The 115343-nt window shown below is 71.6% G+C and carries 88 protein-coding genes (1 of these 88 running past the window's edge); 37 read left to right on the top strand and 51 right to left on the bottom strand.

Annotated features, from left to right (window positions below; genetic code table 11):
• From IPJ59_RS24110 to IPJ59_RS24150, 9 genes are all read right to left on the bottom strand, one after another.
• On the bottom strand, window positions 1-657 hold a 657-nt coding region (locus IPJ59_RS24110), incomplete at its 3' end, for a D-sedoheptulose-7-phosphate isomerase (RefSeq protein ID WP_293273464.1).
• Window positions 650-949, bottom strand: coding sequence for a HypC/HybG/HupF family hydrogenase formation chaperone (locus IPJ59_RS24115; protein ID WP_293273465.1), 300 nt, complete (start codon window positions 947-949; stop codon window positions 650-652). The genes IPJ59_RS24115 and IPJ59_RS24110, both read right to left, overlap by 8 nt.
• Window positions 950-960: 11 nt before the next feature.
• Window positions 961-2646: a carbamoyltransferase HypF gene (gene hypF, locus IPJ59_RS24120; RefSeq protein ID WP_293273466.1), complete on the bottom strand. Its 1686-nt coding sequence runs from the start codon at window positions 2644-2646 to the stop codon at window positions 961-963.
• Complete coding sequence (locus IPJ59_RS24125; protein WP_293273467.1) at window positions 2568-3323, bottom strand: acylphosphatase; 756 nt, start codon at window positions 3321-3323, stop codon at window positions 2568-2570. Before IPJ59_RS24125 ends, hypF begins: the two co-directional genes overlap by 79 nt.
• A 65-nt stretch (window positions 3324-3388) precedes the next feature.
• Window positions 3389-3871, bottom strand: a complete 483-nt coding sequence (locus IPJ59_RS24130) for a nickel-dependent hydrogenase large subunit (protein ID WP_293273573.1) — start codon at window positions 3869-3871, stop codon at window positions 3389-3391.
• Window positions 3754-4830, bottom strand: a complete 1077-nt coding sequence (locus IPJ59_RS24135) for a nickel-dependent hydrogenase large subunit (RefSeq protein WP_293273468.1) — start codon at window positions 4828-4830, stop codon at window positions 3754-3756. The genes IPJ59_RS24130 and IPJ59_RS24135 overlap by 118 nt, the downstream gene beginning before the upstream one ends.
• A complete protein-coding gene (locus IPJ59_RS24140; RefSeq protein WP_293273469.1) occupies window positions 4802-5173 on the bottom strand; it encodes a nickel-dependent hydrogenase large subunit in 372 nt (123 codons plus the stop codon). The genes IPJ59_RS24135 and IPJ59_RS24140 overlap by 29 nt, the downstream gene beginning before the upstream one ends.
• Before the next feature lie 63 nt (window positions 5174-5236).
• Entirely contained in the window at window positions 5237-7279 is a 2043-nt protein-coding gene (locus IPJ59_RS24145; RefSeq protein WP_293273470.1) for a multicopper oxidase family protein, read from the bottom strand.
• Between the two features lie 306 nt (window positions 7280-7585).
• Window positions 7586-8326 carry a DUF4336 domain-containing protein gene (locus tag IPJ59_RS24150; RefSeq protein WP_293273471.1) on the bottom strand — a complete coding sequence of 247 codons (741 nt, stop codon included), beginning with the start codon at window positions 8324-8326 and terminating at the stop codon, window positions 7586-7588.
• A gap of 212 nt (window positions 8327-8538) precedes the next feature.
• Between IPJ59_RS24150 and IPJ59_RS24155 the strand changes: the two genes are divergently transcribed.
• The gene (locus IPJ59_RS24155; protein ID WP_293273472.1) at window positions 8539-10401 is read left to right on the top strand and encodes a protein kinase domain-containing protein; all 1863 of its coding nucleotides are present in this window, start codon (window positions 8539-8541) and stop codon (window positions 10399-10401) included.
• Window positions 10398-10676 carry a hypothetical protein gene (locus IPJ59_RS24160; protein ID WP_293273473.1) on the top strand — a complete coding sequence of 93 codons (279 nt, stop codon included), beginning with the start codon at window positions 10398-10400 and terminating at the stop codon, window positions 10674-10676. The genes IPJ59_RS24155 and IPJ59_RS24160 overlap by 4 nt, the downstream gene beginning before the upstream one ends.
• A 3-nt stretch (window positions 10677-10679) precedes the next feature.
• Here IPJ59_RS24160 and IPJ59_RS24165 read toward each other — a convergent pair whose 3' ends face one another.
• Window positions 10680-11780: a hypothetical protein gene (locus IPJ59_RS24165; protein ID WP_293273474.1), complete on the bottom strand. Its 1101-nt coding sequence runs from the start codon at window positions 11778-11780 to the stop codon at window positions 10680-10682.
• 129 nt (window positions 11781-11909) lie between these two features.
• Here IPJ59_RS24165 and IPJ59_RS24170 point away from each other — a divergent pair, with 129 nt between their 5' ends.
• The 4 genes from IPJ59_RS24170 to IPJ59_RS24185 all read left to right on the top strand — a co-directional run bounded on the left by IPJ59_RS24170 (window position 11910) and on the right by IPJ59_RS24185 (window position 17791).
• On the top strand, window positions 11910-13568 hold the full coding sequence (locus tag IPJ59_RS24170; RefSeq protein ID WP_293273475.1) for an RCC1 domain-containing protein: 1659 nt from the start codon (window positions 11910-11912) through the stop codon (window positions 13566-13568).
• A 67-nt stretch (window positions 13569-13635) separates the two neighbouring features.
• The gene (locus IPJ59_RS24175) at window positions 13636-14721 is read left to right on the top strand and encodes an FG-GAP repeat domain-containing protein (protein WP_293273476.1); all 1086 of its coding nucleotides are present in this window, start codon (window positions 13636-13638) and stop codon (window positions 14719-14721) included.
• Entirely contained in the window at window positions 14691-15641 is a 951-nt protein-coding gene (locus IPJ59_RS24180; protein ID WP_293273477.1) for an FG-GAP repeat domain-containing protein, read from the top strand. Before IPJ59_RS24175 ends, IPJ59_RS24180 begins: the two co-directional genes overlap by 31 nt.
• A 1115-nt stretch (window positions 15642-16756) precedes the next feature.
• The gene (locus tag IPJ59_RS24185; protein ID WP_293273478.1) at window positions 16757-17791 is read left to right on the top strand and encodes an NHL domain-containing protein; all 1035 of its coding nucleotides are present in this window, start codon (window positions 16757-16759) and stop codon (window positions 17789-17791) included.
• Window positions 17792-17852: 61 nt separating this feature from the next.
• Here the strand turns inward: IPJ59_RS24185 and IPJ59_RS24190 are convergent, their stop codons facing one another.
• The 7 genes from IPJ59_RS24190 to IPJ59_RS24220 form a co-directional block, all read right to left on the bottom strand.
• Window positions 17853-18329, bottom strand: coding sequence for a cytochrome P460 family protein (locus tag IPJ59_RS24190; protein ID WP_293273479.1), 477 nt, complete (start codon window positions 18327-18329; stop codon window positions 17853-17855).
• The gene (locus IPJ59_RS24195) at window positions 18326-19636 is read right to left on the bottom strand and encodes an NHL repeat-containing protein (RefSeq protein WP_293273480.1); all 1311 of its coding nucleotides are present in this window, start codon (window positions 19634-19636) and stop codon (window positions 18326-18328) included. The genes IPJ59_RS24190 and IPJ59_RS24195 overlap by 4 nt, the downstream gene beginning before the upstream one ends.
• On the bottom strand, window positions 19633-20811 hold the full coding sequence (locus IPJ59_RS24200; protein ID WP_293273481.1) for an NHL domain-containing protein: 1179 nt from the start codon (window positions 20809-20811) through the stop codon (window positions 19633-19635). Before IPJ59_RS24200 ends, IPJ59_RS24195 begins: the two co-directional genes overlap by 4 nt.
• Window positions 20808-21818 carry a beta propeller repeat protein gene (locus IPJ59_RS24205; protein WP_293273482.1) on the bottom strand — a complete coding sequence of 337 codons (1011 nt, stop codon included), beginning with the start codon at window positions 21816-21818 and terminating at the stop codon, window positions 20808-20810. The genes IPJ59_RS24200 and IPJ59_RS24205 overlap by 4 nt, the downstream gene beginning before the upstream one ends.
• 149 nt (window positions 21819-21967) lie before the next feature.
• Window positions 21968-22396 carry an arsenate reductase ArsC gene (locus IPJ59_RS24210; RefSeq protein WP_293273483.1) on the bottom strand — a complete coding sequence of 143 codons (429 nt, stop codon included), beginning with the start codon at window positions 22394-22396 and terminating at the stop codon, window positions 21968-21970.
• A 3-nt stretch (window positions 22397-22399) separates the two neighbouring features.
• Window positions 22400-23476 (bottom strand): ACR3 family arsenite efflux transporter, encoded by a 1077-nt coding sequence (arsB, locus tag IPJ59_RS24215; RefSeq protein ID WP_293273484.1) that lies wholly within the window; start codon window positions 23474-23476, stop codon window positions 22400-22402.
• Between the two features lie 31 nt (window positions 23477-23507).
• Entirely contained in the window at window positions 23508-23846 is a 339-nt protein-coding gene (locus IPJ59_RS24220; protein WP_293273485.1) for an ArsR/SmtB family transcription factor, read from the bottom strand.
• Window positions 23847-23913: 67 nt separating this feature from the next.
• Here IPJ59_RS24220 and arsA point away from each other — a divergent pair, with 67 nt between their 5' ends.
• The 3 genes from arsA (at window position 23914) to IPJ59_RS24235 (ending at window position 29449) form a co-directional block, all read left to right on the top strand.
• Window positions 23914-25734 (top strand): arsenical pump-driving ATPase, encoded by a 1821-nt coding sequence (gene arsA, locus IPJ59_RS24225; RefSeq protein WP_293273486.1) that lies wholly within the window; start codon window positions 23914-23916, stop codon window positions 25732-25734.
• A 112-nt stretch (window positions 25735-25846) separates the two neighbouring features.
• The gene (locus tag IPJ59_RS24230; RefSeq protein WP_293260841.1) at window positions 25847-26635 is read left to right on the top strand and encodes a lysophospholipid acyltransferase family protein; all 789 of its coding nucleotides are present in this window, start codon (window positions 25847-25849) and stop codon (window positions 26633-26635) included.
• Between the two features lie 684 nt (window positions 26636-27319).
• A complete protein-coding gene (locus tag IPJ59_RS24235) occupies window positions 27320-29449 on the top strand; it encodes a DUF4215 domain-containing protein (protein ID WP_293273487.1) in 2130 nt (709 codons plus the stop codon).
• 23 nt (window positions 29450-29472) lie between these two features.
• On the opposite strand, the gene IPJ59_RS24240 is transcribed toward IPJ59_RS24235, so the two are convergent.
• The 4 genes from IPJ59_RS24240 to ftsW form a co-directional block, all read right to left on the bottom strand.
• A complete protein-coding gene (locus IPJ59_RS24240; protein WP_293273488.1) occupies window positions 29473-29691 on the bottom strand; it encodes a hypothetical protein in 219 nt (72 codons plus the stop codon).
• Window positions 29688-30692 (bottom strand): FAD binding domain-containing protein, encoded by a 1005-nt coding sequence (locus tag IPJ59_RS24245; RefSeq protein WP_293273489.1) that lies wholly within the window; start codon window positions 30690-30692, stop codon window positions 29688-29690. The genes IPJ59_RS24240 and IPJ59_RS24245 overlap by 4 nt, the downstream gene beginning before the upstream one ends.
• Window positions 30689-33499 carry a molybdopterin-dependent oxidoreductase gene (locus IPJ59_RS24250; protein WP_293273490.1) on the bottom strand — a complete coding sequence of 937 codons (2811 nt, stop codon included), beginning with the start codon at window positions 33497-33499 and terminating at the stop codon, window positions 30689-30691. The genes IPJ59_RS24245 and IPJ59_RS24250 overlap by 4 nt, the downstream gene beginning before the upstream one ends.
• Before the next feature lie 115 nt (window positions 33500-33614).
• A complete protein-coding gene (gene ftsW, locus IPJ59_RS24255; protein ID WP_293273491.1) occupies window positions 33615-34934 on the bottom strand; it encodes a putative lipid II flippase FtsW in 1320 nt (439 codons plus the stop codon).
• A gap of 224 nt (window positions 34935-35158) precedes the next feature.
• On the opposite strand from ftsW, the gene IPJ59_RS24260 reads away from it, so the two are divergent.
• Together IPJ59_RS24260 and IPJ59_RS24265 are read left to right on the top strand one after the other, a co-directional pair.
• A complete protein-coding gene (locus IPJ59_RS24260; protein ID WP_293273492.1) occupies window positions 35159-36280 on the top strand; it encodes a hypothetical protein in 1122 nt (373 codons plus the stop codon).
• 188 nt (window positions 36281-36468) lie between these two features.
• Complete coding sequence (locus tag IPJ59_RS24265) at window positions 36469-37650, top strand: fibrinogen-like YCDxxxxGGGW domain-containing protein (protein WP_293260860.1); 1182 nt, start codon at window positions 36469-36471, stop codon at window positions 37648-37650.
• A gap of 101 nt (window positions 37651-37751) precedes the next feature.
• Here IPJ59_RS24265 and IPJ59_RS24270 read toward each other — a convergent pair whose 3' ends face one another.
• Entirely contained in the window at window positions 37752-38156 is a 405-nt protein-coding gene (locus tag IPJ59_RS24270; protein WP_293273493.1) for a hypothetical protein, read from the bottom strand.
• 72 nt (window positions 38157-38228) lie between these two features.
• On the opposite strand from IPJ59_RS24270, the gene IPJ59_RS24275 reads away from it, so the two are divergent.
• A complete protein-coding gene (locus IPJ59_RS24275) occupies window positions 38229-39809 on the top strand; it encodes an IgGFc-binding protein (RefSeq protein WP_293273494.1) in 1581 nt (526 codons plus the stop codon).
• Between the two features lie 6 nt (window positions 39810-39815).
• Here the strand turns inward: IPJ59_RS24275 and IPJ59_RS24280 are convergent, their stop codons facing one another.
• From IPJ59_RS24280 to nth, 3 genes are read right to left on the bottom strand one after another with little or no spacing between them, the layout of a single operon-like run.
• A complete protein-coding gene (locus IPJ59_RS24280) occupies window positions 39816-40475 on the bottom strand; it encodes an HNH endonuclease (RefSeq protein ID WP_293260866.1) in 660 nt (219 codons plus the stop codon).
• Window positions 40472-41548: an AAA family ATPase gene (locus tag IPJ59_RS24285; RefSeq protein WP_293260869.1), complete on the bottom strand. Its 1077-nt coding sequence runs from the start codon at window positions 41546-41548 to the stop codon at window positions 40472-40474. Before IPJ59_RS24285 ends, IPJ59_RS24280 begins: the two co-directional genes overlap by 4 nt.
• Before the next feature lie 51 nt (window positions 41549-41599).
• A complete protein-coding gene (nth, locus tag IPJ59_RS24290; RefSeq protein ID WP_293260872.1) occupies window positions 41600-42256 on the bottom strand; it encodes an endonuclease III in 657 nt (218 codons plus the stop codon).
• A 156-nt stretch (window positions 42257-42412) separates the two neighbouring features.
• Here nth and IPJ59_RS24295 point away from each other — a divergent pair, with 156 nt between their 5' ends.
• The 4 genes from IPJ59_RS24295 to IPJ59_RS24310 all read left to right on the top strand — a co-directional run bounded on the left by IPJ59_RS24295 (window position 42413) and on the right by IPJ59_RS24310 (window position 48357).
• Window positions 42413-43243, top strand: a complete 831-nt coding sequence (locus tag IPJ59_RS24295; RefSeq protein ID WP_293260875.1) for a hypothetical protein — start codon at window positions 42413-42415, stop codon at window positions 43241-43243.
• 10 nt (window positions 43244-43253) lie between these two features.
• Window positions 43254-43637: a lactoylglutathione lyase gene (gene gloA, locus IPJ59_RS24300; protein WP_293260878.1), complete on the top strand. Its 384-nt coding sequence runs from the start codon at window positions 43254-43256 to the stop codon at window positions 43635-43637.
• Between the two features lie 116 nt (window positions 43638-43753).
• Window positions 43754-45292: a glucose-6-phosphate isomerase gene (locus tag IPJ59_RS24305; RefSeq protein ID WP_293273495.1), complete on the top strand. Its 1539-nt coding sequence runs from the start codon at window positions 43754-43756 to the stop codon at window positions 45290-45292.
• A gap of 26 nt (window positions 45293-45318) precedes the next feature.
• On the top strand, window positions 45319-48357 hold the full coding sequence (locus tag IPJ59_RS24310) for a VIT domain-containing protein (protein WP_293273496.1): 3039 nt from the start codon (window positions 45319-45321) through the stop codon (window positions 48355-48357).
• Here the strand turns inward: IPJ59_RS24310 and IPJ59_RS24315 are convergent.
• Both IPJ59_RS24315 and IPJ59_RS24320 read right to left on the bottom strand, forming a co-directional pair.
• A complete protein-coding gene (locus tag IPJ59_RS24315) occupies window positions 48282-51089 on the bottom strand; it encodes a serine/threonine-protein kinase (protein WP_293273497.1) in 2808 nt (935 codons plus the stop codon). The two genes, IPJ59_RS24310 and IPJ59_RS24315, sit on opposite strands and share 76 nt — an antisense overlap.
• Before the next feature lie 20 nt (window positions 51090-51109).
• Window positions 51110-52060 carry an ADYC domain-containing protein gene (locus IPJ59_RS24320; RefSeq protein WP_293273498.1) on the bottom strand — a complete coding sequence of 317 codons (951 nt, stop codon included), beginning with the start codon at window positions 52058-52060 and terminating at the stop codon, window positions 51110-51112.
• A gap of 405 nt (window positions 52061-52465) precedes the next feature.
• Here IPJ59_RS24320 and IPJ59_RS24325 point away from each other — a divergent pair, with 405 nt between their 5' ends.
• From IPJ59_RS24325 to IPJ59_RS24345, 5 genes are all read left to right on the top strand, one after another.
• On the top strand, window positions 52466-53686 hold the full coding sequence (locus tag IPJ59_RS24325; RefSeq protein WP_293273499.1) for a sigma-54-dependent Fis family transcriptional regulator: 1221 nt from the start codon (window positions 52466-52468) through the stop codon (window positions 53684-53686).
• A 67-nt stretch (window positions 53687-53753) separates the two neighbouring features.
• The gene (locus tag IPJ59_RS24330; protein WP_293273500.1) at window positions 53754-53921 is read left to right on the top strand and encodes a hypothetical protein; all 168 of its coding nucleotides are present in this window, start codon (window positions 53754-53756) and stop codon (window positions 53919-53921) included.
• Window positions 53922-54029: 108 nt separating this feature from the next.
• On the top strand, window positions 54030-56276 hold the full coding sequence (locus tag IPJ59_RS24335) for a hypothetical protein (RefSeq protein WP_293273501.1): 2247 nt from the start codon (window positions 54030-54032) through the stop codon (window positions 56274-56276).
• A 171-nt stretch (window positions 56277-56447) separates the two neighbouring features.
• Window positions 56448-57755, top strand: coding sequence for a DUF4215 domain-containing protein (locus IPJ59_RS24340; RefSeq protein WP_293273502.1), 1308 nt, complete (start codon window positions 56448-56450; stop codon window positions 57753-57755).
• Between the two features lie 121 nt (window positions 57756-57876).
• On the top strand, window positions 57877-59244 hold the full coding sequence (locus IPJ59_RS24345) for an MATE family efflux transporter (RefSeq protein ID WP_293273503.1): 1368 nt from the start codon (window positions 57877-57879) through the stop codon (window positions 59242-59244).
• 1819 nt (window positions 59245-61063) lie between these two features.
• Here the strand turns inward: IPJ59_RS24345 and meaB are convergent.
• Complete coding sequence (gene meaB / locus IPJ59_RS24350) at window positions 61064-62041, bottom strand: methylmalonyl Co-A mutase-associated GTPase MeaB (protein ID WP_293260905.1); 978 nt, start codon at window positions 62039-62041, stop codon at window positions 61064-61066.
• Between the two features lie 97 nt (window positions 62042-62138).
• Here meaB and IPJ59_RS24355 point away from each other — a divergent pair, with 97 nt between their 5' ends.
• Together IPJ59_RS24355 and IPJ59_RS24360 are read left to right on the top strand one after the other, a co-directional pair.
• On the top strand, window positions 62139-63164 hold the full coding sequence (locus tag IPJ59_RS24355; RefSeq protein ID WP_293273504.1) for a hypothetical protein: 1026 nt from the start codon (window positions 62139-62141) through the stop codon (window positions 63162-63164).
• A 110-nt stretch (window positions 63165-63274) separates the two neighbouring features.
• Window positions 63275-64921 (top strand): serine/threonine protein kinase, encoded by a 1647-nt coding sequence (locus IPJ59_RS24360; protein WP_293260911.1) that lies wholly within the window; start codon window positions 63275-63277, stop codon window positions 64919-64921.
• A gap of 3 nt (window positions 64922-64924) precedes the next feature.
• Here IPJ59_RS24360 and IPJ59_RS24365 read toward each other — a convergent pair whose 3' ends face one another.
• From IPJ59_RS24365 to IPJ59_RS24390, 6 genes are all read right to left on the bottom strand, one after another.
• Complete coding sequence (locus tag IPJ59_RS24365; protein ID WP_293273505.1) at window positions 64925-65908, bottom strand: hypothetical protein; 984 nt, start codon at window positions 65906-65908, stop codon at window positions 64925-64927.
• A gap of 41 nt (window positions 65909-65949) precedes the next feature.
• The gene (locus tag IPJ59_RS24370) at window positions 65950-67671 is read right to left on the bottom strand and encodes a D-alanyl-D-alanine carboxypeptidase/D-alanyl-D-alanine-endopeptidase (protein ID WP_293273506.1); all 1722 of its coding nucleotides are present in this window, start codon (window positions 67669-67671) and stop codon (window positions 65950-65952) included.
• 130 nt (window positions 67672-67801) lie between these two features.
• Entirely contained in the window at window positions 67802-69250 is a 1449-nt protein-coding gene (locus tag IPJ59_RS24375) for an RtcB family protein (protein WP_293273507.1), read from the bottom strand.
• 272 nt (window positions 69251-69522) lie between these two features.
• Window positions 69523-69825: a TFIIB-type zinc ribbon-containing protein gene (locus IPJ59_RS24380; RefSeq protein ID WP_293260920.1), complete on the bottom strand. Its 303-nt coding sequence runs from the start codon at window positions 69823-69825 to the stop codon at window positions 69523-69525.
• Window positions 69826-69846: 21 nt separating this feature from the next.
• A complete protein-coding gene (locus tag IPJ59_RS24385; protein ID WP_293273508.1) occupies window positions 69847-72465 on the bottom strand; it encodes a zinc-ribbon domain-containing protein in 2619 nt (872 codons plus the stop codon).
• A 300-nt stretch (window positions 72466-72765) separates the two neighbouring features.
• Window positions 72766-72969 carry a hypothetical protein gene (locus IPJ59_RS24390; protein WP_293260926.1) on the bottom strand — a complete coding sequence of 68 codons (204 nt, stop codon included), beginning with the start codon at window positions 72967-72969 and terminating at the stop codon, window positions 72766-72768.
• Between the two features lie 81 nt (window positions 72970-73050).
• On the opposite strand from IPJ59_RS24390, the gene IPJ59_RS24395 reads away from it, so the two are divergent.
• The 5 genes from IPJ59_RS24395 to IPJ59_RS24415 all read left to right on the top strand — a co-directional run bounded on the left by IPJ59_RS24395 (window position 73051) and on the right by IPJ59_RS24415 (window position 76984).
• Entirely contained in the window at window positions 73051-73785 is a 735-nt protein-coding gene (locus IPJ59_RS24395; RefSeq protein WP_293260929.1) for a response regulator transcription factor, read from the top strand.
• 37 nt (window positions 73786-73822) lie between these two features.
• A complete protein-coding gene (locus IPJ59_RS24400) occupies window positions 73823-75247 on the top strand; it encodes a HAMP domain-containing sensor histidine kinase (protein WP_293273509.1) in 1425 nt (474 codons plus the stop codon).
• A 66-nt stretch (window positions 75248-75313) separates the two neighbouring features.
• Entirely contained in the window at window positions 75314-75586 is a 273-nt protein-coding gene (locus tag IPJ59_RS24405) for a hypothetical protein (protein ID WP_293273510.1), read from the top strand.
• A gap of 116 nt (window positions 75587-75702) precedes the next feature.
• Window positions 75703-76374, top strand: a complete 672-nt coding sequence (gene pyrE / locus IPJ59_RS24410) for an orotate phosphoribosyltransferase (RefSeq protein ID WP_293260937.1) — start codon at window positions 75703-75705, stop codon at window positions 76372-76374.
• A 97-nt stretch (window positions 76375-76471) separates the two neighbouring features.
• Entirely contained in the window at window positions 76472-76984 is a 513-nt protein-coding gene (locus IPJ59_RS24415; protein WP_293273511.1) for a hypothetical protein, read from the top strand.
• A 39-nt stretch (window positions 76985-77023) separates the two neighbouring features.
• Here IPJ59_RS24415 and IPJ59_RS24420 read toward each other — a convergent pair whose 3' ends face one another.
• The gene (locus IPJ59_RS24420; protein WP_293273512.1) at window positions 77024-77893 is read right to left on the bottom strand and encodes an HAD family acid phosphatase; all 870 of its coding nucleotides are present in this window, start codon (window positions 77891-77893) and stop codon (window positions 77024-77026) included.
• Between the two features lie 299 nt (window positions 77894-78192).
• Here IPJ59_RS24420 and IPJ59_RS24425 point away from each other — a divergent pair, with 299 nt between their 5' ends.
• The 4 genes from IPJ59_RS24425 (at window position 78193) to IPJ59_RS24440 (ending at window position 84554) form a co-directional block, all read left to right on the top strand.
• Window positions 78193-82221, top strand: coding sequence for a phage tail family protein (locus tag IPJ59_RS24425; RefSeq protein WP_293273513.1), 4029 nt, complete (start codon window positions 78193-78195; stop codon window positions 82219-82221).
• Window positions 82222-82374: 153 nt separating this feature from the next.
• Window positions 82375-83334, top strand: a complete 960-nt coding sequence (locus IPJ59_RS24430) for a DUF4215 domain-containing protein (protein WP_293273514.1) — start codon at window positions 82375-82377, stop codon at window positions 83332-83334.
• The gene (locus IPJ59_RS24435) at window positions 83250-83828 is read left to right on the top strand and encodes a hypothetical protein (protein WP_366524674.1); all 579 of its coding nucleotides are present in this window, start codon (window positions 83250-83252) and stop codon (window positions 83826-83828) included. Before IPJ59_RS24430 ends, IPJ59_RS24435 begins: the two co-directional genes overlap by 85 nt.
• 207 nt (window positions 83829-84035) lie before the next feature.
• Window positions 84036-84554 (top strand): hypothetical protein, encoded by a 519-nt coding sequence (locus IPJ59_RS24440; protein ID WP_293260952.1) that lies wholly within the window; start codon window positions 84036-84038, stop codon window positions 84552-84554.
• Between the two features lie 62 nt (window positions 84555-84616).
• On the opposite strand, the gene IPJ59_RS24445 is transcribed toward IPJ59_RS24440, so the two are convergent.
• On the bottom strand, window positions 84617-86557 hold the full coding sequence (locus tag IPJ59_RS24445) for a L,D-transpeptidase (protein WP_293273516.1): 1941 nt from the start codon (window positions 86555-86557) through the stop codon (window positions 84617-84619).
• Window positions 86558-86629: 72 nt separating this feature from the next.
• Between IPJ59_RS24445 and IPJ59_RS24450 the strand changes: the two genes are divergently transcribed.
• Window positions 86630-88174 (top strand): alkaline phosphatase family protein, encoded by a 1545-nt coding sequence (locus IPJ59_RS24450; RefSeq protein WP_293273517.1) that lies wholly within the window; start codon window positions 86630-86632, stop codon window positions 88172-88174.
• Between the two features lie 126 nt (window positions 88175-88300).
• Here the strand turns inward: IPJ59_RS24450 and IPJ59_RS24455 are convergent, their stop codons facing one another.
• Window positions 88301-88714 (bottom strand): hypothetical protein, encoded by a 414-nt coding sequence (locus IPJ59_RS24455; protein WP_293260958.1) that lies wholly within the window; start codon window positions 88712-88714, stop codon window positions 88301-88303.
• Between the two features lie 148 nt (window positions 88715-88862).
• Window positions 88863-89300: a hypothetical protein gene (locus IPJ59_RS24460; RefSeq protein ID WP_293260961.1), complete on the bottom strand. Its 438-nt coding sequence runs from the start codon at window positions 89298-89300 to the stop codon at window positions 88863-88865.
• 166 nt (window positions 89301-89466) lie between these two features.
• Between IPJ59_RS24460 and IPJ59_RS24465 the strand changes: the two genes are divergently transcribed.
• Window positions 89467-90246: a VOC family protein gene (locus tag IPJ59_RS24465; RefSeq protein ID WP_293260964.1), complete on the top strand. Its 780-nt coding sequence runs from the start codon at window positions 89467-89469 to the stop codon at window positions 90244-90246.
• A gap of 457 nt (window positions 90247-90703) precedes the next feature.
• Window positions 90704-92341 carry a hypothetical protein gene (locus tag IPJ59_RS24470; RefSeq protein WP_293273518.1) on the top strand — a complete coding sequence of 546 codons (1638 nt, stop codon included), beginning with the start codon at window positions 90704-90706 and terminating at the stop codon, window positions 92339-92341.
• 117 nt (window positions 92342-92458) lie between these two features.
• Here the strand turns inward: IPJ59_RS24470 and IPJ59_RS24475 are convergent, their stop codons facing one another.
• The 7 genes from IPJ59_RS24475 to IPJ59_RS24505 form a co-directional block, all read right to left on the bottom strand.
• A complete protein-coding gene (locus IPJ59_RS24475) occupies window positions 92459-94585 on the bottom strand; it encodes a prolyl oligopeptidase family serine peptidase (protein ID WP_293273519.1) in 2127 nt (708 codons plus the stop codon).
• A gap of 117 nt (window positions 94586-94702) precedes the next feature.
• Entirely contained in the window at window positions 94703-95146 is a 444-nt protein-coding gene (locus tag IPJ59_RS24480) for a DUF2147 domain-containing protein (protein ID WP_293260973.1), read from the bottom strand.
• A 75-nt stretch (window positions 95147-95221) separates the two neighbouring features.
• A complete protein-coding gene (locus IPJ59_RS24485; RefSeq protein ID WP_293273520.1) occupies window positions 95222-96091 on the bottom strand; it encodes a tRNA pseudouridine synthase A in 870 nt (289 codons plus the stop codon).
• A 107-nt stretch (window positions 96092-96198) separates the two neighbouring features.
• A complete protein-coding gene (locus IPJ59_RS24490) occupies window positions 96199-97632 on the bottom strand; it encodes a TolC family protein (RefSeq protein WP_293260978.1) in 1434 nt (477 codons plus the stop codon).
• Entirely contained in the window at window positions 97629-99002 is a 1374-nt protein-coding gene (locus tag IPJ59_RS24495; RefSeq protein WP_293273521.1) for an HlyD family secretion protein, read from the bottom strand. The genes IPJ59_RS24490 and IPJ59_RS24495 overlap by 4 nt, the downstream gene beginning before the upstream one ends.
• On the bottom strand, window positions 98999-101110 hold the full coding sequence (locus tag IPJ59_RS24500) for an ATP-binding cassette domain-containing protein (RefSeq protein WP_293273522.1): 2112 nt from the start codon (window positions 101108-101110) through the stop codon (window positions 98999-99001). Before IPJ59_RS24500 ends, IPJ59_RS24495 begins: the two co-directional genes overlap by 4 nt.
• On the bottom strand, window positions 101103-101396 hold the full coding sequence (locus tag IPJ59_RS24505) for a hypothetical protein (RefSeq protein ID WP_293260987.1): 294 nt from the start codon (window positions 101394-101396) through the stop codon (window positions 101103-101105). Before IPJ59_RS24505 ends, IPJ59_RS24500 begins: the two co-directional genes overlap by 8 nt.
• A gap of 78 nt (window positions 101397-101474) precedes the next feature.
• Between IPJ59_RS24505 and nhaR the strand changes: the two genes are divergently transcribed.
• Both nhaR and IPJ59_RS24515 read left to right on the top strand, forming a co-directional pair.
• Window positions 101475-102377, top strand: coding sequence for a transcriptional activator NhaR (gene nhaR, locus IPJ59_RS24510; protein ID WP_293260990.1), 903 nt, complete (start codon window positions 101475-101477; stop codon window positions 102375-102377).
• A 25-nt stretch (window positions 102378-102402) separates the two neighbouring features.
• Complete coding sequence (locus tag IPJ59_RS24515) at window positions 102403-103032, top strand: hypothetical protein (RefSeq protein WP_293260993.1); 630 nt, start codon at window positions 102403-102405, stop codon at window positions 103030-103032.
• A 103-nt stretch (window positions 103033-103135) separates the two neighbouring features.
• Here the strand turns inward: IPJ59_RS24515 and IPJ59_RS24520 are convergent, their stop codons facing one another.
• From IPJ59_RS24520 to IPJ59_RS24545, 6 genes are all read right to left on the bottom strand, one after another.
• Window positions 103136-104674 carry a M23 family metallopeptidase gene (locus IPJ59_RS24520; RefSeq protein ID WP_293260996.1) on the bottom strand — a complete coding sequence of 513 codons (1539 nt, stop codon included), beginning with the start codon at window positions 104672-104674 and terminating at the stop codon, window positions 103136-103138.
• A 98-nt stretch (window positions 104675-104772) separates the two neighbouring features.
• Window positions 104773-106794 (bottom strand): eCIS core domain-containing protein, encoded by a 2022-nt coding sequence (locus IPJ59_RS24525; RefSeq protein ID WP_293273523.1) that lies wholly within the window; start codon window positions 106792-106794, stop codon window positions 104773-104775.
• A gap of 90 nt (window positions 106795-106884) precedes the next feature.
• Window positions 106885-108450, bottom strand: a complete 1566-nt coding sequence (locus IPJ59_RS24530) for a hypothetical protein (RefSeq protein WP_293273524.1) — start codon at window positions 108448-108450, stop codon at window positions 106885-106887.
• A 77-nt stretch (window positions 108451-108527) separates the two neighbouring features.
• Window positions 108528-110981, bottom strand: a complete 2454-nt coding sequence (locus tag IPJ59_RS24535; RefSeq protein ID WP_293273525.1) for a GcvT family protein — start codon at window positions 110979-110981, stop codon at window positions 108528-108530.
• Between the two features lie 45 nt (window positions 110982-111026).
• A complete protein-coding gene (locus IPJ59_RS24540) occupies window positions 111027-113468 on the bottom strand; it encodes a proprotein convertase P-domain-containing protein (RefSeq protein WP_293273526.1) in 2442 nt (813 codons plus the stop codon).
• Window positions 113469-113517: 49 nt separating this feature from the next.
• Window positions 113518-115343 carry the 3' portion of a hypothetical protein gene (locus tag IPJ59_RS24545; RefSeq protein WP_293261012.1) on the bottom strand. Its footprint extends 1465 nt past the window's final position, so 1826 of the gene's 3291 nt are visible here — the last part of the coding sequence; its start codon lies off the right edge, out of view — the gene reads right to left on this strand; it ends in the stop codon at window positions 113518-113520.

Consider the following 115343-nt stretch of genomic DNA (forward strand, 5'->3'; position numbering starts at 1 on the left):
TCGATCGTCGGCGAGCAGAGTATGCACGAGGTCCCACAACATGTGGTAGATGAGGACGTGGCACTCTTGGACGCGGTGGATGCTGCTGGTGCGCACGACGAGGCAGTGATCGAGGCCCATCCTCGCCATCTCTCCTCCGCTCATGCCCGACATGCCGATGGTGACGAGCCCCATCTCTTTGGCCTTGTGAAAGGCCTTGACGAGGTTCATCGAGCCGCCGCTGGTGGACAGGCCGATGAGCGCGTCGCCGGCGCGCCCCTGGGCGATGACCTGGCGTACGAACACATTCTCGTAGCCGATATCGTTGGCCACGGCGGTGAGCATGGTTCGATCGGCGCTCAGGTCGACCGCGGTGAGGGCCGGGCGGCCCGCCGTGACCGGGTGGAGGAACTCCACCGCCACATGGGCCGCGTCGCAGCTCGACCCGCCGTTGCCCATCGTGTAGAGTCGTCCGCCGTTCTTGTACACACGCGCCAGCGCTCCGGCAGCGTCCACGATGGCCTGACCGTTCTCGGCGAAGAAGGCGTCGATCACCTCATGGTGATTGGCGGCCTTCTGGCGGACGGACTCCAGCAACGCCCCGTTCATCGCCTGGGGATCCTGCTTCTTCCCGTGGAGGAAGGGGTACAGCTTCTGCAGGACGCGTTCGTCAGGCATTGCCCTCGTCTCCCCGTTTGCCCGAATTGGCCATGGCGGTGAGCTCCTCCTTGACCTCGCCGAGTTCGGTGAGCGTTCGCAGGGTGGCGGCGGCCTCGGCCTCGTCGATGCGGCTCATCGCAAAGCCGACGTGGACCAACACCCAATCCCCGACGCAGGCGGAGAGCGAGTGAGTGTCGCTCACGATGCACGCCAGACTGACCTCACGGAGCACACCTCCTACGCTGATATTGGCCAATTGACGCTCATCGTCGGTGATCTCGACGACCTGACCTGGAATTCCCAAACACATGTCGCTTCTCCTTAGATCCGGATGGACGCCGGTGCGCGGGGCGGCGGTGAAGACTCAAGATGACGGGCCGCGGCGATTGCGACCTGGCCGAGGGCCAGCCCCCCGTCATTGGTAGGGACCTTCTCATGGGCAAGACACGTGAATCCCTCCCGCTCCAGGCGGGGCACGACTTGCTCGAGGAGCAGGGCGTTCTGGAAGCAGCCGCCCGAGAGCACCACTGTGTCGAAGCGCTCGCCCGCGGCGCGCAGCGTCCTTGCCAGCTCGGCGATGCCTGCCGCGACGCCAGTGTGAAAGCGTGCGGCGACCACGTACGGGGCCGTACCCCCAGGAGATCGCGGAAGAGGGCCCGCCAGACCGGGGCAGGGTCGAGCTGGTGGAGCCCATCCCGCTCGACCACCCGAAGCAGTATCCTCCCCGCGCTCGGCGGCGTCGCAACGCGCGGCCACTGCCTCGAGCTCCATCGCGCCCTGCGCCTCATACTCGGCGCGATTGGCGGTAAACCCGAGGGCCGCAGCGACGGCATCGAAGAGCCGCCCGCAAGACGACGCGAGCGGGGCGTTGATGCCGTGGGCGATCATTTGCTCGAGCACAGCCACCGGGCGGGCCGCCAACGAACGCGCCGGGGCAGACTCCCCGAACTCCGCGAGGAAGCCCGTCCACCCGAACGCAGCGACGACGTGGGCGTAAAGGCTGCGCCACGGCTCATGAATCGCCATGGCACCACCGGGCATCGCCACCGGGGCCAGCCGCCCCACGCGTCGAGACCTACGATAATCGGCGAGGAGGAACTCCCCGCCCCAGATCCCCCCGTCGTCACCAAATCCGAGCCCGTCCATCACCACCCCGAGCACCGCCGGGGCGTCGATCGGAACGAGCTTCTCGGCGAGGCACGCGGCGACGTGAGCGTGATGGTGCTGGACGAGCATCAGCTCGATGCCGGTATCCGCGGCGCGCTCGTGGGCGAGCTTGGTCGACAGGTACTCGGGGTGGAGATCGGCCACGAGCAGGGTCGGCGTATGGTCGTACATCGCCGCGTAGAGACCCAGGTTCTTCTGATAGTCGTCGTATGTGGCGAGGTCTTCGAGGTCACCCTGGTGCTGAGAGAGGACCGCGGCCCCATCCTTCACGAGGCAGAAGGTCGACTTCAGCTCACCACCGAAGGCGAGCAGGTCGGGCGCGCCTTCGAAGCCCGGCGGCAGGCGCATCGCGCTGGGTGCGTAGCCCCGCGCGCGTCGCAGCAGGCGCGGACGACCGCTCACCACCCGCACCACGGAATCGTCGATACGGTTGGCGATCTCCCGGTCGTGGAGGAGAAAGAGATCGGCGATGACATCAAGCTTGCCCAGGGCGTCGGCGTTCTCGATGATCTGGGGCTCGTGCGACACGTTGCCGCTGGTGACCACGGCGGGATGGTCGAGCCGGGCCACGAGGAGCAGGTGCAGCGGAGTGTAGGGCAGCAGAAAACCGAGGACCCCGAGACCCGGGGCGACGTCGTCAGGGAGCCGCTCCGGCCCGTCGGCGGGCAGGAGCACGATCGGCGCCTCGGGGCTCGTGGAGAGCGCGGCCGAGACCGCGTCGACGGTGCAATACCGGGCGATCATATCGAGGTCTCGCGCCATCAACGCGAACGGCTTCCCATAGCGGTGCTTGCGACGCCGGAGCTCGCCCACCGCCGCGGCGCTGGTGGCATCACACACGAGATGGAAGCCCCGAGGCCGCGCAGGGCCACGATGCGGCCGGCACGCAGGCTGGCGAGCGCCGCGTCGATCGCCTCGGGGCCCTCGACGCGGTCGTGCTCATCTGCGGCCCCCGGGCGCTCGATCCACACCTGCGGCCCGCAGGCGGCGCAGGCAGTGGGCTGAGCATGAAAGCGGCGATCGGGCGGGTGGTGGTACTCGTGGGCGCACGCCTCGCAGAGGGCGAACACCGACATCGTCGTGCGCGACCGATCGTAGGGGACACCCCGGACGATGGAGAAGCGCGGCCCACAATGTGTACAGTTTGCGAAGGGGTAGCCGAAGCGACGGTCTCCTCGGGTCAGGATCTCGTGGCGGCACTGCCCGCACATCGCGGCGTCGGGCGTCACGCGCGTGCGGTTCTCCCCGCCCACGCTCTCCCGAATACGGAAGCCCTGGAACACGGGCACATCCGGGAGCGGAGTACTGTGAATGGACTCGATACGAGAGAGCGGCGGCGCCTCGGCGCGCAGCCGGTACAAGAGCCGGTCGAGGGCGCCGGGCTCACCGGCGGCGCGGATGAGCACGCCGGCGCTGTCGTTGAGCACCTCGCCTGCGAGCCCCTCCTCATTGGCCAGGCGCCACACCGTGGGCCGGAAACCCACGCCCTGCACCGTCCCGGTGACGCGGATCTCCATGGCCGCCACGCCGCTGGCCGTTGAAACGTCCGCGGTCGCTCCTGGATGTCCGTGCCCCGCCCGCATCACGGCCCCGTGGTGGTGACGATCCGCTCGAGCACCTGTCCGCTGCGGTCCACGACCATCCGGGCCGTGCAGGGCATGCAAGGGTCGAAGCTCTGGATCGCGCGCAGGATGTCGATGCCGGCGAAATCGTCGGGTCCGGTAAACGCGGACTCGAGGATGGGAGTGTTGGCCAGAGCCCGCTCGCAGGCGCCGAGCTCACCCGATGGGGCGCGCGGGCCGGCGTTGATACGGGAGGGTACGGCGATCTGGTAGTTGGCCAGGACACCGTTGCGCACGACGGCCCAATGCGCGAGAAACCCCCTTCCTGCCCCGCAGAAGCCGGCGCCGAAGCGTTCACCGTCCTCGGGGATGTCGAACGGCGCGCTCAGAGCGGTCTCCCCGCGGCCAACAATCGGCGAGCCCGTTCGTAGTTCTCCGTCATCACCAGGTAGTTGAAGGCCACGGCGTATGCACGAGCGCGATTGCGTTCGAACGCATTCCAGATCGGCGGGGGGCGCCACTCCAGGGAGCACGCGGGGAGCACGTCGGCGGGCAGGTGGAACACCAGCGACTGCCCAGTCGAGGACAGGTGCCGGCTCGGCGGGAGCTTCTTGCCGAGCGCGGACAGATAGATGCGGGCATATGCACCTACTTCAAAGGTGCGGCCCCGCCAGGTCATCGTCGTGGCCCAGCTGTAGGGCGTCGGCGCGCCGCTCTTGGCCGGGTTGGCCGCGAACCTCCGGTTCCAGGGGTGGTTGGGGGAGATGGGATTTCCCAGCGGGTCGGTCCGATAGGCCACCCCACCCTCGGTCCGATCGTAGAAAGAGCGATCGACCTGCTCTTCGAGCCCGGCGTTCAGCTCGGTCAACCGCGTGGTGACCAGATTGCCGTCGACGATCGCGCCAGGGGTCGACCAGCGGCTCTCTCCCCAGGTGTCACAATTTGCGTAGCTCGCGTCGTAGACGTCTTCGTTGTCCCACTGACCGAAGTCGATCATCGTGGCCGGGCCCTCGCCGAGGTGCCGATACGCCGGGTTCGCGACGGCCAGGAAGTCGAAGATCTCGTTCCAGATCGCAATACAACGCTTGGAGTAGTCGACGAACGGTCGCAGCTTGTGGAAGAAGTCGTCGAGCTTCTGCTCGCTCAGGGCGAGCGCCACCCCACCTGGGACGATCGACTCCGAGTGGGGGTACTTCCCGCCGATCACCGCGTAGGCCTCGCGCGCTACACGGACCATCGTCAAGGCCTCGCGAAACAGGCTGCCCGTGTGGCGATCAAGGGCAGCAAGGAGCGCGGCGACGGTGACGAACCCGTGGATGGCAGCGTGCGCGGCAGGGGTGACCTCGGCGAGGGCCCAGATCTCGGGGTTGGTGCGCCGGATGGTCTCCCGCGAGTAGTCCGGCCCCGAAAAAACGAACAGCTGCAGCGGGTTCTCATCGAGGTACTGGCAGCTCAGCAGCAATACGCGCCACGACGCCGAGCGGCGGCGGGCGGATGTCCAGCGCCATCTCGAGGCATTGGCTCGACGCGGTGGCATGCACTCCGCCGCAGATCCCGGAGGCGGTCGAGCTGACGAGCCCCGCTTCCCGCAGCCCCCGCTTGACGAGCAGCGCCTCGTAACCGCGGAAAAACGTGGCCCTCGCCGCTGCGCCGGTGACACGACGACCGTCGAGATCGATCGAGCAATGCATCTCCAGGCGACCGCCGACGCGGGCGAAGGGCGCGGCGCCCTCCATGCCCTCGTCCTGGCGCCCCGCGAGCTCATTCAGCAGCACCTGGCTCACGTCATCGCGCGTCATCACCATGGACATTGGCCTTGCTCGAAGACGGAGAAGAGATGCGTGGACCGTGGGCGAGGCGCATCGAGCTCACTTCGGGGGATCGAAGATCTCGATGACCTCCATCATGCCCTGATCTTCATGCGTGAGGATGTGGCAGTGTTGAACAAATTTGCCGGCGAAGTTCTCATAGCGCGTGAATACTTCGTAGGTGCAGCCCTTCTGCACGAGCAATGTGTCGCGCCAGATATTTTTTTCGATATCCAGATTGACGAGCGGATCAATGGGCTTGTCGCCCGGTTTGACCGCATCGCAGCTTACGCTGGCCAGCTGGAAGGGATTGACGTGAATGTGGAAGGGGTGGGGCCCCCAGGCCCCCGACCTCAGGGCCCACTTCGATGTCGCGCCGAGTGGTAACCGGCGGACATGACTGGCGGCGAAGGGCCGCGCATCGACGTTGAACGAGCTGCGCCGGCAGGCGTCAGCGTCGGCTTGATTTGCCTTGCAATCGTTGCTCGCCTTCAAAGTGAGGCACGCCGCCTCATCCTTCGCCGCGCACATCGTGGTTAGATCCGCGATTGTCGGCGCGTAGGTCATCTTCTGGGTGTCGGTGACCAAGTTCGGGTCGACGTTGCGATAGGGCGCGTAACGGCCGAGATCCTTGTCGGTGGGGAGTTTTTGTGCGCCCCTGGCGGTCGTCGTCATGACCTCGACGACCGCGAGGATCTGGCCTTGCTCGGTGATTCCCTGCAAAGATCCGGCGTCCGGCGTGGTCACGCTGTCGATGAGGTGATAGACGCACTTCTTGTCGGGATTGGTGGGATCCTTGGCGCACACCGGTGCCTGGACCAGCACGTCGCTGCGATAGCCGGGGCCCATCAGCAGCTCGCTCAGGGCCTGTATCTTTCCGGTAGCGATCCCATCGACGGCGATCCGGTTCAGCGGAATGCGTCGGGGCCCCTCCCCTTCGCGACATTCCTTGTCACCCTCCGGACACAGCACCATATTCAGGTTCTGTCGGACGCCGCCGTGGATCAAGCGCCAGCGCTCGACCTCGCCCGAATTCATGCTGAAGACCGGCTTGATCTGGCCGTTGACCAGGGTAGGACGCGAGAAGGGCAGCCCCGAGGCTTGCAGCCAGTCGACGGCGCCGAACGCGGCGAGTGTGCCGTTGCACGTCCACACCTTGTCTTTCATCTCGTAACGAGGCTTGCTGGGATCCTTCGGCTGGCATCTGTCCCACTGGACCTGCTGGAACACAAACAGCCGATCTTTTCGGCCCTTGATGCCGGGAGCGTCATCGAGGCCACCAGCGACGATCAGCGCACCGGCCATGCCGTTGCTGAGCTGTGTGGCCGTCGAGCCATGGTTGTGGGCGTGGTACCAGTGCGTGCCTGGTGGATGGTCCTTGGGGACCTGGATCTCGTAGTCGAAGAACTGACCCGGCTTGACCAGGATGAATACATTGTCGCTCTTGCCCGAGGGCGAGACATGCAAACCGTGCGTGTGCAGGTTGGTGTCGTTGCTCTGGTAGTGAGCCGGGTTGTTGGGATCCCCCCCATGCGAGGAGTGATCGCCCTCCTCGGCCGGATCTTTGCAACTCGTCGCGCCCAGCTTGTTGCACAGGTGCACCGCCAGCGTGACGTGCTTCTGCGTCTTGCTGAGCTGGCGAGGATCGATGATCAGCGTCGGACCCGGGATCCCCGCGCCGTTGACCTCGTCCCCGTAGGTCCGCAGACGGACCTTGTGCTTTTCTTGGGTGACGCCATCGACGAGTTCGAGATCGGCGAAACCAATATTGAGGTCCAGCGCCAAGCGATCGCCCTTGCTGATCCGCGTCGGCGGCTGCTTGAAGTCGCTCGTCGGCGCGTCGCTCAGTGCGAGCACTTCGGGGTCGAAGCCAAGGTTGGCGTTGAGCAAGGCACGCTGCTTGAGCGGGTCGGCGAGCGACAGCTCGAGCCCGATCTCCGGTGCCCGAGCCGGGATTACCCCCGGGGAGTCAGGCTGCTTGTCGCTGCCCGCAGGCTCCGCGGTGGTCGCTGGCGCCTGAACGCGACAGGCGGCCAGACCGAGGGCCCCGAAGGCAAGCGCCCAAAGCACCAGATCTCGCGCCCCTCGTCGACGCTCAAACATTCGCTCGGAGGGCAAGAAAACAATAGACATATCAACCCCTTTTTCGGAGTACGATATCAGCCGCTAACCGCCTTCAGGGACCATGCTTGCTTCACCCGTTCGCGCGGGATTCCAGGACAATACGCCCCATTCCCGGGTTGACCGGGTCCACGAGCGAGACAGATATCACTGTCACCGACGTGAGTGTCACGGCTAGTGCAGATCCGTCAAGCACAATCTTCACGGCCAACCTATTTTCCGTCGTCGAACGTCGAAGGCGGCCCCAGGTCTGCTTGCCGACGTCGCGCGAGCCCGGGCCCTGCGGGCTCACGCGGCGGTCCAGCGGAAGGCGCGGCGCAGCTCCTGCTCGCCGTCCTGCGGGTACCAGCGGCCGTGCGCCATGATGATGCGCTCGGGGGCCCAGGCGAGCATGTGCTCGTAGCAGCGGCGGGCGACGTCGCGGTGCTTGCGGAAGGTCCAGCGCAGATCGCCGGGGGTCTTGCCGTCGGGGTCGAGCACGCCGCCCATGGCGACGAGCCAGCGCCACGGGCCGCGGACCTTGTCGCGCTCGAAATTCTCGATCAGGTCCGCGAGGATCAGGGTGCGGCTGGTGCGGTGGAAGAAGACGACCTCCTCGAGCATGGCGCTGCCGCGGAACACAAGCTGGTCGAGCTCGTCGCGCCAGGCGGCGGGGGCGTCGTCACCGAGGTCATGGTCGAAGGCGACGGTGATGCGCTGGGAGGCGGCACGCTCACGCACGCCGGGCGAGGCCCAGGCGATGGCGTCGGGGTACGCGGCCTGCCAGGCGGGGATGTGCTCGTAGTGGATCCGGTTGGGCGAGACGAGGTGGCGGACGGGGCCGAGGCGGTCGAGCTCGGCGCGCAGGCGCGGCACGAGGGCGACGGGCGACCAGACCCAGAGCGCGCCTTCGCGGAGGCGGACGACGACCATGCGGGTGGGGAACGGGAACTTGAGCCAGCCAAAGGCCATGCGGACGATCGGCCCGTCGACGATCCACAGATCGTCGGCGACGGGCTTGAGCGTCGAGATCGGTTCGTAGAGCTGCATCGTCCTTCTGCGCAGGCAGCATCGGCGCCAGCGCGCGCAGCTGTCAACCTGGCGAGCCCGGCTCCAGGCTGCGGGGCTTCCCGGCCTCGAGGTCCACCGACTCGCGCGAACGCTCGCGCAGCTCGGTCGCGTCGTGTAGCGCGTACTTACGCGCCCATGACCCTCCACGCCGCAGCAGCCGGGCCAGCGGCCGCCTGAGATATCATCGGCCGTTGCCGGCCCGCGACACCAACGCGTTTCGCCGATCGCTCTTGATCACGATCAAGCCGCGGGTCGACGACGCCTACCCGGTCGAGGCGGTGCTCCAGGATCGGCCGCGCACCATCCCCGCCGTGATCGCCGGCAGCATGCGCATCGACGAGGCCGAGCTGCGCTCGCTGGTCGACCCGCTGGCTTACGGCGCCTACCTCGGCGACGCCCTGCTGCGCGGGGCGATCCGCGACGCCTTCGTCCGCGCCGTCGCCGGCGCCACGCCGCTCCACCTGCTGCTCTCGATCGACGCCCGCGAGCTGCGACCACTGCTGTGGGAGCGCCTGTGCGGCCCGCCCGGCGCGGGCTTCGGCTTCCTCGCCCTCGACCAGCGCCTCGGCTACGCCCGCTACATCCCCAGCCCCGTCGATCGCGAGTACCGCGAGCTGCGACGCCGCGACCTGCGAGCCCTCGTGCTCGTCGCCTGCCCCGAGGGCCTCGCGGCCTACGGCCTCGCCCCCTTCGCCGCCGACGCAGCCGCGGCCGCAGCCCGCGACGGCCTGGCCGGCGTCCCCTGCGACGTGCTCGGCCCGGTCCCGGGCGCGATCGGCCCGGCCACCCTCGACGGCCTGTGCGAAGCGCTGACCCGCAACAGCTACGCGATCCTCCACGTCGTCGCCCACGGCCGCGCCCGCGCCGAGCCGCGTGAGACCCTGCTCTTCCTCGAGAAGCCCGACCGCAGCGTCGACGTGGTCGAGAAGCACGAGCTCGTCAGTCGCCTCGGCCTGCTCGCCCGCGGCCTGCCCCACTTCATCTTCTTCGCCGCCTGCGAGAGCGGCGTCGAGTCCGGCGAGGACAGCCTCGGCGGCCTCGGTCGATCGATCGTCGGCGAGCTCGGCGTCCCCGCGGTCCTGGCGATGAGCAGCCTCGTCGCCGTCGACCACGCCGCCGCCCTCACCCGCGGCTTCTACACCCGCCTGCAGATCCACGGCCACGTCGACCAGGCCCTCGTCGAGGCCAGCGCCGGCCTGGCCGGTGCCAGCGACGCGCTCGTCCCCTCGCTCTACACCCGCCTCGGCAACCTCCCGCTGTTCGCGGTCGACGACGACGAAGCCACCCGCCCCGGCGCGCCCGAACCCGAGTGGAGCGACGTGGGCCTGCGCGACTACAGCGAGGCGCTGCAGCGGGCCTACGCGCGCCGCGAACGCCTGCTCGCCGCGCACCAACCGACCGAGCTCGTCGACGGCGAGATCTCTGGCCTGCGCTTGCGCCTCCGCGGCGACGGCCAGCTCCACGCCGGCGACCTGCTCGCCGAGGGCCGCTACCTCCTGCTCGCGCTGGCCGGTGAGGGCCTCTCGTCGACCGTGTGGCGAACCCACGACCACAAGCTCGGCCGCGAGGTCGCGCTCAAGGTCCTGCACCCGCAGCTTTGTCGCCGCGCCGACGTGGTCAAGAAGTTTCGCCGCGCCGCCGAGCGCATGCGGACCCTCGAGCACCCGCACATCGTCCCCGTGCTCGGCCCGCCCGAGGAGGACCACGGCCGCCACTTCTTCGCCATGGCGCTGATGCCCGGCGGCACCCTCGAGGAGGCGCTGCGCCGCCGCAAGCTCGCGGTCGACAACATCCTCCCGATCGTCCGCGCCCTCGGCTCGGCCCTCGCCCACGCGCACGAGCACAAGCTCCTGCACCGCGACGTCGAGCCGAGCAACGTCCTGTTCGACGACGTCGGTCAGCCGCGCCTCGCCGACTTCGACATGGCCCTCGAGCTCGGCAAGATCCTCGACACCGGCATGTCGCACCTCGGCCCCGCGATCTACGTCGCCCCGAGTGCGTCGCGGCCCACCCCGAGGCGAGACCCGAGACCGACGTCTACGGCCTCGCGATGACCGCCCTGTTCATGTACAACGGCGCCGCACCGATCGAGGCCCTGCGCGCCCCCAAGCGCTTCGTCGGCCGCCTGCCCTGCCCGCCCGCCGTCCGCCGCGCCCTGCTCCGCGCCGGCGCCTTCGAACCCCGCGACCGCTTCCCCTCGATCGCCGCCTTCCTCGCCGCCCTCGACGAACCCGAGACCCGGTGGTCGCGCACCCGCCTCTTCGTGCTCATCGCGATCGGCGCCTGCCTCGGCGTCGGCCTCACGACCTGCGCGCTGCTGCGAGCCTGAGGCTCACGGCACGACCTTCTCGATGCAGTAGAAGCGCTGCGTCTCGCTCCCGCATTTCCCGCAGGTGCCCTCATTGGTCCACCCCCCGTCCGTCGCGGTGAAGTTGCCAACGGTGCCCATCACCCGTTGCTCGGCCCAGCCCCCGCAGGTCGCCCCCGCAGTGCTCGTGCCGTCCGACTTGGTGCCAGTCCACACCCCCGCCATGCTGCAGTTGGAGGTGTCCGGCTTCGCCTGCGTGCCCTGCTCGGTCTCGTCGATCGGCTTCAGCAAGCTGCCGTCGAGCAGATCCGCCGTGTTCAGCGCCACGACGTTCTCCGAGGGCAGGAGGTACGCGTTCTCGGTGCTGCCGATGCGCATCGCCGCGGTCTCCAACGGCGCGTCCCCGCTGAGCCAGGCGACGAACTCCCGCTTGCGCGTGTACTTCGTGCGCCCGAGCGTGCGACACAGCAGGTCAGCACCCGCGAGCCCGCCTTGCACCCCCGCGTACTTGTCGAAGGTCACGAACAGACGCTGCAGCGCAAACGTGCAGCGCGAGCTGCAGACTCCCAGGGCCGGCGGCTCGCACTCCTCGTTGGTCCCTATTTTCCCGTCGCCACACTTCGCCAGCGTGCACTCGTTCTCACAGCCGTCGCCCCCCATGTCGTTCTTGTCGTCGCACTCCTCCACCGGCGAGCACGCGTCGCACACGTAGCCGTCGCCGCACTTCGCACGCTGGCACTCCGGAGTGCACTGCGCGGCCGGCCCGTTGCCCTCGCCGTCGTCGCACTCCTCGCCGGGGTCCACCATCCCGTTGCCGCAATCGCCGGCGCCAGTGTCCGTCGAGCTCGTGGCCGACACGCCCGTCGTCGTCGACACACCCGTCGTCGTCGCCTCGCCCGTCGTCCCCGGCGCCTCGGTCGTGGTCAGCCCGCTCGCGGTGGTCGGCGCGTCCGTCCCGCCGGCCGTGTCGCCGCTGCTGCCCGGGCCGGTGCTGGCGTCGCTGGCGTTGTTGCCCACCGGCTTGAAACAGCCGACCAGCACGAGACTCAAGGCCGCGACGAGGCCGTGCACGCAACCGGGACGCTCGAACATCTCCACCTCGGGGACGCCGATTGTACCGGACATACCACCCGCACGATCGCCCCCTCCCTGAAACGCGCACTCGCGAGCCCACGCGCGTGAGTCGTCCACGCGTCCCCGCGTTGACAGCCCGCGGGCCCTCGCCGATGCTGCCGCGTCCGGAGGGTGGTGGATATGCGGCGGATCTCGGCGGCGGCGATGAGCCTGTGGATCGTGACAGCGTGCGGCGACAGCGGGGTCAGCTCCGCCAGCGAGGCGGCCAGCTCATCGAGCGCCAGCTCGTCCGGCGACCCCAGCACCAGCGGCACCCCGCCGACGAGCAGCAGCGGCGACCTGCCCACCAGCACCGGCAGCGACAGCGCCACCAGCAGCACCAGCGGCGACAGCAGCACCGGGGCCGTCAGCATCACCACTGGCGAACCCGCCACCGACGCGAGCACCAGCCTGGACCCCTCGACCTCCACCTCCGGCGACACGACGACCAACGACACCACGACCAGCGACACCACCAGCGACGCCTCGAGCAGCTCGACCGGCGAGCCCCCGCCGGAGCTCGGCCCCTTCGACGTCGACGACCTCGAGGCCGGCCACGGCCACGCCTGCGCCCTGCTGCACAGCGGCCGCGTCAAGTGCTGGGGCGGCTACACCGACTCGGGCGACCTCGGCGTCGGCGACACCAAGCCCTACGGGACCATGCCGGGCACCATGGGTAACAACCTGCCCTTCGTCGACCTCGGCAAGGACCTGCTCGCCACCGCGGTGAGCTCCTACTACCACGGCTGCGCCATCATCACGGACGGCCGGCTCAAGTGCTGGGGTCAGGGCACCTTCGGCGCGCTCGGCACGGGCGCCAGCGACAGCCTCGGCGACGGGCCCGGCGAGATGGGCGACCTGCTCAAGGCGATCGACCTCGGCAAACTCCACACCGTCAAGCAGGTCGCGACCGCGGTGTGGACCACCTGCGCCATCCTCGACGACGACAGCGCCAAGTGCTGGGGCTGGAACAGCAACGGCTGGCTCGGCCAGGGCGACAAGAACGACCGCGGCGACGGCCCGGGCGAGATGGGCGACACCCTCAAGCCGATCGACCTCGGCAAGGACCGCAAGGTCCAGAGCATCGGCATCGACAACAGCCACGCCTGCGCCCTGCTCGACGACGCCACCGTCAAGTGCTGGGGTCAGCAGGCCGAGGGCAACCTCGGCAACGGCCTCGCGGGCTTCGGCGCCGTCGGCGACGGCCCCGGCGAGATGGGCGACGTCCTGAAGCCGCTCGACTTCGGCAAGGGTCGCACCGTCAAGCAGCTCGGCGTCGGCGCCCGCCACGGCTGCGTCCTCCTCGACAACGACAAGGTCAAGTGCTGGGGCTCCAACAACTACGGCCAGCTCGGCCTCGGCGACATGAACAACCGCGGCGACGACCCCGGCGAGATGGGCGACGCCCTGCCCTACGTCGACCTCGGCAAGGACCGCACCGCGATCAGCCTGCGCGCCTCCTACTTCCACTCCTGCGCGATCCTCGACGACCTCTCGCTCAAGTGCTGGGGCTCAGGCAGCGGCGGCGCCAACGGCCAGGGCGAGGCCCAGAACCGCGGCGACGGCCCCGGCGAGATGGGCGACATGCTCCCGCCGATCGACCTCGGCATGGGTCGCCACGCGATCAAGGTCGCCCCCGGCGCCAGCTACAACTGCGCCATCCTCGACAACCACCGGGTCAAGTGCTGGGGCATCGGCGGCACCCAGAGCGCCCTCGGCTACGAGGACATGAACGCCCGCGGCGACGGCCCCGGCGAGATGGGCGACGCCCTCCCCTTCGTCGACCTCGGCAGCCCGTAGTCACAGCGCTCAGGCCCGCCGGCCGCGCCCTTGACCCGCACGCACGCCTCCACCGATCATCACGCCGATGACAACGCGACGGTGGGGATGGGTGTGTGGTTGGCTCGCGTGCACGAGCGCGTGCGGCGACAGCGGGAGCAGCAGCGCCGAGGCCGGCATGGAGGCCAGCGCTGGCAGCACCAGCGCCAGCACCGGCGCGGTCACCCCGACGACCAGCACCAGCGGCGCCTCCGACAGCGAGGCGACACCGACCACCGGCGGCTCCCAGAGCGCCACCGCCAGCGACGACACCGGCGCCCCGGTCACCAGCTCCACCGACGCCAGCAGCAGCACCGGCGCCGACATGGCCTGCCTCGATATGCCCCCGCCCGGCTTCGACGGGGCCCAGAACCCGGACTGCGCCGCCGAGCCGCAGATCGGCGTGTTCAAGCCCGTCGTCGAGTGGAGCCGCGACGCCTGGGCCGTCGAGCCGACCTCGAACCAGGTGCTCATGACCCCCGTCGTCGCCTCCCTCGACGACGACAACAACGACGGCAAGGCCGACGAGAACGACCTCCCCGACGTCATCTTCGTCACCTACAACCCCGGCAACCACTACGGCCCCGGCGTGCTGCGGGCCATGTCCGGCGACGGCGCCAAGGAGGTGCTCAACGTCGCCGGCAAGGAGGTCTGCGGCCACTCCGGCCTCGCCGTCGGCGACATCGACAACGACGGCCGCCTCGAGATCATCAGCGTCAGCGTCAAGAACGAGCTCAAGCGCTTCGAGCACGACGGCACCCTCACCTGGACCAGCAAGATCTACGGCCCCCAGGCCCTGCACTGCGGCAGCTACCCGTCGATCGCCGACCTCGACGGCGACGGCACGCCGGAGATCGTCGCTGGCGCGATCATCCTCAACGCCGACGGCAGCAGGCGTGGCGTCGGCCAGCACGGCAACGCCTTCTTCATCTCCACCGTCGCCGACCTCGACCAGGACGGCAAGCAGGAGGTCATCGTCGGCAACGCCGTCTACGACGACAAGGGCGCGACCTGTGGTTCAACGGCAAGGGCGACGGCTACCCCGGCGTCGCCGACTTCGACGCCGACGGCAAGCCCGAGATCGTCGTCAGCTCGAGCGGCACCGTGCGCCTGCAAGACGCCCTCGGCGCGGTGATCTGGTCGACCCCCGTCCCCGGCGGCGCCGGCGGTGCGCCGACGATCGCCGACTACGACGGCGACGGCGAGCCCGAGGTCGGCGTCGCCGGCAGCGAGTTCTACGTCGTCTTCGACACCGACGGCGCCGTCATGTGGCAGATGCCGATCGACGAGACCGACTCTGCCACCGGCTCGGTCGTCTACGACTTCGAGGGCGACGGCGTCGCCGACGTCATCCACGCCGACGAGCAGCGCCTGTGGGTCTTCGACGGCACAAACGGCGCCGTCAAGCTCTCCCTCGCCGCCCACGGCAGCGCCACCCAGTACGAGTCCCCGTCGGTCGCCGACCTCGACGCCGACGGCCAGGTCGAGATCGTCTTCGGCAACAACCAGTTCTACGGCCCGCAATTCCCCAAGGGCATCACCGTCGTCGGCGACATGGACAAGTCCTGGCGCCCCGGCCGCGAGATCTGGAACCAGTATTCGTACAGCATCACAAACGTTGCCGACAATGGCAGCATCCCGAAGGTCCCGGAGCCGAATTGGCAGCAACATAACAACTTCCGCAGCGGCGACCTCTCCCCCGCCGATGGCGCCGCGGCGCCCGATCTCAAGCTCAAGGCCAGCGTTTGCCAGTTCCAGTGCATCGAGCAGAGCCTGCAGCTGTGGGTCAACCTCGGCAACGAGGGCGCCTCGCCGCTGACCGCAGGCGCGACCATCAGCGTGTTCGGCGTCAAGAACGACGTCGAGACCCTGATCACCGAGCTCCCCTTCGTCGATATCCTCGAGGCCGGAAAGTACGCCGAGGCGATCGGCTTCCAGATCGACGGCAGCGACTACGAGCTCCTCCGCGTCCGCGCCACCGCCAACGAGGAGGAGTGCATGATTGACAACAACCAGCTCGAGCTGGTCGCCCCCTTCTGCGCCCCACCCGGGTGAAATTCGCCGACGCCCGACGGGTCCCCAGAGCGCTGGTCTCTTTCCCCGATCCGGACGCCCCGGCGGTTCAGCTTGGGCCAGGCGAGTTCCCCCGCGAGCGCCGGCACAGGTCTCCACCGTGCGGTCGCCGCCCGAATTCACCTCCGACCCTCCATCTGTATCGTCGGCGCATGGCAGGCCTCTGGCGTGACAGTCGGGCATGCAGACCTACGCCCTCGGGCTCGGGTGCGTGCCGACGTGCGTCCGCCCCATGATGACTCGCGTCGAGTCGGGACGCGCCGACGCGGCGGCGAGGTCCGCCTCCCGGCCATGGCATTCGTGCCTCCCGGGCCTGCGCCAAAGGGGTTATCTGCATGCAATCCGGCGCGGGCCCGCCTTCCCCTCGGCAGGTGCACAACGACCACCCTCGACCGCGGCGCCCCCGGCACGAACGTTGGCCTCGTGCCGGCCCGGCGCCTTCTCGCAACGCCCGCTCGGAGCGCGTCGGCTTGGCCTCCGCGGGGGCGCGCGCCGCGGCTACGGCGTCACCCACGTCACGCGCTTCAGACGCAGCGCCTCGGGTACCTCGGGCAACCTGGATCAAGTTCATCTGCAACATCGCGGGCCCCGGAGCTGCGACTCGGCGGTGCAGGCCGCCGCTTCTTCCACTCCGCGCTGATCCGGGGCGGATATTCGCAGCGGTCCCGGCTTGTCCTGGCGCACCCCGGACGACCAAGTCGAGCCGGACCCTGCGGCGGCCATGTGGACCGTGGCGTCGCCGAGCCGGCGCCATCTTGGGGCCATCCTCTTGATGGCCCCGCTGTTGATCGGTCGGCCGGCGGAGGACCTCGTCGGCGAGCCGCGGACGTTGCTGATGGCCGGGGAGAGCTCGCCGGCGCCTAGGTACCCATGGCTGACGAACCTCGCCGAGTGCTCATCGCTGGCTGTGGCTGTGACGATCCGGTGGACGGTGCGGCTGGCGGGCGAGGTTCCGAGGTACCCCCTCGGCACGGGGCGGCCATGACACGCGGGCCGGGATGCCACCGGAGCGCCACGCGACGGTCCGCCAGGGCGAGGTTCGGCTCTGGGGTGCGGGGCGGGCACGGGCGCCGCCTGTCTTCGGGGCTGAGGCGCGGGTGGGCGACCTGTGTCCGCTGGTCGGGACCGGCGACCTGGGCTTCAACCGCGACGGGCTGGCGCCGGAGGACACCGACCTGTTCCTGGTGTCGGCGGCGCGGCGCGGGCCCGACGGGCGGCTCTACGTGATGGACTTCAACAATCAGCGGCTGCGACGGATCGGCGACGCGGGGACGATGGAGACGGTGATCGGCAACGGCTTCCACGCGATCGCCGACGTCGACGCGCCGCTGCTGGCCACGCCGCTGGAGAACCCGTTCGACTTCGGCTTCCTCGCCGACGGCCGCGTCATCTTCGTCTCGTATCACGATCCGAGGGTGTTGGTGGTCGCGGCCGACGGGACCCTGGAGGCGATCGCGGGCGCGGGCGACGGGGTCGTCGGGGTGCGCGGCGACGAGGGCGACGGAGGTCCGGCGACCGCGGCGCTGTTCATGCAACTGGACGGGATCGCGGTCGCGCCGGACGATACCGTGTACATCTCGGACAGCCTGGCCAACCGGGTGCGGAGGATCGCGGGGGGGATCATCACGACGGTCGCCGGGACCGGGGAGACCGGCCTGCACGGCGACGGCGGGCCCGCGACGGCGGCGACGCTGCACTGGCCCGGGGCGCTCGAGCTCGACGCCGACGGGAATCTGTTCATCGTCGACACCTTCAACCACGCGGTCCGCCGCCTCGCGGTCGACGGCACGATCAGCACGGTGGCGGGGACCGGGACCGAAGGCGGGGGCGGCGACGGCGGGCCGGCGACGGCGGCCCAGCTGAGCCAGCCCTTCGGGCTCGCGCGTGCGGCCGACGGGACGCTGTACATCGGCGATCGCGGTAACTTCAAGATCCGTCGGGTGGGGCCCGACGGGGTGATCGACACGATCGTCGGCACGGGGATCGAGGGCGCGACGGGTGACGACGGGCCGGCGCTGGCGGCCACGCTCGGCTACACGGCCCGGCTCGCGCTGGACAACGATGGCGACAGCGAGGGCCTGCTGATCGTCGACCAGTCGAACTCTCGCGTGCGCCGCCTGACCCTGCGCTAGCGGCTTCGACACACGGGACCGGCCCGTGCGACGTCCTCCGCGCCGCCGAGCGTTCAGACGCTCAGGGGACCGCGCAGGTGCCCTCGTAGCCGTCGGGGGCGACGCCGCAGCCGGTGTGGCAGCCGATGCAGCGCGGGGGGTCGCGCTCGAGGACCTCGCGCTGATCGTCGACCCGCTGCCACGACCAGTCGAGCATGGTCGGGGCGCTGCCGGTGGGCAGGCGCTGCATCACCGTCCACTGCTTGATCGGCCCGCTGCAGCTCATGTCGCCGAAGTCGTACTCCTCCTTGATCACCACGGCGCCGACAGGGAACGGCGCGCTGCGGTCCTGGTAGGGCGCGAGCGCGGCCTTGTCGGCGAGGATGCGGATGTTGTTGAGGTCGTGATCGCCGCTGCCGCGGCAGTCGCGGACCTCGACGTAGCTGGCCGCGTAGTCCGCCGGGAACACGGGCTCCTCGCCGGGGTCGTCGTGACACGCGGCGAGGAGCAGCGAGGCCGCGGCCAACATGCGAGCGGCCTTGGCCAGACGCGGGGTCATCGCAGCTTGACCCTGCGGATCACGCTATTGCCGGTATCCGCGATCAGCAGCACGCCGTCATTCCACTCGACGCCGAAGGGCAGGCTCAGGCGCGCGGCCTCGGGGGGCCCGAAGTCGCCCGCGTAGCCCTTCTCACCGCACTTGCCGACCGCGGTGTGGATGTTGCCCTTGGGGTCGATCGAGCGCACGCAGTGGTTCTGGATGTCGGTGAAGAACAGGGTGCCGTCGTCGGCGAGCGCGAGGTCGACGGGGAAGTCGAGCTTGGCCGCGAGCGCGGGCCCGCCGTCGCCAGCGTAGCCGTTCTGCGGCACGCCGCCCTCGGGCGGGGTGCCGGCGACGCGGCGGACCATGCCGTCGCGGTCGATCTTGCGGATCAGGTGGTTCGAGGTGTCGGCGAACAGCAGCTCGCCGGCCTTGTTGAACAGGATGCGTCCGGCCGGGGCCGCCGACTGCCCGAAGGGCTGGGCCATGCGCATCTCGCTGGCCGGGATGTCGTCGCCGGAGTAGCCGGGCGTGCACGGCTTCGAGCAGAACATCATCGGGTCGCCGCAGGTGAACTTGCCCGACGGGCCATTCTCACCGTCGGGGCACTGCGTGGGCTCGACACCCTCGGGGCACTTGCCGGGGCCGGCCGGGGCCGGAGCGTCGATGATGCAGCGGCCGGCGTGGAGGTGAATGTCGCCGGCCTTGTCGACCGAGCGCAGCACCTGATTGGCCTGGTCCATGATGATGAGCGTGCCGCTCGGGTCGAGCGCGAGGCTGGCCGGGAGGTCGAGCGACGCGGCCATGGCCGGGCCGTCGTCGCCGAAGTAGGCCCGCTTGCCGTCGCCGCAGGTGTCGACGATGAGGCCGCTGCTCGGCGAGACCCGCCGGACCTTGCTGTTGTGCCAGGCGGCCATCAGGATGTTGTCGCCCGAGGCGTCGAAGATGATGCTGGTCGGGTGGTTGAAGTCGCCGTTGCCCGGGTCGTCGAGGCTGCCGCCGAGCTCGCCGCGGCCGGCCACCCAGTGCAGCATGCCCTCGGCGTCGAGCCTGCGCAGACGGTGGTTGTTCCAGTCGAGGATGTAGATCGAGCCGTCGGGCGCGGTCAGGGTGTCCTGCGGGAGTGACATCTTGGCCTTGAGCGCCGGCAGGGCGGTGGTGTCAGCGTCGCGGTCGTAGCCGTTCTCGCTGTTGCCGGCGATCGTGCACACGGTGCCGACGGCGTCGAGATCGCAGGTGGGCTCGTCGTCGTCGCAGGCGCCCAGGGCGAGGGCGGCGAGGGCGGCGAGGAGGGCGGCGGGGAGCAGCAGGTTGGAGGCGTTCATTGGGCCACCTTCACGATCCGCGAGTTGAGGGTGTCCATGACGTAGAGATTGCCGTCGGGGTCGAAGGCGATGCCGAAGGGGCGACGCAGGCGGGTCTCGGTGGCCAGCTTGCCCTCCTCCGCGTCGACGCCGAGCTCGCCGGTGCCGACGACGGTGCGGATGATGCCGGCCTCGAGGTCGATCGCGCGGACCTTGCCGTTGTCGGTGTCGGCGAAGTAGAGGTCGCCGTCGGGGCCGATCTCGAGGTCTCGCGGGCCGTTGAGCTGGGCCTTGAGCGCGGGGCCGTCGTCGCCGCTGTCGCCGCCCTTGCCGGTGCCGGCGAAGGCCGCGATGCTGCCGTCGGCGAGGGTCATCGCGCGGATCACGTCCGCTTCGGTGTCGGAGATGTAGAGCACGCCCTTGTGGTGGACGATGCCGCCGCTCGGGTTGGGGTTCGAGCCGCGGGCCCATGAGAACTGGGCCTTGATGGCCGGGCCGCCGTCGCCGCTGTAGCCGGCCATGCCGTCGCCGGCGATGGTGGTGATGATGCCGTCGGCGTCGATCTTGCGGATGCGCTCGTTCTGCTGGTCGACGACGTAGATGTTGCCGGCCTCGTCCATGGTCGCGTCGTTGACCTGCTTGAACAGGGTCGCGGCGGACACGGGCTTGCCGTCGCCCGCGAAGCCGGCGCCGCCGCCACAGACGACGGTGACGTAGCCGGTCTTGGGATCGACCGTGAGCAGCTTGTGGTTGTGCCAGGCGACCACGAGGACCTTGCCATCGGGCAGGAGCACGAGGTTGGTCGGGTGGTTGAGCAACCATTCGGAGCCCTCGGCGCCGCCCGGGGCGATGCCACCAAAAGGCCCGTCGCCGGGGAACACCGGGTCGGTCGAGCCGACCATGGTCTCGACAGTGCCGTCCGCGAGGATCCGGCGGATGAGGAAGTTGTTGAAGTCGGTGAACCAGGCCGTGCCGTCCGGCATGAACAGGAGGTCCTGCGGCTGGTTGATCAGGGTCTGCTGGCGGTGCTGACCGTCGCCGTTGAAGCCCTGCTCGTCCTTCAAGCCGACCCAGGTGCAGGCGTGGCCGGGCCTCAGCTCGCGGCAGGCGCGATCGAGGTCGGCGTTCTCATCACACCCCGTCGCCAGCGCGAACGCAGCGACGAGCCCCCAGAGTCCGAGTATTTGTCTGTTCATAGTCCATTCCCCGAGATCATCGCGCCGCGATGGATCAATGTGCCATCCGTGAAAGGCGGGCTGAAGGTCTGGCCGCCGACGGCCCACACGCCGCCGTCCTCGTCGATCCAGCTGCCGTGGAGATTGCCCGCGAGGGTGAAGCCGAGCTCGGCCGCGGCCCAGCCGGCGTCCGAGCGGGTGTAGACGCCGCCGTAGCTGCCGACCGCGACGCCGAAGCCGTCGGCCCCGAGGGTGACGCCGGACAGGCCCATCGGCGGCGGGTCGGGCGTGACGGTCTGCCAGCTGGCGCCGTCGTATTCGACGATGATGCCGGTGGCGAGGCCGCCGACGGCCGCGTACTTGCCGTCGCGCTCGTGCACGGTGAACAGCGATGAGCCGACGCCGGTGTCGCCGGGCCCCAGGCGCTTGCCATCCCAGTGGAGGGCGACGCCGTTGCTGCCGACCAGCCAGGCGTCGTCGCGGGCGCTGCCGAACAGCTTCCAGATCGCGGCGCTGCCGGCGATGTCCGCCGGGAGCGTGGGCTCTGGGGTCCAGGTGTCGCCGGTGAGCCGCCAGGCGAAGCCGCCGTTCGAGTCCGAGGCACCACCGACGGCCCACAGGTCATCCGGGGTGGCGCCCCAGATGCCGTACACGGTGTCGAGGCTCGGGGTGGCCATGCGGGTGAAAGCGCCGTCTTGCTGGCGCAGGATGACACCGCCCTCGCCGCCCATGTAGATCGGGCCGTCGGCGAAGCCGAACACCCACCACAGGTTGCCCTGGGTCTCGCCGGTGGCCACGCGGGTCCAGGCGTCGCCGTCGAAGTGGATGACGAGCGGGCCGGTGCCGTCGCGGGCGTCGCCGCCGACCGCCCAGACGTCGCTGACGCTGGTGCCCCACACCGAGAGCAGCGCGCCGGGGAGGTCGCGGTGGACGAGCTGCCAGCTGACCTCGGGCTCCTCGTGCGGGCACGCCAGAAAGGCGAGCGAGCTCGAGAGGATGAGGGCGAATCGCTGGGCTGAACGTCGCACGTCCGGCGGAGCTTACCAGGTGCGCGGGCCAAAGCGGCATGTCGACGACGGTGGAGCCAAGCAGGGCGAGACCGCGACGCCGCGCTCGCTGGCGCGGGCGGAACGACGTGTCATGCGGCCCGGGAGGCTGCGGAACCCGGGTCCCGGGCTCATGGGTCCGCGGGCGTCAATTCGTTCAGTCGCGCGTCGATCTCGTCGCGCGCGCGGCGAAAGCGGGCGAGGAATGCTTCGCTAGCGATCGACGGATCGGCGCTGGCCGGGTCGTCGATCGGCCAGTGCAGCCGCGTCGCCGCGCCGAGGAACAATGGGCACACCTCCTCGGCGCACAGGGTCACGACGAGGTCGACGCTGGCCGGGTCGATCGTGGACACCGCCTTCGAGTGTTGCCCCGCCATGTCGACGCCGCGCTCGGCCATCACGGCGATCGCGTGCGGGCTGACCTGCGAGGGCCGGGTGCCGGCGCTCTGGACCCGCACGTGCTCGCCGAAGCGGGCGCGCGCGAGGGCCTCGGCCATCTGGCTGCGGGCCGAGTTGGCGACGCACAGGAACAGGACGCTGCGAAACGGGGTGGTGGACATGGGCTAGGTCGCGGCGGGGAAGTGGCGGGCGGTGCGATTGGCGAAGGCGACCAGCGAGAGCATGACCGGCACCTCGACGAGCACGCCGACGACGGTGGCCAGCGCCGCGCCGGACTGGAGGCCGAACAGGCTGATCGCCACGGCGACGGCGAGCTCGAAGAAGTTGGAGGTGCCGATGAGGGCCGCGGGCGCGGCGATGTTGTGCGGGAGCCGCCAGATCCGGGCCCATAGGTAGGCGACGCCGAAGATGCCGTAGCTCTGGACGATCAGCGGCACGGCGATCAGCGCGATCGTCAGCGGCTGGGTCACGATCGTGGTCGCCTGGAAGCCGAACAGCAGCACGACCGTGGCCAGCAGCCCGAGGATGCCCACCGGCTTGAGGTGGCCGACGAAGCGGCCGAGCGCCCCGGGGTCGCTGCTGCGCCGCGTGAGCGCCCGCCGGGTCGCAACGCCCGCGAGCAGCGGGATCACCACATAAAGGACCACGGACAACAGCAGCGTGGTCCACGGCACGATGATGTCGGAGACGCCGAGCAGGAGCGCGGTGATCGGTGCGAATGCCACGACCATGATGAGGTCATTCACGGCGACCTGGACCAGCGTGTAGCCGGGGTCGCCGCGGGTCAGCTGACTCCACACAAACACCATCGCCGTGCACGGCGCGACGCCCAGGAGGATCGCCCCGGCGACGTACTCGCGGGCCTCGGCCGCGGGGATCCAGGCGGAGAACACGTGCAGGAAGAACAGGCTGGCGAGGGCCGCCATCGTGAACGGCTTGATCAGCCAATTCACGACCAGGGTGATGATCAGGCCCTTCGGTCGCCGCCCGACATCGCGGACGGCGCCGAAGTCGATCTGGATCATCATCGGGTAGATCATCACCCAGATCAGGACGGCGACGACGAAGTTGACGTTGGCGTACTCGAGCTTGCTGATGCTCGAGAACAGGCCGGGCAACAGGTTGCCGAGGCCGACGCCGGCGGCGATCGCCAGGGCGATCCACACGCTGAGGTAGCGCTCGAAGATGCCGAGCGGGCTGGTGGCGGGCTTCATCGATCTGCGCTCCTCAGCGATGGTCATAGATTCGTATTATTACGATGTATAGATGCCGCTAGAGGCCGCCGATGAGCGCCTTGAGGCGGCGCAGCGTGCGGGGCTCGAGGCAGTAGCAGGTGCGCGGGCCGTCGATCTCGCCGCGGATGAGACCGACCTCCTTGAGCACCTTCAGGTGCTGCGAGACGGTGGACTGGGCCAGGGGCAGCTCCTTGACGATGTCGCCGCAGATGCAGGACTCGCGCCGGGTCAACAGCCGGACGATCTGGACCCGGATCGGGTGGCCGAGCGCCTTGGTCAGCGCGGCCAGCTCCTCGTCGGCGGCGTCGCCCTGGACCGGGCGCAGGTCGGGCTCGTCGGCGGGCGGGGGGCAGCAGGCGGGGCTCGCCGGTTTCATCGTCGATGAACGATATATCCGGGTACGAGCCGCGCCGCAAGGGCCTCACCTGTGTCACGCTCGCGTCGTGGACAGCCGTACCTCCCTCTCCCTCGGTCTCCTCGATCAGCCGACGCGCTTCCTGTTCTTCACGGGCAAGGGCGGGGTCGGCAAGACCTCACTGGCCGCGGCCTCGGCGATCGCCCTCGCCGACGCGGGCCGGCGCGTCCTGCTGGTCAGCACCGACCCGGCCTCCAACCTCGACGAGATGCTCGGCGCGCCGCTGTCGAACCAGGCCGTGCCTGTGCCGGCGGTCGCCAGGCTGAGCCTCCTCAACATCGACCCCGACACCGCCTCCGAGGCGTATCGCCAGCGCGTGCTCGCCAAGCTGTCGACCGACGCCAGCGACGACGAGCGAGCCACTGTGCGCGAGCAGCTCTCGGGCGCTTGCACGACGGAGATCGCGGCTTTCGATGAGTTCGCGGCGCTGCTCGCCCGCGAGCACGACGACGATCACGCCTACGATCACGTGATCTTCGATACGGCCCCGACCGGCCACACGCTGCGCCTGCTGAGCCTCCCGCGGGCGTGGTCCGGCTTCCTCGCCGGCAACGATCGCGGCGCGTCCTGCCTCGGCCCGCACTCCGGCTTGAAGATGCAGGAGGCGCGCTTCGTGGCCGCTCTGGCGGCCCTGAGCGACCCCGCGGTCACCACGGTGGTGCTGGTCACCCGGCCCGATCCGCGGCCCATGCAGGAGGCCGCGCGGACCGCCGAGGAGCTGCGCGCGATGGGCCTCGATCATCAACGACTGGCCATCAATGGCGTCTTCCATGCCAGCCAGCACGGCGATCCCGTGGCCGACGCGATCGCGGCCATGGGACGCGACTCGATCGCGCACATGCCGGAGATCCTGGCGCGTCTGCCCCGCGATGAGATACCCCTGCGAGCCTTCGACACCGTGGGCGTCTCGGCCCTGCGGGCCCTGCTCGCCGGCGGTGACGGCCCGCCCGACGCACCGGCGATCGCCGCAACCGGCCCCGCGCCGACGCTGGACCTCGCGCCGCTCGGGCGCCGCATCGACGAGCTCGCCGCGGCCGGGCACGGCCTGATCATGATCATGGGCAAGGGTGGCGTGGGCAAGACGACCCTCGCCGCCGCGATCGCGGTGGGCCTGGTCCAGCGCGGCCACAGCGTGCACCTCACCACCACCGACCCGGCCGCGCACGTGGACGCGACGCTCGCTGGCAGCTTGCCGGGGCTGAAGGTCGGACGCATCGACCCCAGGGCGGAGACGGCTCGCTACATCGACAAGATCATGAGCACCCGCGGCCAGCACCTCGACGAGCAGGGCCGGGCGCTGCTGCTCGAGGATCTGCGATCTCCCTGCACCGAGGAGGTCGCCGTGTTCCACGCCTTCAGCCGCGTGGTCAACGAGGCCCGCACCGCCTTCGTCGTGCTTGACACGGCGCCGACCGGCCACTCGCTCCTGCTCATGGACGCGACCGGGGCCTATCACCGGCAGATGATGAGCCAGCGCGGCGGTGAGGGGCACGCGAAGGGCATCACCACGCCGCTGATGCGCCTCCAGGACGCCGAGCTGACGCACGTCATCATCGTCACCTTGCCCGAGGTCACGCCCGTGAGTCAGGCCGCGGCGCTGCAGGACGACCTGCGCCGCGCGAAGATCGAGCCGTGGGCGTGGGTCATCAACAAGAGCCTCGCGGCCTCCGGCACGATCGACCCGCTGCTGCGGGCTCGCATCGCCGCGGAGCAGCGCCAGATCGATCGCATCGCCGCGGGCCTGGCCCGGCGCAGCTGCGTGTTGCCGTGGCTGCCCGAGCCCCCGGTCGGGACCCTGGCGCTCGGCCGGCTGGCGGCGACCCCCGACGCCCCGGCCTCGCCCGCATGACCCAGGTCGTTCGCCGAGCGGCCCAGCGAATGGCGATGTCCCCTGAGCGCACGCCGACGCCGTGACGTCGCCACCACTCCCGCGGACCAAAGCCGCTAGACTCCCGCCGCTCGTGCTGCAAAAGCTCACCACGTCCCTCAAACATGCGATCCAGGTCGTCTACTCCGTCGCGGTGTGGATCGCCGTGTTCGCCGGCATGGCCTGCGTCATCCTCGTCTGGGGCGTGACCACGATCTTCGTCGGCGTACGCGAGGCCCAGGCCCGCTACGGCAACCCGGTCATGGCCTTCTGCCTGCGCCTCACGCTCAGCAAGATCACGGTCATCCGCCACCCTGACTTCGACCCCCAGCGGCGCAGCATGTACGTGCAAAACCACGTCAACGTGATGGACGCCCACGCGGCCTGCTGCGCCCTCTCCCACGCCTTCTGCGGCATCATGAACGCGTGGCAATTCAAGATCCCGTTCTATGGCAGCATCATGCGCCACGCGGGCGGCATCCCGGTGCGCCCGGGCAGCGCCAACCGCTACAGCGAGATCGCCGAGGCCGCCCGCGAGCGCGTCGCCCAGGGCCTCTCGATCCTCGTCTACCCGGAGGCCCACCGCACCCGCGACGGCAAGGTGCACGACTTCAAGAAGGGCGCCTTCCTGATGGCCCGCGACGCCGGCCTGCCGATCGTGCCGCTCGCCACCCGCGGCATGTTCGAGATGAACCGCAAGGGCACCTGGCTGTTCAAACCCAGCAAGATCTCGATCTACGTCGGCGCCCCAATCGAGACCCTCGGCCTCAGCGACGACCAGCTGCGCGCGGTCATCGAACGCACCCAGCAGATCATCCGCGACTTCTCTGAGCGCGGCGTCCTGCCCGACCACGCCGAGCCCGCCGCGCCGATCGCCGCTTGATGGTCACCTGTCCCTCGGGACAGGTCATGCGGCGGGCGGACCGCACCGGCGACGCTGACCGCCAGCTCGGCGTAGCTGTCGCGCGCGACGGGGCCTGGCCGTAGAGCGCGCTATCGAGGGTGACGCAACCACATCAGTCCCCACCAGCCCCCACGCCCGGCGCTGATCGGCGTAGGATGTCGAGTGACGGCGTGGACGGAGGGGTGGTGCGATGCGAACGAATTTTTCGTGGAGCTGGGTAGGGTTGTTGGTGGGTGCAGCGGTTGTGTCGCCTGCATGCGGCGGTGATGACGTGGCGGGATCAGCCGGCGTGAGCGCCAGCAGCGGCAGCGGCGGCGCGCAGCAGACGACGACGGGGCAGCCGACCACGAGCCCGACCGCCCCCGACACCGACGGTCTCCCGACCTCGGGCAACTCGGCGACGATGAGCTCCAATTCGAACCCGACGAGCGTCAGCAACTCGGCCACCGACTCGGACTCGGCCACCGATTCAGCCACCGACTCCGCCTCGGCGACCGACGGCACCACCGGCACCACCGGCGACGACCCCCCGCGCTGCGGCGACGGCATGACCGACCCCGGCGAGGAGTGCGACGACGGCGAGATGAACGGCCCCGGCGAGCGCTGCAACGGCCTGTGCATGCTCAACATCTGCGGCGACGGCGACCTCGGCCCCGGCGAGGAGTGCGACGACGGCGCCAACAACGACGACAACGGCAGCGCGCAAGCGCATCTGCACCAACAACACTCTGCGGCGACGGCTACGTCGGCCCCGGCGAGGGCTGCGACGACGCCAACGACAACGACAACGATGAGTGCGGCAACGACTGCGCCGCCCCCGGCTGCGGCGACGGCAAGGTCGCCCCCACCGAGGAGTGCGACGACGGCAACAAGGACAGCACCGACGCCTGCACAACCACGTGCACCAACGCGACCTGCAGCGACGGCTTCATCCAGCCGAGTAACCAGGAGGAGTGCGACGACGGCGTCGACAACGCCAACAACGCCGCCTGCACCGCCAGCTGCACCGCCAACGTATGCGGCGACGGGGCCCTCTACAACATCGGCGACGGCAAGGAGGAGTGCGACGACGGCGTCGACAACGGCCCCGGCAAGGTCTGCAACGCCCAGTGCGCGCTCAACGTCTGCGGCGACGGCGATAAGGCCCCCGGCGAGCAGTGCGACGACGGCAACAAGGCCGGCGGCGACGGTTGCTCCGCCAGCTGCAAGCTCGAGCAGTGCGGCAACGCCATCCTCGACCCCGGCGAGGCCTGCGACGACGGCGCCAACGGCGACCAGGACGACGGCTGCACCGACGCCTGCAAGCTCCCGCTCTGCGGCGACAGCTACGTCCAGCCGAGCCTGGGCGAGCAGTGCGACCAGGGCGGCAACAACAGCAACGGCGGCGCCTGCACCCTCGCCTGCAAGGACGCCTTCTGCGGCGACAACCTCATCCAGCAGAACGTCGAGCAGTGCGACGACGGCAACAACAACGGCCCTGGCAAGGCCTGCAAGGGCGACTGCAGCACCAACATCTGCGGCGACGGCGACAAGGGCCCGAGCGAGGCCTGCGACGACGGCAACCAGAGCAACGACGACGCCTGCACCAACGTCTGCAAGCTCGCTACCTGCGGCGACGGCTTCAAGCAACCCGGCGAGCAGTGCGACCTCGGCGTCAACAACAGCAACACCGGCGCCTGCACCCTCCTGTGCAAGAGTCCCTTCTGCGGCGACACCTTCACCCAGCCCAGCAACATGGAGGAGTGCGACGACGGCAACCAATCCAACGCGGACCTGTGCGTCGCCATGTGCAAGCTCGCCAAGTGCGGCGACGGCTACGTCCAGCAGAACGTCGAGCAGTGCGACGACGGCAACATGAGCAACAACGACCAGTGCACCAACACGTGCAAGACGCCGACCTGCAGCGACGGCTTCAAGAACGGCAGCGAGACCGACATCGACTGCGGCGGCCCCTCCTGCAACAAGTGCGTCCTCGACCAGACCTGCAACGTCCCGGGTGACTGTCAGAGCGGCAACTGCCCCAACGGAAAGTGCTTCGACCCGACCAGCTGCAAGCAGATCAAGCAGAACATCCCGGCCGCCCCGAGCGGCATCTACGTGATCGACCCCGACGGCGCCGGCGGCCAGGGCCCCTTCAATGCCCGCTGCGACATGGCCGCCGACGGCGGCGGCTGGACCCTGATCGGCTCGCAGGTCAACCCTGACGGCCGCAACTGGACCAGCTTCGCGGTCCACACGGACCTCAGCACGCTCGGCAACGTCAACACCTACACCACCGCCGACTACAAGAACGTCGGCTGGACCACCCTGCCCGCCCGCAACCTGCTGCTGCGCACCGAGGAGTACGCCGTCGGCTGGACCAACAACGTCCTCACCGACACTTCATTTGGCGCGTGGATCAACGGCAAGTACAACGCCAACACCTGCTCCAAGACCTTCCTCGGCGGCACCCCGGCCTACGGCGAGGTCATCACCGCCAGCCAGCGCAACGCCTTCGACATCGTCGTCCGCCCGCTCGACGACAACTGCTCGTGCTTCCCGGGCTGCAACGAGAACACGATCGTCGCCTTCACCCTGCAGAGCTGCTGCTGGACCATGGGCATCGGCAACACGCCCGCAGGTCAGGCGACCTGGTCGACGCACGACCAGTCGCTGCTCAAGCTGTCGTCGCTGGTCGCCGGCGCCTGCAACCCCGCCACCTACCCCTGCAACCCGCAGGGCTACCGCAACGACGGTAACCCCTGCTACGACACGAGCTGCAAGACCACGTACACGAGCGTCTGGGTCCGCTGACAGCCGGTGGCCTGGCGCCGGCCTCAACTGTCTCGCAGCGGCGACGGCCCCTCGAAGCAGCTCCGCGAGCCGTCGCAGCCCTCCGGCACCGCCGGCTGGTCATCAGGCCCCCAAGGCTGGCAGGTCTTCAGGCAGGTGTAGGGCACCTGATTGCGGGCGAAGGCGAAGCGCTGCTCGCCCGCCTCCGCCTCGCTATGATGCCCCTTCCAGCGCAAAAATTCGCAGATCGGCGTCGTCTTCATGGCCTGTCCTCCGGGACAGCTGCGTCCACCGCCACCACCGTCGTGCTGTCCTTCGGGACAGCCTCGCCGAGCGCCTGCTCGAGCGCCGTCAGCACCGTCGCCCGCAGGATCTCCAGCTTGTAGGCCGCGCCGGGCGGCGGCCTCGCGCCCTCGCCGGCCAGCGCCGCCGCGTCGGCCAGCAGCGCCGGCGTCGGCGCCTGCGCGAGCAGCCGCTGCTCCACCGCGCCGAGGCGCAGCGGGATGTTGGCCACCCCGCCGACGGCCACCCGCGCGTAGCGGATCGCCCCGTCGGTCACCACCAGCCGGACCACCGCGTCGGCGATCGGCCACTCCGCGCGCGAGCGACTGCTGGTCCGGTGATACGCCGCGCGCTCACCCGGCAGCGTGCGCGGCACGTGCACCGCCAGCAGCACCGCCCCCGGCGGCAGGCGATGCACTCGCCGCGGATCGCTGCCGTCCCCGTACAGCGCCGCAACCGGCCAGCGCTCCCCGCCCGCCACCTCGATCTCCGCCTCGTGGGCCAGCAGCGCGACCGCCAGCGTCGACGGGTGCGGCGCCAAACACGGCCCGAGGTCGATGCAGCTGTGCAGGCTGTGATCGCCGGCCCGCGCCTCGCAGCCCTCGCCTCCGGCCTGGAAGCAGCGCGCCCCCGGCCGGCGAAAGTACCAGCAGCGCACGCTCTGCAGCAGGTTCCCGCCGAGCGTCGCCTGGTTGCGGATCTCCGGCGTCGCCAGAGCGCCCGCCGCCAGCGCCAGCCCCGACCAGCCCTGCTGCACCGTCGGGTCGGCCGCCAGCGCGGCCACCCGCACGCGAGCGCCGACCCGCAGCGTCTCGCCCGTGACCGTGATCGTCGCCAGCTCCTTCACGTCGCGCAGGTCGACCATCGGCCCGCGCGCCAGCCCCAGGTGCCGGCGCTCCTGCAGATCCGTGCCGCCCGCGCGCACGCTGCGACCGCTGGCCAGGCGCAGCAGCGCCTCGGTGGAGTCAGGAAATTCGATCATGTCGGCACCATCCCTGCGAGCACGCGGTCGGGGCGGATCGGCAGCTCACGCGGGCGAAAGCCCGTCGCTGCGTACACCGCATTCGCGATCGCTGGCGCCGGCGCCAGCGTGATCAATTCAGCCAGTCCGACCCCGCCCGCGCCCGCGTTGGCGAAGCCCTCCTCCTCGAAGTGCACCTCCGCCTCGCCGACGTCGCCGAGCCCGGCGATGCGGTAGTCCTCGAGCCCGCCGGTCAGCAGCACCCCGCTGCGCGGGTCGAGCCGCCGCTCCTCGTACAGCGCGTAGCTGATCGCCTGCGTCACCCCGCCGAGCACCTGGCTGCGGGCCAGCGTCGGCGTGATGATCTTGCCCGCCCCGACCCCGTGGAACGACCGCAGCACCCGCGTGCGACCGAGCCGCGTGTCGACCTCCACCTCGAACAAGTGCACCGCCCCCGCCACGTACTTGCCGACCGCCAGCCCGCCCACGATCGGCGGCACGAACCACCCGCCGCGGTCGCGCGAGCGCGTGCCCAGCGTCGTGATCGGCGTCGGCGTCGACGCCAGCAGCTCGGCCCACGGCAGCAGCCCGCCCGGATGCTTGACCCCGCCGAGCGCGGCCACCCCGACGATCTTGCGCTCGCTCGCCGCCCGCGCGACCAACTCGTCGCGCAGCTTCTCCGCGGCCATCCGCGCCGCTGGCACGATCGACGCCGTCGTCCGCGATCCGCCGGCCATCGGCCCCGGCACGTAGCGCGAGTCCCCGATCTCGATCCGCAGGCTCGCCGGGGCCACCCCCAGCACCTCCGCCACCACCTTCGCCAGCAGCGAGCGCGTCCCGTTGCCCACGTCCTGGCACGCCGACGACACCACGATCCCCGTCGGTCCCGCGTCGACCCGCACCTGCGACGACGGCTGCACGAAGTACATCCAGCCCGCCGCCGCCACCCCGACCCCGCGACGGAACCGACCGCGCTCGCCCTGCGGCCGCTGCTGCCACGCCGGCAGTTGCTCGAGCCACGCGTACAGCAGCTTGCGCGCCGGGTTCGGGTCCCAGCGCTTGCGCAGCGTCACCGGGTCGACGCCCAGCTTGACCGCCGCCTCATCGACCGCCTGCTCGAGCGCGAAGAAGGCCGGCGGCCCGCCCGGCGCGCGGAACGGCTTGGACGGCGGAGCGTGGGTCAGCACGTCGTAGTCGGCCAGGTCCTTGGCCGCGTCGGCGTACATGATCCGCATCAGCAGCGTGCTCGTCGAGCCGACCGCCGACCCGCCGTCCGCGTGCGCAGTCGCGGCGATCCCCAGCAGCGCCCCCGCCTGGTCGGTCGCCAGCGTCACCTGCGTCGTGTGGGCCGGCCGCGTCCCGCCGACCGTCAGCTCCTCGCGCCGGTCGAGCGCCACCCGCACCGGCTTGCCCGTCAGCCGCGTCAGCTCGACCGCCGCCACCACCTCCGGGCACAGCGTCGCCTTGCCGCCGAAGCCACCGCCCACGTGCTGCGCCAGCACCCGCACCTGCGACTCCTTCAGCCCCCAGCGCTTGGCGATGTCGCGCGCCGACTGCATCACCGCCTGGGTCGACAGGTGCACCGTCAGCACCTCATCCTGCCAGTGGGCCACGCAGCTGTGCGGCTCGAGGCAGGTGTGACACTGGGTCTGCGTCGAGTATGTCCCTTCGACCAGGTGACCCACGCTGGTCCCCGCGCGCAGCCCCTTGATCGCCCGCCGCAGCTTCGGCGCGTGGTGTGAGAACAGCGTGAAGGGCCCGCGCAGGTTGCCATTCCAGCCCTCCGGCAGCAGCGGCCCCTCGCTGTGGTTGGTCGCCCCGCGGCGCTCGCTCATCGTCGGGTACACCACCGTCGCCCCCGGAGCGCGGGCCGCCGTCATCCCGATCACCGCCGGCAAGATCTCGTACTCGACCACCACTCGCCCCAGCGCCGCCACGGCCGTGCGCGCGTCGACGGCCGCCAGCGCCACGATCTCCTGCCCCGCGTAGCGCAGCGTCGTCGCCCCCATCATCATGTCGACCGCGCCCGCCACCCCCGGCTGCGCCAGCGCCAGTGACCAGTCGACCTTGCGCACCTTCGCGTGCGCGTACGGCGAGCGGAGGATCGCCACCGCGAGCATCTCCGGCAGCACCACATCGACCGTGTACACCGCCTGCCCCGTCACCTTCGCCCGCGCCTCGTAGCGCGGCGGCGCGGCCACCTCCTGCTCGTACACCCCGGCGCACGCCCGCTGCACCGCCGTCACGATGTTCTCGTGCGCCCCGCAGCGACACAGGTGCCCCGCCAGCGCGTCCGCCACCTGCCCCCGCGTCGGCTCCTTCGCGCCCTCCGCCGCCCGCCACTGCGTATAAAAAGCCGTCGCCGCGACCACGAAGCCCGACGTGCAGTAGCCGCACTGCAACGCGTCCTCCGCCATGAAGGCCCGCTGCACCGGGTGCAGCCCGCCCGCCCTGCCGAGCCCCTCCACCGTCGTCAGCACCCGCTCGTGCAGGCTCGTCGCCGGCAGCAGACAGCTCGCCGTCGGCGCCCCGTCGACCAGCACCGTGCACGCCCCGCAGGCCCCGTGCCCGCAGCCGAGCTTGGCCCCGCGCAGCCCCAGCTGCTCGCGCACCACCATCAACGCCGAGTCGTCCGCCTCGACCTCGAGGTTGCGCCGCTGCGCGTTGACATCGACCCGGATCTGAAACAGCCGCGACGCCCCCGCGGCGACCACCGCGGGGCCCTGCCCGAGCTCACCGACACGCTCGGCGCGGCAGCCCAGCAGCGACGCGCCCGTCGCCCCCAGCGTGCCGCGCAACAGACCTCGACGGGACGGCGTGATCGTCATACCGCCGCACCCTAACAAATTCGCGCGCCCCGCAGGACGCCCCCGCAACGGTGAATTGCCGCGAATTACTCGCCCCGACCACCACCGCCGACGCCCCGAAGGCCACCGCCGCGGCTTACTCGGCCCGGCGCCGGTTCGGCCGCAACGCGGGCGCCGGCGCGGACGCCTTGAACGGCCACCACCGCCGCCGCGACGTCGCCGGCTGCCCGCGCGCGGCCCCCTGTTGCTGCTGCATCCGCTGGGCCCGGGTCGGCGGCAGCGCAGGAGCTCGTCGACTCCGCTGGTCCGAGATCCGCCACGGCCGCGGCCGCCGCGAGATCGACAGCAAGATGCCGACCGCCCCCAGACTCACCATCAGCGAAGACCCGCCGTACGACAGGAAGGGCAGCGTGATCCCCTTCGCCGGGATGATGTCCAGCACCACCGCCATGTTGATCAGCGCCTGAAACCCGAACAACGCCGACAGCGCGACCGCGAGGTAGGTCCCGAAGCGATCGGGCGCCATCCGGGCCGCGACCAGCCCGCGCCACACCAGCAGCGAGAACAGCCCGATCACCACGCAGATGCCGAGCAGCCCCAGCTCCTCGCCGATGCTCGAGAGGATGAAGTCGGTGTGGTTCTCGGGCAAAAACCCGAGCTTCTGCCGCCCCGCCCCGAGCCCGAGCCCCCACGGCCCGCCCGACCCGATCGCGATCAACGACTGCTGAATTTGATACGACTGCTCGCCCGAGAGATAGTCGAGCAAACGCCCCTTGCGGTAGCCGACGTCGATGATCTGATGCCACACCAGCGGCGCCGCCAACATCCCCGCCGCCAGCACATACGCGATGCGCGTGCCGGCCACGAACAGCAGCGTCATCGTCAGCGCCCCGAGCAAGATCGTCGTCCCCAGATCCTTCTCGAGCAGCACCAGCACCATCGTCAACGACGCCATCAACAGCGGCGGCAAGAAGCCCCCCGTGAAGCGCCGCACCTTCTCGCCCTGGCGGGCCAGCATCGCCGACAAAAACCCCGCCAGCGCCACCTTGGCCAGCTCGCTCGGCTGGATGTTCATGCCCGGGAAGCGGATCCACCGCCGCGCCCCGTTCACCTCATCACCGACGAACAACACCGCCAACAAGCCCAGCAGCGCCGCCGCCATGAACAGCCCCGAGAAGCGACGAAACACCCGGTAGTCGATCCGCGAGACCACCAGCATGATCGCCGTGCCGAGCGCGAAGAACAGCCCCTGACGCCCGAGGAAGAACTCCCAGTCGTCGTGGCGCACCCGCGCCGTGTACACGCCCGCGCTGTACACCATCACCAGCCCGAGGCACGACAGCGCCATCGCCGCGAAGAACAGCCACGGGTCCATCGCCCGCCGCTCGTCCCGCGCCGGCGCCCCGTCCTCTGCTGCGGTCGCGACCTCCGCGCTCCCTTCGGCCTCGCTGCTCACGCCCCGCCACCAGATCACAGCCCGCCGCGGGTGGCAAAAAACTGGCGGATCCGTGCCGCCCGTGGGCGTGGCGCCGGCCGCAGCACCGTACCGATCGGCCCACCCGCGGGTGCCCGTGTGCCCATTTGCCAGCCCTCGCGCACCCGCGTGCCAGTTCGTCAAAACCCCGGAGCCCTTGCAGTTCCCGCGGGCCTTGGCGATCCTTCGAGTCACCCGCCAAGCCCATGCTCGCCCCGCATCGACAGCCCGCGCCGCGACCCGTCGCAAAGAGCCTCCCCCTCGGCCTCTGCGCCGCGCTGTTAGTCGCCCCCGTCACCCCCGCGCAGGCCCTCAGTCACGCATCCCTCGCGGGCCCGCCCGACGCCCCCGAAGCCGGCGACGAGAACATCCCGGACGACACCCCCGAGCCCGGCCAGCTCGCCCCGCAAGACAAGTCGAAGGCCAGCCGCAGCTCGCCCCAGCCGCAGCGCAGCAGCCTCGGCATCCAGCGCAAGGGCACCAACGAACAGGGCTACGACCTCAGCGTCGAGGCCGACGCCGCCTTCGACGCCGAGAACTACGGCGAGGCCGCGAGGCTCTACACCCGCGCCCTCGGCCTGCTCAGCGAGAACGAGACCAACCACATCGCCCGCTCGGTCATCCTCGCCAACTGCGTCACCGCCTACGAGCAGGTCTACGCCCAGACGCGAGAGGTCGAGCACCTGCGCACCGCCCAGCGCCTGGTCCAGGAGTACCTGCGCGCCTGCAAGGCCAAGCACGGCGTCGGCTGCGACCGCTTCCCGGAGACGCAGGAGGCCCGCTCGCGGGTCCAGTCGCTGATGACCGCGATCGACACCGCGGCCCCGAAGCGCCTGCGCATCCCACCCGAGGTCGGCTCGGCCCCGGGCGGCAAGCCCTTCAGCAACGCCGTCGACGTCCCCGACGCCCCCAGCTGGATCGCCCCCGCGATCGCCGGCGGCATCGTCCTCGCCGGCGGCGGCTCGGCCCTCATCTACTACGCCGCCACCGCCGACAAGTACGGCCCCATCTACCAGCGCGACCTCGAGTTCCGCGACACCGCCGACACCACCACCGACACCTCCACCGACGGCAGCACCGATACCACCGACACCGACGGCAGCAGCACCAGCACCGTCACCTCGGTCTCGTTCTCCCCCGAGACCAAGGGCAAGCTGCTCATCGGCGTCGGTGCCTTCATCGCCGCCGCCGGCATCGGCTTCGCCGTCCTCGGCGCCATGGGCCTCGCCAAGCACCGCCGCATCAATCGCGAGCGCCGCAGCACCCTCGCCGTGTCCCCGACCTTCGGCCGCGGCGGCGCCGGCCTCGCTGTCTCCGGTAAGTTCTAGGCCACGTTAGCGCCACGTTCTCGGGCGCTTCCGCTCGGTGCGCCCATCGGGTCGTGCTGCTCGCGCGGGTCTGCGCCGGGCACAAACAACGAAGCCCTGATCGCTTGCGAGGTCCGCCGATCCGTGGGACGAAGACACCCCGTCTCCGGGTTGGTTGAAAGATGTCGATGCGAGCATGTTATTGCGCGTTGCTCTCGCTCGTCGCCGTCACCGGCGTCGGCTGTCTGTCGTCCCGCGGCGGCCCCCTCGACTCTGACAGCGGCAGCGACAGCGAGGCCAGCAGCGAGGCCAGCACCGGCCCCGGCCTCACCACCACCGGCGACCCCGACCTCACCACCACGAGCAGCGGCGAGGACCTCAGCTCCGGCGGCGCCGGCCCCGCCTGCGGCGACGGCACCCAGGACCCGGGCGAGGCCTGCGACGACGGCGACGCCAACGCCGAAGCCGCCCCCTGCACGCCCGACTGCACCGTCAATGTCTGCGGCGACGGCTACCCGCTCGCCGGCGTCGAGGACTGCGACGACGGCCAGGCCAACGCCGACGACGCCGCCTGCACCTCCGCCTGCAAGCTCGCCAGCTGCGGCGACGGCCTCGTCTTCACCGGCGGCGAGGCGTGCGACGACGGCAAGAACGACGGCAGCTACGGCAGCTGCGCCCCCGACTGCAGCGCCCTCGGCCCGCACTGCGGCGACGCCATCCTGGACCCCGAGGAGGCGTGCGACAGCGACGACCCGTCCTGCATCGGCTGCACCGTCGCCACCAGCTGCCTGAAGATCCACGAGGCCGACCCGAACCTCCAGTCCGGCCCGCGCATGATCTTCCCGATCGGCCCCGACATGCCACTCGCGGTCTACTGCGACATGACCAGCGACGGCGGCGGCTACACCTTCCTCAAGGTCGACATCGACTCCGAGCTCAACGACCTCCCCTACCCGGCCAAGAAGGCCGAGTCCACCTGCGCGATGTTCGGCATGCAGCTGCTGGTCCCGCGCAGCCCCGACCACCTCGCCGTCGCCCACATGATCGCCGTCGGCGACAACGTCCCGCCCGTCGGCGGCGGCCAGAAACCCAGCGGCTCCGACTACCTGCAGATCCTCGGCATCTACCCGAAGCAATCCAGCAAGAGCTGCCTCGGCAACGCCCTGAACCCCGCCACCTGCCCACAATGGGCCCCCAGCGACGGCGGACCCTGGTTCGTCTCCGACGTGGTCAAGAACCCCGCCGAACCCGACCCCGACGGCGCCTGCCTCGGCTGCTCGCTGCTCTACACCTGGAACCCCGACGCGAGCGTGAAAAACTACAAGTCCCTGCCAAACCCCGGCGGCAGCAGCCTGCGGTTTATGTGCGATGTCGGGGATAAGCTGCCGTGAGGGCCGCGGCCGCCCGGCCGAATGAGTCCCCGGCCATTGACGCGCCGGGCTGCGCCGCGCTGTAGTCTCGGTCTACCCCGAGGCTCCCCCATGTCGCAGCGTCACCGCCCCCTCCTCGCCCTCTCCGCCCTCTCCGCCCTCTCCCTCGCCTGCGGCGACAGCGGCACCGCCTCGACCGCCGCGACCGAGGCCCAGACCACCAGCGCCGGCCCGACCACCGACAACCCGCAGACCAGCACCGTCGCCCCCACCAGCGACGCACCGACCAGCACCAGCTCGACCAGCGGCGCCGCGGCCACCAGCGACAGCAGCACCGGCGACCCGGCCAACCCCACCGTCGCGCCGATGACCACCGACGATCCGCAGACCACCGGCCCGATGAGCACCGGCCCCAGCGAGTGCGACGAGGGCAGCGAGCAGTGCAAGCGCGGCGCCCACCAGGTCTGCCAGCAGGGCGTGTTCGTCGACATGCCCTGCGCCGCCGGCCAGTTCTGCGACGAGCTCACCGAGTCCTGTCAGGACTGCGCCTGCGAGCCCGGCAGCACCGGCCAGTGCGTCGACGACGACAACATCGAGGTGTGCAACGTCGACTGCAGCGGCTACACCCCGAGCCCTGCCCCGGCGGGAACATCTGCGTCGTCGACACCTGCCTGCCCCTGCTCTGCGCCCCCAACACCAAGGTCTGCGCCGACGCCGACAGCTACCAGCTGTGCAACGACAAGGGCACCGTCCTCGGCCCGGCCACCGACTGCGCCCCCGCCCAGGTCTGCGAGGCCGGCGAGTGCATCAGCGCCTGCGAGAAGGCCAAGCAGACCAAGTCCAACGTCGGCTGCGAGTTCTGGGGCGTCGACCTCACCAACCTCCCGCCGCGCGACAGCTACGTGTTCGCCTTCGCCATCTCGAACCCCAGCTTCGACACCCCGGCCAAGGTCCAGATCTTCGACCGCAATAACAACAACAACGAGCAGGCGATCATCACCGACATGATCCCCCCGCGCCAGGTCAAGGTGCTCAACGTCTCCGGCACCAACCAGGGCAAGCAGGGCTACTACACCGGCGACGCCGGCTTCCTCGGCAGCGGCATCGGCAAGGGCCGCGCCTTCCGCATCGCCTCCGACACCCCGATCGTCGCCGTCCAGTTCAACCCGATCGGCGGCGCCCTCGGCTACACCACCGACGCCTCGCTGCTCCTCCCGACCCACGTCCTCGCCCTCGATTACCTCCACCTCGCCTGGCACAACGGCTACGGCGACGGCTCCACCCTCGCCGTCGTCGCCACCGAAGACAACACCACCGTCACCGTCACGCCCAAGGTCAACACCCCCGCCGGCAAGAACGGCCTGCCCGCCATGCAGGCCGGCGTGCCCAAGGACATCCTCCTCCAGCGCTACGACTACATCCAGGTGACCCCCGGCAACAACGACATGACCGGCTCGGCGATCAAGAGCACCGCCCCCGTCGCCGTGTTCGGCGGCCACAGCTGCGCCAACGTCCCCAACACCAACACCGTCGCCTGCGACCACGTCGAGGAGCAGATCTTCCCGCTCGAGACCTGGGGCATGAACTACATCGCCTCGCGCAACCCCAAGCGCAACCAGGAGCCGATGCTGTGGCGCATCATCGCCGCCGAGGACAACACCAAGGTCGACTTCGACCCGCCCACCACCATCGGCGCCAGCGTCAACCTCAACAAGGGCCAGATGGTCGAGTTCTCCGAGCAAAGCGACTTCTCGATCACCGCCAATGACCCGATCCTCGTCGCCGGCTACATGCTCGGCTGCCAGGCCGCGGCGCTGCCCAACAACCCCGGCGACCCATATATGCTGCTCATGATCCCCAACGAGCAGTTCCAGTCCGAATACGTGTTCCTGGTCGACTCCTCCTATGAAAAGGACTTCGCCAAGTTCATCCGCCCGACCAACGCCAAGATCGACCTCGCCTGCTTCGGCGTCATCCCCGACAATCGCTGGACCAAGATCGGCAACAGCGGCTTCGAGTGGGCCGCGATCACCATGAACCCCGGCGAAGCCCAGTGCAAGACCGGCACCAACGAGGTCACCGGCGACCTCCCCTTCGGCATCAGCGTCAGCGGCCAATCCTCCGCCGCGAGCTACGCGTACCCCGGCGGCCTCGCGCTGAAGCCGATCAACCCGCAGTGAGCCAGCTCAATCGAACAACGCGACGATCTCCGGCCCCATCGCTGCGAGCTCCGCCCGCGTGAGGGCCGTGTACGGCGCGCGCCGACTGAGCAGCTCTCGAAGGTGCTCACCCAGCTCGCGCCGCGCTTGCTCATCACCCGTACTTCGCAGGTACTGCAAGCATATCTTGAACACACGGTGCTGGTGATACACAACGGCATCGCGGAGGTCTTTCGCCTTCATCGCGCCGGGATCGTTCGGATCGTTGTGGATATGATCGAGCTCATCCGCCGTGTTCCTGGCTGCCACGTTCGCAGGATCGAGGCTGCGAAAGTACGGCCGCGGCGGATGCGGATGACGATCGACGATCCTCTGCTCGAGCTTGTGAGCGATGAGCTCCTCCCCGCTTGCCGGATCGAGCAAACCGCCGACCGGCGGCTTCTTCCGCCGACGCTTGTTGCAGCCCTCGCAGATCGGAAACAAGTTGGTCCAGTCGTATTCGCGCGATGCATCGTGGCTACGTTGGACCCGGTGATCGACCTCGAAGCCGCCGGGACTCACGTGACTCTCGCAGAGGTAGCACTTGCCGAGGAAATCGACGTGCAGCGCCTCGAGCACGTCGCGGGCCCGAAGCGCGCGCTGCGCCAGCCCTGCGGGCGCAGCAACCCTGCGCTTGACGTCGATCATTCGCCGTCGCCCTCCGCACCGGGACGGGGCTCGTGCACGATACGCCAAACCTCGTACCCCAGGGTCGAACTGCGCCGCGAAAGCAGGTCTTCCAGCTCCTGAATCCGGACCTCGGAGCCGGCCGGCCGCTCGACCAAGCGCCGCAGCTCCTCCAGCTTCTCGGTCGAGTCGACGTCGAACTCCGAGGGCAAGTGAAAGTGCCCGGTCATCAAGGTCCCGTAGCGCAGGCCCACAAAGGCCTCACTTGGCGTCGCCGTGCGCAGCGTCATGTCATAGACGACCGCGTCGGGCACGCTGGCAATCACCGCCGGCGAGTGGGTCGCGGTGATGAACTGAAATGTGGGAAAGAGCTCGGTCAGAAACGGCAGCGCCTGCTCCTGCAGCCGCAGGTGCAAGTGGTTCTCGATCTCGTCGACGATGACCACCCCACCCGGCGGCTCGGGTTGGTCGCGGGCTGCCTCGATCGCCAGCGTCATCTCGGCGAAGATCGAGAGAAACGCGGCATGCCCATCCGCGAGCTGCTGCAGGCCGTGAGTCAGGCCGTCGCCCCGACGGATCGTGAAATCGAAGCGCTTGCTGTCGAAGCTCAGCGTCAACTTCGGGTCCTCGAAGAGCCACCGCAGCTGCTCCTCGAACTGCTCAAACCACGCCTGGACCTGTCGCTCCCTCGCTAGATCCTTGTCGATGTTGGCGAATGCCTGCTCCGTCTTGCGATTCACGAGGTATTGCAAGAATTGGCTGGCCTGGCCTCGGATGAGCTCGGAGCCGGGTTGCTTGAGCTGAAGCTTCGCCGGGCCCTTGACCGCCGCGAACGACGGCTGCCGATTCGTCGGGATGTACACCACCATCGTGCTGGGTGTTGGCGGCTCGGACCACTGTATGTGATCCGGCGTGGCACTGCCCGCCTGCTTCACGATCCACTCCAGCGCGCTGCTCTTGCCCGAGCCGTTGGGCCCCGTGAGGATCAGATGCCGAAACGGCCGTCCGCTCCCCGGCTCCGGCCGCAGATCGATCTCGAGATCCTTGATCGTGCGGTACGCCGGGATCTCGACGTGATGGATGTACGAAGCCATGTGCGGACCGGCGCCGAGGATGCCACGACCCTCACGAGCACACCAGCACGCTCACCCCGCCCGCTTGCCCTCCGCGAGCAGCCTGCACTTCACCCCCGCCCAGCTGCAGATCGGGCACTTCTCCGCGACGTGTCGCAGCGCCGGGCAGTGCTCGCGTCCGAAGTAGATGATCTGCAGGTGCAGCGCGTTCCACCGCGACTCTGGCCACAGCGCCTTCAGGTCCGCCTCGGTCTGCTCCACCTTGCTCCCGTCCGACAGACCCCAGCGATACGCGAGGCGATGGATGTGCGTGTCGACCGGGAACGCTGGCACGCCGAAGGCCTGGCTCATCACCACGCTCGCCGTCTTGTGTCCGACGCCTGGCAGGGCCTCGAGCGCGGCGAAGCTGCGCGGCACCTCACCGCCGTGACGCTCGACGATCAGCTGCGAGAGCCGCTGGATGTTCGCCGCCTTCGCCGGCGCGAGGCCACAGGTGCGGATGAGCCCCAGGATCTCCGCCACCGGCAGCGCCGCCATCGCGGCTGGTGTCGGCGCTCGCTCGAACAGCGCTGGCGTCACCAGGTTGACCCGCGCGTCGGTCGTCTGCGCCGACAGCACGACCGCCACGAGCAGCGTGTAGGGGTCGACGTGCCCCAGCGGGATCGCGGGCTCCGGATACAGCTGCTCGAGAATTCTCCGGATCTCGTCGGCCTTCTCGCTCCGCTTCATCGGCCCTCGCAGCCGCACCCTACGCCATCGCCGCGCGAATTCAGACAAACCCCGCCAGGGCCCCGCGTGAGGAGTTTCCCGCGTCGCCCGCGAGGACAATCGCGGCCAGGCGCCATGATGCGCTCGCCAGCGCTGCACTCGGGTATAGTGCGACCCATGCGCAAGTCTCCCAGCCTCGCAGCGCTGGCCCTGGCGGCAGCCGGCCTCGCCTGTCAGCCGACGACCACCAACCAGACGAACCCCCCGCCCGATCCGGCGGGCACCACTGCAGGCGGTCCCACGCTCGGCAATCCCCCGGCTGACACCGGCGGCACGCCGACCGATCCGAACCCCGGCCCCAACGGTGCGACGAGCACCACCACCACCACTGGCCCGGGTCCGGTCGTCGCTGGCAGCACCAACGACTCGCGCTTCCTGGGCCCCGAGATCTCGCACTCCAAGGGCACCGCCGGCGGCGTCGTGGTCCTCTGGCCGCGCATCATCCCGGGCACGATCGCCGAGGAGAACGCCGCCCTCGCCGCGCAGGTGCAGGCCAAGGTCAAGGCGCTGGCCGAGAAGGCCCTCCCCGGCCGCCCGATCGACGTCCGCCCCAAGCCCGAGCGCGTGTGCCCGAAGGCCGGCTGCGACGCCGTCTCGATCAACGTCCTGTTCACCAAGAACAGCACCGCCTGCGTCACCATCGCCCTGATCAACGGGCCCGGCACCTCGAACACCAAGCTCATCCCCTGGGGCGGCGGCGTCGAGCTCAAGAGCGACACGATCCAGTTTCGCGACATGCCCGAGAACTTCGTGAAGGTCAAAGACTACGTCCCCTGCGACCAGCTGCTGACCAGCATGGCCGAGCAGGACCAGTTCATCGAGGCGGCCTTACGTGCTGCGGCCAGCAGCTCGCCGCCTCCCGCCGGCACCACCCCTCCGGTGACCCCAGGCCCTGGCCCCGCGCATCCCAGCACCGTCACGACCAAGCCCGCTGGCGGCAAGAAGTAGCGCCACGCCGATGCGCATCCTCCACACGATGCTCCGCGTCGGCGACCTCGAGCGCTCGCTGGCGTTCTACACCGGCGTGCTCGGCATGCAGCTGCTGCGCCGCCACGACTTCCCCGAGGGCCGCTTCACCCTGGCCTTCGTCGGCTACGGCCCCGAGTCCGAGGTCGCCGTGCTCGAGCTGACCTTCAACTGGGACACGCCCCGCTACGAGCTCGGCACCGGCTACGGCCACGTCGCGCTCGCCGTCGACAACGCGTACGCCGCCTGCGAACAGATCCGGGCCCGCGGCGGCAAGGTCGTCCGCGACGCCGGCCCGATGAAGGGCGGCCCCACCGTCATCGCCTTCGTCGAGGATCCCGACGGCTACAAGATCGAGCTGATCGAGCGCGACTGAGGATCGGCGCCTGTCCCTTCAGCCAGCCGACCTGCCCCTCGGGCCAGGTCGGCTGTCGCACGCCAGCCCTCGCTCGCCCCTCGCGCCCGCGCGCTCGCCTGGGCTAGCATCGCGGCATGCCGACCCTCGCGCACTACCTCGCCTGGCGCGTCGCCCTCGACGCCCCCGCCCTCGAGCTCGACCTCGCCGACGCTGGACTCGACGCCGCCGACCTCGACGCCGCGGCCCCGCGCCTGCACGCCGCGCTGGCGGCGATGGAGCGCCTCGAGGCCGGCGCGATCGCCAACCCCGACGAGCGGCGCCGCGTCGGCCATTACTGGTTACGCAGCCCGGAGCTGGCCCCCGAGGCGAGCATCACGGCGGAGATCCACGCCAGCTGGGAGCAGATCGAACGCTTCAGCGCCGCGGTCCGCGACGGCACGATCACGGCCCCCGACGGCCAGCCCTTCCGCGAGGTCCTGCTGGTCGGCATCGGCGGCTCCGCCCTCGGCCCGCAGCTGCTCGTCGACGCCCTCGGCGGCCGCCTCCACGTCCTCGACAACACCGACCCCGCCGGCATCGCCCGCACCCTCGCCGGCCTCGATCTCCCGCACACCCTGGTCCTCGTCACCAGCAAGTCCGGCGCCACCGTCGAGACCCGCAACGGCATGCTCGAGGTCGCCGCCGCCTTCACCCACCACGGCCTCGCCCTCGCCCGCCAGGCCGTCGCCATCACCGGCCCCGGCAGCAGCCTCGACGACCTCGCCCGCGAGCAGCGCTGGCTCGAGCGCTTCCCGCTGTGGGACTGGGTCGGCGGCCGCACCTCCGTGCTCGCCACCGTCGGCCTGCTCCCCGCGGCGCTCCTCGGTCGCGACTGGCGCGGCCTCCTGCGCGGCGCTGCGGCCATGGACGCCGCCACCCGCAACCGCGAGCTCCGCCACAACCCCGCCGCCCTGCTCGCCCACGCCTGGTTCGCGTTGACCGAGGGCCACGGCCGCAAGGCCATGGTGGTCCTCCCCTACGCCGACCGCCTCGCCCTCCTGGCCAAGTACCTGCAGCAGCTGGTGATGGAGTCGCTCGGCAAGCGCCACGATCGCAAGGGCCACGAGGTCTGGCAGGGCCTGACCGTCTACGGCAACAAGGGATCGACCGACCAGCACGCCTACGTGCAGCAGCTGCGCGACGGTCGGCCCGACTTCTTCGCCAGCTTCGTCCGCGTCCTCGACGACGGCATCCACGACGCGATCGAGGTCGAGCCCGGGGTCACCTCCGCGGACTGCCTCGACGGCTTCTATCAGGGCACCCGCCGCGCCCTCGCCGAGCAGGGCCGCCGCAGCATCACCCTGACCCTGGACCGCCTCGACGCCCCCAGCCTCGGCGCCGTCCTGGCCCTGTTCGAGCGCAGCGTCGGCCTCTACGCCGAGCTCCTCGACATCAACGCCTATCACCAGCCCGGCGTCGAGGCCGGCAAGCTGGCCGCGCGCGCCGTGCTGACCCTGCAACGCCGCCTCGTCGCCGCCCTCGGCCCCACACCACAGGACCTCGAGGGCCTCGCCGCCGCGCTCGCGAGCGAGCCCCTCGCCGTGTGGCAGATCGCCCGCCGCCTCGCGCTCGCCGGGCGCATCCGCGGCGAACACCTCGACGATCCCGCGCACGCCCGCTTCGCGGCGCCGTGAGCCCGACCTCGCTTACCATCGCGTCCATGACGCTCCCGCTGTCCGTCCCGCCGCAGCTCGCCCCGCGCCTCCACGCCCCCGTGCACGCCGACGAGCGGCCGGTCGAGCTCGCCGAGCTGCACATCAGCGCCGAGATCTCCGGCGCCCTCGCAGTGACCACCTGGGAGCTGGTCTTCACCAACCCGAACCAACGGCCGCTCGAGGGCCAGCTCGAGTTCCCCCTGCTCGCCGGCCAGACCATCGTCCGTTTCGCCATGGACGTCGATGGCGCCCTGCGGGACGCCGTACCTGTCCCCAAGGACAGGGGCCGCCAGGTCTTCGAGGAGGTCGTGCGCCGCCAGGTCGACCCCGGCCTGCTCGAGCGCAGCGCCGGCGACAGCTACCGCGCCCGCATCTACCCGCTGCTCCCCGGTCAGCGCAAGCGCGTCGTCATCGCCTACCAGGAGGCCCTCGCCGACCACGACGGCGCCTCGCGCTACCGCCTCGCCCTCGACTTCCCCACCCTGCGCCGCTTCTCGCTGCGGATCGCCGTGCGCGGCCGGGCCAGCGCCCCCCAGGTCACCGTCGACACCCTCGGCCTGCGCCTGCCCGCGTGGCGCCACGACCTCGTCAGCGAGGTCACCCGCGACGACTTCACCGCCAGCGGCCTGCTCGAGCTGGCCCTCGCCGACCGCAGCCGCCCCGCCGTCACCACCCAGCGCCTCGCCGACATCACCTACTTCCGGGCCGAGCAGGCCCTCACCCCGCGCACCCGCCCGCGCCTCACCCCGCGCACCCTCGGCGTCCTGTGGGACGCCTCCGGCTCCGGCTCCAACCGCGACCTCCCCCGCGAGCTCGAGCTCATCGACCACTACCTGCGCTCCGTGCCGGGACCTGTCGAGGTGCTCCTGGTCCGCCTGCGCGACGCCGCCGAACCAGCCCAGCGCTTCCGCGTCCACGCCGGCGAGTGGTCGGCCCTGCGCCGCGCCCTCGAGGCCACCGACTTCGACGGCGCCTCCTCGCTCGCCGCGTGGGAGCCGGACGACGAGGTCGACGCCTGGCTGCTGTGCAGCGACGGCCTGTTCAACTACGGGGCCGACGACCACCGCCCCGCCCCCGGCCGCGCGGCGATCCACGCGATCGTCTCCTGCGCCCGCGTCGACTCGGCCCGCCTGCGCGGCATCGCCGGCCGCAGCGGCGGCGAGTACCTCGACCTCCTCGCCGAGAGCCCCGCCAGCGCCGCAGCCCGCCTCGCCGTCGAGACCGAACGCCTGCTCGCGATCTCCGCCGACCCCGAAGAGATCGGCGAGCTCTACCCGGAGGCCCCCGCCCCGCTCACCGGCACACGCCTGGTCCTCGCCGGGATCCTTCGCCGCAGCGCCGCCTCGCTCGTCGCCTACCTCGGCTTCGCCGACGACCCCGCCGGCGTCCGCAGCGTCAGCCTTGAGCTCCGCGCCGACGACGATCCCGGCGAGCTGGCCGCGCGGGCCTTCGCCGCCATGAAGATCGCCGCGCTCGAGCCCGAGTACCGCGCCCACCAGGCCGAGCTCGAGCGCGTCGGTCGCGACTTCGGCGTCGTCACCCGCGACAGCTCGCTCATCATCCTCGAGAGCGCCGCCGACTACGCCGAGCACGACATCGTCCCGCCCCCCGAGCTGCGCGCCGAGTGGGAGCAGCTGCGCGGCCAGTCGCGCCACAGCGACGATCGCCGCGCCGCCGACCGCCTCGCAAATGTCCTGCGCATGTACAGCGAGTACCTCGCGTGGTGGGAGCGCGACTTCTCGCCGCCGCCCGCACCGCCACCCTCCGCCAAGCGCCGCGCAGCCGAGCCCGTCTCCGAGTCCCTGCGCGCCGCCCCTGCGCGCCCGGCCAGGGCCCCGATGCCCGGAGCCCCGATGCCCGCGGCCCCGATGCCCTCGGCCCGCGCCCAGACCCTCTCCGGCGGCGCCCCGATGGCCGCCGACCTCGCCGACGAGTTCGGAGAGGTCGCCGCGTCCCCCATGGAGGCCGACGAAGCCAGGGAGGGGGCGAGCAGCGCGGGCCCCCCGAGCGCGACGATCGAGCTGCAGAAGTGGAGCCCCGACGCGCCCTACCTCGATCGCCTGCGCGACGCCAGCGACGACGAGCTCCCGCGCATCTACATCGAGGAGCGCCAGCACAACGCGCGCAGCACCGCCTTCTTCCTCGACGTCGCCGACCTCTGCCTCGATCGCGGCCTGACCGCGCTCGGCCTGCGCATCCTCTCCAACCTCGCCGAGCTCGAGCTCGACAGCCCCGCCGTCCTGCGCATCCTCGGCTACCGCCTGCTGCAGGCCGGCCGCCCCGACCTCGCCCGCCCGATCTTCGCCCGCGTGCGGACCCTTCGCCCCGAGGAGCCGCAGAGCCACCGCGACCTCGCCCAGGCCTGCGCCGCCCTCGGCGAGCACCAGGCCGCCGTCGACCTCCTGTGGCAGGTGGTCGTCGGCGCCTGGGACCACCGCTTCCCCGAGATCGAGCTCATGGCGCTCGTCGAGCTGAACGCCCTCGTCGCGCAGAGCCCCGTCCCCCTCGACCTCGCCAACATCGACCCTCGCCTGCGCCACCACACACCGATCGACCTCCGCGTCGTCCTCACCTGGGACGCCGACCTCACCGACATCGACCTCTGGGTCACCGGCCCCGACGGCGAGAAGGCCTACTACGGCAACCGCCTCACCGCCCGCGGCGGCCGGGTCTCGCCCGACTTCCGCGAGGGCTACGGCCCCGAGGACTACTCCCTGCGCCGCGCCCTCCCCGGCGAGTACCTCGTCGAGGCCAACTACTACGGTAACCGGCAACAGATCATCGCCGGCGCCACCACGATCCAGCTGCAGTTCTTCACCCAATCGCCGCCCCACAGCAGCGCGAGCAGCGGGTCACCCTGCGCCTGCGCGAAGCTCGCGAGGTCGTCACCGTCGGCCGCTTCACGATCGCCTGAGCCCCGGCCTCCGCTCGCCCGCATGCCGCACACGACCGGCGCCGCGCCGCGGCCTCAACCAGCGCCCGGCAGCCGCGAGCGCAGCGCCACCAGTTCGCCCGCCCGCGCCGCCCGACCCGCGCCGCGGTAATAACTCGCGGCCGCGTCGATCAAGCCCGCGGCACGCCCACGATCGCCAGCCGGGTCGCGCAGCAGCAACTCGGCCAGCAGCACGCGCGCCCGCGCCAGCAAGTAGCGCGGCAGCTGGTCGCCCGTGTTCACCGGCGCCTCGAGCCCCGCGATCGCCTGCTCGAGCAGCGTCCGCGCCGGCTCATCGCGCCCGAGCGCGACCTGGGCCCGCGCCATGCCGACGCGCGCGTCGGCCAGGTTCCACGCCATGTAGTAGTTCTCCGCGTGCGCCCCGTAGGCCGCCGCCGCCGCCGTCAGATCGCCGATCGCCGCCTCGCTCTCCACGCCCGCGAACACCCGCCGCTGCCCGGAGACCAGCTGCCGCATCGCCGCCATCGGCTCGGCCTCCTGCGCGGCGATCGGCGCGTCCAGGCACGCGGCAGCGCGAGCCATCGCCGCCGCCGCCTCGGCCGCACGACCGAGCTCATCGAGCGTGTGACCGAGGTGATAATAGGCCAGCGAGCACAGCGCGTAGCGCCCGCGATCCGCCGCGAACTGGCCGCCGATCGCCGCCAGATGCTCTGCAGCCCGCTCGAGCTCGACGCTGTCCGCCGCCTGCGACAGCCGCAGGGTCAGCGTCATCACGTGCTCCGGCCCCAGCGTGCGCGCCAGGATCTCCGCCGCCTGGTCGAACAGCCGGGCCCGCTCACCGTCGTCCACGGCCACCTGCGCCGCGTTCTTCAGGTAGCCCGCGAGGTCCAGCGGATCGGTGCGCGCGTCCCTCGTCGCCAGCGCGACCGCGTGGTTCAGGCGCTCGCTCGCCCCCGCCGCGTCGCCCGTCAGCAGCAGCAGCACGCCGATGTTGTTGGCCAGCAGCGCCTCGAGGTCGCCGCGACCACCGAGCCGCGTGACCAACGCCTCCGCGTGCACGCGCCCCTGCAGCGCCTCCGCGACCTGCCCCGCGAGCGCCCCCAGGGCGTACAGCTGGCGCGCCCGCGCCTCGGCCGCGAGCGCGTCGTCGCCGGCCGCGGTCGCGTGGACGAAGGCCTGCTCCAACGCCGCGAGCGCCGGCGGCCCGATCATGTCCATCGCGACGCGACCCTCGGCCAGCCACACCGCCGCGATCAGCGGCCGATAGCCGAGCGCCTCCGCCTCGCCGCGGATCTTCACGACCTCGGTCATTGCCTGGTCCAGCCGCCCCGCGTCGGCCAGCACCCGCGCCCGCACCAGGCGGTGACGCAACTGCACCACCGCGGCCGCGACCGCGGCGTCGTCCGGCGGCGGCACCTCGCTGCGCAGCGCCTCCGCGTCGGCGCAGGCCGCCAGCGCCGGCAACTTCGCGACCACCATCGGCGCCTCCGCCAGCGTCGCCGCGTCACCGTCGGCGATCACCGCCAGCGCCCCCGCCAGCGCCTGTCGCCGCTCCTCGAGGCAGCGCATCCCGGCGTCGAGCAGCGTCGCCGAGGTCTCGCCCCGCTGATGCGCCAGGCAGGCCTCGCCGTGCATCGTCGCCCAGCCGTCGGCGTAGCGCTGCACCCCGTCGACCACCAAGCTCGCCGCCGCGGGCGCGAGCCGCTCGCGCAGCGAAGCCTCGACCTCAGCGCCCCAAACCTCGGCGATCGCCGCCGGAGCTCCGCCACACACCTGGGCCTGCGCCCCGCCCTGCAGCACCGCCCCGGCGCCCCCCGCCGCGACAACAAGCCCGAGCCCCATCAGCCAGCGCCCCCGCGTGCGCGCCGGGTCGCGGTCGATCGCCGCGATCAGCCGCTCGAAGTCCGGATAGCGGCCCGCCGGGTCGACCACGAGGCCGCGACGCACCGCCGCGTCGAGCCAGCCCGGCACCGATCGCCCGCCCGTCGGCGCGGCGATCGTACCCTCGGTCACGTTGCGCGCCAGCACCGGCATCGTGTCGCCCGCGAACGGCCGCGTGCCGTGCAGCGCCTCGAACAGCGCCACCGAGAACGAGAAGACGTCGCTCGCCGGCCCCGCCGGCAGCCCGAGGTGCTGCTCCGGCGACATGTACATCGGCGTCCCCATCACCACCCCGGTCGCCGTCAGCTTGTCGGCCAGCAGCGCCTGCTCGCCCGGGTTCCTCGCCGCCTCCGCGAGCGCATCCCGGTCCTCGCGCGCCAGCCCGAAGTCGGCCACGCGCGGCCGCTCGTCGCTGCCCATCAGCACGTTGTCGGGCTTGAAGTCGCGGTGCACCAGGCCCGCACGGTGCGCCGCCGCCAGGCCGCGGGCCGCCCCGACGAACACCCGCACCACCGCCCGCCATGGCCGCGGCGTCGCCAGCCACCCGGTCAAGGTCTCGCCGACCACCAGCTCCATCGCCAGGAACACGCGATCGTCATGCACGCCGACGTCGTGGATCTGGACCACGTTCGGGTGCGACAGGCGGGCCATCGCCTGCGCCTCGCGCAGCAGTCGCGCCTGCGAGTCGTCGCGCCCGCGCCCGGCCTTGAGCAGCTTCAGCGCGACCCGACGATCGAGCTCCGGATCGAAGGCCTCGACCACCTCGCCCATCCCGCCGGCGGCGATCGATCGGATCACCAGATAGCGCCCGATCTGCGCCGGCAGCGGCCCCGCCGAGACCCGCGGTGAGTCGCTGCGCAGCGTCGCGTCGCGCACGATCGACCCCTGCACGCTGACGTGGGTCTCCGCGAGCGCCAGCGCCTCCACCGCGACCGGCACGGCCGAGGGCCGCGCGAGGTCGCTGGAGATCGCGGTCTGTTCGAGAGATTCGTCGCCAGCCATCACACCCTCCTCGCATCACTTCACTTCGGCAGCATCGTCCGCCACACCGCGCCCTTGACGAAGTCCAGGCCATCGCACGCCGGGATCTCGCCGCACACCGCCGCAACATCCTCGAGTCTCGCGTGGCGCGGCGTGGTCAGGCAAATCGCCCCGTCGGCGTCCCACAGCGCCTCCATCGCGTACTCCTGGAACGGCGGATCGACCAGCCCCGCCGCGTCGCGCCACGCCACCTTCGTCCCCGACACCGTGAACGAGTGGCCGTTCCCGCAGTAGTCGCCGGTCACCATGCGCAGCGTCGCCTGCCGCTCCTCCGGGGTGGCCTGGCGGTTGCCGTGCGGGTGAAAGTCCAGCAGCTTCATCTTCGCCGCCGCCTCGCCGACGCAGGCCAGCGTCACCGTCCCCGGCGCCGACTCGACCTCGTTGGCCCCGCTGCTGTAGCGCTCGTCGGGGATCAGCGTGAACCAGCGGTCGTCCCCCACCACCGCGGGGCACAGCGCCTTCACCACCCCCTGGTCGAAGTAGGTCGCCTTGTACGCCGTGACCATGGCGCCGCTGTCGCTCCACGAGGGGACCTGGTTGTCGATATCGGTGATCTCGAGCCAGACGTACTCGTTGTTCGGCAAGAACACCGAGATCTTGGCCCCGACCACATCGGCCCCGCTGAGCACGACCTGCTGCCCCTGGAGCCCGACGAAGGCGTCGTTCGCGTCGACGCCCAGCCGCAGGTTCACGTTCAGGCCCGAGCTCATCGGCCCGAGGTACATCCCGTCGCCGAAGGGCTCGGTGAGGTGGATGTTCGCCAGGCTCGCGCCGTTGATGTTCGGCGAATTCCCGAGGCTCGAGCCGCACTGCGTGCACCACCAGCTGCGCGACAGGGCGGCGTCGTCGTCGACGTCACAGCCGATCGCCGCGGCCGTCAGCGCGGCGGTGAGCGAGAGGAGCGAGAGGGAGCGAGAATTCAGGGCGTGCATATCGGTGTCTCCTTGAGCCGCCTTGTCGCGGCGTTGCCAGTCAGACTGCAGTTTATGGACCCCAGCGAAAAACCCCAGCGAGATCAACGGATCCGCCGCGTTCATTCGCAGCGCGCAGGCGCGCAAGTCCCCGAGACGCCGCGCCGCGCCGTGCTTGAACCACCGGGACATTTCTTTGTCCCGGGACGATCGCCCCGGGACACTCTCGCGGCTGCTGGCGCCCGCGCGCGCCGATCCTAGCCCGGCGGTCCGCGGGCGCCTGCGTTGCAATGCATGTCGACCTCCTCCCCGGCCCTGTGCACAACCCAGGCCGCCGTCGCCGGTCGCACAGCCACAGGCGCGGCCGATCCTCACGCCTCACCCGCGGGACAACGGTCGCGACCGCCGACGTGCGACACTCCCCGCGTGAGCCTGCCGCCAGAGACGCGAACCTGCGAGGGCAGCCCGGGCGCCGCCGCAGCCCCGTGGTCCTGTCGCCTGACCATCGTCTACCCGCCCGAGCTGCGCGCCGCGATCGACCTCGACGAGTCACCGCGGATCGTGGGTCGTCAGGCCGACCCACCGCTCGGCATCGGCGTCGCCCACAGCACCGTCTCGCGCCGCCACCTCGAGCTGCGCTGGGACGCCAGGGTCAGCCGCCACACCGCCCGCGACCTCGGCTCGCGCAACGGCTCGCAGATCCACGGCACCCCGCTCGCCGCGATCCCCCGCGTCCTCGACGACAACGCCGTGCTCCGCTTCGGCGACATCCTCGCCGTTTATGAGCGCCAGCGCGGCCCGGTCCACGACGGCCCCGCGGCCCTGCGCGCCGCCATCCCCGGCGACGCCCTCTCCATCCAGGCCTTCCGCGCCGCCCTCGCCCGCGCCGCCCTCGACCCCGCGCCCGCGCTGATCATCGGCGAGAGCGGCAGCGGCAAGGAGCGCAGCGCCGCCGAGCTGCACCGCCTCAGCGGCCGCAGCGGCCCGCTCGTCACCCTCAACTGCGCCGCCCTCAGCCCACAGCTGATCGAGAGCCAGCTGTTCGGCCACCAGCGCGGCGCCTTCACCGGCGCCACCACGGCCCAGCCCGGCCTGTTCCGCGCCGCCGACGGCGGCACCCTCTTCCTCGACGAGATCGGCGAGCTCCCGCTGGACCTCCAGCCCAAGCTCCTGCGCGCGATCGAGTCCGGGGAGATCCTGCCGCTCGGCGCCACCCAGCACCAGCGCGTCCAGGTCCGGGTCGTCGCCGCCACCAACCGCGTCCTCGCCGACGAGGTCGAGGCCGGCCGCTTCCGTCGCGACCTCTACGCCCGCCTCGCCCTGTGGGAGCTGCAGCTCCCGCCGCTCGCCCGCCGCCGCGTCGACATCCTCCCGTGGCTCGATCGCCTCGCCCTCGACTGGAGCGCCGCCCGCGGCCTCGCCCGCCCGCCGCGCCAGGAGCTGACCCCGAGCGCCGCCGCCGCGATCCTCCGCCCGCGCTGGCCCGAGAACCTGCGCGGCCTCCTGCGCCTCGTCCACGAGCTCGCCCACCACAGCGACGGCCCGCTCCGCCTCGAGTCCTTGCCCGCGTGGCTGCAGAGCGACGTCGCCACGGTCGCTGGGGTCGCTGGCGGTCGCTGCGGTCGCTGGAGTCGCTGGCCTCGCTGACCCCACTGGCGTCGCTGGCCGCGACGAAGCAGCGAGGCCCGCCGTCCGCGAGCCCGCGCCAGAGCCCGTGCGTGAGCTGCGACCGCGGCCCAGCCGCAGCGAGTTGATCGCCGCCCTGGTCGCCAACGACTGGAACCTCAGCGCCACCGCCCGCGCCTACGAGCGCGACCGCAAGCAGATCAGCCGCTGGATCGCGATGTACGACATCGAGACCCCGCGCCCCGCCGACGAGTGACAGCAGCAGGCGCAGACAGGCCGCGCGCGCCCGCGTGATCTGTACGCCCGCAACGCCGCTTGATAGCTTGGTCGGCGACTCCTGTTACCGGGTCGTTTGGAGATGGCGATGAAAATTCGAAGTGGCGTCCTTGGGCTCATCTCTTGCTCGTCCCTCACGCTCGCCGCCTGCGGCGACGACGGCGGCACGCCCACCGGCGGCACCCTCGGCGGCACCGGCGAGGCAACCGTCGGCGGCACCGCCGGCTCCACCGGCACCGCCAGCACACCGACCTCGAGCCCGACCAGCGGCAACCCCGGCAGCGCCACCGACGCCACCGCGAGCGGCAGCTCCAACAGCGCCACCGACGCCAGCAGTGACCCCGGCACCACCGACCCCACGAGCCCCGGCACCACCGCCGGCACCAGCACCGGCGCCGTCGACCCGAGCGCCGGCACCACCGTCGACCCCAGTGACGGCACCACACTCGACCCGAGCGCCGGCAGCTCCGGCACCACCGGCCTCGGCGACGACCCGATCGTCTCCGTCGCGATCGAGCCGCAGGACCCCGTGGTCGAGGTGATCAACGGCCTGATCCCCCCGGCCCTCGACTTCAAGGCGATCGCTACCACCGAGATGGGCGCCAAGTTCGAGGTCGACGGCGCGTGGACCTGGGGCCGCCCCGACGCCGCCGTGATGAACGGCGGCAACGGCGTGTTCAAGGCCACCGGCCAGGTCGGCGCCAAGGACATCGTCGGCTTCAAGTTCGCCAACCTCCAGGCCGAGACCAGCGCCACCGTCAAGCTCCACGACACCATCGAGCCCGCGCCCGTCGACCCCGCGATCAAAGACAAGCTCGCCGGACCCGCGGTGCCCGACGCGAACATGACGATCGTCTACCCCTACAACAAGACCGTGTTCCCGCGCGGCCTCACCGGCCCCACCGTGCAGTGGAACGGCACCCTCGCCCCCGACATCTTCTACATCCACCTCACCAGCGCGACCTACGAGCTCGAGTGGTGGGGCGCCGTCCCACCCAAGTCGCGCTGGGACTTCCCGGTCAAGCCCAACGCGATCTGGCCCAAGCTCACCGCCTCCAACGACGGCGCGGTCGACATGGAGATCAAGCGCTACAGCAACAACGTCGTCTCCACCACCAAGACCCAGACCTGGTTCATCGCCCCCGCCAACCTCGCCGGCACCGTCTACTACTGGGAGATCAACAACGGCAAGGTCGTGCGCCTGCCGGTCGGCGCCAGCAAGCCCGAGAAGTTCCTCGAGGAGAAGCAGAACACCTGCATCGCCTGCCACAGCGTCTCCGCCGACGGCTCCACCCTGTCCGCCAGCTACGCCGGCGGCTGGAGCCCCTGGGCCACCTGGAAGGTCGCCGACGGCAAGCAGAAGTACTACTCCAACACCGCCTCCGGCTTCACCGCGATCGCCCCCAACGGCTCGCACATCGTCTGGGGCCACTGGTCCGACGGCGCCTTCAACACCACCGGCCGCCTCACCCTCAGCACCTTCGACACCACCAAGCCGCTCGCCTACCTCGACCCGCCGCCCGACGGCATCGGCGGCGGCGCACCCAGCCACCCCGCGTGGTCCCCCGACTCCAGCAAGATCGCCTTCGCCGTGCGCACCAACGGCAACGGCCTCGACTTCACCGCGTCGACCCTCTGGATCACCAACGTCGACCTGATGAACCAGACCTTCACCAACATCAAGAAGATCGTCGACGCCACCCCCGGTCGCCCGACCACCACCTTCCCCACCTTCCTCCCCGACAGCAACTGGCTCGCGTTCGAGCGCGCCACCCAGGCCCGCACCCGCGGCGCCGCCGGCGAGCTCTATCTCACCGACAGCAACGGCGCCACCGTGCTCACCCTCGAGGCCGCGAACGGCAAGTACTACCTCAGCGACGCCCAGGCCGCGACCAGCTACGAGCCCACCTTCCTGCCCGTCGCCGTCGGCGGCTACGCCTGGCTCGTCTTCGGCAGCGAGCGCATGTACGGCAACACGCTCGAGGACCAGAACGTCAACACCCGCAAGAAGCAGCTGTGGGTCGCCGCGATCAACCTGAACCCGAAGCCCGGCGAGGACCCCAGCCACCCCGCCTTCTGGCTCCCCGGCCAGGAGCTCAACAACCAGAACATGCGCGGCTCCTGGGCCCTCTCGCCCTGCAAGGCCGACGGCGGCAGCTGCTCCGCCGGCTTCGAGTGCTGCGCCGGCTACTGCTACGGCCAGCCCGCCACCTGCCACGACCAGCCGCTCGACAACTGCTCGCACCTCACCGAAAAGTGCGACAGCAACGCCGACTGCTGCGCCGGCGAAAACACCGAGTGCATCGGCGGCTTCTGCAGCTTCGTGCCCAACTGAGGAGCTGAGCTCGCGCGCCCGTCAGCGCCTGGTCGCCGCCCAACTCCGATGGCGCAGCGCGAGGCCCCCGTGTGCCCTCGCGCGCCCGCGCGCCTGTCCCCTCGCGCCCCCGCGCCCCGCCACGCCAACCAGGACTGGTCAAGCGAGGGCCCGGCGGCGCATCGTCATCCCATGTCCAGAACATGGTTTTCGATGGTGTGCGGCGCGACCCTCTGGCTCGTGGCCTGCGGTGACAGCGGCAGCAACACCAGCAGCCTCTTCACCACCGCACCGCCGACCACGATGTCCGCCAGCGACACCGCCGAGGCCACGACCACCGCCAACCCGACCTCCGGCCCCGCCACGGACACGAACACACCGACCACCGCCGCCGCGACCACCACCGCCGAGACCACCGCCGCCACCGCGACCACCGGCCCGGGCAGCGAGACCGCGACCACCGAGCCCGGCTCCACCGGCACCCCCGCGAGCTGCGGCGACGGCGTCCTCGACCCCGGCGAGGACTGCGACGACGGCAACATGGTCGACACCGACGCCTGCACCAACGCCTGCACCAAGGCCGCCTGCGGCGACGGCATCGTCGAGGAGGGCGTCGAGGGCTGCGACGACGGCAACCTGGTCGACGGCGACGGCTGCACCGCCATGTGCGCCTCCGAGTCCTGCGGCGACGGCAAGGTCCAGGGGATGGAGGCCTGCGACGACGGCAACAAGGACGACACCGACGCCTGCACCAGCATGTGCCAGGCCGCCAAGTGCGGCGACGGCTTCATCCAGAAGAACGTCGAGCAGTGCGACGACAAGGCCGAGAGCGTCACCTGCGACGCCGACTGCACCCCCGTCGCCTGCGGCGACTCGGTCGTCAACAAGACCGCGATGGAGGCCTGCGACGACGGCAACATGGTCGACACCGACGCCTGCACCAAGACCTGCAAGGCCGCCAAGTGCGGCGACGGCATCGTCCAGGCCGGCGTCGAGGACTGCGACGACGGCAACATGGTCGACAACGACACCTGCACCAACCTGTGCAAGGCCAACGGCTGCATGCCCAACGGCCAGCGCGCCCCGCTCAACACGCTCAACAAGGACACCGCCAGCGGCTGCTGGAGCGGCAACCCCTGCGACAACGACCAGTTCGTGTTCCAGCAGAGCGACGGCCAGAACTTCCAGGCCTTCAACCAGTCGATCAGCTGCACCGGCGCCTCGACCTGCGTCGCCAACGTCGGCATCGGCACCTACGTCGACGGCTTCGTGTGCGCCGGCCGCTGGGACGTCCTGTGCGACGGCTTCATGCTCGGCACCATCGACACCCTCGGCAAGCCCTGCACCGGCTCGTCGATGACCAATGGCTGCAAGATCAGCTTCACCCCGCGCAAGTGCGCCGAGATCGAGCTGCGCGCCGCCCAGGACAACGACGGCACCTCCAACTGCTGCGGCGGCCAGTCCCCCGACTCGATGCTCGTGGCCTTCAGCGCCTGGTAGCCGCCCAACTCCGATGGCGCAGCGCGAGGCCCCCGACTCGATGCTCGTGGCCTTGCGCGCCTGGTAGCCGCCCAACTCCGATGGCGCGGCGCGAGGCCCCCGTGTACCCTCGCGCGCCCCGATGACCGCCGGCCTCCGTCAACTCCTGATCCTGGCCTGGCCGATCGTGCTCGCGCGATCGGCCCAGGCCGCGATCGGCTTCGCCGACGCCGCGATGATCGCCCACCTCGGCGAGGACGCACTCGCGGCCACCACCACCGGCGCCCTCAACACCTTCGGCCTGATGATCCTGCCGATGGGCATCGTGTTCATCGTCCAGAGCTTCGCCGCCCAGCTGGTCGGCCAGCGTGACCTCGGCGGCGCCCGCCGCTACGCCTGGTACGGCCTCCTCCTCGCCGGCCTCACCCAGCTGCTCGCCCTCGCCGCGATCCCCCTGGTCGCCGCCGCGATCGGCCAGCTCAGCTACACCCCCGCCGTCCAGACCCTGATGATCAGCTACATCAGCGTCCGCCTGCTCGGCATCGGCGCCGCCGTCGGCATCGAGGCGCTCGGCAACTGGTACGGCGGCCTCGGCGACACCCGCCTGTCCCTGCTCGCCAACGTCACGGCGATGCTCGTCAACATCGGCCTCAACTGGGTCCTCATCTACGGCCACCTCGGCTTCGCCCCGATGGGCGTCGAGGGGGCCGCGATCGCCAGCGTGATCGCCACCTGGCTCGGCTTCGCCGTCGTCGCCCTCGTGTTCGCCCGCGGCTACATGCCGGGCGTCAAGCTCCCCGCGGTCCCCGGCGCCGGCCGCCTGCGCTGGCCCGAGTTCACCCGCATGCTCCGCTTCGGCCTGCCCAACGGCCTCAACTGGTTCCTCGAGTTCTCCGCCTTCCTCATCTTCATCAACGTCATCTTCGCCGACCTCGGCACCGTCGCCGTCGCCGCCCTGATGGTCGTCTTCCAGGTCAACAGCATCTCCTTCATGCCCGCCTTCGGCCTCTCCTCCGCCGGGGCGATCCTCGTCGGCCAGGCGATCGGCGCCGGCAAGCACGACCTCGTCCCCGCGATCGTCCGCCGCACCGCCATGGTCGCCGCCTCCTGGCAGGGCCTGGTCGGCGTGTTCTACTTCAGCCTCCCCGTCCCGATCATGGCCCTGTTCGCCGAGGACGAGCTCCAGGCCTCCGAGCTCGCCCGCCTCGGCGCCGTCCTGCTCGCCATCTCCGCCGCCTGGCAGCTGTTCGACGCCGCCGTCATGACCCTCAGCGAGGCCCTGCGCGCCGCTGGCGACACCGCCTGGGTCCTGTGGGCCCGCGTCGGCCTCGCCTGGGCGGTCTGGCTGCCGCTCTCGTTCTGGGTGATCCACGGCCTCGGCGGCGGGCCCCCGGCGGCGACCGCCTGCATGGTCGTGTACTTCGCCGCCCTCAGCGTCGCCGTCTTCTGGCGCTTCCGCAGCGGCGCCTGGCGCCACATCAACCTCACCGGGCATCCGCAGCTGGCCTGAGCCTCGCGGCCCGCTCACACAACGAGGGGCTCGCTCGCACAACGCGGGGCGAGGCGCTCGCACACCACGGAAGCTCTCGCGCACAACGCGGGGGCGAGGCGCTCTCGCACAACGCGGGGCGAGGCGCTCTCGCACAACGCGGGGCGAGACTATCTGGGTCCGGCGGGGGAGGGGCCATCGCTGCGGGTCCCTCGCGACGGCGGCCCCTCCCGTCGAGCCAGGTGCTCGGCGCCCCGGGCTCCGTGTTCACCCTGTCATCCGCGATCCCCGTCGGTGTCTCAAGGACGAGGCGCCTGCGCGCCCGCCTCGCCGGGTCCCTCCGCCTGCGTCCCCCGCGTTGGCCCCTCTCCCGCCGGGCGCACATCGTCGGCGCCCCGCTTATCTCCGTGCCGAGATTCTCGTACTACCGCGAAAGATCCGGCAGCAGCACATGTATGGCGAAGCCGCTCTGGTCAGCGGTTGACGGCGTTCGTTGCGCGCTCTCTCGCACACAATGCTCACTTGACGTCGCCTCCCCGATTTACGATGCTGAACGAGGTACCCAGTGTCCGAAACCACACATAACCTGAATGCAAGGAGATCAGTCCGTCTTATTGTGTACACAGCGGCTTGGTGGCTACTCCAGTCGGCTTGTGGTCCCAAGTCGTCCGCAACGTCAGCTTCTGAAGCGTCCTCCGCACCTGCACCGATAACATCCACGGCAACGGAGGAACACACGTCGACGACTGGGGATGTCCCGACGTCGGGCAACCCCACGATGATGACGACGCCGGCCACGGATTCAGACGACGGGACGATGAGTAGCAGTGACGGCTCCACAACAACGGATAACCCCTTCTTCCCAGATGAGTGCATGTCACCAGGGCGAGTCTGTCGTTCAGGCTTCAAGTGCGTCCCATACGGTCCTAATCCTGAGAATCAGGGGTGTTTTCCTGTTCCAAGAGATCCTGACGCAGTGAGAGAACCCTGCAGTATCTTGCAGTATGAGAACGGCGTCCTGAGCGCGCTTGATTCGTGTGATGCCTTTTCCATCTGTTTCAATGGGCAATGTTCGCCGATCTGCACGATGCCTGAATTGTCATGCCCCGAAGGATTTAGTCAGTGCTTCATCAATCCTCCGTTGGAGGTGTGCATTCCCTTCTGCGATCCCCTGAATGAAGACTGTGGTCCAGGAAGAGAATGCACGTTTGTATCGTCGTATTTTTCCTGTGGCCCATCTGGAGCGGATAAAACTCTCTGGGAAGAGTGTAGCGGCAGTAACGACTGCTCGCCTGGGGAGGTCTGCAGCCCGGCGGCGTTGGCCAACGAATGTATGGGTTTGGAGTGCTGTAATCAGCTTTGTGCCCTTGATACAGGTCTATGCCCCGGAGTTCAGCAGGAGTGCGTTCCGTTCTTTATGAACGGCGAGGGGGCTCCAGAGTACGATAATCTGGGGATCTGCTCGACTTAACACTGCACGCACCGCGTTCTGCCCGCATGCGTACGCCCGCGCGACCGCTCCCGTGCATGGATAAGCGGGGCGCCGACGATATCCACTCCGGCGGGAGAGGGGCCGTCGCGGGGGACGCAGGCGGAGGGTCCTGGCGAGGTAGGCGCGCAGGCGCGTCAACATCGAGAAGCCGACGCCGTGTGCGAATGACAGGGTGAGCACGGAGCCCACGAGCGCCGAGCACCTGCCTCGACGGGAGGCGCCGCCGTCGCGAGGGACCCGCAGTCGGCGGCCCCTCCTCCGCCGGGCCCAGATAGCCTCGCCCCGCGCTCTTCAGACACGCCCCGCGTCTCCGGACACGACCCGACCTACACGAACGCAGGCCGAGCCCTACCCGAGCCCAAGCAGCTCCGCCGCCGCATGATCCGGCGACACGACCCCCCGCCGCACCGCCTCCTCGAGCGCCGCCCGCCGCGACGCCACCGCCGGCTCGCCCACAAAGCGCTCGAGCAGCCCGGCCTCGATCGCCCGCCACATCCAGTACACCTGCTGCCGCGCCCGCCCCTCCGCGAACACCCCATCCCGCTCGAGCGCCGCGCGGTGCTCCACGATCGCCGCCCACAGCCCCGCGACCCCGTCCTGCGTCAGCGCCGAGCAGGTCAACACTGGCACCGTCCAGCCCGGATGCCGCGCCCGCATCAGGTGCAGCGCCGCCGCATACTCGCCGCGCGCCCGCGCAGCCGCGGCTGGGTCGGCGTCGGCCTTGGTGATCGCCAACACATCGACCAGCTCGAGGATCCCGCGCTTGATCCCCTGCAGCTCGTCGCCCGCGCCCGCGAGCATCAGGACCACGAAGCAGTCGACCAGCTGCGCCACCATCACCTCCGACTGCCCGACCCCCACCGTCTCGACCAGCACCACCTCGTAGCCCGCCGCCTCGCACAGCAGCAGCGTCTCGCGCGTGTGCCTGGCCACCCCACCGAGCGCCCCCAGCGACGGCGTCGGCCGCACGAAGGCCCGCGGGTCGCGGGCCAGCGACGGCATCCGCGTCTTGTCGCCGAGGATGCTGCCGCCGCTGACCAGCGAGCTCGGGTCGACCGCCAGCACCGCCACCCGCCGCCCCTGCGCCGTCAGGTAACCACCGAGCGCCTCGATCAGCGTGCTCTTGCCGACCCCCGGCACCCCCGTGATCCCGACTCGCTGCGCCCCGCCGGTGAACGGCAGCAGCGCCGCGACCACCGCCTGCGCCCGCGCCTGGTCGTCCGCCCGCAGGCTCTCGACCAGGGTGATCGCCCGCCCGAGCACCGCGCGATCGCCCGCACGCACCCCGGCCACGTACTCGTCGACGGCGAGGCGCTGCTTGCTCATGACGGCCGCAGCGACCATACCCGCGGCGCTGCGCCGCGCGCAAGCGCGAGCTCTACGCCCTGTACGCAGGTCGCGAGCGCGGCGTATCATCGCCGCGATGCTCCTCGCCGCGCAGCTCCGGCCGAGCCCCGCGCGCCAGCGCCTGTGCCGCCTCGTGGCTGTCCTCGTGGCCATGTCCCTCGGGACACCCGCCGTCGCCGCACCGGCCGGCAGCGAGGCCGACGACCCGGCGATCGCCGCCGCCACCCGCACCTACGAGGAGGGCATCACCTACCGCGACGCCGGCAACTTCATCGCCGCCGCCGAGTCCTTCACCACCGCCTACCGCGACCTGCCGATGAAGGAGCGCGAGACCCGGGCGATCGTCCTGTTCGACCTCATCGACGCCCGCCGCAACGCCTTCGCCGAGGGCGAGGGCCCGGGCCAGCTCTGCGAGTGCGAGCGCCTGCTCGTCGCCTACCTCGAAGAGATCAAGCAGAGCTTCGGCAGCAAGGGCGACAAGTTCCCCGACACCCGCAAGGCCAAGAAGCTGCTCGCCGAGCTGCGCAAGCAGATCGACGCCGCCCGCGGCGAGACCCCCGGCCTCGACTGCGCCACCACCCCGCTCGAGAAGCCCGCCGCCCCCGAGCCCGCGCCAGACCCCGCCCCCGACGTTAGCGACAGGCCCGCGATGCCCGACGATCGCGGCGCCGCCACGCCGGACCCGGACCCCGCGCAGGCCCGTCGCGCCCGCACCTTCATGATCGCCGGCGCCGTCAGCACCGGCGTCGGCGGCCTCTTCCTCGGCATGATGACCGCCGGCCTCGTCGTCGGCCGCAACGCCGAGCGCGACGGCGACGCCCGCACCCAGGCCGCGATCGCCAGCGGCTCCCCGCTCTCGCAATACGACCCCGATCTGCAGGCCCTGATCGACCGCGGCAACCTCGGCAACCGCCTCGCCATCGCCGGCGGCGTGCTGGCCACCGCGGCGATCGCCGCCGGTGTCACGCTGCTCGTGCTCGGCCTGCGCGCCCGCCCGCGACCCCGCGCCGGAGCGGCCTCGATGGCCCCCAGGTTGGCCCCCGCTGTGGCCCCCGCCCTCGGCCCCAACTTCACCGGCGCCACGCTCGTGCTCCGCTTCTGAGGCAGCGCCCGAGGCTCGCCAGCGCGCGCAACCTCGCGCTGATTCTGCCGCCGTCGCGCCGCTCCCCCGACGCCCCGCACGGCAGCGACGATCCGGTATTCTGCGCGTCTGTGGCAGTGAGCTCGAAGAGCATGGGTGCAGCGAGCCCCGACATCGAGGTCGAGGACGACTGGGAATTGCTCGCGACCGCCGCCGCGCCGAAGCAGCAGACGCAGCTCACGCCCGGCGCCGAACAACCGTGGACCGACCCCGAGACGCTGGTCGGCAGCCTGCTCGGCGAGCGCTACAAGCTGCTGCGCCTGATCGGCCAGGGTGGCATGGGCGCGGTCTACCTCGCCGAGCACGTCGTGATCGGCAAGCAGATCGCCGTCAAGGTCCTGAGCCCCGACTACAGCCGCAACCCCGGCGACGTCCAGCGATTCCTTCAAGAAGCCCGCGCCGCCTCGCTGATCCGCCACGACCACGTCGTCGACATCGCCGACTTCGGCCGCTCGCCGCAGGGCCACGCCTATATCGTGATGGAGTACCTCGAGGGCGAGGACCTCGCGCGCACGCTGCAGACCGTCGGCGTGATGAAGTGGTTCCGCGTCAGCAACATCATCCTGCAGATCAGCTCGGCCCTGGCCGCCGCCCACGCCAAGGGCATCATCCACCGCGACATGAAGCCCGAGAACTGCTTTCGGGTGAAGCGGGACAACGAGACCGACTACATCAAGGTCCTCGACTTCGGCATCGCCAAGATCGTCGACGACCGCTTCACCAAGGGCCAGCACTCGCTCACCATCGAGGGCGGCATCATCGGCACCCCCGAATACATCGCCCCCGAGCTGTGCCGCGGCCTCAAGGCCGACAGCCGCGTCGATATCTACGCGCTCGGCGTCATCATGTATCGCATGCTCACCGGCGTGCTGCCATTTCGCACCGACACCGATAATTACATGGCGGTGCTGAGCCAGCACCTCACCGACCCGCCGGTGCCGCCGCGCGAGCAGAACCCGTCCGCCGAGATCCCGCCGAAGATCGAGCAGATCGTGCTCAAGGCGCTGGAGAAGGACCCCGCCCGCCGCTATCAGAAGGTCGAGGAGCTGATCGCCGCCCTGCGCGAGGCCCAGATGACCCTCACCGGCGCCAGCTCCACCGGCATCATGCTCGGCCTCCCGACCATGCCGCGGCCGCGGACGATCCGCAAACCACCGCGCATGCCGATCGGCCTGCTCCTCGCGCTCGTCGGCGTGCTGATCCTCGGCGTCGCCGCGATCGCCTGGACCCTCCTCGGCGGCAACTTCGACGACGACCCAACCGTCGCTACCACGCGCCGCCAAACCCCGCCCGAACCCACGCCCGAGCCCACGCCGCAGCCACCCACGCCGCCACCACCGCCGATCGCGGAGCCCACGATCGTCGGCGCCGACACCGACAGTGACAGCGACACCGGTAGCGACCCCGGCAACGCCAGCGACGCCGACACCGGCGCCGCCGCACCAGCGCACGCCCTCCCCGAGGCGCTCTCCGCCGCCGAATTCCGCCGATCCATCGCCCCGCTCCAGCGCTCGCTCAAGGCCAGCTGCCCCGGCCTGCGCGGCTTCGAGGTCGGCGCCAAGGTCTACGTCGACGCCTCCGGCAAGGTCAGCCGCGTCGTCCCCGAGGGCCGTCAGGCCGGCTCGTCGTTCAGCAACTGCGTCGTCAAGCTGGTCCGCCAGACCCGCTTCAAGCGCGCCCGCAAGGACTCGGTCCACAGCGCCACCTTCAAGCTGTAGCCCTCACGGAGGCGGCGCGTAGAAGTCGATCTTCGTCGCCGTGAAGTTCAAGTAAAGGAACACCCCGGGCTCGGCCGGCACGGCGTCGTTGGGGTCGAGGTCGAGGAGGTCGACGTCGCTGGGGTGGCCCATGTCGACCGGACACGCGTCGGCCGCGTCGCTGCCGCGGATCACCGACCACAGGTTGATGGCCGACCCGTTGTAGTTGTACTCGAGCATCATCGCCTGGCTCTTGGGGATGAAGCCGAACAGGATCGCGTCGCGCAGCTCGGTCGGGTCCTGATCGTCGGGCTCGTAGTGCGCGGCGAACTGGCCCTGATAGAAGGTGATCGGGCTCAGCTCCGGCGTCAGCTGGAGCGGCAGGCTCGCCTTCGGGCTGACCACGCAGGGCGGACTCGGCAGGTTCAAGTCCGGCAGGCTGTTCTTGTTGATCGTGTTCGTGTCGACCACCAGACAGTTCTCGTCGTCGCGGTTGAACGAGATGAAGATCGTCGGCGGCACCAGAGCGTCGAGCAGGCAGTACTCCTCGTCGACCGGACAATCCGCGGCGCGGTAGAACCAAAACTCCTGTTGCGCCGCGTCGGGATCGAAGTCCCGCGCCAGCAGGATCAGGTTGGTCTCCTTCGTCATCAGCGAGGTCGTCAGCCCCGAGTTGATGAACGCGCTCGCGTCGATGCACAGCGGATTTTCGATGAAGATGTGCGGGTCGATGATCTTCATCGCCACGATGCGAAACGCCGGGCCATCGAACTTGACCCCCGGCGATTCGCCCGTGCTGCCCGAGCTCGCGTCGCCCGTGCCGCTGCCCTCGCTCGTGCTCGCAACCCCGCCGGTCGTCGGCACCCCGCCGCTGCTCATGCCGCCGCTTGTCATGCCCGCGCCGCAGCCCCCGGAGAGCTGCTCGCAGGTGTCGTCGAGGAAGCCGCCGCGAAAGCAACCCAGAAGGGCCACCGCCGCGAAGCCCACCAGCACGGACCCACGCACCATGGCCGCCAGCATACACGATCGTGCCCGCGCGACGGACCCACTCAGGGCGCGGTAGCGGCCGGCGATCGCTCGAGCGCCCAGGCATCGAGGGCCGCGAGCACGGCCGTGACGATCGCGTCCTCCGCCCGCTTGCGCCGGGCCGCCGCGCTGGCCCCACCCGCCCGCACGTTGCTGAGGATCGAGAAGGCCACCTGCGGCGTCCCGTCCTCCGCCGTGATCACCCCCGACAGTCCGCTGATGCCGTCCATCGTCCCGGTCTTGGCCCGCACCCGCTTGCCCGATCGCCGCAGCCGGGCCCGCAGCGTCCCGTTCTCGCCGGCCACCGGCAGCGCCGACAACAGCCCGCTGTTGCCGCTCGCGGCCACCGAGATCAGGTCGACCAGCGCCGTCGTCGTGACCCGCCCGCGCTGGCTGAAGCCCGAGCCGTTCTCGAACACCAGCGCGTCGGCCGGCAATCCCAGCGCCGCCCAGTACGCCTGCACCACCTCCGCACCGTTCTCCCAGTCGCCCGGCTCCCCCAACATCCGCCAGCCCAGAGTGCGCAGCAGCTGCTCCGCCATGAAATTGTTGGACCACGCCAGCGCCCCGCCGGCCACCTGCGTCAACGCCTGCGACTCGCGCCGCAACACCACCACCGGCGGCTCCTCGGCCCGCTCATCCACCGCTGGCGCCGCCCCGCGCTCGACCGGCAGCGGCGGCTGACCTGTCCGTTCGGACAGCATCACCGCCAGCGCACCGCCCGTGAACAACCCCGGGTCGACCACCCGCCGTCGCACCGTCAGCTCGCGCCCGGCCCGCAGCTTGCCCGTCAGCTCGACCACCGTGCGCGCCTGCTCGTCGACCGGCAGCCCCGCGTAGGTCCGCACCGCCAGCGTGCCGCGACCGACCCCCGCGAGGTCCAGCGCCACCACGTGCGTGCTCGCCGGACGCAGCACGACCTCGAGGCGCGGCAGCTCCTTGCTCCGCGCGCGCCGTCGCGGCGCCCGCACGGTGACCTCGACGGTGTTGAAGTTGAGGCTGAGCGCCCCGCTCGGGGCCTGGTACGCCACCCCGACGCCCTCGTCGCTGAAGCCCGGCGCGAGGGTCCGCGGCGAGAAGGCGAGGTCGTCGACGACGAGCCGACGCAAGCTCGACACATCGGTGGCCCCCGCGATCTCGTCCGCCATCCCGCGCAGCGCCAGGTCGTCGAGGCTCGGGTCGCCCTCACCGACCAGATACAGCGACGACCCCACCCGCAGCGCCCGCGTCTCGAAGCGAAACTCCGGCCCGAGCAGATCGAGCGCCGCCGCCGTGGTCAACAGCTTGTGGTTGCTCGCCGGGTTCAGCGGCGCGTCGCCATGGTAGTCGAACAGCACGTCGTCCGAGCCGAGCTCGCGGATGTGCACCGATACGTCCGTGGTCCGCTCGAGCCGCGCGACGACCTTGTTGATCGCCTCGGCCAGCCCCTCGACGTCGAAGGCCGCCGGCGGCCCGACGACCTGCTCCGACGCCGGCACCTGCTCCGCCCGCCGCGTCACCATCGCCGCCCGCGCCCGCGCCAGCTCCCCCGCGAACTCGCCGAGCCGCTGCTCCAGCCGCGTACGGATCCGCGGCGGCACCGGCAAGGCCGCGGGGACCCAGCGCCACGCCGGCGCCAGCAGCCCCACCGGCTCGGCCCGGTCCTCCCCGGCGATCCTCTGCGACCTGTCCCCGGGGACAGCTTCATCGCAGCCCGCGACGCAAAGCCACGCCGCCACCGCGATCACGCCAGCCTGGCACTGCATCGACGACACACCCGCCGCCGAGCATCGCAGCCCGGCGGCGAGTGCACAACCCGCTCACGCCTTGAAGGTCATGAGCGGACAACACACCCGCCGCCGAGCATCGCAGCCCGGCGGCGAGTGCACAACCCGCTCACGCCTTGAAGGTCATGAGCGGACGCAGGCGAGCGACCACCGCGATCGTCCCCGCCTCGACCTGACAGCCGATCACGGGACCGATCGGCTTGTACGCCGCCGGCGCCTCCTCGATGCGCCGCTCCTCCCGCAGCGTGATGCAGTCCACCCCGGTCAGCCCGAGCGCGCGCTCGTCCTGGTCGCTGTGGTTCGACATCATGAAGCGCGAGCGGGCCCGCCCGGCCCCGTGCGACGCCGACGACAGCAGCGCCGACGACCCGCGACCGACCGCGAGATACGACGCCGCCCCCATCGAGCCCGGGATGATCACCGGCTGCCCCGCATCGGCCGGACACGCCCCCTTGCGCGTGATCCAGCGCCGCCCCGGCCCGTCCATGGGCAAGGTGATGTTGTGCGGCAGATCGTAGACCAGCGGCGCCGACAGCCCCGCGCCGAACACCTGGCGCAGACGCAGGCGCAGCAGCTCCGCCAACAACAGGCGGTTGACGAAGCCGTAGTTGGCCGCCGTGGCCTCGGCCTGCAGGTAACCAGCGACCAGCTCCGGGTGATCGGCGAGCGACAGGGCGAACAGCCCCTCCTCCGGGTGACGCTGTCCTTTGGGCCAGGCGGCCCGCGCCTTGTCACGCCACGCCGCGCCGACGTGCTTGCCCACCCCGCGCGAGCCCGAGTGGATCATGAAGGCGAGCTGCCCCGCCCGCACCCCCCACGCGTGCGCGAGAGCCCGGTCCTCGACGGCCTCCACGACCTGGATCTCCACGAAGTGATTGCCGCCGCCGATCGTCGCCATCCCGCCGTCGCGCACCTGCCCATCGTCGGGCACGAGGTCCTCGGGGGCCCACTGCGCGTGGCCCTCGAGCGCACCGCCGAGATGCACCCGGTCGAGCTCCGCCGCCAGCTGGCCGAGGTCCGAGCGCGCGAGCACCCCGAGCGGCCCGCGCGAGACCTCCTCCAGCCACCCGAGCAGCCCGTCGTGGAACAGCGCCCGCATGGCCGCCGCCGTCATCGGCAGGTCGCGCGTGCCGAAGAAGAAGTCCCCCTTCAGCAGCTCGACCAGCTCGTCGCGCTTCGCCAGCAGCCGGTCCGGCGCGAGCTCGACGACGTGCAGGCGCATCCCGCAGTTGATGTCCGACCCGACCGCGGCCGGGATCACCATGTCCCGCGTGACCGCGACCGAGCCGATCGCCACGCCCGCGTCGCCCGGATGGAAGTCCGGCGAGGCACACGCGTGCTCCACCTCGCCGCCCAGCGGATGACGCACCGCCATCAGCCCCGCGAGCTGCCGCAGCGCCTTCGCCTCGACCGGAAAGTCGTCCGGCAACAACACCTCGGCCGGCGCCTCCGGCCCGTCCTTGCGCCGCACGCGGTACACCCGCCCCTCGCGGCTCACCTCCAAACCCTCGCGGCCGAGCGCCGCGAACAGGCGATTCATCTGCTTGTTCGAATGCATGACACGTTCCTCGCGGCGCCCACCACGAACGGTGGACGCGTCTCGGGCCCGCCCCGGCACCTGGCCGAAAGCACATGACCCCGGAGCCAGGTGCAGACGCACCCGCGACCCCGATCGAGACGACGCGCGCCCACCCCCACAGGGTAGCCCCGACGTCGTCACCAGAGATGGACACTCCGACAGTTAGCAGCCGCGGAACGTGGCGGCCTTATACGCAGGCCGACGCATTCGCTTCAAATTTATCTTCGCCCGCCCGCCCCGGGCCCCCGCCCTCAGTTCCTGAAGAACCGCAGCATGCTGTCAAACCACCCCGGCTTGCCGGTGAGCTGCTCGAGCTCCCCGTCGTCGAGGAACACCCCGGCGCAGGCGAAGCACTTGTCGAGCTTCACGTCGCGAAACTGCACCTCGCTGAGCTCCGCGCCGCACTTGGGGCAGCGCATCCAGTGGAGCTGCTTTTGCCGCTCGCGGTCGGCGTCGGCGACGTGCGAGTTGCGCTCCTGGGCCACGCTGCGCTGCCGCTCCATCGTGAGCCTGGCCTGATACTCCTGCTCCGTCTCATTGGGTCGGCGACTCATCACACCCTCCGTCCTTCCCGTTCACCGGTTCTTGGGCTTGATCGGCATCAACTCTCCGGGTGGCTCGTCGGTCGGGGTCGGGGTCGGCGGGGGCGGGCTGTCGTCGTACTTCGCGAGGTAGGCCGCCGCCGCCGCGTTGCCCGGGTCGAGCATGCGCAGCTTCTTGTAGTAATCCACCGCCACCGCGGTGCGCCCGAGCAGCTCCGCCGAGCGGGCCGCACCCGCCAGCGCGTCGCGGTTGCTCGGCGACACCCCGACGGCCCGCTTGTACCAGCTGAACGCGACGTCGTGGTTGTTCTGCCGCGCGAAGCCTGCCGCCAGGCAGAAGCAGAGGTTGAAGTTCTGGGTCGGGTCGGCGCCGCGGTCGACCGCGTCGAGCAGCATCTTCACGCCCTGCGTGTCGCCCTGCCGGACCTTCTGACAGCCGGTCGAGATCAACACCTCGACCTTCTCCTGCGCGCCCGCGGGCGGCGTCCCGGGCGGCCGCACGACGGCGACCTTGGTGTCGCCCGGCGTCGGCGTCGGATCGACCGCGGGCGGCGTCGTCGGCTCGGGGTCGGGTTCGGGCGTCGGCTCGGGGTCGCTGGGCGGCACCGCGGCCTCGGGGTCGCCGTTCTCCGACAACATGTCCTGGCGATCGAGCGCCTCGAGCATGGTCTTGGCCGCCGGCTGATCGGGCACGCGATCGAGGATCTTCCGCAGCAGGGTGCGCGCGTCGTCGACGTTGCCGCTGCGCCACAGCGCCAGCGCCAGCACCGACTGGCTCAAGGTCGACGGGTTGGCCAGGCCCAGCAGCGAGGTCAGCAGGCCCGGCGGCGGCGTGCGCAGCTCGCCGCGCCACAGCGCCGCGCCCTTGACCAGCGCCACCAGCTCCTCACTGTCGGCCGGCAGCGTCGCCGTCGGCTTGCCCTCGACCAGCGCCTGCAGGGCCATCACGCGCGCGAGCTGATCGGCATCGACGCTGTCATCGAGCGCCGCGAGCAGCTCCTGCGCCGCGATCGGATCCTCGGCGCTGCGGGTCTGGGCCTGTCCGCCCATCGCCGCCGGCTCGAGCATCACCGCGATCTTGCACGCCAGCGCCCGCATCAACACCAGCTCGGCCAGAGTCAGCCGCGCCTGCGCGACCGCCCCGGGCGCGCGCGCCGGGTCGTCGATGACCCGCTGCAGCGCCGCCTGCACCTTGTTGCTCTCCTTGAAGCCGAGGTTGCGGATCGCCTTGCGCGCCTGCTCGAGCTCCTGGACGCTGACCTGCTCCGGCGCGCTCGGGCGGGCCTCCTTCGGGTCGACCTTGGGGCCCTGCGCCGAACCACCGAGGTTGAAGATCTTCTCCCGCAGGCTCGGCACCCCGAACACGATGCCCGCCGCCGCCACGACCCCGAGCAGCCCCCACAGCGGCGCCGAGCTGCGCCCGCCCGGCTCCGGCATCTTCACGATCACGACCTCGGGCGGCCGCGTCAGCTCGGCGGTCTCACCGGTCTCGGCGCTGCCCGGCTCATCCGCGTCGACCGGCTGCGTCGGCTGCGTCGGCTCCGCGATCTCCGGGCGCACGGCCTTCGCCGCGAGCGCGGCCTGCTCGGCCGCCCGGGCCGCCGCCGCCGCCTGCCGCAGCTCCGCGGTCTGCACCGCCGGCATGCTGACCGGGGTGGTGCCTGAACGTCCCGAACCCATGGCCGCGGCCGCGGTCGGCCGCGGCGCCTCGGCGCGCAAGGTCTTCGGGTCCGGCCGCGCCGGGTCGACCCGGGTCATCGCGCCCGTGAAGGTGCCGGTCGACCGCTCCGCCCGCTCGCGCGCCCGCTGACCGTCGACGGCCTGCACGGCCTTCTCCGCGCTGGCAGCGGCCGCCCGCGCCAGATCGGCGACGAGGATCGGCTGGCTGCGCAGCTTGCTCGACTCGCTGGCCGGCACGTCGCGGCGATCGTCGCCACCCGTGACCGCCTTGGTCACCGCCTCGAGCATCGAGGCCGGCGTGTTGCGACCCCCCGCGCGACCGTCAGATCGCTCGGGCACCGAGAAGCTCCGCGGCTCCGGCACACCCGGCGCCCGACCCCGCCGCGACAGCGCACCATCCTCCGCAGCGCCCGCAGCACCCCCTGAAGCCCGCGACGCCGCGAACTCGGGCGGCGCCGGCAAGGCGGTGTCGAACTCCGGCGGCGCCGGCAGCGGGTCATCGACCGGCGGGCGCCGCAGGCCCGAACCAGCGCCCGTCATCCCGAAGCGCACCGTCTCCTCGCGCCGGACATCATCGGCCGGTCCACCGAAGGCCGGCGGCGGCCCGAGCTCGCCAGCAGGCGACACCTCGCTCGCGCGAAACACCCGCGGCAGCCCCTCGGCGCCGATGAACAGCGACGACAGCTCCGGCAGATCGCCGAGCTTGATGAAGGACTGACCCGTGCGCGAGATCTGGTCCTCCGGCCGCAAGCGACCGTCCAGCACGTGCTCCACCACCCGCCGCAGGTCCGGCAGCACGAACATGTGCTTGTCCGTGGTGACCAGCTTCCACGGCGCCGCCACGGCGTCCGGGTCCGGCTCCGCGTGGAACATGTGCGAACAGACCGAACAGCGCAGCGTCACGCCCTCCGGACCGACCTGGCTGGGGTCGAGGGCGAACTCAGTGCTGCACTTGGTGCATCGAATGATCACGGGCTAGCTCGCTCGGCGCACCATAACACAGACACGGCCCGACCCCGCATGGGCGCCGCGGCGCAGAGGGTGAGGCGTCGGCATGGGCACCGTCAAGGGTCAAGTTCTCCGGTATCAAGCCGCCCCACCAGCGCAGCCCGAGACGAGCTTGGGGGCCCGAAGGACCAGGCCGGCCAGCTCGCTGCACCCGACCGGCGTTCAACAGCCCACGCACCCCTGACCAGCGCGCCTGACGACCCACAACCGGCCGTTCACGGCGACATCGGCCGCCGCAGCCAGGGACCGCAGTCAGACCAACGATCAACTGGAGGCCACCGCCACCGCCCCGCCGACCACCGACGCGAGCACCGCCGTGGCGAGGAAGGCCGCGAACAGCAGCATCGCCAGCGGCGCCCGCTTGTCGGGCTCGAGCCCGGCCTCGGCCTTGCACCGCGGACAATGCTCCGGCGCGCCCTCGGCCGGACCGGCGAAGCGCTGATGGCAGCGCGAGCAGTGGTACTGCATGCCCATGGGTTACGCCGCGCTCGCCCCGCTGTCAACGACTCCCCGGCCCCTTGTCAGCGCCGCCGACTTGCCGTACGCGTCATGGTCGTGGATCTGCGGCGTGTCCTGCTGGTCGAAGACGACGCCCGCCTCGCCGAGCGCACCGCCGAGTACCTGCAGGGCCACGACTTCACCGTCGAGGTCGCAGCGGACGGCGAGCTGGGCCTGGCCCGGGCCCTGTCCGGCGAGCACGACGTGGTCCTCCTCGACATCATGCTGCCGCGCCGCGACGGCCTCAGCGTGTGCCGCGAGCTCCGCCAGAGATCGGCTGTCCCGGTGCTGATGCTCTCGGCCCGCAGCGAGGAGATCGACCGCGTGCTCGGGCTCGAGCTCGGCGCCGATGACTACCTCGCCAAGCCCTTCAGCCCCCGCGAGCTGGTCGCCCGCATCCGGGCCGTGCTCCGCCGCGGCGCCGCCACCACGGCCACGAGCGGCGGAGCCCTGCGCAGCTGCGGCCCGCTGCGCGTCGACCGCGACCGCCACCGCGCCACCGTCGAGGGCGTCGCCTGCGAGCTCACGGCCTACCAGTTCGACCTCCTGTGGATCCTCGCCGGCGCGCCCGAGCAGGTCCTGACCCGCGAGCAGATCCACCAGCGCCTGCGCGCCCTCCGGGGCGAAGCCCCCAGCGACTTCGACCCCTCCGTCGACCGATCGATCGACGTCCACCTCAGCAAGGTCCGCGCCGCCCTCGCCAGCGCCCACCCCAGCGGCGCCGGCCTCATCCGCACCCTCCGCGGCGTCGGCTACATGCTGGTCCCGAAGGACCAGGACCCGTGACCGTCCCGACCCACACGCTCGCCCCGAAGGACGACCCGTGACCGACGCCCCCGCGTCGCCGCCTCGCACGCACCCCGAGAGCCGCCGCCGCGGCGGCCTGTTCCGCCGCATCTACCTCAGCTTCGTCCTCACCGTCGTCGCCTTCGCCGCCCTCGTCGGCCTCGCCGTCCTCACCCTCGCGTCCCCCTACGACGCCGCCTGGGTCGAGTCCGTCGACGCCGCTGTCACCGCCCGCGAACCCGCGCTCACCCAGCAGCTCGCCGACCGCCCCGCCCTCGAGCGCGAGCTCGCCGCCCTCGCCGACGAGCTCCAGCTGCGCGCCGTCCTCGTCGACCCCGACGGCAAGCGCCTCGCCGGCGACCCCGCCACCCGCGGCCCCCGCGGCCCCCGCGGCCTCAAACAGCGCCAGCGCGCCCGCCTCCTGCGCGGCCAGCCCATGGTCCACCGCGACGAACGCGGCCCCGCCCTCAGCTTCGGCCTGTCCGACCCCGACGGCCAGCTGGTCGCCGTGCTCTCCCTCGACACCGGCGACGGCCCGGCCCCACGCGCCCGCCTCCTGGCCCTCGCCCTGCTCGGCTTGCTCGCCGCCCTCGCCGTCGGCGCCTGGCCCCTGGCCCGCTCGCTCACGCGAAGGATCGCCGCGCTCGAGCTCGGCGCCGGACGCATCGCCCGCGGCGAGCTCGGCCACCGCGTCCCGGGCCGCCCCGCCGGCGACGAGCTCGACCGCCTCGGCGACGCCTTCAACGAGATGGCCGCCCGCCTCGAGGCGATGCTCCGCGGCCAGCGAGCCCTGCTCACCAACGTCTCGCACGAGCTGCGCACCCCGATCGCCCGCATGCGCGTGCTCGCCGAGCTGCTCGGCGAACGCGTCGACGCCCTGCCAAACCAGGACCACCCGGGCGTGACCCGCCTGCGCCGCGGCATCGCCGAGCTCGGCGAAGATCTGCTCGAGCTGGAGACCCTGATCTCCGACCTCCTCACCTCCGGCCGCCTCGACCTCGCCGGCACCAAGGCCCTCCAGCGCAGCCGCGTCGAGCTCGCCCCCCTGCTGACCCGCCTCGCCGCCCGCGTCGACGCCCGCGCCCGCTGCGAGCCGCAAGAACTGCACGCCGAGCTCGACCTCGTCCTCGTCGAGCGCCTGCTCGCCAACCTCCTCCACAACGCCCGCCGCGCCTGTCCCCAGGGACAGATCGATCTCTCCGCCCGCGTCGACGCCGACCAGCTGATCCTGAGCGTCGAGGACGAGGGCCCCGGCATCGCCCCCGCCGACCGCGCGACGATCTTCGACCCCTTCACCCGCCTCGACGCCGCCCGCGCCCGCGACCACGGCGGGGTCGGCCTCGGCCTCTACCTCTGCCGCCAGATCGCCCAGGCCCACGGCGGCACGATCACCGCCGAGGACCGCCCCGGCGGCGCCCAGGGGGCCCGCCTCGCCGTCCGCCTCCCGCTCGCCACCACGTGAGCGCGAGCCCGCGCGGTGACACTCCAGACCCGCCTTGGTACCGTCGCCCGCTGGAGTGATAGCCCGATGACGCCCAAAGAACTCGCCGAATTCTTCGCCCTCCTGACCATCCTCGAGCCCGACACGATCATCTGCAAACTGGCCGCCCGCCTCGCCACCGCCAGCACGGCGAGCGAGGGCGAGACGGACCACAACATCATCCTCGAGATGCGCCAGCATTCGGCCCAGATCGCCGAGGAGCTGGCCTCCCTCAGCGCCGCCAAGCTCGACCGCAAGGCCGCCCTCGTCGGCAAGTTCTTCGACGCCGCCCACGCCGACCACGGCCACGCCGCGAGCTGACCCCGCGTCGCCCATGGCGGCCGTCGACCGCGACGGCCGCCAACACCATTGTTGGCAACAAATTTGTTGGCACCCTGGACCGTGGATAGCCCGCCTCGTGTTATGGCTCGGGCGCCATGGAACCCTACCAGCAGGCGTTCATCGAGCTGCTCGTCCGCCACGAGGTGCTGCGCTTCGGCGACTTCACCCTCAAGTCCGGCCGCCGCTCGCCGTACTTCGTCAACGCCGGCCAGTTCCGCACCGGCGCCGCGATCGCCGGCCTCGGCCGCGCCTACGCGGCCTGTATGCGCCGCGCCGAGCTGCCCTGCGACCTCCTGTTCGGCCCGGCCTACAAGGGCGTGCCCCTGGCCGTCGCCACCGCGATCGCCCTGTCCGAGCTCGGCCACGACGTCCCGTTCTGCTTCGACCGCAAGGAGCAGAAGGACCACGGCGAGGGCGGCTGGTTCGTCGGCACCACCCCGCAAGCCGGCATGCGCGTGGTCATCGTCGACGACGTGATCACCTCCGGCAAGTCGATCCACGAGAGCGTCGCCCTCCTGCGCCGAACTGCTGACATTCACATCGCCGGGGTCGTCGTCGCCGTCGACCGCCAGGAGCGCGGCACCGGCGATCGCAGCACCCTCGCCGAGCTGCAAGATGAGCTCCACGCCCCGGTCCGACCGATCGTCACGATCCGCGAGGTCATCGCCCACCTCCACGGCCGCAGCGTCGACGGCCGCGTCCTCCTCGACGACGAGCGCCGCAGCGCGATGGAGGCCCACCTGGCGGCCCATGGGGCGCGTACCTGAGCTTCGGGACAGGTTCCATCAAGGCCTGCTCACCTCGCCATTGCCGCCGTTGCCGAGAGGAGTTGACGCTGTCAGGGCGACTGTTCAAGCTCGAGCGATGAAGTGTGAACTTGCCGTTGCGGTGGCGATGGCCGTGCCGACACCGGCTCAGGCGGGCGATGTCCGGCGCGGCAGCCCGCCGGTTGCGGCCAGCCTCCGCGGCCTCCGGACCATGGCCCTCGTCGAGACCCCAGGCCCCAAGCTCGCGCCGCCGTTACCGCCGACAGCGGTCCCGAGTGCTGAGCCCCGCAGCGGCGTCGGCCTGATGATCGCGGGCGGGGTGGTGATGGCCTTCGTCGCGGCGCCTGCGATCGGCGTCGGCGCCGCCGCCCCGAGCTCGGGGCAGTGCTGGAGCGTCGGCGGCAGCTGCGACGAGAACGGCGAGAGGCCCGGCTCGGGCCTGATCACGTTGGGTGTGCTCGCCGCTCTGGCTGGCGCGGGGCTCCTCGTCGGAGGTGGGGTTCGGTACAGCCAGTGGCGCAGGTGGAAGGCCAATCAGCAGACCTTCTCGCCACGCCTGGGACGAACCGCGCTGGGCACCGGGACCCTCGGCCTCACGCTGCGCTTTTGAGCGTCACCCGCAGCAGTGAGCCGCGGGTCAGCATCGGCGTCAGGGCTCGGCATCGGGGTCGTCCTCCCAGATGTCGAGCACGCCGAGCTTGGGCGTGAGCTCCGGCGTCAGCGCCTCACGCACCTGCTCCTCGGTCTGCTCGCCCGAGCGCAGGTCATCGCCGACGGTCATCTGCGTGCCATCCGGCTTGTCCAGCTTCGGCAGCGAGAGCAGGAAGCCGCCGTAGACGGGATTCGGGAACGCGATCCACTTCTTGCCCCACGCGGCGCGCTCGACCTGGGCGTTGGCGAGGCGCGTCGCCCACGGCACCGACGAGCTGAAGTCCTTGCTGAAGTCAGAGAGATTGTCGCCGAGCCACAGTACCGGCTGGCGCCGCCGCTCGCCCGCGACGAAGGCGTAATGATCGTACTTCTTGACGCCGCCGCTCGGGGTCACGGTGCCCTGCATAAACAGATGTGTGCTCACCGGGTCGGCACCGCCGTCCGGCAGCGGCAGGCCGAGCGCCAGCAGGTTGGCGCAGGTGGCCTCGCGCACCTCCTCGAGGCGGCTCGTCACATAGAAGATCTCGATCGGATTGCCACGGCGGTCTCGCATCGCCGCGACCTCCTGCATGAACTCGCGGGCGCCGGCCGTGAGCCGGGAGATCCCGGCCCGGCAGTAGCGATTCCAGCTGCCCTTCTCGTTGAAGTTGCGACCGCGGCGGACCAGCCAGGAGTTGTACTGGCTATTGTCGAGGAGGGTCTCGTCGAGGTCCGAGAAGATGCAGAAACGGTCCGCCCCGGAACCCAGCGCGTCCTCGCGGAGCGCGTCCCAGATGCGCAGCCGCGCCAGCTCGAAGGCCTGCAGGTAGAGCGCGTGCTGCTCGGCGCTGGTGTCGAGCCAGACCAGAGCGTCGGTGTTGTTGTGCATGCCAAAGCGTCGATATGCGTGCGTCATTGCCAGCCTCCTCCCATTCGCGGTCCGGGACGCTATCACTGCCGCGATTGGGCTGACAAGGCGCGGATCCGCGGCGCTCGCACCCCGGCACACGCGACGCTCGCACCTGACCTTCGGGACAGGTGCTCGCAGGGCCAGCCCCCTCGCCAGCGCCGCCGGCGGGCGCGAAGCGGAGCGTTGCCGGGCCTGCGGGATCCTGCGAGCATCGCAGGCCGTCGGGTGCGGGTGTTCGAACCGTCACGGCGATGCGGCCTTGAGAGGATGGAGGCGTGATGACGGAGCAACAGGGTTGGCGTTCGTGTCGCAAGTGTCGGGCGATCTGTTTCAGCGGGCTGCAGGGCGTCTGCGCGGCCTCGGGGACGCACGACTTCGAGGCCAGCGGGTGGTTCGGTCTGTCCGTGGCCCCGCCGGATGGCGCCGACAGTCAACCGGGCTGGCGCTGGTGCGCGAAGTGCCAGGTCCTGCACCACCCGGGGCTCGGGGCGGGCCCGTGCCTGGCCGGCGGGGTCCACGAGACCGCGAACAGCGGGACCTATCACCTGGCCTACCAGCCGTACGCGGCCGGCGGACAGGCGGGCTGGCGCTACTGCACGCGCTGCCACGTGCTGCACAACCCCGAGGCCGGGCCGGGGGTGTGCGTGACCGGCGGGGTCCATGCGGTCGAGCCGTCGCTGCCGTACAGCCTGCTGCTCGGGTCGGAGCCGCGGGTCAACCGGGCGCCGAGCGTGCAGCACGGGTGGCGGCGCTGCCGAAAGTGCCACTCGAGCTGCTTCGGCGGGATCGTCGGGGCCTGCGCGGCGGGTGGACGCCATGACCTCGACGACAGCGCGTGGTTTGCGGTGCCGATCGCGGCGACGGTCGGGGGCCACAGCCAGGGCGGCTGGCGATGGTGTCACCGGTGTCAGATCCTGCACCACCCGGGGCTCGGTCCGGGGCTCTGTCCGGCCGGCGGCGGGCATGACTCGAGCCGCGGCACGACGTACTCGCTGGCGATCCAGCCGTACGCGGCGGACGGGCAGGAGGGCTGGCGCTACTGCACGAAGTGTCACGCGCTGCACCGGCCCGACGAGGCGCGCGGGACGTGCCCGGGCGGCGGTCTCCACGAGACCGCGACGTCGATCGCGTACAGCATGCTGCTGGCGTCGCCGCCGGCGTCGAGCCGTCCCTCGGTGCAGTGCGGGTGGCGGCGCTGTCGCAAGTGCCAGGCGAGCTGCTACGGCGGGCTGAAGGGCGCGTGCGCGGGCGGCGGGCTGCACGACTTCACCGACAGCCCGTGGTACGCGATGGCGCTGTCGACCGCGAGCGACGTGACCACCCAGGCCGGCTGGCGGTGGTGCTGCAAGTGTCAGGTGCTGTTCCACCCGGGCGCGGGGGCGGGGCTGTGCCCGGCCGGCGGCGGCCACGACGCGACCGGCAGCGGCCCGTACGTGATGGCGACCTCGTCGTATCCGGCGGGCGGACAGGACGACTGGCGCTTCTGCAAGAAGTGCAACCTGCTGCACTGGCGCGCGAAGGCCGGGCAGTGCCTCGCGGGCGGGGTGCACTCGGACGAGACCTCGGCACCGTACAGCCTGCTGCTCGGCGCGCCCGGGCTGACGCCGGCGCAGCCGGGCTGGCGGCGCTGTCGTGTGTGTCACGCGGTCTGCTACGCGGGGCTCGAGGGCATGTGTGGGTCCGGGACGCCGCACGACTTCACGGACAGCGCGGCGTACTCGCTGTCGACGGCGACGATCGTCGACACGCAGGGCCAGGACGGCTGGCGGTGGTGCTGCGAGTGCCAGGCGCTGTTCCACCCGGGCCTCGGCGCCGGCGCGTGCCCGGCGACCGGCGCGGGTCACGACGCGACCGGCAGCGGTCCGTACCACCTGGCCATCGCCCCGTACCCGTCGGGCGGAGAACAGGGCTGGCGCTACTGCACGCGCTGCCACGTGGCACAGCGGCGGGGCGATAGCCCCGGAAAGTGCCCGCAGGGCGGCGAGCACACGGACGCGCCGACGCCGTACAGCCTGCGCCCCGGCGGCACGCTCGCGAGCCGCTGCGCGTTGATCGTCGATCACGACGCGGGCAACAACCCGGTGAGCCGCTTCGACGTGACGCTGACGGCGCGCGGCGCCAACGGCTCGGCGCGGGCGGTCGCGGTCCGGCTGCTGGCGAGCGCGCCGGTCAACATCCTCGTCGAGGAGCGGGGGGTCACCCGCAGCTTCGGGCTCGACGCCGCCACGCCGTTGGTGTTGAAGGCGTCGCCGACGGGCCGGCTCCGCTTCATGGTGATGCCGCCAGCCGAGGCCCTGTCGGTCCCCGATCTGTTCGCGCAGTCGGACGACATGGCCCTCGACCAGTGGATCGAGTTCTCACCGGACGACGACCTCCATCAAAAGCTCGCGGGGCTGACCGGCGAGCACATGGTCCAGACGCCGCCCGGGAAGGCCGGCCCGCTGCTGCCCGCGGAGCGGCTCGCCGACGCGAGGTCGCTGGCCGGCGGGGTGTCGCGGCTGATCGGTCGCTTCGCGCCGGCGCCGCCCACCGCGAAGACAGTGACGAGCGTGACGAGCGGGTACCAGAAGAAAGACCTCTTCGGCGACATCGGCGGCGGGCTAGCGAGCGCCGGCGGGGCGGTCGCGGGCGGGATCAACAGCGCCGTCGGGGCGGTCTCCGGCGCCGTCGGGTCGGTCGCGTCCATCGCCAGCGACGTGGCGAACGCGATCGCCAGCGCGGCCCAGGGGGCGGTCGGCTCAGCGGCCCAGGTGTTCGACACGATCGGCGCGGCGGCCCAGGTGCTGATCAAGAACGTCGCCACGGCGGCGCCCCGCCTGCTCGAGGACTTCGCGAGCACGGCGATCCCGGCGGCGACGCAGCTGGCGATCGACGTCGCCGACAAGGTCACGGTCATCGCCCTGATCGTGGTCGACGGGGTGCAGAGCATCGTCAAGACGGTGGTCGAGAACGTCGAGTCGGCGGCCAGGCTGGCGGTCGCGTTCTTCAAGCGCGTCGGCGTGGTGATCCAGGCGGTGATCGACTTCCTGGCCGCGCTGTTCGACTGGGACGCGATCCTCGCGATCCAGAGCGACCTGAAGGCGATGTTCGACGCGCGCTGGAGCGGCTTCGCGGCGCTGATCGAGGACCAGCGGGCCGCGCTGCCCGGGTCGATCGCGCGGCTCCAGGCGGGCCTCTCCGAGTCGAGCGGGGGCGGTTCGGGTGGGGGCGGGGGCGGCTCGTCGATCGGTGCCTTCATGGCTCTCGGCGGGCAATTCGGGTACCTGATGGGCCGGCTCGAGTCGTTGCTCGCCGACGCGTTCAAGGACGTGCTGTCGGCGCTCGGCCCGGTCGGCGAGCAGATCGCGAGCGTGGCCAGCGCGGTGGCCGGCGAGGTCCAGGCCTTCGTCCAGTCGGTCGTGGCGTCGCCGCTGTTCGCGGCGGTGACCGACCCCGGCAAGCTGATCGGCGTGGGCGCCGACGCGGTGATGAGCCTCGTCCGGCCGTTCGCAGCCGGCGCGCTCGGCGTCGCCGCGAAGGTCCTCGACGCAGTGCTGGCGATCGCGCCGATGCTGGCCTCGGCGATCCGTCAGGTCCTGCAGCAGCGGATCTCGATCCCGGTGCTGACCGACTTCATCGAGCTGGTGGTGTTCCGCCGCCGGCAGCAGCTCAGCCTCGAGTCGCTGATCACCCTGGTGACCGCGGCGTTCCTCCACTGCGCGCGCACGCTGTTCACTGCGGCGCGCGAGCTGTCGTTCGACGCCGGCCCGGAGGAGCCGATCGACCCCGGGGCGGTGCTGGCGATCGTGCTGAGCATGATGACGATCGTGGTGACGGGCTCGGCGATCTCCGGCGGCGAAGCGAGCCAGGACATCGCCGGGGCGATCGGCTCGATCTTCGGCATCCTCGGCACCTTGATGACGCCGCCGCACTCGGTCCCGCAGTCGAGCTTCTTCTTCCCCGAGCAGTGGGCGTGCTGGGGCTTCAACGTGCTCGCGTCGGTGGTGCAGGTGGCCGACAGTCAGCGGGCCGCCGGGGGGCTACCCTCACTCGGCGTGCTGAAGGGCCTGTCGGCCTACTTCGGGGTGTGCATCCTGGCCACGGCGGGGCTTTGGCACGGGCTCGGGTTTACCTTCGGCGAAGGCGACAGGCACCTCGCGGGCCTCGACCTCGGGAACCAGATCCTGTCCGGGCTCAACGACTTCAGCCCGCTGCTCCCCTCCAAGGCGGCCCCGGCCGCGACGATCGCGTCCTGTGTGGTCGGCATCGGCCTGGGAGTCGAGAGCATCCGCTACTCGGTGACCTACCCCGACGCGCAGTTCGGGTGAGCCCCCGACGACGCCGTGGGCGGTCGCGCGACCCCGCGAATCGTCGGATCGAGACAAATTGCCGCGTAACATTTGTCCGCGGCATGCGCCGCCGGGGCGCAGGGCGCCGACGTGCCGCTTGTCTGGCCCGTCGGCCGCCTCTACGGTGTCTCAATGCAGTTTGGCCGATGGGGATGGGGTCTTGCGATCGTTGGTTGTTTTCTGAGCGGGTGCAGCGATGACGCGGCCACGGCGAGCGCGACCGACAGCTCGTCAGGTGGTGGGAGCGACACAGGCACCAGCACGAGCGGCGCTACCACCACGACCAGCGCGGGCGACGAGACCACGAGCCCGACCTCGGGCGTCTCCGCGACCGGCAGCACCGGCAGCACCGGCGGCACCAGCAGCGATGAGACCTCCAGCACCGGCCCCATCAACACCACCGGCAGCGAGAGCACCGGCCCGGCGCCGACCTGCGGCGACGGTGTCATCGACCCGGACGAGGCCTGCGACGACGGTCCGAACAACGCCGACGACGGCCCCTGCACCACCCAGTGCCAGCTCGCAGTCTGCGGCGACGGCCTGGTCGGCCCCGGTGAGGCCTGCGACGACGCCAACCAGGTCGACGACGACGAGTGCACCAACAACTGCGCGCTCGCCTCGTGCGGCGACGGCATCAAGCAGCCGGCCGAGGCCTGCGACGACGGCAACGCCGACGACACCGACGCCTGCCTCGCGACCTGCGTCGCCGCGAGCTGCGGCGACGGGGTCGTCCAGGCCGGCGTCGAGGCCTGCGACGACGGCAACGCCGACGACGGCGACGACTGTACCGGCTGCCAGGTCGCGGTCTGCGACGACGGCGTCAAGAACGGCGGCGAGACCGACATCGACTGCGGCGGCGACTGCCCGGGCTGCGGCGTCGACCTCGCCTGCAACGGCCACCCCGACTGCGGCGGCGGTCTCCTGTGCAACAACAACCTGTGCAGCTTCCCCTGTCGTGCAAGGCGCTCAAGACGGAGATCCCCGACGTCCCCAGCGGCGAGGTCACGATCGACCTCGACGCCGACGGCCCCGAGGCGCCGCTGCTCGTCTACTGCGAGCAGACCGCGCTCGGCGGCGGCTGGACCCGGATGATGAGCGCCAAGTACCCACATTTCTTCAATGATGGCACCTGGCAGAACTTCAACGCCGACGCCCCCGCCAGCGAGAACTACTCGATCCTCGGCAAGCGCAACCTGTTCAAGGTCGGGGCCAGCTACACCTACCGCTACGACGTCGGCAACGCCATGACCTGGAAGGACGGGCCGATCCTGTTCAAGGTCGCCTGGAAGCAGGACCACGACCCCTTCACCGCGACCACCAACGGCGCCGACTACACGTACATCGCCGGCGACAAGCCGACCACCTGCGGCGGCTTCAACGGCCTGCACAACAAGTACAACAGCCCGAGCTACGCCACCGAGGTCGACCAGGGCGACGGCATCGGCTGCTGGTGGATGCAGGTCGTCCCGCGCGACGACTGGAAGAAGTTCGGCTACCCGCCCGGTTACCTCCACGGCTTCCTCGGCGGCGGCAACCTCGACCCCAAACACGAGACCCAGTGGGAGGTGCTCTACATCCGCGAGTGAGCAGGGTTCGTCACTGCCAGCCTCCTCCATTCGCGGTCCGCGACGTGATCACCGCGGCAAAGGGGGCTGACAAGGCGCGGATCCGCGGCGCCGGCCACCTGACCTTCGGGACAGGTCATTGCACCGTCCGCGCCTGACACCCGTGTCAGGGCGATGCCAGGTTTCTCAAACCAAGTCGCCTGGCTCGGGCCTTGCACAGGCCGTCGCATGCGAAATCCACGAGGCACCCACCTGGCTGGTCTATCGGCGCTCCTCCTGCTCGCGGCCTGTCCCGAGAAGGACGACGGCTCGACCTCCGACCCCACCGATACCGCGGCCACCACCGGCGCGACCGGCGATACCACCGAGCCCACCACCGCCGATACCGTCGATACCGACGCCGTCGATACCGACGCCGTCGATACCGACACCACCGCTACCACCGATACCGACGCCACCGGCGGCCCGGTCTTCCCGCCCGTCGATTGCGGCGACGTCACCTGCGCCGAGAACCAGCTCTGCGTCAACCCGGGCGGAGTATGCGACTACAACATGGACCCCCCGGATTGGGTCCCCCAGCCCTCGGCCTGCCAGGACGTCCCGCCCGCGTGCGCGCAGATGCAGGACGCCGACGCCCGGGCCCAGTGCTTCGGCGAGACGCTGTGCCCGGACTTCGAGTTCGGCGGCCCGTCCAACCTCGAGGGCAGCCAGCTCAATTGCCCCGACCAGGGCGCCGACTGCTTCTAGCCCGCGACGGAAGTCCGCGGTATATCGACTCCCGCCGCGCGCCCGGGCCCCCCGCCCCCGAATCAGTGGATCACGACCATGCTGCCCGGCGCCCCGTCGTGCGCGTTGACGCCGTGCCAGCCCTCGGGGACAAAGGGCGTGGTCCAGTAGAACAGCCAGCGCGCGTCGCTCGGGCCGAGGTTGACGCAGCCGTGGCTGCGCCGCTCGCCGAACTTTTGGTGCCAGAACGCGCCGTGCAGCGCATAATTCCCGGAGAAGAACATCGCCCACGGCACGTCCTGGATCGAGTAGCGCCCGTCCGACGCCGCGTTCCCGTCCATCGACGACGAGATGTGCTTCGCGGTGATGCGATAGCTGCCCTTCGGGGTGAGGAACGGCTCCTCCGGCGTGCCGCGCTTGCCCGACGAGATCAGCGTCGCATACACCGGGATATCCCCCTCGTACGCCACCAACAGCTGCCGCTCGAGGTCGACGTCGATCCACCGCTCCCACGCCTCCACCCCATCTGGACGGGTCGCTGGCGCGGCCAGCCGCATGTCGCCCCTGCGCACATAAAGCCCGTCCGAAGTCACGAGATACGGCCGCCCGCCGATATCCTCCTCCGCCGCGAACGCGAGGAATTGCCGGTGCTCGAGCTTGCGCTTCCACTTCAACGCGCCGTCCTCACCCCGCGCCGACGCCGACGCCCCGCGCTCGGCCCACACGAAGCCGAAGGCCACCCGCGCGTCCGCCGGTATCTCGCCCCCGTGAAAGTCGCCGGTCCCCTTGCGCCCCACCCGGCTCGCCTGCACATATCCCCCGCGCGCCGTCTTCCACCAGGAAGAACCCCCCTCGCGGATCTTGTCCGCCAGAGTCACCACAAAGCCCGCCTCCATGAACGGCGTCTGCGAGTTCAGCGGCAGCCGGGCCCGCTTGCGCGCCAGCAGCCGCTCCTTCTCCTGCTCCTGCTTCTTGCGCTCCGCCGCCCGCTTGCGCGCCGCCGCCTCACGCCGGGCGATCGCCGCCTTCTCCTCCTCCGTCAGCTCTACCGGCGGCGCCGCTTCCAACCCCGACGCCCCGGCCTCGGCCCCCGGCTCCGCCCCACCCGCTGGCTCCGCCGCACGAGCTGGCTCCGCCCCGCCCGCTGGCTCCGCCGCACGAGCTGACTCCGCCCCGCCCGCTGACTCCGCCCCGCCCGCAGGCTCCGGCGTACTCGCTGGCTCCGCCCCGCCCGCAGGCTCCACAGCGCCCGCAGGCGCATCGGGCTTCACATCCGGAGCCCGCGACGGCGACGACTTCCCCGGCACCGCCGCCTCCACAGCCGCCGCATCCTTCGCTGCCTGCGCCGCCGCGATCGCCCGATACTTCTGCCCCGCGAGCATCACCTCCTCCGCGTCCGGGATCCGCCACCACATCGGCGTCCCGTCGGCGACGATGACCCCATAATCATAAGGGATCGGCGCGTCGACCCGCGGCGACGGCGGCGGCATGTACAGATATGGCGCCTTCTCGGCGTCGACGATCAGCCCCTTGCTCGCGCACGCATATCCGCCGGCCGCCAGCGCGTGAAACCCCTTCTCGCAGCCCTCCCCCGTATCGTCGATCTTCGGCGTCACCATCGCCCGCGCGCCGATGCGCAGATATCCCAGCCGCGGCGAGCTCAGGTCCGGCAGCGAATACACCGCGACCACCTCGAAGCCCGCCAGCGCGTGCACCGTCCGCTCGCCGTCCCCCGGCGGCGGCCTCGGCGGGCGGATCGCCCCGAAGTCCTCCGGCGGCCCGCCAGGCACGGCCGGGACGATCGGCGGCGTAGCGAGGTCCTGCGCCGCCCGCTCCACCACCTCGCTCGCAACACCGCCCGAGGTCCCCTCCGCCCCAATTTCCGGCCTACCCGACAACGACGCGAGCTCCCGCGCCCGCTGGTCCGCCGCCACCGCGCGCTCGTCCGCCGCCCGCACGCCGTCCTCGCAGCCGCCCTGCGCCAGCAGGACCACCAGCGCACAGCAGCTTCGCCAGCGAGACATCGCGCGCAGGTAATCGCGAACCCCGCATCGCTGTCAAGCGCCGCCTGGCGCCGCTCGTGCGACACTCCCCGCGTGACCTCGCACCGCGGCCGCCCCGGCCTCCGCCTCGTCCAGTGCGCCGCCGGCCTCGCCCTCGCCTTCGCCGGCCTTGAGATGGGTGAGCGCTACATCTCGCGGCTCCCCGACCACCGCGGCTTCTACCTCGTCCCCGTCGACGACCTCACCCCGACCACCGCCCCCGCTCGCCCGCGCCACGCCGTCCTCATCGTCGCCGACGGCCTCGGCCTCGCCCCTGCCCGCGACATGCACAGCGTCGCCCGCCTCGCCGCCGCCGGCCAGTGCCGCGAGACCGACGTCGGCCCGATCAGCGTCTCCCGCCCCGTCTACGCCGTGATCTCGACCGGCCTCGAGCAGGACCGCACCGGCGCCCGCAACAACGACGAGCAGTCCCCGCTCGCCGCCGAGTCGATCTGGGAGGTCGCCCGCACCAGCGGCCTCGAGGTCGCCGGCGTCAGCGACGTGGCGTGGTGGCAGCAATTGTTCCCCCGCGGCTTCGACCGCTACCTCACCCTCCCCGACGAGGCCGACTCCTTCGCCGCCGCGCAGCTCGCCGACCTCACGCTTATCCACGTATCCAACGTCGATCATATGGGCCACCAGCACGGCGGCGCCTCGCCCGAGTACGCCGCGGCCGCGGCCCGCGTCGACGATGAGCTCGGGAGATTCCTCGATCGTATCGACCTCGGCCGCGACCTCATCATCTTCACCGCCGATCACGGCCACTCGCCGACCGGCGGCCACGGCGGCCCGACGCCGGAGATCGCCCGCGTCCTCACCTGCTTCGCCGGCCCCGGCGTCGCCCACCGCGAGCCCGGCCCCGTGATCCAGAGCCGGACGATCGCCGGCACCCTCGCGGTCCTGCTCGGCCTGCGCTTCCCCAGGCACATGCGCGCCCTCGAGGACGACCTCGACGCGATCTTCACGATCGTCGACGATCGCAGCGCCCCCCCGGCCTACCTCGCCGACCGCCGCGCCGCCATCGAGCGCTTCCGGGCCGCGAATCAGGCCAGCCTCACCGGCTGGCTCGGCCACCCCGGCACCTGGTCCGACCTCTACACCCGCGGCGCCCGCGACCAGCTCCTGCGCGCCGGCCTGGTCGCATTCATCACCCTCGCCATCTTCGCCGTCGCCGCCCGCCGCCGCCGCCTCGGCCTGCGCGGCGCCCTCGGCCTCGCCGCCGGCTGCCTCGCCGTCGCCGCGGCCACCGTGCTGCTCCACGTCCTCGTCCTCGGCAGCTTCGACTGGACGGCGATCAACCTGCGCGAGCGCTACCTCGACGCCGCCCCGCGGATCTGCGCCGCCCCGGCCCTGCTGGCGATCGTCCTCCACCGATACTTCCTCGCCGACGACAACCGCCTGGTCGCCGATCAGCTGACCCTCGCCGCCCTCGGCCTGGCGATCAGCCTCGCCCATATCTACACATTCGCCTGGCCGCTCGGCTTCCCGCTCCCCGGCCCGGCGCTGCTGCTGCTCCCCTTCCTCGCCGCCTTCTTCGGCGTCATCCACGGCCTGCTCGCCGCCCTGCTCGCCGCGATCGCCCTGGTCCGCCGCCGCTGATCCACCGATTCACCGCAGCCGGGCAGAGATTCCTCGCCGCCCTCCGGACTCGCTATCCACACACGATCCGGACCCGCGGCGCCCCAGCGATCGCCCTCCGACGACGCCCGCGCCGCGCCGCGCAGCTCAGCGCGACTCCGCCTCGGGTCCGCCCTCGATCACGAAGATCTCACGCAGCCGCTGCTCGAGCCGCGCCGCGACCTCGGCCCGCAGGTCCGCGTCGCCGCGCAGCGAGTCCACCGAGCGCGCCGTCGCGGCCATCAGCTCCGCGTACGCCTGCATCTGCTGCAGCGACGCGTCGACCACCGCCTGGAAGGTCCCCGCCACCAGCGCGCGCACGAACTCGGGCAGCGCCACCTCCTGCAGCAGCGCCCCCAGCCTGGGCCCCGTCCGCAGCCCCTTGCCCGCCCGCGGCGGCCCGGCCTTCGGCCGCAGGAACGCGGCGACCACGGCCAGGTCGGCCGCGACGCGGTGCCGCTGCGCCTCGGCCAGCGCCTTGAACGCCGGCGCCTCGCGCAGCAGCCCGTCGATCGTCTGCAAGCTCTCCCGCATACACCCACCCCTTCGGCTGGCGCGAGCATACTCCACAGCCGCGGGCGAGGGCGCGCCCCGGCGGCGCGATCACGCCTGTCGTTCCGGACATGTCCCTTGGGCCACGAACGCACATTGCCGCGGCGCCGCGGCGCCGCTACTGCAGCGTCACCACGCCGGCCGCGTCGACGACGAAGGTCAGCTCCTTGCGCAGCAGCGAGAAGCTGTCGTGCGAGCGCGACAGGTTCACCGTCGCCGTCGCCTCCGGCTGGCCCTCGGGGATCGACAGCAGCAGCCGCAGCGTCTGCGGCGTGCGCGGCGGGACGAAGCCGTCCCAGCGGGTGTTGCCATCGTCCACGTTGAAGTGGCGAATGTACGTCTCGGCCACCAGCTTGTTGCTCTCCTCGAGGCCGACCACCCGCAGCTTGAGCACCAACTCGACCTGCCGCGGCCCCTTCGCCTCGTACCCGAGGTCGATCACCAGCTCCGCCTTGTCCTCCTTCACGGTGTCGCTGTACAGGGACACCGGCCCACCGGCGCTCTTGTGGGCGCAGGCCAGGACAGACGCGAGCAGCAGGGGCACGAGGCGGCGCATGAGCTCGCGTTTACCACACTCGTCGAAGCCCGCGTCAGCGCCCCGCGACCCCGACAAGAAACACCGTCGCGAGCCCGCCGGACCGCTCCCTGCAACCCGGGTTGACAGCCGGGCCAGGCGGCGATAGTGGGCGATCTCGCGCGGATCCCCCGCGGAGCACCCCCCCATGACACAACGCAACGGATACCCCGACGGCGCCCCCTGCTGGGCCGACCTCAACACCCCTGACCTCCCGGGCGCCAAGCGCTTCTACGGGAGTCTGCTCGGCTGGACCTTCGACGAGGGCGCCCCCGAGTTCGGCTACTACACCATGGCCCGCGTGCACGGCGGCACCGTCGCCGCCATCGCGCCCAAGCAGCCCGGTATGGACATGCCCTCGGTGTGGAGCGTGTACCTCAAGAGCGCCGACATCGATGAGACGGCGCGGCGCATCACCGCCGCGGGCGGCAAGCTGATGGTCGAGCCGATGGACATCCCCGGCTCGGGGCGGATGCTGTTCGGCTTCGACCCGACCGGCGCCGCCTTCGGCGTGTGGCAGCCCGGCAATCACCGCGGCGCCGAACGCTTCGACGAGCCCGGCGCGATGTGCTGGCACGAGATCAACACCCGCGACGGCGCCCGCGCGGACGGCTTCTACGGCGCGCTCTTCTCGTACGAGCAGCAGCAGATCGGCGACGGCGCCAAGTTCGACTATACGATGTGGAGCATCGACGGCCACCCCGTCGCCGGCCGCCTGCAGATGACCGAGGAGTGGCAGGGCATCCCCCCGCACTGGAGCACTTACTTCGTGGTCGCAAACTGCGATGATAGCGCGAAGCTCGCCGGCGAGCTCGGCGGCAAGCTGTGCCACGGCCCCTTCGACTCGCCGCACGGCCGCATCGCTGTGATCGACGACCCCTGGGGCGCCACCTTCTCGATCATCCAGCGCCCGCCCGCGGCCGCCTGATCGTCGCCGCGGCACGCCGGGCTGCGCTGACCTTGCGCAGCCCGGCCTCGATGTCGCTGCCCCGGAGCTCGCGGAGGTCGACGGCGTGCAGCGACCCAGGGCGCGATCCTGGTCCGAGCATACGCCCGCAACCGCGACGGCCGAGGGCGTATGCTCCTCGCCGCATGCGCCGCCTCCTGCCAGCATTCTGTCCCGCGCTCCTGCTCGCAGGCTGCACCGCCCCCGCGTCCCCCCCGGTCGCCACCACCGCCGCGACCGCATCGACGCCCGCGGCCGCCACCACACCCGCGACACCCGCGATATCAACGACACCCGCGACACCCGCGACCCCGGAAGAACCCGCGACCCCGGACCAACCCGCGACCCCGGAAGAACCCGCGACCCCGGAGCAACCCACAACCCCGGAGCAACCCACAACCCCCGGAGCCCCGCGGCCATCGACGACGCACCGCCCGCCTTGCCGCCCGCGGCCCCGGCCGACGCCCGCTTCCAGCTGGCAGCCTACCGCGACGGCGAGCTGCGCCTGCACCTGCTCGGCGACGCGATCTTCGTCAGCGGCGCGGCCGGCCTGGCCCAGCTCGATCCCCGCGGCGATCACCTCGTGCCCGTCGAGTACGCGCTCGCGGGCCAGACCCCTCCCGACTGGTACTTCGACGAGTGGCTCCTGACCGGCCTCGGCGGGCGCTGGCCCGACAACGCGTGGTTGACGACCGAGTCCCACGTGTCGCGGTCGAGCACGCCGCCGCAGCTGCACCGCCGCGAGGGCAGCTTCTGGAGGCCCCAGAGCACCAAGGAGGGCATCCTCCACCGCACCTACCCGACGATCATCAACTGGCACTCGGGACAGGTGCTCGGCCTGCGCCTCTACCGGGTCGACCCCGCGATGTACGACACCGGCTCCGAGCTCTCGAAGGCGCAGCAGCGCCGCATCGACAGCGCGCTCGCGCGGGCCCGGCCCGGCTTCGACCTGCTCGCGGCGACGCCCACCCCCACCGCGATGATCATCGCCCCGGACCTCGCGCCGATCACCGCCGCGGCCGCGCCCACCGGCGAGCTGTTCCTGCTGGCCCGCAAGGGCCGCCCCGAGGCCGGCGCGCCGCAGGTCCAGCGCTTTGGCCTCAGCGGCGACGCCGCGATCTCCGGCACCGTCGACGCCCTGCCGAAGGGCCTGCAATGCGAGCTCCTGGCCGTCCGCGCCGCCGACGAGGCCTACGTCGCCTGCGCCCGCGCACGCGGCCCGGGCCGCGCCTACCTGGCCCGCTTCAATGGCAGCACCTGGTCCGAAGTACCTGCCCCAAAGGCCATCTCCTTCGTCGACCTCAGCGTCTCCCCCGCGGGCGAGCTCTACGCGGTGCTAGCGACCACCCAGAGCACGCGTCAGCTGTGGCACCGCGCCGCCCCCGACGCGGCGTGGCAGCAGGTCGAGCTCCCCGAGCTGCGCTTCGCCGACCGCGGCGCCCCCGAGTGGGCCTTCGCCCCCGTCGGCCACGAATTCACGCTCCAGCCCGCCGACCCCGAGGCCGCCGCGCGCAGCTGGCCCGTGCGCCCGCTGCAGGTCCTGGCCCGCCAGGGCGGCGACGTCTGGGTGGTCGCCGACACCGATCTCGAGCGCGAATCGATATCCTCGTACATGACCGTGCGGCACGTCGTGCTGCGCGCCGGCAAGGTCCGCCAACCACTGCGCATGCTGCCCGACGGCGACCTCGCGCTCGAGCTGCTCGACTGGCGCCCGGCCCCGGCCTGGACCCCCGTCGGCTGCGGCGACGAGGGCGAGAACCGGCCGGCCTTCGTCGCCCTGCGCACCCTGCCGCGCGACGCCCCGCGCAACCAGCCCGAGCCGCTGCTCGCCGCCTTCATCGCCGACAACAGGGCGCTGATGCCGTCGGTCGCCCGCGCCGTCGAGGTGTTCCGCCGCGGACGCCGGACCGTCGGGCTGTATGTCCAACCGAGCGACCAGGCCAGCGCCGACGCGCTGCTCGCCGCGCTGGGGCGCGCCGCGCCCGACGAGCCGCACAAGCTCGAGTGCCGCCAGCCGCGGATCCGCCGCGAGTTCGACAAGACCAGCGGACAGGCCCTGCAAGCGCCCGCGCTGTGACACGCCAGACGGCCCACGCACGACCGGCGCCGCGTCTTCGAGACCTGGCTCTCGGGACAGCCCCTACCGCGGCGAGCGAGCCGCGACAAGCCCCGCCAGCGCCCTCACCAGGCCGGCTCACCGCGCCCGTCGCCGCAGCTCGCCGACGCCGAGGATGAACGCCGCCGTGAACGCCTGCGCCTGCACGAAGGCCCGCCGCGACGACGCCCCGCCGTGCCCGCCATGCATCTCCGTGCGCAGGAGAAACGGCCCCCCGCGCCCCTGCGCCCGCGCCCGCGCCACATAGCGCGCCTGCTCGTGGTATTCGACCCGGCTGTCCGCCAGCGACGACAGCACCAGGATCGGCGGATACTCGCGCGCCCCGAGGTTGGTGTACGGGCACCAGCGCCGCATCACATCATAGTCCGCGCGCACCCGCGGGTCGCCCCACTCCTCGTACTCGATCGTCGTCAGCGGCGCGCTGGCGTCGGCCATGGTCCCGACCGCGTCGAGGAAGGGCACCCGCAGCACGGCACCCGCGAACAGCTCCGGCCGCGCGTTGAGGGCCGCGCCCATCAGCCCCCCGCCCGCGCTCTCGCCCGCGATCACCAGCTGCCCCGCGGTGGTCCGGCCCTCCGCGATCAACGCTTCGGCGACCGCGATCAGGTCGCCGGCCGAGCGCTCGCGCAGCCGCACCCGCGCCGCGTCGTGCCACGGCTCGCCCAGCTCACCACCGCCGCGCACCCACGCGATCACGAAGTCGACCCCGCGATCCAGCAACGCACATCGCGTCGGGTCGTGGTCCGGATCGTAGACCGACCCGTAGGCCCCGTAGGCCTCGAGCAGCAGCGGCCGCGGCCCCAAAGGCCCGGCGCCGGCGAAGTACAGATATTGGATCTCGACCCCGTCGGCCGCCCGCGCCGCGCCGATCGTCGCCGGTGTCGCCCCGGCACCGCCGCAGGACCCCGTCGCCGGCCGCTGCTGCAGCAGGGTCTGCCGCCCGTCGGCGAGCTCGATGTCGAGGGTCCGCTCCGGCTCCTTCACCGACTCGACATATACCCGCAGCCGCGCCGCCAGCGGATCGGGGTTCTCGCCGACCGTGATCGTCACCAGCCCGCGCGTGTACACGTCCGCGTCGGCCCCCTCGCCGACCCGCGTGCGCCCGCCAGTCGCGAGGTCGACGACCTCGAGGCCCGGCCGCCCGCGCTCCCGCTGCGACAGCACCAGCTTGCCCCTGAATGCATCGACATCGGTGATCGCCACGTCGGCCCGACCGGGCACCAGCGGCCGCCAGCGCGCCGGCCGCGGGTCGTCCTCGGGCGCCGTCATCACGCGAAAGTTCGGGGTTTCGTAATTGCTGCGCACATAGAAGGTGTCGCCCGCGTGGTCGAGGTCGTACAGGTGCCCGGGCCTGCGCGCCGCGATCGTGACCCACGGCGTATCACTCCCGGCGGGGGCGTCGGCCCGGGCCACCCGCGCCTCGCTGGCGCCGTACGAGTCCGCCGCGAGGATGAACCACTCGCCCGAGCGAGTGCGCCGCACCGATAGCTCATACTTCGCGTCGTCCTCCCGCAGCACCAGCGGGTCCGGCCCGGTCTCGCCGCGGCGATGGCGGTGCAGGGCATACGAGCGAAACGCGTCGTCGCGCACCGTGTACAGCAGCTCGGCCCCGTCGGCGCTCCACGCCGCCGAGGTGACGCGCTGCAGGCGATCGGGCCCCAGCGCCCCCGTCTCCAGGTCCTTGATATACAGCGTATAATTCTCGGCGCCGATCTCATCCGTGCTGTAGGCCAGATAACGCCCGTCGTCCGACAGCTCGAACAGCTCGAGATCGAAGAACGCCTTGCCGCGGGCCAGCGCCTCCGGGTCGAGCACCTGCTGCGGGGCGGCGCCCGGCGGCGCGTCGACGCGCCGCCGCAAGTACAGGGGGAGCTCGCGGCGCCGCTCACTCCGCGTCCAGTACAGCCACGCCCCGCGCCGCACCGGCACGCTCTCGTGATCGACGTAGGTCCCCGCGTCGATCTCCCGGGCCAGCGCCCGCATCAGGCCCGCGTACGGCCGCATCAGCGCCGCCGCGTACGCGTTCTCCGCCGCGAGGTGCCGCCGCACCGCCGGGTCCTCGCCACCGGCCCGCAGCCACGCGTACTCGTCGTGCCGCGCCTCGCCGTGCAGGGTGACCACCACCTCGTCGACCTGCCTGGCCGTCGGAGCTCGCGGCGCCGCGAGCAGCAGGGAGAGCGCGACGACGGCGAGCGGAGCGGGCACCGCGACACTTTGCCGGCCGCGCGAACGACCAGCAAGCCGTCGCTTCGATCTCGCAAGGGTCACGACGACCAAAATGGTCGCCGCGGTCGCCGGAGCGGTCGCCGAAGCGGGGCCCTGTCAGCGCTCCGTCTCGTACCAGGTCTGGGTGCGGAAGAACGGGCCGAGGTAGCCGCGGATCTTGATGTTGCCGTCATGCATCCAGATCTTGCAGCGGTAGGTCTTGTTCTTCTCGGGGTCGAAGACCTTGCCGTGCTCCCACACACCGTCGGCGTCGCGGTCCTCGAGGCCCCACACGACGACCATGCCCTCGATCGGGGCGTTGTAATCGTCGCCCTCGCACTTGTCACACAGCGCGCCGGGCCTGAGGAGCAGCTTCTCGACGCGGCCGTACAGCTTGCCCTCGACCTCGTAGAGCTTGACGATCGACTTGGTCTCGCCGGTCTCGTCGTCGACGGTCTTCCAGTAGCCGTGCGGGGTGGTCCGGGCGAAGGCCATCACGGTCGAGGCGACCAGGGTCAGGGCAGCGGCGATCGTGACAGCGGCGAATTTCTTGGTGAGCATGGGTCGTGATCCTCCAAAGACAGCGGCCCAGTGTATCGCGGCTGGGCGGCCCGTGACAGGACCCCGGGGACCGCGTCACCGCGCGTGCGAACGCGAGCTCAGCGGCGGCCACGTCGTCGGCCACAGCACCTCGACCAGCGTGAGCCCCTCGGGCGGCGCCGTCGCCCCGCTGCGCTGGCGCTCCGGCCGGGCCAGCAGTTCGGCCACTTGCTCCGGCGGGCGGCGACCGAGCCCGACCTCCACCAGCGTGCCGACCATGATGCGCACCATGTTCTGCAGGAAGGCCTCGCCGCGCACCTCGACCTCGACGATCGCCGCCGGGTCGTCCACCAGGCACGGCGGGTCCGCGGGCAGCTCGTCGCGCGTCGCCTCGCCGCGCACCGTCACCGCCTGCATGCGCCGCACCGTCGTCCGCGCCTGGCAGCCTGCGGCGCGGAAGCCCGCGAAGTCGTGCTCACCCACGAAGTGCTGCGCCGCCGCGTGCATCGCCGCGACGTCGAGGCGTCGTCGCGGCAGGTGCCACTCGCCGCGGGCCGTCTGCGGCAGCCGGCGCGCCCCGGTGCGGATGCGATAGCGATAACACTTGCCGAGGTTCCAGAAGCGCGGGTCGACCTCGCCGCCGTCGGCCAGCGTCGCCTGCCACACCGCGAGCACCGCGAGGTCGCGCGGCAGCTTGCCCTGCAGCCCCAGCAGCACCCCGCGCTCGGGGATCTCGAGCGGCGCCTCGTAGCCCGCGATCTGCCCGAGCGCGTGCACCCCCGCGTCCGTCCGGCTCGCCCCCCGCGTCCGCACCGGCTGGCGATACAGGCCGGCGAGCGCCGCCTCGAGCTCACCCTGCACCGTCCGCAGCGGCCGCGAATCGCCAGTCCCACCCGCATGGGCTCCGCTCGCCTGGCGCGCGAAGCCATGAAAGTCGGTGCCGTCGTAGGCCAGGCGCACGAGCATGGTCATGGCAAACGGCGCGCACGATGGCGGCAGGGCATCGCCCTGTCAAGCCGACCGAGCACCGCGACGCGCCGACCGCTCGGAGCTCAGACCTTCGCCACGGGCTGCTAGGGTCCGAACAGTCCGGCCGCGGCGCGCAGGTCGACGGCGGCCCGGTGATATTCGGACAGCGCGTCGAGCTCCTGCAGGGCCGCGTCGGTGGCGGCCTGCTCGCGCAGGTTGACGAGCAGGAGCGTGCTGTCGCCGAGGCGGAAGCGGCTGCGCTCGGCCTGCTCCAGCGCGTGGGCCGCGGCGAGCTGCTCGCGCGCGAGGCCGACGCGGGCGTGCGCCGCCGTCAGGGCCGAGTAGGCGTCGCGGAGCTCGAGCGCGACCACGTCCCGGGCCATGCGCAGCTCGGCGTCGATGCGGGCCAGGTCCGCCTGGGCGCGGCGCAGCTTGCCCCGGGCGGTGCGGAGCGCCAGCGGCAGCTCGACGCTCACCCCCGCGACAAACTCGGCCGGCCGCAGGTACGCGTAGGCCGGGTCGACGCTGCCGACATCCTTGGATGCATAGGCGTCGAGGTCGATGCGCGCGGAACGATTGTTGCGGGCCAGCTTCAGCTCGACCGTCGCCGCCTCGCGCTGCAGGAGCAGCCGGCGCAGGTCGGGCCGGCGCGCCAGGGCCTCGTCGAGCAGCGCCTCGGGCACATCGCCGACGGGCCGCTGCGGCTCCGGGAAGGCCTCCGGCAGGCGCGTCGGCGCCGGCACCGTGACCTCGCCTTCGGGGTCACGCAGGTGCCGGGCCAGGTCGAACGCCGCCTGCTGCAGCGCCCGCTCGGCGGCGACGATGCGGGCGGCGCGGTCGAGGATCGCCCGGCGGTTGTCGAGGCCCTCGACCGGCGGCACGCTGCCCGCGGTGATCTGCTTGCGCAGCGCCTCGTCGCGGTCCTCGGCCAGCGCGAGCAGGCTGCGCTGCACCTCGAGGCGCAGGCCGGCGCCGACCCAGGCCCAGTAGGCGCGCCCGGCCGTCCGCTGCAGCTCGAGCATCCGCGCGTCGACGTCCGCCGTCGCCCCGTCCTGCGCCAGCGCCGAGACCCGCAGGTCGGCGCGTCGGCGATCGATAGGTCCGCCCTGCCACAGCGGCAGGCCGAGGCCGGCCCGCAGCTCGCCGCCGTCGGCCGTCTTGCCGCGCAGGTCGTAGACCGCGAAGCTGCCGAGCCCCAGCCGCCACCCCCCGTACACGCTGAGGCCCCACAGCGGCGTCGCCTGGCGCACCTCGACGTCGACGGTGCCCCGCGGGTACGCGCCGATCGGCGCGTACTGGCCGCGCGCGCGCAGCATCGGGTCGAAGCCGCCGCGCGCCGCCAGCGTGTCGCCCTCGGCCGCGCGCAGGCGCTGGCGCGCCGCCTCCAGCTGCGGGTGCGTCGCGGCCAGCACCGCCAGCACCTCGGCCAGCGTCAGGATCTCGCGCGGCGCCGACGCGACGGCTGTCTCTTGCGCCATGGCCTCACGAACATGTCCGAACAGGCAGATCACCAGCAACACGAGCAACACCCGGATCACGGCTCATCCTCCTCTCTCACGCGGCGGTGCTCCTTGCCGTGCGCCGCGTCGCCGACCGGGGCCCCGGTGAGCACCGGCGGGAAGCCATTGAACTGACGCCACAGCTCGTAGCCGAGGCGGACCTCGTCGAGCAGGACCCAGCCGTGGGCGCGCACGCCCTGGCGCAGGTACTGGGCCGCGGGCCAGTGGTCGACGGGCGCAGCCTCGAGGTCGGGCAGCACGACCACGCGGAAGTGGCCCTTGCCGTCGTCGGTGGCGTCGACGTAGGCGACCACGCCGCCGAAGGTGCCGACCGCGACCGAGGGCCAGCCGACGAACTGCACCGCTGGCCAGCCCTCGAACTGCAGGCGCACGTGCCGGCCCGGCGTGACCAGCGGGGCGTCGATGCCGTCGAGCCACAGCTCGACCGCCCGCGCCTCGGTGTCGGGCACGAACTGGGCGATCGGGTCGCCGGCCTTGACCATCTCGCCGCCCTGGCGGGCGATCAGCCGCAGCACGCTGCCGTCGCGCGGCGCCGTGACGACCATCGCCCCTTGCCGCACCTGACGGACCTCGATGCGCGCGAGCTCCTGCTCGGCCCGGGCCAGGTCGCTGCGCGCCGTCTCCAGCGCGACCTTCGCGGCGTCGACCGCCGCCCCCGTGTCGCCGCCGATCCGCGAGGTGTCGGCGCGCATCGCCTTGACCTCGCCGCGGGCCGCCCCCTGCGCCGCCCGGGCCCGCAGCAGGTCGGCGCGGGCCGTCTGCTCGGCGAGCTCGGCGAGCTCGAGGCTGCGGGTCGAGGCGAGGCCCTCCGCGGCCAGCTTCTGGGTCCGCTCGAGGTTCAGGATCGACGCGTTGAGGCCGGCCTGGGCCGCGTCGACGGCCTGCTGCGCCGCCAGCTCGCGGTCGACGGCCATGCCGGCGCGCATGCGGGCCCCGTCGGTCGCCGCGAGCTGGGCCAGCGCGAGCCCGTCGATGCGCTGCTGGCTCAGGTCGATCGCCCGCCGGGCCGCCTCGACGCGGTCCTGCGCCGCGCTGCGCTCGCGCTCGATGCGGGCCATGATGTCCGGGTCGTTGTCGGCGATGCGGGCGATCGGGTCGCCCGCGGCGACGTGGCTGCCCTCGTCGACCATCCACTCGACCACGCGTCCGTCCATCGGCGCCTCGAGGGCCTGCTGGCGGTCGAGCGGCGCGTACGCGATCACGCGGCCCTGGCCGGGCAGCGACTGCTGCCACGGCGCCAGCGCCAGCAACAGCATCAGCATCAGCGCCGCCAGCACCAGCCAGCGCGCCAGCGCCCGCGCCGTCTGGGTCGGCTGCGTCAGGCGCAGCACGCTCGGCTCAAAGCCCAGGGAGTGTCTCGTGTCGCTGTCCATGTCGCCTCCGTTCACTCCGGTGAGAGATCGAGGACACGGCGGCAGCGGGCCCGCACGCGCGGGTCATCGCTGACCACCAGCACCGTCCACGGCGCGTCGGCGGCGAAGATGTGCTCGAGCAGCGCCTCGTGCTGCTCGCGCGCCAGCTTGAGGCCGTCGAGCAGGCCGTCGATGAGCAGCAGCCGCGGCTGGGCCGCCAGCGCCCGCGCGAGCACCAGGCGCCGCGCCTGCGCCCCCGACAGCGGCGCACCCGTGGGCGCCAGCATCGTCTCGAGGCCCTTCGGCAGCGCCCCGATCGTGTCGGCGAGGTCGACCAGGCTGAGCGCCACCCGCAGCGTCGTCAGCGGCACCTGCGGCGCGCCGAGCCGCAGGTTGTCGAGGATCGACGCGTGGAACAGATCACCCGGGCGGACCAGCGCGACCTGGTCGCGCAGCGCCGGCAGGTCGGCCATCCGCAGGTCGACCCCGTCGACCTCGATCTGGCCCTGCGCGGGCCGCCGCAGGCCGAAGCAGAAGTCGAGCAGCTCGCTCTTGCCGGCCCCGCAGCTGCCGGTGAGCAGCACCCGCTCGCCCGCCGCGATCTCGATGTTGCCGCGCCCCGGCAGCGCCCCGCGCACGAGCACCCGCGCCGGCCCGTTCGAGAACTCGCGCGCCCCGCCGACCGGCTCCAACGGGAGGTCGATCAGCTTGCCGAGCTTCTCGAGCGCCGAGAGCAGGTCGTAGAACTTCTCGAGGTGCTTGCCGAGCGTGGCGAAGCTGGCCGACACCGCCGTGACCACCAGCTCCGCCGCGACCAGCTGACCGAGCGTCAGCTGGCGCTCGAGCACCAGCAGGCCGCCGACCCCCAGCAGCGCCGCCCCGGCGATCACCTGCAGGCCGAGGCCGCCGATCAGCTGGCGCACCAGGCGGGCGAAGTGGGCCCGGCGCGCCGCCAGGTAGCCGCGCGCGAGCAGCTCGGCGCGGCTGACCGCGTGGCGCATGCCCGCCTCCGACTTGAACAGCACCGGGTTACGCGCGACCTCCTCGAGCCACGCGACAGTCTCGTACTTGCACGACGACTCGTGCAGGCTGCTGGCGATCGCCGCCCGCAGCGGGATCATCACGATCGCCGCCAGCGCGATCAGCAGCGCCACGTCGAAGGCCAGCAGCAGCGGGTGGTAGAACGCCAGCAACACCATGCCGACCACCGCCTGCAGCGCGATCGACACCCCGTCGAGCAGCAGCGCCGCGCCGGCCTTCTGGACCATCACGACGTCGAAGAAGCGGTTGACCAGCTCGGGCCCGTGCGCCGCCCCGTGATCGCCGATCTTGTGATCGCCGAGGTCGACCCGCGGCAGCCGGCGGGCCACGTCGGCCACCGCCCGCACGAACAGTCGCTGCTGCAGGACCTCGACCACGAACGCCGCGAAGGCCTTGAGCGCCGCCGCGAACGACAGGCCCGCGACCAGCACCAGCGTCAGGACAAACAGCGGCTGCAGCACCGACCCGAAGGCCACCGTGTTGACCAGCGCCTGCACGGCGATCGGGCTGACCAGGCTGAGCGCGCCGATCCCCACGGCGTAGACCATGACCACCCCGAGGTCCGCGCGCTCGAGGTGGATGAGCGCGCGCAGGCGGCCGAGCGCGCGCGCCGTCGGCTCGCGGGCGGCGACCCGCCGCGCGTGCAGGGCGTCGAAGGGCAGCGCCGGCTCGATCAGCAGCCAGGTCGTCGGCGCGTCGGCGCTGACCAGCCCGAGCACCCGCTGCAGCGCCCGCCCGGACAGCCGCACCCGCGACTCGTCCCCGTCGGCGACGACGCGACCGACCAGCCCGCCGCGCCCCGCCCCCGTCACCAGCAGCCAGCGCCCCCGCGTGGGCGAGCCCGCCAGCGTCAACGCCGGCAGCCCCGGGCCGACCCGCCCGCGCAGCTCCGCCGCCGTGAGCTCGACCGCCTGCGCCCGCAGCCCCATCCGCGCCGCCGCCCGCGTGACCGCGGCGACAAACCCCTCCCGTGGGTCGACGCCCTGCAGCGCCGCCCAGGCCTGCGCCGGCTCGAAGTCCGTACCGACCTGCTCGGCCAGCAGCTCGAGGACCCGCAGGAGATCGCCGTGGGGCCCGCCGGACCCCGCCGTCGCGTCAACCATGACGCCCCCCCGTGGCCGTCAGGCGCCGGCCCACCGCGCGCCCGAGCCGATCGATGAAGTGCAGCGTCGCCGCCTCGCTCGCCCAGTCCTCGGCCGCCAGCGCGACCACCTCGCCGCCGACGAGGCGGACCCTGGCGCGCAGCACCAGCCGCCCCTCCCCCGTCTCGGCGGTCCGCAACGCCGCCCCGATCACCGACGCCGCGAAGCGCGTCAGCACCAGCCGCAGCCGCTGCTCCGCGAGCATAGACAGGGCCCCGCCCGCGCCAATGTCGACCTCGACTCGCATGGACCCCTTCTATGCGAGACCTTCGCTGTGCGAACAAGTAGATAATATATGCCTTTAACTTTGATAAAATCGCAGTCCGTGACCACGCTCAACTACCACCACCTCCTGCACTTCTGGGTCGTCGCGCGCGAGGGCGGGGTGGCGGCCGCGGGCCGGCGCCTGCGCCTGTCCCAGTCGACGCTCTCGACCCAGCTGCGCCAGCTGGAGGAGCAGATGGGCCAGGCGCTGTTTGACCGCAGCCAGCGACGCCTCGCCCTCAGCGAGGCCGGGCGCACCGCCTTCCGCTACGCCGACGAGATCTTCGGCCTCGGCCGCGAGATGGTCGACGCCCTCCATCACCCCGCCGACCGCACCCTGCGCCTCGCCATCGGCGTCACCGATGCCGTGCACAAGCTCATCGCCTACCGCCTGATCGAGCCCTCCCTGAAGCTCCAGGGCGGCATCCAGGTCCACTGCAGCGAGGACAAGCTCGAGCGCCTGCTGCCCATGCTCGCCAGCCACGAGCTCGACCTCGTCCTCTCCGACACCCCGCTGCAACCCGGCGCCGCGCTCAAGGCCTTCAATCACCCGCTCGGCCACAGCGAGGTCGCGATCTTCGCGGCCGGGCCGCTGGCGACCCGCCTGCGCCGCGGCTTCCCCGGCAGCCTCGACGGCGCCCCCTTCCTCCTGCCCGCCGGCACCAACGCGCTGCGTCGCGAGCTCGACCGCTGGTTCGACCAGCACGCCCTGCGCCCGCAGGTGGTCGGCGAGTTCGACGACAGCGCCCTCCTCAAGGTCTTCGGCCAGGCCGGCGTCGGCGCCTTCGCCGGGCCCAGGGTCATCGCCGACGAGATCGTCCGCCAGTACGACGTCAAGCTCGTCGGCCACGCCGAGGGGCCCCTCGAGCGCTACTTCGCGATCTCGGCCGAGCGCCGGCTCAAACACCCCGGCGTCGTGGCCATCTCCGCCGCCGCCCGCAGCGAGCTGTTCACCACGACCTGAACCCCTATGCGACACTGCCGACGCGATGCGGACCGCCCCCCTGCGCCTGATGATCTTCGACCGCAGCTGCACCGGACCGCGGCTGCGCCCCGGACTGTCGCACGCGTGGTGGAGCGGCGCGCAGCTCTACGGCCGCGTGCTCGGCCGCCTCGACGCCTGGCACGGCGCGCACAGCTGGGCCGAGGCGCTGACCTGGATCGCCCAACACCAGCCCTCGCGGCCGATCGCCGAGCTGCAATTTTGGGGGCACGGCAAGTGGGGCCGCGCGTACATCGAACGCGACATCCTCGACGCCACCGCCCTGCAGCCCGGCCACCCGCTGCACGCCTCGCTGCTGGCGATCCGCGAGCGCCTGGTCGGGCCCGAGGCGCTGTGGTGGTTTCGCACCTGCGAGACCTTCGGCGCCCTCCCTGGCCACGACTTCGCGCGCCGCTTCAGCGACTTCCTCGGCGCTCGCGCGGCCGGCCACACGTACATCATCGGCGGCTGGCAGAGCGGCCTGCACAGCCTCGGCCCCGGCGAGCAGCCCGGCTGGTCGCCGCTCGAGGGCCTCAAGGCCGGTCCGCCCGACGACCCGCGCGAGGCCCTGTGGTCGCGCCGCCGCGAACCCAACACCATCCATTTCCTCTCGGGCAAAATCCCCGCGGGATACTGACACCACTGTCACCATCGCCGGCGACCCGAGCAGCCCCGAGGTCTCCGTCCACCTCACACCCCAAGGGAGGAGCCGCCGCGCTCACCTGTCCCGCAGGACAGGCTCAGCCGCCGACCGGCCGCAGCGCGCGCAGCCACGGCGCCGTCTCGCTCTGGAAGCGCCCTAGCGCCTTGTCGCGCAGCGGCGCCCCGACGATCGCCGGGCGACCCTCGTCGCCGCGGGCGATCACCAGCGGGTCCAGCATCGTCACCTCGCCGCCCTCCTCGCGGCGCAGCTCGAGGCGCACGCGGTCGGTCGCGGTCTTGCCGCTGTGCCCGGCCAGGCCGATCAGCTGACCCTGCCGCACCTTCACGCCCGGGCGCAGATCGCCGAGCGTGCGCAACAGATGGGCGTAGCGAGCCACCACCCCGCCGGGCAGCTCGAGCTCGACGACGATGCCGGCATCACCTGTCTCTTCGGCCAGGCGCACCACGCCGTCGCCGAGCGCGACCACCGGGGCGCCCTCGGGCCGGCGATACAGCGCCCCGGCCCGCCCCGCGACCACCTCGACCGAGGGCGGCATCATCGCCCGGGCGTCCGACGAGATCGCGTGGAAGCGCAGCGGCGAGCGCAGCAGGGCCCGCCGCTGCGGCCGACCCTCGGCGTCGTAATACACCGCCAGCTTGCTGCCCTCGGCCTGGTGGCGGAAGTAGCTGAAGCGGCCGGCGGCGCCGCGGAACCGGACCGCCAGCAGCGCGCCGTAGCGGTGGAAGCTCTTGCCGAGCGACCGCTTCTCGACCAGCAGCTCGACGCGGTCGCGTGGGTGCGCCTCGGTGACGAGGTCGACGTCGAAGGCCAGCAGCTCGGCGATCAGGTCGGCGAGCTCGGGCCGCTCGCCCGCCTCGACGACGGCGCGCACGAGGTCCGCGTCGGCGCCGAGCTCGAGCCGCACGACCGCGATGTCACTGACCGGCGGGTGCTGGATCGTTCGCACCTGCAGCGCCCCGTCGGCGCGACAGGCCTGCACGAGGTGGCCCTCGGCCAGCTCGATCTCGAGGGCCTGCACGCCGCCGCGGCGGTCCATCGCCACCCGCACCGGCGCGCCCGTGCCGGCGACCAGGCCGAGGTCGAGGCTCGGCCGGATCGCCGCCTCGACCGCGTCGATCTCCGGACCCGCGACCCCGAGCTCGAGCAACAGCAACCGCAAAGTCCGACCGCTCCCGAGCGCGCTGGCCTGAAAGATCTGGTCGTGCAATCCCTCGAAGATACGCACGGGGTCGCCGCCGCAGGCCCGCTCCGGCGGGTCGGCGAAGCTGCCCAGCGGGCCGCCTCCACCGTCGTCGTCACTCGCACCGATCATCGTCGGCCGCGGCGCGCCGAGCTCGAGCACCGAGCTGCCCTCGCGCCACACGAACACGTACGCGTTGACCAGCGCCAGCAGCGTCAGCAGCAGCACCGTCCGGTTGCGAACCTTGCGCTCGTGCGGGTCCAGCGGGGCCCGCCGCGGCGCCCGGTCGTCGCCCTGCACGCGCCGGTTGACGCGGCGCTTGACCGGCGACTGCCCGCGCTGCGAGCCCGCCTCCGCCGTCACCTTCGCGGCGCGGCGGCGGTGTCCGCCCTTGCCGGGCGCCCCCTGCACCCGGCGCTTGCCCTCGTTGCGCACCAGGCCGCCACTATCCGATCAGCGCAGCAAGGGGCAAGTTTCCCCCACTTTCCCCAGCCGGGCCGCGCGCTCCTGAATGCCTGTACAGGTGCCGCTGGCTACACCGCGTCCAGCAGCGGGCTCGGCCCGTACATCACCTTGTAGCCGTTGCGGTACTTGTGAGCGAGGCCCTCCTCGATCGTTGAGCAGCCCCAGATCGTGTGTCCTCCGCTGGCCACGCCGAAGTTCATGATATCGGTTCCGTGCTCGCTGCGGCGGCCGAGCGAGATGCACACGTGGGAGATGCGCCACTTCTCGCCGATCTTGTCGGGGCTGTCGCCCGCGAAGAACACGACGTCGCCGGCCGGCGGCGGCGCGTCGCCGGGGCGCCATTGCTTCGCGCCGTGGGCCCCGAGGCTCTCGGCCAGCTGGGCGTAGTAGGCGTCATTGCCCATCGACTTGCCGAGGTTGGCCTTGAAGCTGGCCTGCAGCTTGGCGTCGTCCTTGACCTTCTCCTCATACCATTGCTCGACGGTCTCGCGCGTGTCCCAGACGCGACGCTCGATGCGCTTCTGGATGATGCCCTCGCGCAGCAGCTCCGGTTCTTGCTCGAGCCGGGCGGTGCCGGACTCCTGGGCCGCGACGCCCGCCTCGGCGGCGCGCTGATGCAGGTCGCGCAGCGTCTGGTACGAGACGAGCCCGGCGACGTACATCGAGAACAGCACGCCCTCCCAGCAGTTCATGGTGCCGGTCTGGAGGTCGGGCCGATGCTCGCTGCGCTCGTTGTTGTCGAGCATCCACAGCGAGAAGTCGCCCTTGCGAAGGATCTGAAAGCCCGCCGCGGGGTCGGGCCCCGAGCCGTCCTCCCACACCAGCGCCCGGTCGAGCAGGACCGCGGCGAGGATGAGCGCCTCGCGGGCGTCGAGGCTGCGGCCGACGATCTCCCATAGGCCGCGGTCGCGCACGAGCGCCTGCTTCACCTCCATATCGTCGAGGCCGAGGATCTCGTCGCGGATCTCGTCGATGCTGCCCCGACCGCCGGCCAGCCCCTCGATCCGCTCGCGCAGCGGCTGGGCCCGGCGATCGACCTCCGCCTTCGGCAGCGCCTCGCGCCACGACATGCCCACATATTCCTGCTTGCCGTGGCAGAGCGGCAGCCAGCTGAGCTCCTGCACGGCGCGCGCGCGCACGGCCTTGACCTCGCCGACCCGCCCGGCCTCGACCGAATCGTTGTAGGCGGCGAGCCCGGTCAGGCCGTCGAAGCGGGTGATAAAGGCGTCGCAGGCGGTCTTTACGGCCTGCAGCGCCGCCTCGACGCGGTCGTGCCCGAGCGTGTGCAGCGGGCCCGGCCGCGGGATCGGCAGGTCGGCCCAGGCGGCGTAGCCGTCGAGCTCGGTGAGCAGCGCCTTGTAGAGCTTGCTGCGGTGGTGGTACCCGCCGAAGGTGTCGGCCTTGGGTTCACCGGCCTTCTCGATGAGCTGAGCGCGGGACATCAGGCGCTGCACCGCGACGCGACCCGCGGGGGCTGTGCCGGCGGAGAACATCGCGGCGACCGGGCGCCGCTGCGTCACCGCGTCCGCGACCCGATCGGCGTGGCGTTCGTACGCGTCGCCGGCCCGGCCGAGGTCGCCGGTGAGGCGCACACCGGCGCGCTGCTGCAGCACGTGGGCGGCCTCGTGCGCCACCGCGTGCAGGCTCGGGCTCGCGTCGGCGAACGCGACGCGGTCGCCCGTTGCATACGCCGCGGCGCCGGTCGCCGCGCAGGCGCTGCGTGCCGCCTCACCCAGGTGGGCACGCACGCCGGACAGGTCGTGCTCGCCGAACAGCGGCTGGAGCTCGCGCAGGTGCGGCAGCGCGGCGCCGGGCCCGAGCACGCCGCGGGCCGCGTGCTCGTGCGGCGTCGCATCGTCATCGCGCGCGAGCTCCGAGCGCCACGCGGCCAGCGGCTTGGCCTGCACGGGTCCGGTCAGCCGCCGCGTCGTCGCCTGGTTGCCGATGGCGCCGCGCAGCGCAGCGCTGTGGCGCAGATCTTGGGGTGACAGCGAGGTCTGGCGCCGAAGCCCGGGCAGCCGCGACTGCGTCGCTGCCAGCTCGTCGTGCGAGCCCACCAGATCGGCAGCCGGGCGCCCCCTGCGTGCCATTTCGCTGCCACCGTATCGGCCACCCATGCGGCGATCATCGCATCGCCGGCCCGGGACCGTCAATGCGCGAGCGCCCATCGACGGGTCTGCTCACCCGCGCACACGGCCGCTGTCCCGGGCGATCCGGGGCTTCGCCTTCGCTGCGGGCTTCGCCTTCGCCTTCGCTGCGGGCTTCGCCTTCGCCTTCGCCTTCGCCGCTGCGGGCTTCGCCTTCGCCTTCGCTGCGGGCTTCGCCTTCGCTGCGGGCTTCGCCTTCGCTGCGGGCTTCGCCTTCGCCTTCGCTGCGGGCTTCGCCTTCGCTGCCGGCTTCGCCTTCGCCTTCGCCTTCGCGGCCGGCTTCGCCTTCGCCTTCGCCTTCGCTGCGGGCTTCGCCTTCGCGGCCGGCTTCGCTATCGCCTTCCGCTTTGGTTGAACGACCTCCGTCTCCATCGCCGCGGGCGGGAACTTGTCGACGTGCGCGGTCCACTTCCCGTCCGTCGCCGTGATCCGAATCGTCGCTATCGGCCATTCGGCCGTGAGGATCGCGCGGACCTCACCGAGCGACATCGAGTCGAGGTCGTGCCCCTCGGCGACGTCGAGCTCGACGTCCTCGATGATTTCGTCGACGATCTCCCGGTCGAGCTCCGCCCCCTCGGCGCCGTGGCGCTTCGCCGCGTCGGTCAACAACTTGCCGAGCGCCGTCGCGGCGCCGGCCTTCGTGAGCATGCCGTCCGTGCCGAGCAGCCCGGAGCGCAGCACCTCGAGCGCGCCGAGCTTGCGCGCCGTCGGCGACGACATGTCGAAGGTGAGCGTGCGCAGATCGGGGGCGATGCGATACCGGAGCTCGACGACCTTGCCGCTGCGCCTGGTGCCCGCGAGCTGCGCCTTCGCCCGCCCGAGCACCTCCCCGTACGTGATCTTCGATCCCTGGCGCCCGGACTTCGGCACGAGCAGGGCGATCGACTCGACCGGCCCGCTGCCGGTACCACAACCGCTATCGGTCATACGCGCCCACGCGCCGCGACCGCCCGCCTCAACGGCGAGCAACACGCAATCCTGCGTACGCGGCCCGGTGGCGACGCGCACCGCGCGGCCGATCCAGTCCTTCGGGATGGCCTTCGGCTTGGTCATCAGGTCCTTCACCGCGTACGAGGTCGGTGCGTACGCCGGGACCATGATGAGGTCGGGGCTCGGCGGCAGGTCCATGTCGTCCCACGAGCTGCGTGGGACCAGGATCCAGAAGTCGTCGGCGGCGCCGGCCTCGACGAGCTTCTCGCCGACCTCGGGTGCGATCGGCTTGCACGCCGAGAAGGTGTCGGTGACGACGAATGCGCGGCTCGCCCAGGTCGAGCCCTTCTCGAGGTGCGCGATCCAGGCGGGATGCGTGACGCTGATCTCGAGCGTCGCGGCCGGGCGGCGACCGGCCTGCTTCGCCGTCGCCAACACCTTCGAGATGAAGCCACGCGCAAACTTCGTCTGCCACGCCCGGTCCATCGTGTCGCTATACGACACCGCGGCTGCGAACGCGCCCTCGTCGGAGGCCTCCTCGAGCAGCTGGATCGCAAAGCTCTCGTTCGCGGGCGGCCCCCCCGAATCCGGGTGGATGGAGGCGACACGGAGGGTAAGGTCGGTGCCCTTCTTGGCCAGCACCTTCACTTGAAACAGATCGGAGCCCATGTGGACTCCATAACATATCGAGGTGAGCCCGCGATCTCCGTAGTTTTACGGACCTCAACAGGCAAACGCAGCGCCACTCACCCGCGTACGCGGGCGTTGTCCGGGTCGTAGAGCGGGCGCAGCGAGGCGATCGCGGGGTAGAGCGTATCGGCGATGTCGACCTCCCAGCGGCCGGCGTCGAGGTAGGCCTGGTCGATCGGCTCGCCGGCGTCGATCATCGCCAGGCCGACCGCGCCGCCGAGGGTGTGGCCATACGAGGCGGCGCGGATGTAGCCGAGCGGGCGGCCGTTTCGCCGCACGACCTCGGCGTGGAACATCAGCGGCTCCGGATCCTTTAAGAGAATCTGCACGAGGCGCTTCGTCAGCGGGCCGGCGGCCTTCTTCGCCAGCACGGCGTCGCGGCCGAGGAAGCCGGGCTTCTTGAGGTCGACCGCGAAGCCGAGCCCGGCCTCGAGCACCGAATCGGTGTTGTCGATGTCGTGGCCGTAGTCGCGATAGCCCTTCTCCATGCGGCAGCTGGCCAGTGTCTTGAGGCCGGCGTGGCGCAGGCCGACGCGCTCGCCGGCGGCGACCAGGCGGTCGTAGACGTGGGTGGCCTGCTCGCTCGGGATGTAGAGCTCGTAGCCGAGCTCGCCGAGGTAGGTGATACGCACGCACAACGCGCGGGCGAAGCCGATGTCGATCTCGCGGGCGCAGCGGAACGGGAAGGCCGCGTCAGACATATCGGCGGTCGTCACCATCTGCATGAGCTCGCGCGAGCGCGGGCCCTGGATGTTGATCTGCGCGTGGCCCGAGGTGACATCGGCGATGAAGGCGTGGGCGTCGCCGATGTGGCGGCGGACCCAGGTGAGCACGTGGCGGTGGGCGGTGTCGGAGGCGACCACCCAGAAGCGGTCGTCGGCCAGCTTGGTGACCGTGAGGTCGGCCTCGAGGGTGCCGCCCTCGTTGAGCCACTGCGTGTAGGTGATGCGCCCGGCGGGGCCGTCGACGCGGTTGGCGGAGATATGCTCGAGCACGCGGCCGGCGTCGCGGCCCTCGACGATGAACTTGGCCATGAACGACATGTCCATCAGGATCACGCCCTCGCGGGCGGCCTGGTGCTCGGCGCGCCAGTGGTCGAACCACGGCTCGCGGCCCCACGAGAGCCTGTCGATCGTCGCCGCGTGGCCGGGCGGGGCGTACCAGTCGGGGCCCTCCCAGCCGCTCACGTCCTTGAAGTAGGCCCCGCGGGCGGCCAGGCGGTCGTGCAGCGGCGAGGTCTTGGCCCCGCGCGCGGTCTGCATCGAGCGGGTCGGGTAGTGGCATTGATAGACCATGCCGAGCGACTCGACGGTGCGAGTGCGGCGATACTCGGGGTTGCACTGATAGGTGTGCAGGCGGTCGATGTTGAAGCCGGTGATGTCGACGTCGGGGCGGCCGGTGGTGATCCAGTGGGCGAGCACGCGGCCGAGGCCGCCGCCGGTGAGGATGCCGATCGAGTTGAGGCCGGCGGCGACGAAGTAGCGCCGCAATTCGGGCGCCTCGCCGACCACGGGCTGGAGGTCCGGGGTGAAGCTCTCCGGGCCGCAGAAGAACTTCTTGACCCCCGTGTCGTGCAAGATCGGGACCCGGCGCATCGCCGTCTCGACGTAGGGGCCCATGCGCTCCCAGTCGGGCGCGAGGTCGCCGAAGCTGAAGTCCTCCGGGATGCCCTCGACGCGCCAGGGGGCGCACACCGGCTCGAAGAGGCCGACCATCATGCCGCCGACCTCCTCGCGGAAATAGCCGTAGGAGGCGGGGTCCTCGAGCACCGGCCAATTGGGGTCGATACCGGGGATCTTGTCGGTGATGAGATAGTAGTGCTCGCTGGCCTGCAGGGGAATGTTGATACCCGTGCGCGCGCCGAGCTGGCGCGCCCACATCCCGGCGCAGTTGACCACGTATTCGGCCTCGATGTCGCCGTAGGGCGTCGACACGCCGGAGACGGCGCCATTGCGCTGCAGGACGCCGGTGACGGGCACGCCCTCGAAGATCGTCGCGCCCTGCAGGCGGGCGCCCTTGGCCAGCGCCATGGTGACGTCGACCGGGTTCACCTTGCCGTCCTCCTTGACGTAGAAGCCGGCCAGGATGTCCTCGGTGTGCGCCAGCGGGAACAGGCCCTGGACCTCGGCGGCCGAGATCTCGTGCACGTCGACGCCGCAGAAGCGGTTGAAGGCGGAGACGCGGCGGTACTCTTCGAGGCGGTCGCGGTCGCAGGCGACCTCGATGAAGCCGACCGGCTTGAAGCCGGTGGCGACCCCCGTCTCGGCCTCGAGCCGGGCGTAGAGGTCGCGGGTGTACTTGCGCATCTCGGTCGAGGTCTCCGAGGTCGAGCCGAAGGTGACCATCAGGCCGGCGGCGTGCCAGGTGGTGCCAGAGGTGATGCGGTCGCGCTCGAGCAGGACGACATCACGCCAGCCCATCTGGGCCAGGTGATAGGCGACGGAGCAGCCGATGATGCCGCCGCCGATGACGACCACGCGTGCGCGCTGAGGCAGGACTGGGGACGACATGGGCCGCGAGTGTAGCGGAACTCGCGGACCGGCGCGAACCCGCGCTCAGGGCAGCGAGAGGTCGTGCGTGTCGCGCTCGGGCCAGTGGCTGGCGGGCAGCTCGAGCGCCCACGCGGCCTCGACGAGGCAGTCGCGCAGACCGGCGTGGCTGCTGCGCGGGACCTGGACGTCGACGATCTCGCGGCTGGTGGTCTCGAGCAGGAGATCGACGTGCCAGGCCTTGGCGGCGGGGTGGGCCTGCTGGCAGCGCGTCACGGCGTCCGCGAGCAGATCCTTGATCCTCGGCAAGGGCGCCGAATAGCCGCCACCACCCGCGCCGCCGCCGGACATGCCGAATCCGCCGAGCCCGATCGACTCGCCGATCTCGTCGCCCTCGAGGCCGTCGAAGGACGGGCGCACGCCGGGTTCGACGGCGAGGTACGAGGTCACCGGCGAGACGGCGCGGCCGCGGTAGGCGACCGTGCGCATCTCGTCGGGGCTGAGCTCGCCGTGCTCGTCCTCGGAGAACACGAAGCCGGCGGTGGCGATGTCGAAGGCCTCGTTCGTGGTGATGACGCGGCGCACCGGGGCGGCCCACACCTTGCCGGTGAGGACGACGCGGCGGGTCGGGTCGGGGGTCGCGAACATGGCGCGGTAGCTGCTGCCCTCGCGCAGCACGGCCGGCAGCTCGGCGGCGTCGCCGAGGTCGATGCCGGCGACGGCGAAGTTGTCGACGGCGATCGGGCGGACCAGGCCGAGCATCTCGTCGGGGCTGCGCTTGTCCTCCGCCGGCGCCGAGGCGATGAACAGCACGCCGCGCTGCTGCCCGGCGATCGGCGCGAGCACGTGGGCGTCGTCGCGGCGCAGCGAGGCGACGCTGTCCTCCTCGGGGATCACGAGGTGGGTGATCGCGGTGGGCGGCGCGCTGGCCAGGGCCCGCTCGGCCATCGCGTTGCGGAAGCGAGTGCGCAGGCGGGCGTCGGTCAGCGCGACCACCCGACCAGGGCCGGCCTGGCCAGCGAGCAGCTCCGCGGCCAGGCCGAGGCCCTCCTCGAGCGCGCTGCCGTTGTGCAGCGCGAGGGCGCCGGCCGTGCGGGCGCGGGCGAGGGCCGCGGGCAGCTGCGCGACCGGGACGAACTCGCCGAACACGCGGCGGGCGTGGCGGTCGCTGGCGATGAGCTCGACGCGGGCGTCCGGGAGGTGGCGCAGGTAGGCGTCGACGATGCGCAGCTGGGCGGCGAGGTCGTCCTCGTCCTGTGAGCGCGAGGTGTCGAGCACGAAGACCACGGCGGCGCGGCGCGGGAGCTCGCCCATGCGCGGTGCGGCGTCGATCTCGAGGCGGGAGAAGCCCTTGTCGGCGGAGGCGACGACGCGGCCGAGGCGCGCGGCGAGGCTGCGGATCTTCGGCGGGCCGACCTCGATGACGACGTGGCCGGTCGAGCCGCCGGCGTCGGGGGCGTCGGGGATGAAGCGCGGGAGGTCAGCGGCGCTCGCGGTGATCGTGGCGGCGCCCTTGCGATCCGGGCTGAAGTCGATCGCCCAGGCGTCGAGGCTGCCGACGTCGAGGCCGGCCTGGTCGGCGACCACGAGGTGCCAGGCGCCGCGGGTCCGGGTGCCCGCGGGCAGCTCGACCGGGAAGCTGCCGCGGATGTCGTTCTCGCCGCCCGTGCCGGCGGTGACGGCGATGTGCTCGCCCTTCGGGGTGACCAGCGCGACCGTCAGATCGCCGGAGAAGGTGTGGTCGATCTCGAGGCGTAAGCTGGCCTTTTGGACAGGCTCGTCGCGCTCCACCTCCAGCTTGCTGAACACGTAGCTGGCGCGCTCGTCGGGCCCGCCCTCGCCGATCCACGGCTGCGGCGGCGGGGCCACGAGGATCACCGGCTCGTCGACGGCGACGCGCTTGCCGGCGACGCGGATCTCGGCGCCGCGGGTGTTCGGGTGCACGCGCAGCACCGGGTCGACGAGGGTGAGCTTGTCGACATTGCGCTGCGGGTCGGCGTGCGGGTAAGTCACCACATAACGGCCGTTGCGATACTCGAGCGGGGCGGTCAATGTGTATTCGACGGTGTTGACGCCGCCGGGCAGGACCGGGAAGACCTGCAGGAAGACCTGGTCGGCCCAGACCCACTGCAGCAGCGCGGGGTCCTTCGGCTCCCAGGCGCCGATGCCGGTGAGCTCGCGGTAGCGTTCGCGGGCGAGCTCGGCGTCCATGAGCTCGCCGTCGAACCAGCGCTCGCGGGCGCGGATGCGCAGGCCGGTGACCGCGGCGCCGTGGGCCAGCTCGATGCGCAGCGAGGCCTCCTCGGACTGGGTGCCGCTGTTGGCGAAGCTGCGGCGCACGCGGTAGCGGGCCACGCCGTCGACGATCTCCAGGTCGACGGCGTGGGAGACCTCGACGAGCGGCTGATCGCGGGCGACGCTGAGGCGATCGGCGCGGGCCTCCGGGGCGGGCGCGAGGAGGCCGAGGGCGAGGGCGCCGAGAGCGAGGCGGACGATCTGGCGCTGCATGGCGGCCAGGACAGCCGCGGCCGCGAGAAGTTCCCGGCCCCGGGCGGGCTCAGTCGATGCGCGGGACGACGAGCGCCAGGCGGCCGTGCTCGAGCGCGTCGGCGACGGCGCGCTGGATCTGCCCCTCGTGGTGGTTGGTCACGTCGTCGAAGACCTCGTTGAGCTGGGCGAAGCAGGCGAGCAGCAGCCAGGCGATCGCCTCGCGGTCGCGGCGGCCGGTCGCGGCGGCCCAGCGCAGCAGCCAGTGGTCGCGGCGCAGGGCGACGCTCCACCGGTGGTGGTGGTCGTGGGTGACGGCGGCGAACTCGTCGCTGCCAGCGTCGCCCTCGAGCTCGATCCACACGCGGCCGCGGCGGTCCCACGGGCGCTGCGCGGGCAGGTCGGGGCGCAGCTGGTGCAGCCAGTACTCGAGCGTGGTGGCGAGGGTGACCTCGTCGATCGCGGCGCGGGGGTCGGGGTCGACGATCTCGCGGGTGCTGCCGCGGCTGTCGAGCTCGAGCACGCCGGGGTCGTCGTCGCTGGCGCGGCCGGGCGCGGGCTCGCGGGCGATCCGGGCCGGGTCGAGGGTGTGCTCGAGCCACGCGCGCAACACCGCGGGCAGGCCGGCGAGGTCGAGCTCGGCGAGCGCCGCCTGCGGGTCGCCGCCGCTGGCGAGGAAGCGGCGCACGAGGTGCGAGGCGGCGAGCGGGAGGCCGCGGCGGCCGGGGAACAGCGGCAACGCGAGCACGCGCTCGGCGACGGCGCCGACCGGCGGCACCCGCAGCTGGCCGTGTGGGTCGGCGATCACGGTGACGCGCCGGCCGGCGTGGGCGAGCAGGGTGGCGGCGGCGCGGGCGAAGGCATGGCCGTGCGGGTCCATGCCGGGGAGGCGGGCCAGCAGATCGTCGTAGATCGCGGCGGTGGCGTGCTGGACGGCGGCGGTGATCGCTACGAAGGCGGCCTCGGACCAGGGCGCGCGCAGGCGCAGCAGGCCGACCACGCCGAAGTCGGCGGCCAGCTCGTCGAAGCGGTAGAGCGGGCGCAGCTGCGGGTCGACGACGACGACGCCGGGCAGGGCCGGCTCCGCCGATGGCACGCCGATCGTGCCCTCGACCTCGTCGCAGGTGACGGGCGCCGAGGCGACGAAGGCTCGCTCGTCGCCGTGCTCGCGCGCCTCGGGGTCGCCGAGGTGGAAGTCGCAGGCCGGGAGCAGCTCGCCGCAGCCGGCGAGCTGCAGGTAGGCCCAGGGGGCGATCCACAGCTCCTCGGGCGGCTCGCCGGGATCTTGCTCGAGCTGCTGCGGCAGGGTCCGCGCGGGGTGGACGATGAGGCGTTGACCGGCGCGCAGCGCCGCCGCGAGCGCGTCCGCGGCGTGGGCCCGGCCCGATCTGTCCATGGCCGCAGGGCCATGTCCCTTCGCACATGTCCCGTCAGACAGGTCGATCGCGTCGCCGAGCCAGGCCCGCAGCGGCGCCTCGTCGGCGGGGCCCAGCAGCAGCGGCGGATCGTCGGACGCGTCCGCGGCGGCGCCCGGGGCCACGGCGCGCACGCGGCCGCCGGCGCGGGTCATCCGCGCGGCGAGCTCGCGCGCGGACAGGCGGACCCCCGCGACGTCGGAGAACAGGCGCAGGCCGAGCAGGTCGACGCCGGGGGGACCGGGTACGGCCAGCGAGAAGGCGAGCGAGGCGGCGCCGTCCGGGCCGCGACGCAGGCGGAGCACGCAGCTGCGCGCGAGGGCGGCGAGGACCCGGTGGCGCGCGAGCGGACCGAGCTCGGCGTCGGGGTCGACGAGGCCGGCGAGGACGCGGTCGGCGGCCTCGGCGAGCCCGGCGGCGGCGTGGCGCAGGCAGGCGTCGGCGAGCGCCGCGACGGCGCCGGGGAGCAGCTGCGAGGGCG

The sequence above is a fragment of the Nannocystis sp. genome (assembly GCF_016714285.1).
GTDB lineage: Bacteria > Myxococcota_A > Polyangia > Nannocystales > Nannocystaceae > Nannocystis.

What these genes read in the sequence shown, in the direction of transcription:
- IPJ59_RS24115 (WP_293273465.1), bottom strand. Translation starts at nt 949, where the DNA reads ATGTGTTTGGGAATTCCAGGTCAGGTCGTCGAGATCACCGACGATGAG.
- IPJ59_RS24125 (WP_293273467.1), bottom strand. Translation starts at nt 3,323, where the DNA reads ATGGAGATCCGCGTCACCGGGACGGTGCAGGGCGTGGGTTTCCGGCCC.
- IPJ59_RS24140 (WP_293273469.1), bottom strand. Translation starts at nt 5,173, where the DNA reads ATGGTGATGACGCGCGATGACGTGAGCCAGGTGCTGCTGAATGAGCTC.
- IPJ59_RS24145 (WP_293273470.1), bottom strand. Translation starts at nt 7,279, where the DNA reads ATGTTTGAGCGTCGACGAGGGGCGCGAGATCTGGTGCTTTGGGCGCTT.
- IPJ59_RS24150 (WP_293273471.1), bottom strand. Translation starts at nt 8,326, where the DNA reads ATGCAGCTCTACGAACCGATCTCGACGCTCAAGCCCGTCGCCGACGAT.
- IPJ59_RS24160 (WP_293273473.1), top strand. Translation starts at nt 10,398, where the DNA reads ATGACCGCCCTGTTCATGTACAACGGCGCCGCACCGATCGAGGCCCTG.
- IPJ59_RS24165 (WP_293273474.1), bottom strand. Translation starts at nt 11,780, where the DNA reads ATGTCCGGTACAATCGGCGTCCCCGAGGTGGAGATGTTCGAGCGTCCC.
- IPJ59_RS24170 (WP_293273475.1), top strand. Translation starts at nt 11,910, where the DNA reads ATGCGGCGGATCTCGGCGGCGGCGATGAGCCTGTGGATCGTGACAGCG.
- IPJ59_RS24175 (WP_293273476.1), top strand. Translation starts at nt 13,636, where the DNA reads ATGACAACGCGACGGTGGGGATGGGTGTGTGGTTGGCTCGCGTGCACG.
- IPJ59_RS24190 (WP_293273479.1), bottom strand. Translation starts at nt 18,329, where the DNA reads ATGACCCCGCGTCTGGCCAAGGCCGCTCGCATGTTGGCCGCGGCCTCG.
- IPJ59_RS24195 (WP_293273480.1), bottom strand. Translation starts at nt 19,636, where the DNA reads ATGAACGCCTCCAACCTGCTGCTCCCCGCCGCCCTCCTCGCCGCCCTC.
- IPJ59_RS24200 (WP_293273481.1), bottom strand. Translation starts at nt 20,811, where the DNA reads ATGAACAGACAAATACTCGGACTCTGGGGGCTCGTCGCTGCGTTCGCG.
- IPJ59_RS24210 (WP_293273483.1), bottom strand. Translation starts at nt 22,396, where the DNA reads ATGTCCACCACCCCGTTTCGCAGCGTCCTGTTCCTGTGCGTCGCCAAC.
- arsB (WP_293273484.1), bottom strand. Translation starts at nt 23,476, where the DNA reads ATGACCATCGCTGAGGAGCGCAGATCGATGAAGCCCGCCACCAGCCCG.
- IPJ59_RS24220 (WP_293273485.1), bottom strand. Translation starts at nt 23,846, where the DNA reads ATGAAACCGGCGAGCCCCGCCTGCTGCCCCCCGCCCGCCGACGAGCCC.
- IPJ59_RS24240 (WP_293273488.1), bottom strand. Translation starts at nt 29,691, where the DNA reads ATGAAGACGACGCCGATCTGCGAATTTTTGCGCTGGAAGGGGCATCAT.
- IPJ59_RS24245 (WP_293273489.1), bottom strand. Translation starts at nt 30,692, where the DNA reads ATGATCGAATTTCCTGACTCCACCGAGGCGCTGCTGCGCCTGGCCAGC.
- IPJ59_RS24250 (WP_293273490.1), bottom strand. Translation starts at nt 33,499, where the DNA reads ATGACGATCACGCCGTCCCGTCGAGGTCTGTTGCGCGGCACGCTGGGG.
- IPJ59_RS24260 (WP_293273492.1), top strand. Translation starts at nt 35,159, where the DNA reads ATGCTCGCCCCGCATCGACAGCCCGCGCCGCGACCCGTCGCAAAGAGC.
- IPJ59_RS24280 (WP_293260866.1), bottom strand. Translation starts at nt 40,475, where the DNA reads ATGATCGACGTCAAGCGCAGGGTTGCTGCGCCCGCAGGGCTGGCGCAG.
- IPJ59_RS24285 (WP_293260869.1), bottom strand. Translation starts at nt 41,548, where the DNA reads ATGGCTTCGTACATCCATCACGTCGAGATCCCGGCGTACCGCACGATC.
- nth (WP_293260872.1), bottom strand. Translation starts at nt 42,256, where the DNA reads ATGAAGCGGAGCGAGAAGGCCGACGAGATCCGGAGAATTCTCGAGCAG.
- IPJ59_RS24295 (WP_293260875.1), top strand. Translation starts at nt 42,413, where the DNA reads ATGCGCAAGTCTCCCAGCCTCGCAGCGCTGGCCCTGGCGGCAGCCGGC.
- gloA (WP_293260878.1), top strand. Translation starts at nt 43,254, where the DNA reads ATGCGCATCCTCCACACGATGCTCCGCGTCGGCGACCTCGAGCGCTCG.
- IPJ59_RS24305 (WP_293273495.1), top strand. Translation starts at nt 43,754, where the DNA reads ATGCCGACCCTCGCGCACTACCTCGCCTGGCGCGTCGCCCTCGACGCC.
- IPJ59_RS24310 (WP_293273496.1), top strand. Translation starts at nt 45,319, where the DNA reads ATGACGCTCCCGCTGTCCGTCCCGCCGCAGCTCGCCCCGCGCCTCCAC.
- IPJ59_RS24315 (WP_293273497.1), bottom strand. Translation starts at nt 51,089, where the DNA reads ATGGCTGGCGACGAATCTCTCGAACAGACCGCGATCTCCAGCGACCTC.
- IPJ59_RS24320 (WP_293273498.1), bottom strand. Translation starts at nt 52,060, where the DNA reads ATGCACGCCCTGAATTCTCGCTCCCTCTCGCTCCTCTCGCTCACCGCC.
- IPJ59_RS24335 (WP_293273501.1), top strand. Translation starts at nt 54,030, where the DNA reads ATGAAAATTCGAAGTGGCGTCCTTGGGCTCATCTCTTGCTCGTCCCTC.
- IPJ59_RS24340 (WP_293273502.1), top strand. Translation starts at nt 56,448, where the DNA reads ATGTCCAGAACATGGTTTTCGATGGTGTGCGGCGCGACCCTCTGGCTC.
- IPJ59_RS24345 (WP_293273503.1), top strand. Translation starts at nt 57,877, where the DNA reads ATGACCGCCGGCCTCCGTCAACTCCTGATCCTGGCCTGGCCGATCGTG.
- meaB (WP_293260905.1), bottom strand. Translation starts at nt 62,041, where the DNA reads ATGAGCAAGCAGCGCCTCGCCGTCGACGAGTACGTGGCCGGGGTGCGT.
- IPJ59_RS24355 (WP_293273504.1), top strand. Translation starts at nt 62,139, where the DNA reads ATGCTCCTCGCCGCGCAGCTCCGGCCGAGCCCCGCGCGCCAGCGCCTG.
- IPJ59_RS24365 (WP_293273505.1), bottom strand. Translation starts at nt 65,908, where the DNA reads ATGGTGCGTGGGTCCGTGCTGGTGGGCTTCGCGGCGGTGGCCCTTCTG.
- IPJ59_RS24370 (WP_293273506.1), bottom strand. Translation starts at nt 67,671, where the DNA reads ATGCAGTGCCAGGCTGGCGTGATCGCGGTGGCGGCGTGGCTTTGCGTC.
- IPJ59_RS24375 (WP_293273507.1), bottom strand. Translation starts at nt 69,250, where the DNA reads ATGCATTCGAACAAGCAGATGAATCGCCTGTTCGCGGCGCTCGGCCGC.
- IPJ59_RS24380 (WP_293260920.1), bottom strand. Translation starts at nt 69,825, where the DNA reads ATGAGTCGCCGACCCAATGAGACGGAGCAGGAGTATCAGGCCAGGCTC.
- IPJ59_RS24390 (WP_293260926.1), bottom strand. Translation starts at nt 72,969, where the DNA reads ATGCAGTACCACTGCTCGCGCTGCCATCAGCGCTTCGCCGGTCCGGCC.
- IPJ59_RS24395 (WP_293260929.1), top strand. Translation starts at nt 73,051, where the DNA reads ATGGTCGTGGATCTGCGGCGTGTCCTGCTGGTCGAAGACGACGCCCGC.
- IPJ59_RS24405 (WP_293273510.1), top strand. Translation starts at nt 75,314, where the DNA reads ATGACGCCCAAAGAACTCGCCGAATTCTTCGCCCTCCTGACCATCCTC.
- pyrE (WP_293260937.1), top strand. Translation starts at nt 75,703, where the DNA reads ATGGAACCCTACCAGCAGGCGTTCATCGAGCTGCTCGTCCGCCACGAG.
- IPJ59_RS24415 (WP_293273511.1), top strand. Translation starts at nt 76,472, where the DNA reads ATGAAGTGTGAACTTGCCGTTGCGGTGGCGATGGCCGTGCCGACACCG.
- IPJ59_RS24420 (WP_293273512.1), bottom strand. Translation starts at nt 77,893, where the DNA reads ATGCACAACAACACCGACGCTCTGGTCTGGCTCGACACCAGCGCCGAG.
- IPJ59_RS24425 (WP_293273513.1), top strand. Translation starts at nt 78,193, where the DNA reads ATGACGGAGCAACAGGGTTGGCGTTCGTGTCGCAAGTGTCGGGCGATC.
- IPJ59_RS24430 (WP_293273514.1), top strand. Translation starts at nt 82,375, where the DNA reads ATGCAGTTTGGCCGATGGGGATGGGGTCTTGCGATCGTTGGTTGTTTT.
- IPJ59_RS24440 (WP_293260952.1), top strand. Translation starts at nt 84,036, where the DNA reads ATGCGAAATCCACGAGGCACCCACCTGGCTGGTCTATCGGCGCTCCTC.
- IPJ59_RS24445 (WP_293273516.1), bottom strand. Translation starts at nt 86,557, where the DNA reads ATGTCTCGCTGGCGAAGCTGCTGTGCGCTGGTGGTCCTGCTGGCGCAG.
- IPJ59_RS24460 (WP_293260961.1), bottom strand. Translation starts at nt 89,300, where the DNA reads ATGCGCCGCCTCGTGCCCCTGCTGCTCGCGTCTGTCCTGGCCTGCGCC.
- IPJ59_RS24465 (WP_293260964.1), top strand. Translation starts at nt 89,467, where the DNA reads ATGACACAACGCAACGGATACCCCGACGGCGCCCCCTGCTGGGCCGAC.
- IPJ59_RS24480 (WP_293260973.1), bottom strand. Translation starts at nt 95,146, where the DNA reads ATGCTCACCAAGAAATTCGCCGCTGTCACGATCGCCGCTGCCCTGACC.
- IPJ59_RS24485 (WP_293273520.1), bottom strand. Translation starts at nt 96,091, where the DNA reads ATGCTCGTGCGCCTGGCCTACGACGGCACCGACTTTCATGGCTTCGCG.
- IPJ59_RS24500 (WP_293273522.1), bottom strand. Translation starts at nt 101,110, where the DNA reads ATGGTTGACGCGACGGCGGGGTCCGGCGGGCCCCACGGCGATCTCCTG.
- IPJ59_RS24505 (WP_293260987.1), bottom strand. Translation starts at nt 101,396, where the DNA reads ATGCGAGTCGAGGTCGACATTGGCGCGGGCGGGGCCCTGTCTATGCTC.
- IPJ59_RS24515 (WP_293260993.1), top strand. Translation starts at nt 102,403, where the DNA reads ATGCGGACCGCCCCCCTGCGCCTGATGATCTTCGACCGCAGCTGCACC.
- IPJ59_RS24525 (WP_293273523.1), bottom strand. Translation starts at nt 106,794, where the DNA reads ATGGCACGCAGGGGGCGCCCGGCTGCCGATCTGGTGGGCTCGCACGAC.
- IPJ59_RS24530 (WP_293273524.1), bottom strand. Translation starts at nt 108,450, where the DNA reads ATGGGCTCCGATCTGTTTCAAGTGAAGGTGCTGGCCAAGAAGGGCACC.
- IPJ59_RS24535 (WP_293273525.1), bottom strand. Translation starts at nt 110,981, where the DNA reads ATGTCGTCCCCAGTCCTGCCTCAGCGCGCACGCGTGGTCGTCATCGGC.
- IPJ59_RS24540 (WP_293273526.1), bottom strand. Translation starts at nt 113,468, where the DNA reads ATGCAGCGCCAGATCGTCCGCCTCGCTCTCGGCGCCCTCGCCCTCGGC.